This window comes from uncultured Parasphingorhabdus sp., from assembly GCF_963677535.2.
Lineage (GTDB): Bacteria > Pseudomonadota > Alphaproteobacteria > Sphingomonadales > Sphingomonadaceae > Parasphingorhabdus.
Genome location: NZ_CAXXUT010000001.1, coordinates 1 through 112,819 on the forward strand (window position 1 = coordinate 1; position 112,819 = coordinate 112,819).

A 112,819-nucleotide genomic window follows, 5' to 3' on the forward strand; every position below is an offset into this window, starting at 1 on the left:
AGCTCGCCATTGGTTTTGGGCGTAAGACGCCTTGGGAGTCTGAATATGGGCGCCTCACGAACATCTGAGACATCAGAGCGCTTCTCCGCGGGACGAGGTTCAGTGGCAACGTAGGTGTTGCTGCTACCGGCAGCATTCCCTGAATAACCTTTCACATACCGTTTCTTACTGGCGTTATGGCGCATCTTTTGCATAAACCAGTTTTCTATTGTCCAATGCCCGTTCACCCGCCACATCGCGTAAATAACAGCCGCAGCCATTATTGAAAAGCCTAAAAATATCCGAAAGAACAACCCCGCAAAGGGAATCGCCAGAGTCAGCAGCATGGCAAAAAATCCGCTACCAATCAGGATCAATTCGCGCTTATTGATCCCAAATCCTGTGCCCTTGAACGAAGTCTTAGCTGGTAACGACATGATTACGCCTTTCCAGTACTGCTTATAGAGTTCCCTTTTAGTTGGTCATAAAACAACAGCGGTTGTTCGTCGGGGGTTGCCGATGGAGAATAATAGGTTTTTGCCCTCTCGGCCATCTCCGCAAGATCTGTTCCTTCAAATTTATTGAAAATATCCTGGGCATCCCGGTTGTTAAACACCCGGGGATCGTCGGGCCGCCTGGTGGTAAACGCCGAAGGATTGGACTGATAGGCAAGAGCTGCCATATACTGACCTTCGGTCACCCCTGCCTTTTTCAAAGTATCATCGAGTGAAGGATTTTCCTTCCGTTGCTCATCGTATACATTCCCGGCGAAGTTATAGGCTCGCTCTCTGAAATCTTCTCGCGAGAACCCTTTATATGAATGTTCCGTATATTCCGGTTCCTCTCCTGTTTTGAGAATGGCGCTTTTTGCTGTAGAAGCGTAAGGAGACGGAAAGAAGAGAGGGTTGTTTTGGTTAGACTGATCTGTAAGAGGCAACTGCGAGGCGCCAACAGTATCCCGCCGGGCGGGTTGGCTATCAATAGCCGCTTGCAAGGCAGCCTCCTGGCCGGCAATCTTTTGTCCTTGTCCCTGAAAGAAAAGGTGCGCCGCGCCATTTAGTACCGGACTGTTTTTAAGAGCGTTACTCGTAAAGGACCTGGACGCTCGCAGGGTTTCCCGGGCATTGTTTAGATGAGAGCCTGCCACTTTCTGTTGGCTTTTGCTCATTCCTAAATAAGGATTGTTGTTCTGTGGGTTTCCACCTGGTTGGGAAAATGAAGAGGCGCCCTCGGGTGCGCCAGCAGAAGCATTAGCTCCGCTCGCAGATAATGCGCCTTGTGCTGCACCTGCGCCCCCTCCAGGCAATACGCCTCCCCCGACAGTGCTCGCTGCGCCGGCAGCCCCAAGCGCACCACTCACCTCCAGCTGCCCCCACTGCTGCGCCCGCGATTCCCATTGCAATCCGCGCGAGATCCTTGGTTGCGTTAAATGCCTTTTTCGTCGCTTCCATGAACGGCTGGTATATGATCTTGCCGATCGTAAAATTGAGTGTGATCAGCAAACAAAGGAATCCCATAGATATACATTGGCTGACGATGGGATTCATGATGTTCGCAACGACATTCCCCGTAGCCGACCAAAGTAACATCAAAATTGCATTCGCAGATGGCACCAAAAGGATAACCGTGAAGCCTTTGGTCCAGGTCCAGTACAGCCAGCTAAAGGGTTTGAAATTCCCCAGGACGATGATCAATGGAGATATGACCAGTAATCCAATGGTTATGACCAGAACTGCATAATGAGAAAGGACTAAAGCAATAAAAATCATCAGCACCAGAGTGACGATCAAAAACACAATAAAAACGCCAAATATCCCGTATGTGCCCAATGGAACAAATAGCATCATAGAGGAAAATAACGTATTGAGAATGGGCGGCCTCAACTCTTCTGATATTCCCCAGCCTAATTTGATTGCATAAGAACCAATGATGAAAGAGCCGGCACAAAAGCCAAGAGAAACCAATGCCTTTACCAACCCCTCCAACATTTCAGCCCTGGCGACAGGCGCCGAAATCCCGGAGGTTATAGTTGAACCCACATTGACAAGAATGACCAATGGGAAAAATATGATCGCCACGTTGAATACCTTGCGCCAGACATCTTGAACGGTGGAAAGCAGGTTTTTATCTACTATGGTCTGAGAGCCATTTGTGGACTCAAACACAAGCCCCTCAAGGCCCTGGGAAGTGTAGCCCCCATAAATCGCCCCCATAAGGTCGGCCAGCTTTGATACTTTTGGCTCTATTTGATCAACGTAATCCTCCGAGCTTTCTTCAAGCACGCCCGTCCAGACCTCATAAAGCGAATCAGAGGTGATCGATACGACATGGGTCAATATACCTTGAATAAAACCGGTATCGTCTTCATCTTCTCCGGTTGTGTCGGTATCCTCGTCGCCAGAGTCGCCATCCGTGTCCCCCTCCTGGGGCATGGCGTCATTTCCAACAGGCCTGGCATAAACTTCTGTCGGGCTAAGGAAAAAGGTTATGAATCCTAGTAATAAAAACGTAGTTGCTAAAATGCGCAATGTGAATCTTGCCTTACCTTTTCTGAAAGCTGTCATCCAAAGCGACTCCTGCAGTATATATGTAGCCATGAACAAGAGGGCACACGCCTAAACACACAACCCTTTACCGTACAATCATCCAAAGGGAGTGCTAATTGTGATACTGGGCAGAATCTTGGGCACCAGGGCAGAGAGCATCCACTTCGATAGTGGAAAGGACAGGACCAAGAAAATCACGCCTGCCACCGAACCGATGATCCTTGTCAGGCCTTGACTGACCATCTGCCCGCCGCCTAATAGCGTACCTATCTGCGTGTCCAGAGCGCCAAAAGCAACAGCAACGACAAACGCGATCGTGCCAATAGTGATCACTACACGGATGATAGTGATGGAAATATCGGTAATCATTTCCTGCAACGCCGGGATCTGTAACAATTCCTCTGGATTGGTAGATGCCTGGATTCCTTCAGCGCCTGCCATCTCCACGATATTAGGAATATTCATGGCCTCGTCAACAAGAAGACGATCCACAAGCATTTCCAACAAATTATTCGCAAGGGGAACGGCCAGGAGCATCAACAACAATGAGCCCCCACCCATGAGCAACGCCATTAAAGAAGAGGACACCTGCATACGATTCCCCAGAGCAGACCCAAGTGTGCCTTTGGCTGCGCCAATGACAACGGTAAGAACAAAGATAACGCCTCCGATAAATGTCAGGAATTTGATAATTGACATGGCGATTTCTTTTACAAGGTCCGTAACAGGCTCTATGGCGTCGTCAAATCCACCCACTTGGCTTCCCTCTTCCTCTCCTTCGTCGCCGCCGCCATCCTGAGCAAATACCGTTGAAGTATTGATTACGAGGCAAAACAGAAGCAGTGTGACCAGAACAAGGGTCGCAAATATTCTTTTCTTATATTTCATCGTTTCCTCATTTATCTATTTCCGGTTAGATATCAAATCAAACTGCTTCCCAATACGATAACAACAATTCCAATTCCAAAAATAAGCATTACACCAATGCCCTGAAATGCACTTTCGCTGAGTCCCATAATGGAGCCGGACATCGCTGATAGCTGTCCTTTGAATACGCTGAATACAACTGCTACCAGGGTGAATGAGACCGCCAATGTGCCGGCCAACTTGATCAGCAACCCACCCAGAGGCTCTATGAGGTACTTTAAATTCCCAATGCTGCTGGTGGTTAATATCTCGGAATGCTCGCTGAATACAGTAGTAATAGTGAGGCTAATGGTTTGAACATTTACAGCCAGAAGAAGCGTAAGTAGCATATACAGCCCTTGAACGACAATATCCGAAATCGCATTGATCCTGGATGTGGCGATATCAACCTGTCCAACAAAGATCAGCACCAATATCCTGACCATGAAAAAGGCCGATATAAAATACAGCCCAATCCCGATTAACGGGGTTACTAGGTTGCGAATATCCTCAATATTGGATAATGTGCTTGATACCACCGAGTTCATCTCTGTGCTTTCCTTACAATATTTTTATTACTACCCAAAACAACCAGCCTAAACTGAAAAATGGTATAAGGGGTACGCTTGCGGCTTTGTTATAATTTTTGCTAACCTTTTTATAGGTAATTATTCCGATCTGCACGATCAGCAATATAACAAGCTGTAAAACTGCTAATTCTATGAATGGAAACCACAAAAACAAAATCGTGACGAATTTTGAATCGCCGGCACCCCATACATCAAAAATCAACATGATGAGAGAGAATATGAGAGCGGCCAACGTAATCGCCCAGTCGCTCAACAATTCGTCTTCACGCCCCAACAACAAGAAGTTAATTGGATAAGTTGCTAGACCAATCAAACCCAGCCAGTTGGGAAATTTCTTTTTTACTGCGTCATAACCCGCCGCTATGAGCAACCAGATGGTGATGAGGACTGCCACGCTGTAGCGCATGTCATTTGACCGAAAAATTTCTCCTTAATCTCCAGAAAGGATGGATTGAGCCTCGATTACCGGCACCGGCACGATGCATTCATCTATTTCTTTCGGAGCCATAGCGCCCGCCTGGGGAATGGTAACATCGCGCGCCCCGGACAGGATCAGAAATGACGTATTGTAGCCAAAGGTCGTGAGGTCGATGGCTTCCCAGCCGGTATCATGAACTTGGCCGTACCAATCCGTCCATGTTCGACGGACTTCCAGTTGATAGGCAATATACACATTGACTTTATATGCCGGCAGCCACTCACCAATTAAGGAGGGTCCCCACAGTGGTTTATCGCAGGATAAATCCTCGCACTCTCCATCAAGGCTGTATGAAGATGTGTCCCAGGTATGGGAGACCGTCCATCCTTCAGATACAGTTGGGTTGTCTGAGAAGGATCTTTCATCCCAGACCCACACCGGTGAAATGGATTCGATTGGCACTATCCGAACCTCTACCAGGTAGGATTCAACGTCTGGCGTACAAACATCAGAAACCTCAGTTGAGGCGGTGATTGTGTCAGCCGTAACCGTGAAGTAGGAAGACTCGCCCACAATCGCTCGAGGGTATGGTGTGCGTGTTACGCCAGCGCAGGGATAGGGCACCTGAACAGAAACTCCCCAATAGTGGGTAACGACCTCAATGTACTCCCACTCCTCGATAATCACGTCTTCGATAGGATAAGTGTTGATCTCGTCCCACGAATCAAACCAACGAAATCCGTCCTCTTTTCTATATTCACAGGCTTCAGGACCTTCGTATACGATTTCGTAGAGGGCTACTTGATCAGTGATTTCATTAAATGGCGGATAAGTCGACCAGCACTCCATTTCACCGTCCCAATCTCTGTCCTCCCACACCCCAAACAGGTTGATACATGCATTCTCGTTGGAAATCGGTTCATCTATGAACGTTTTTTTAGCTTCCCATTCGCCATTGTGGTATACGGCCGCCAAACCTTGCATCATTCCGCTTCCCCAATCGCAGCTGATCGCACAAACAAGATCTGCACTACGGCAATATCTTTTGCCATTTTTCGTGATTGGATTGCCACATTGCATATCTGAATCAATTATCACGCCGGTCTGTCCCTCAGCAGGCTGCCAATAACCTGCCAACATGATCTCGGAAAAACCACCCCACTCTTCCTCGTAATACTCAACTTCGGTGACCCATTCAGTAGAGCGAGTGGTGGTTTCACCGGCGGTGATAGTGGTTGAGGTGCATTCTCCCCACATAGCCGCCCCCTCACAGCCCGTACTACTCCCTTGCGCTTTTACAGAATCTGAAATTAAAAGAGCCAGGAGAATGTTCAGGAAGAAGACAGTGAAGCACTTTAGTAATTTCATAATCCTCCTTTTTCTATTTTTGAAATTTTTATTCAATCTTGGCTCGGGGTTGGCGTAGGGTCATATGTGCCAAGATCGCTAGCTAACTCTTCCACTATTTTCCAATTCCCATCAGTGTATTGAAGATAATAAGTAAAGGACATCGGCCCCCAATAGGTGTTCTCAAACTCCACCTCGTTCTCCTCGTTAACCGTGTAAAGTGGCGCCTCTTCCATTCGGAACTGAACCACAACAGTGAAGTTATCGAAACGACTATACCCAGGAGTATCAGTAAAATCCTCTGGGGGCTCAACCGCCCAGGCTTTCCAATTGTTGTAATACTGATCGTAGCCCTCAGCGATTGGGTAAGACACTCTACCAAATAATCCTTTTTCTACGTTGTTTTCATATTGACCCAAAAAACCAATGTTCGATGCGCCGTCCCCTACCCATGCCGGGGACTCTGTGTCAAAGTACTGCTCCACTTCTTCCGGCGTAATAATATGGTCGGCCTCATAATATACTGTGTTCCACATATCGATCACTGTCGTCAATACAAAGTTGACCTGCCAATCTTCAAGAATATAAGAGGTGTAACCATATTCATCCACCTGCTTGACACTATCCGACAAATCCCATGTCACCGGATCGGAGAGAGCAAGTTCCTCCGTTTCGGATTGTGTCTCCTGCACTGCGGTGGCAACAGTCTCGGGAGCGATCGTGCTAGCTTCGGTCACCCCCGGCGATTGTTCGGTCGTCTCGGGGATCGCCGTCTCTGCTGGTGTGCAGGCAACTAAAACACCTGAAAGTACCATGATGATCAATACAATGCAGCTAAATTTCTTTGTGGACTTCATTTTTTTCTCCAAATATTTCTAAATGTCGGGGTTGGTATTTCCATAATAACAATTTTTTAGGGTAAACCTCCCCGGCACACCTTCTGTTTATTGACCTTTATCGTCGATCCCATAGGCGGGATAACCGATTGCCGTTATTTCAGATTCGATCGTGCCGAATCCAATCGCGTCTGCGAAAAAACTTTGATACTTCATTTGGCTGACAACCACAACATGATCGTCATAAACACCAATTGAAACAATCGCCAATCCCTCATTATTAAGTGAAGCGTATTGTCCTGCGGCTGCAGCCGCAGCCGAGGGATCGATTTTTACCTCGTTCGTCGAGTAAAACTCTTCCAGGTCAATCTGTTGCGCAGCAGCAAAAGCAGCGGCCTGGGTGGCTGTTGTTACTCTTTGATAAGTAACAAAAGCGCCACCCAGGTCGTAGGCGATCGCCACCATAACAAGGGTCACAACTAATGCAACTGCATATATCACAATGATCTGGCCGCTTTCGATCCATGACGGACGGTAATTATTATTTTGAACAGTCCCGTTTATTTTCTTCATCGCTAGTTGTCCGTCCATTCTGATTTGTAATATTGAACAGGTAATACTGTTGTATGCTCAATACTGCTTGGAACGTTGACCACCCGGATCATTGGAAAGGCCTCTAAAGGCATTTCGTAAGAAATTGTGCATCCAACCTGTCCTCCACGGTTCCAATCTCCAAACACCCGTACGGACACATTGCTGTAATCTAGGCTAAAGGCATCAAATGACTGAGCAGCGACCAATACTCCCTGTGTATATCCTTGAGACATATCAAGAGATTGGGCGGCGGCCATGGCGCAATCATAACTGGCTTGATTGGTTGCGATGATCACCCGTGGGTACGGACCGATGAGTAAAACAAATGCAATAATCAACATCATCAGCGGTAGTATTGCCGCTAATTCGAGTATCGCATCTCCTTGCTCAAGCCTCATTTCTGCCTTAGGTTTTATTTTTCCCATCGCTCATTTCATTCCCATGTATCAGGCGGGCCTGGATAAAAGTTCTGCATCCTTGCAGAACCTCCACCAGCCCACTCGAAGGTAAGCCCTAATATTCCAAACATCACATCCCCCGTACTCGTCAGATCCAAGGTGACCTGGTGTTGTGTCGGATTGGCGGTAATGGTTGGGAAACCAATAAGTGAACCGGTTTTTGAACCAAGAAGAGAGTAAATTCCGGTGGAGAATATTTCCCCTCCAACTTCAGGATAGACTTCTCCGTTTCGGTTCATTCCGGCTTCTCGTACTGCTTCCGCTGTGATCATCGCGGAAGCTCCCTGAGCCCAGGCCGCCCACGCAAAAATACCCGTCAGTCCGAGGATCAAAATGAATAACGGCAGTGCTGCAGCAAATTCCAATATGGCATCCCCTTTTTCTGCGATGGCGCGATTTCTTGTTTTATTCATGCCTCACCTATTTCAGAGCCTAGAGAATCTTTACTTGAGAGTTACGTTCTCTGAATTAGTTAAACCAACTTGAAGCATTTTCAAATGCGCCTGCTGCCATTGCCGCCAATGCGATTAACGCAAGCACGGCGACCGTAATGATCGCAATGACCGCTGCTTTTTCGAGCATTTCGTCAGCGCGTTCATCAAGTAACCGGTGTAACAAATTTTGGACTAGTCCTGAAATGTTCATGATAATTCTCCTTTTATTCTCAATATCATTCGTGAAAACTCTCAAGCTTCATGACCAAATCGATATTTTCGATTCTACAATACGGATATTCCTAATCTCACCTCCTGTCCTGCATCAATATTGCTCTTACATTGGCAATATTCGGCCTAACCTCCAAAAAATTGCGATGCCATTAGTAGCATAGGCACGCCCACAACAATGAACAGCGGTAACAACGTGAACGCTGAGACGAGTGTAATGGTCGTCTCGGCTTTTGCCCCTGCGAATTTAATCCTTTTGGATAATTCTCTGTGCAACCTGTTATCAATCTCCCTCAGTCGTTCACCTATCGGTTCGCCGTTAATGCCCGCAACAATAGTCTTCAAGAAAAGGTCCATATCAAAATTTGGTTCAAAGTGCAGTTTCATCCGTTCAGCAGCATCCTCTGGGGAAACCCCTCTGGACAACTCCATCGTGAACCGATTTAAAAGTTCTGCGAATAGATTGCCGCCTATCCCGCTAAGATACAAGCTAAGGTTGATGGCTATTTCCTGAGGAATTGAGTCTCTTTTCTTTTCAATCAATTCGAGCTCGCTCTTTGAAAACGTAACCTCCTTTGGCGCCGTTGCCACGACCCTATCGATAGCAGGACGAATTTGCCCCCACCGATCAAACTGCATCTGTAATCGCGCCAGATGGTAGGTCATATCAAGTATCAATCCATTGACGCGCTCTTTGGTTTTCTTCTTGACTTCCTGGGCGGGAAAAGTGGATCCCCAAACCCCAAGAAAAAAGGCAATAATGATCACAATATAGTACGGCATGTTCAGCATCAAGGATAAAAATGAACCAATCAAAATACCCATTGAAGCGAGAAGTACGGTATATGAGATTTGCCTTGAGTAATAATGCTGCGGGCTGAAATACGGGAGACCAGCGCGCAAGAGTTTAGTTGAAAGGTCTGCATCGTCGCTGTTTTTTCGTTTTGTTAAATTGCTAAAAGTGCGCGCCATCCTCTCCAGCAAAGTTAGTTCCTCAACACTCTCTCCGTGAGCTGCTCTCTCAACAGATTGAACATGAAGCGTAAACGCATCTGTTTTTTGTTTGCTTGTAATTTTGCCAAATAGGCTAAAAGCCTGCATGATGATGAGCCAAATGCCTAAAGCCCCCAAGAAAATGAATAGAATTTGTGCTGCGGTCATAACGCCTCCCTTTTTCTTCTACTTCTCGAAAGTGCGCTGTGGAACTGCCTGGACTCGTTGCTCCGGATATTTGATAACGTAAGGTCGAGCCATAGATGCTTTTGAAGTTGCTCGAGAACCAATAACATATGCGCCAGCAGTCATTCCCAGTACCGCCAGCAAAACAATCTGACCAATTGCTGACGCATACACCTGTCGGAATATGGGACTGGAAATAATCAAGAATGCGGTAACAAAAAGCACGATACCGCAAATTATCATGAGATTACGCTTGGGCCCCAAGACATTTGCTGCATTCTCAGAGGCGATGTCTGCCTCCTTTTGAATCGTAATCTGTAATTCATCCAATGCTTTTGTTATCATGCTCATTTCTGTCCCAGAGTAGCTGAGAAGCAGCTCGATAATTTTTGCCAAGCCAGGTGAATTACGATAAGTAAGTATTTTGTTGATAATCTCCATGTCAATATTTGCAGGATGTTGGAAAGCGGCTGAGAGATCCCAAAAATCCTGCTGTACAAGCTTTGGCCCCTCGTGAGTAACCTCCTCCAACGCCCCAACCAGGTTGGTTCCGTGAACGCGTAAATACTCTCGAATGATGATCGTGACCAGTGGCATGGCTTCTTCATATTTCAGCATGAACTTATCTCGTCTCTCGATCAAGTACAAGTAGTAAATCACACCCCCACAGAAGAATAAAACGAAGGGAACGATAAGTCCACCTGCAACGAGATAAGTTGCCACAGCCAGACCTGCGCCAATTGCAAGGCTGATCGTAACAAATTCTTTTACGGAAATGGGCGCATGCGCCTGGCGCAACAAGGTTTCAATTTTTTCTTTTAGGGATATTTCTTTTAATACCTTGCCACCTGTCGCAATGATCTTTGCGTCGTCATGTCGAAAAAAACCAAACGCTGCAGAAATGGCAAGGAATAATCCGACTGCGCCAATCAATATCAATACAAAATTTAGCATTTGTTGGCTTCCTTTCTTTGTGCCCTTAGTTCTTCAAGTCGGATTTTTGTCTTTTTCTCAAGCTCGACAATTTCATTGAATGTATGGCCTATCCGACGAAAGTTCTTTTCGAGAGGACAATCCTGAGACCGCAATTCCATAATGTAGTTGCGATCCTCTCCCCCCAAAAATACGGGGTAGTATTTTGGTTGCCACCCGGATGGAGTTTCCTCAATTTCACCAGACAGAGCAGAGACCTCAGCGATATGCCTGCGCCCATTTGCGGACATGAGATAGCTGACAACAAGATGGAATGAGCTCGCAACCAAAGAGCTAAGCTGCTCACGGGGCTTAATAATATTGGCTGGTGGTAGCATGACCATGTACTCAATACGCTGCATCACCTCTTCTGTAGAAATAGCGTGAATTGACGTTAGGTTTCCGTCATGCCCTGTTTGCATAGCAGCTAGTAAGTCCCACATTTCTGCTCCACGCGCCTCCCCCAAAACAAGATGGTCTGGCCTCTGTCGTAGTGCAGTTTTGATTAGCATATGCATGGGGATGTCTAAGCCCCCTTCAGCTTGGGCTTGTTGGGTGGTGAAATACACACAGTTCTGTGGATTGCCACCAGGTCTCAGCTTAAGCTCTCTGGTGTCTTCGATTACCAGCACTCGACGATCTTTTGGAATGAGTGACCCAAGCATCGAGAGAAAAGCGGTTTTTCCTACACCGGTTCGCCCCAGCACGAGGATATTCAATCCTGTCAACACTGCCAATTGAAAGAAACCTGCAGCCGCCGGGGTGAAGATTGCGTTTGGATCCCAAATGTCGTTCATGTCAACGATTTTTTCTCTGCTGGCAGCAGTCTGAAGTTCTTGTTGAGGCATGGTTGTGAAATCTTCAAGAGAAAAAGATGTCTCACGATGCTTCCGGATAACCACACAAGGACTGAAATCTGCCGAGACCGGGGAAGCAACAATTGAGATCCTATGTTTCAAAGGTGTGACGTATCCATCCACAATGGGTGTTTGGGGGCCTGCGCTCTTCCCCTGATTGCGAATTGCTGTATTGTAACGAAGGGTTTCCGAGTTTGGGTCACCCGTGAGCTGATCGGTTAGCAGTTTATCTGCGGGGTGCCAGCCCGCAGCATCTCTAAAATAAATCTCGTTGGGCCCGTTGATTGCAATATCCTCTACACCTTCCAGCTCTAGCAAGTCATCAATTGGTCCCAAGGAGTAAATAGACGAGTAAATTCTCTCAGCAATTCTTTCGGGTGTGCCAGAAGGCCATTCGCCTAGTGACGGATTTGCCAAAAAGGATTGTTGCTCGGTGACGATGATTGCTCTCGCCGTGGTTAGCACTTTTTGTTTTAGAACGGGATCGTTCTCGACACTCTTTTGTTCATCAACAGAAAGTGTTTCACGAATTTTATCTCTGGTTTTTTCAGTAAGATCAGCAAGTATTTGTTGTGCTGACTTTCCTCTCTGGCGCGCCTCCCCCTCTTTGTGCATTGGGAGAATTACGTTGCTGTTAGCGCTACCAATGGGTGTCATTGAAGTCTGCCTTTCTTCCCACCGAATAAACTCTTTTTATTTTTATTGCCAAGAATTCCTTCTCGTCCGCCCGTTACTGCAATTTTCAAGTTTTCAAACTTCGCAGCACCAGCTTTTCGAGTACCGGCCGAAAATGATTCGCACAAGTTCAGGTATCCTCGAATCAGGTCGGAAAGTTCATTGGGTGGGTCTTTTGATGTGACAAACCAATCGGTAATAAGCTGGGCGTGATTGACAATTGGGTATATATATTTTTGATGTACAGCGGGCAAAGTCCCTAAAAGTGTGACATGCGAGAATTCCGGATAATCACTTTCTGTGAACCCCAGATCAATGCCTCTTTCAGGCTCCACCCATTCGTTTATTATCAGACGCATTTGAGAACGGCTTTTGATCTTCTCCTCTTCAAGGGTTTCTATCCCATCCACCGTGGGCTTGATGGAAGGATATACCGGCGTTGTAATCACCATCATTGTGCTCGCGACTTCGATTGCTGCTCTGTGAACTGGTGTGAGTACTGTGGGGCCGATGTCAAATAATAGAAACTCATACCCCATATTTTGAGCATACTGACATAACGCTTTTATGAAAGTTTCACCTTGCTTGCCGTTATCACCAAGAAAACAGGGCAAGGTTGCTTGCTCCATAGTCTTCAATCCCAAAATGATATCCAGATTGCTTTCACTACCCTTGACAATTCCCGGCTGTCTAAAGATATAGTTTTCAATACCCTTCAATGAATTCCCGTTCATCATAAATGTTTGAGCGAGGTTGGTTATATTTTGATTGTTGAAGACCGCTTCTTCTGCCCTTTTGCCCATCCGGGGGCCAACATAGCCTCTGGATACATCTGCGTCAACCAACAACACATGTCGGCCAGCCACATCAGCAAGGATCCTTGCCATTTCTATCGCTACAGTGCTTTTCCCTACCCCGCCTTTTGAACTCCAAAAAGTTAAAATTTGCAATGCTTGCCGGACATTTCCTGGCGTTGACATAAGGTGAGGCATTGCTTCTTCGGGGATGACTAACCTTTCAGGAATAGACTCTCTCTTTGAAAAGCGTTGAATGGCTTCAGCTAGATACTGGGGATAACCGCGGTGGATCTCATCAATAATTGCTTTTCTGACCGGGGGGCGAAAAGGAACCACATCGTACTGCAAGGCGACATCGTAAATATCCCCCTCCGTAGTTACGATGCCCACAACAACTCGCGGGGTCGTTCCTTGTTTTGTGGCCATTTCATGCAATCCACTTGTTGTAAATCCGTCCACACCCTGATGAACAATAACTAGTTTGATATCCGAATCAATAACCGATTGGCGTGAGCGACTGTCTGCAAAATCGGTGTATTTAAATATCATCGCATACTGATTAGGATAAAGACTGTCAAACAAAGCAGAGATATTTTGTGCGTCCGCGGCTGTTGCGAATATCGCAACCGGAACAGCGTTCGGTTGAGTGTTCTGATCAAACATCAATTCTTATCTCCTTTGTCTTACCCGCCAGCATCTGGTGTCGGCGACGGGTCCAAGGTTGGTTGCGTCCCATCCTCAATGGCTTCGGGTTCTGGTGTTGCCGTAGGCATCATCGTAGGACTTGGATAATAAGTTGCCATCAGCGTTGGATATAAAACTGCTGCGCCAGGGGCATCAATTTCTGACTCCATAATTTCTGAACCTGCGAGCCAGAGTTGTCTATTCCACTTGAAATAATCGACAATATCTTCCCAGGACATACCCGCTGTCGCCAACTTATCTTCTGCCCCTGGTGATAGAATAGCAACCCTCACCTCTCCGTTATGGATAGCAAAACTTATGGCTTCCTGGGCTTCGGCCTGCACTGCCACAACAATGCCAATGATTTCGCCGGTTTCTGTTGACTCGTCACCCGTGACGGTTCCGCTCAGCTGAACTTCATAGATTATTTTAAGAACCTCAGCTCGGGTGATTGTCTTTGTAACCGGAAGGGAGAGCAAGGCTTCACTCGTTGATGTTGGGAGTGGAGACAGTATTGGATTATCTATGGAGGCATCGGACCCGTTTTCGGATGTCGTATTGGATCGTGAAGACGAATAAGAACTATTCGAAACAGATGTTGGCTCGGATGAAAAAGTGCCTGTCATGAAAGATGCTGAACCAATATCCATTGTGATATCAACGCGATCACCTGGCTTGACATCCGGAGGACAGGTTAAGGAAGTTACCGGAATAACCATGGCAACAAGGTTGGGGGCGTCAAGACCCAACGATGTCTGACTCTCCGCTTCTGGATTGTCTGAAAAGAGCAGAGCAGACAGGGGAATGAAGTTTCCTTCAGGAACATAATCAATAACCTGAACAATGTATCCTCTGCTCTCCAAAATCGACGGTGTTAAGTAGTGTGTCAGCTGAGCCGATTTCATATTAACGCTGACGACCTGAACGACATCTGCGGAAAGCATCTGCCCCTCAGTGAGATCAGATACCGCAATGACAACTTCCTGTGAAGGCGGGTTTATGATACGGCTGACCACAAACATGCCAACGATGGCAAATATAAATATTGCCACCCCGACCAGAATCGCAATAGTTTTCTTCATTTATCCAAAATCCTTTCCCTAAATATCAAAATGCTTCGAAACCTTATTTGCATATGATTAGCTTTCTTTCGGTAAATTGTTGAGTTTGTTCAATATTTTTCTTAGCCCTCCCCCATTTCCTTGTTGATGATTTTTCCAAATCGGACGATTCTCTCGCCGATGCCTGTGATGGCCTCAGCGAAGTCCGACTGAAAAGCCCTGGTTGGATTATTTTTTTCTGACAGGGTGTCTCCAACTTGCTTAAGCATAAGCATCGTATTCGCAAGAAGCTGCAATGCTTTATACTCCTGAGGGGCAATATCTCTAAGCGAGGTGGCAACAGTCAGTGCCGTTACTGGAGAAAGCCTTTGCTTGCCCGCCATAAGTCCCGCGGTAACGAGAAGCAAGTCATCTTCATCTTCAGGTCCCCTCTCCTTCCAAAAACCGATCAACTTCTCAGAAAGTTCTTTATCGCCTATTACAGACCTTAAGTCTTGATTCATAAATCAGCCTTCTACAACAATTGGATCGAATACGCAGGCGATCAAGCGCTGGACCTCGGCCTCTGTTATATCTGCATGCGCATAAGATAAATAAATAGCCAGGCTTGCACTTGTTTTAACGATTGAGTTCATCTTTCTTGTTATTGTTTTTGGCGTGCCGTTGTACGAGTCCAGCCCATCTTCAAAATTACCTTTTGTTCGTACCCATGCGGCTAACGCGTAAATTTGAATGTCAGGATTTCCCTTTGTATATTCCATTACATTAATATACTGATCCTCTACAGGCAGTAACTTTGCAAGACGCTCATCGATATTTGGATCTCTCTTTTCCGAAGAAGAAGTGGCCTCCTGAGATTTTCTTTGTTTAGCTCCTGTGTCGGATTCTGGCATCGGATCTCCACCATCATCAGCGTCTGAATCAATGACATTTTCCTCGTTGTGTTTGACTCCAGAACCGTTGGCGAGTTTGATCGCTTCGCTGTATGAAACCCCCGAATTAATTGCGCTGATAATAATCGAACGAACCGTTTCAGGAACATTCATAATTTCAATAGCGTACCGAGCTCCGATTTTTCCTTCATCTACGAGTTTTAAAATACTCTTGTCTTTTATCTCGAGATAATTTAAGTAATAACTAATATATGATTGGTTGCAGTTCATTTCATCAGCAATCTGACGCTGCGTTAGTCCCCGATCGACCAAATCCTTTGCTAAATAAGCTTTTTCGGGATCGGACAAATCTTTTCTGTGAGCATTTTCAATCACGGTGTAAAGAGTTAGCTCATCACTGTTTTCCTCTTGACGGGCAACAATCCCGGGAATAGTGACAAAACCTAGTAGCGCACATGCCGCTAGTCGGCGATGTCCTGCTACCATTTGGAAAGTGCCACTTTTATCATATGGCTTGACTTTCACCGGTATCAGCACCCCATGCTTCTCGATTGATTTCACAAAACGAGCATCCTCGTCAGAGGTTTGGGGATCAAGCGCCTTCTTCCTGGTCTGCACATCGGAAGATTGGATAATGGATTTTATGGGTATCTGCAAAATGCGTAAACGCTTCTGTGAAGATGACTGCGTTTTTTCTGAAGTAGTCGCGGGTTCGCCGCCCTCGAGTTGAGTACTCACCTCAGCTTGCCCTCTTCTGATTTTTTCTGTATCAAGCGGCACTGTTCACCTCCTCTAATGTTATGCCCACCCTGCTGGTCAGATCCTCGTACGCTGCTTTGTGATCAATTGTTTCGGGAGAAATTATTGCCTCCCACAATTTTTGAAATTGGCGATATACAAGCGATGATTTGGGAGCTACGTTACACACCCCCATTTCCCCTTTGGCGTTACTTCGTATGGTTGTTGTCAGAAGATAATTACTTTCAGGGATGAAGGGTAAGAGCAATTTCTTCTCCTCGCTCTTCATGGTAGATAGAATCTCTCGCTGCACCGAGTCATGGCTTGTTACCCGGTTTGGAATGATCCCAAGAAATTTTGGATTTTCTCGCCCATCAATATTCACTCTGGCTTTTCTTGCTGCCTTGATCAGTGATCCAATCAAAGGCAGACAAAACTGGTCCCAGTCAGAAAAATACATTGGCACCGCAACCATTTCTACGCCGATCATGCTGGCAAGCGTTACTTGAGCTGATCCGCCAGGCGAATCGACAAACATAATATCTATGGGATACAAGGAGCCATCCCTATCATAAACAAACGATCCCTTGAGTTCGCGAATTAATTCAGGAACATAATCAATATCATCAGTGCCATAAATTCGGTTCGCATCTCCCCTGAGTACCCACACACCAAGACCTGGAGAGTACTCAATTAAATCGTCTACGGATTCTCCGCTCCGAATTCGGTTAAGCGATACTGTAACATTCTCCGAGGATGCGCCTCCAAACACGCCGGAAGAGAAGCTGCTTGAAGCGTCCATATCTACAACAAGGGCCCTAAGTCCTTTTGATTGGGCGATTGATGCGAGATTTGCTGTGAGTGTGGTCTTTCCAACGCCGCCCTTTATATGAGCAATTGTTATTGCTACGGCCATGCCAAATTTCCTCCATAATTATCAATACAACATACCGCAATAAAAATTTTAGCATATTATGGCCTCAAACCTGTCTTTTGTGGATATTTTCTAATTGGGCATTAATAAACCTCCTCTCCTTTTTGATTACTTTGTAATCAAAAAGCCCATTGTGGAAGAAATTTATCAACCATCCGAGTATGAAATCAGACAATATTTGATTAGCATCCCCCATGAAAAAAACAAAAAAAAGAGCCAAGAATGCCTCTACTTCATTTGAAGTAGTTTTCGTCATTTAATGTTCATTTAAGGTGAAAACAAGCCCTCATATTGAATGAAATGAGTGATAGGTTACTGAGGAAGCGCGTTTTGCAGACTACTATATATAATTCGTATGTTATTAATTTCTTTTATCGATTCTTTTCTAATGTTTCTTTGCGATAGATCTTGATGATTTTTATTGAGGTTTATTTTTCTTTAGGCTGCTCTATTCTGTGTTTATTGGTTTGATAGTATTGATCGTTGTATATAGTAAATAATTTCTACTTTGCATTGATCTACTATTCATCAATTACTTGAATTTCCTTCATCTTTCTTGCTCTTTCTTACTTACAGTCCTATCTACCTATTGGTTAATCAAGGTTCGAGAGATGAGGCGGAATATTGCCGGCATCATTGCCCCTGTCTTTCACGCCTACCCTGTTTGCGGGGATAAGCCAGGCTAGGGATTGGCGTGGATACGCGAGGATCACCTGACTGAGCTGCTGCACCAGGTTAGAGCAAAAGCCGGCAGCTGCGAACATCCTCTCCCGTTCGCACCCCTCGCTCGCCCAGACGCGCACTCCTGACTGGCCCTACCCGGCGCGCGCAGACCGGGGAGGCGTTGAGTAAAAGTGTTGTAATCAACAATGTCTATACGAATAATATGTATGTAAGATAAGTGACAATATATCTGTAAGATAAGAAAGTAGATAAAGTGTTGACGGGTACTCGGTCGGATGCCTATAATGTAGTCACTATATTTTTTATGTTGCATTGCGCTTCTGGAGCGTCTTCTCTACATCACCAAAATCCATAATGGCCATCCCCTCGATGGCTAAAAGTGTTTAATTCCCCCAGTGACACCCCATCTCAATTGATTAAAGAAAAAACACCATCTTGACCATGGTGTTTTTCTCAATCGTGTCTACTTTTTTGGCTTTCGCCGAGAAAGGAGATAACTCGATTGTAGCAAAAAGGGATATAAGTGTCAATCAACCGTGTTAACAGACAGAGAAAGGAGCTTTTCATGTCTGGTAAAACCTTGCACATCATCAATGCAGTTAGTTGGTCCTTTGCACGTTGTTCAGCCAATCTACTCACATTGGCGAATGGTGGCCTGTTCTGCAGGTACGCTGATCCTTCAAGTTAACTGGTTCTCTCTGAGCGCACAGGGGGTGTGACTGCGCTCATTCCACCTTTATTGTGGCAGGAGCTCGCCCGCACGCGAGCGGCACATACCGCCCAGGTCACCAGATGTATGGTCATCAAGGCCTGTGGGAGATCTGCCTTTTCTCACAGGCCACAGGAAAGAACGTGATGATCCTATTGAGGTTGTTCGCCATTGACCAAGGAGGTTGATATGGCTTTTATCGTGATGGTCGCCGCAGGTATATTTTTGATAGCGTCCACCCTGGAGCCCGTCCCGGTAACGCATATCGGGATTGACGACGTGCTGTGGGTCTTTGGGGCCCTGATCCTGGTGATCCTGATCGCCAAGATCTTTGTTGGTCGCGGTCACAGACACAGGTACTACTAATCAAAAACTATAAGTAAGCGCAGCGCGACAAAACCGCTGCGCTATTTCGCAATTTAATTCCACCCGGTCATTTCCGGCCGGCGCTCTGCCTCCCGCGTCATGGAGGATTTTTTCTGTTATGTGGCTTGTATGTACGACGCTCTCCCGTGCAGAGAGTTCTATGATCTATTACTTCAGCTGGCACGGCTGCTGAACGAGATTGGAGCAAATGATGTTGAAAGAAGTTGTTGTTGTAAAGACCCAACGGCAGGCCTGGCGGCTGCATCTGCTTTTCAGGTCAGCCTGGAAAGAAGTGACCGGACGCTCCCCAAAGGAGAGAGCGCCGGTGTTCGTTGAAGATATCGGGGAAGTTGTAATGATCCCCGGGCCGGCTTGTTACTCTAATTACCGCAGGAAGCCCAGAGGTGCCTTCACGGCTTAGTCGGCTAAAATGCCTCTACTTATAAATGTCCACTGGTAACAAAGCAGAGTATGATGTAAGAGATTCATGGATTACAATGCATTCATTGTTAATCAGATTGGAGTATCAAATGGAACTGGCAAAAATTACTACTCGAGGACAAATCACTATCCCCATTGAAATCAGGAGAAAACTGGGCGTCAAGGATGGCGATAAAGTTGTCTTCCTGGAGGAAAACGGGCGCATCGTCATGGGAAATGCTGCTATGCTTGCTTTGAAAATGGCGCAGGAATCGTTTACTGGAGAAGCGGAAAGACTTGGCCTGAAAACAGAGCAGGACGCGGTGGATTTGGTAAAAGATGTTCGCCGAAACCAATAAAAAAACAATCCGTGTTATGCTCGACTCCAATGTTTTTCTATCTGCATTACTGTTCCCGAGTCTGCGGATGAATGCGTTGATCAAGAGAATCGAAAAAAAATATCAGCTTACTCTTTCGTCTTTCGTCATTGAAGAGCTAAAGAATGTCGTTTCTTTGAAATTCCCTGATATGATGCGTCCTCATGGTTCTTTTGGCTATCATCCCCCTCTGTATGGGATTTTACTGATTCATCCTAACCAAATCCAAGCTGTTGCACTATCCAAAAGGTCAGCACAACTCATTGGATTGCCTCATTTTATCGGCGGTTCATCGGATCTTTATCGGCGGTTTATCGGCAATAATGGTATAATTCACGTATGCCATACCATTACTCTTTTACCCCTTCTATTGTGCGCTCCCTACAAATTGTTGAACGTGTACGGGAAATGGTTCGCCTGACCGTTTTGCCACCATTGGTTGCTGAGCAACTTCGGATCCAAGCCCATATCCGTTCAACTCACTTCTCGACCCGAATTGAGGGCAACCGTCTGACCCTTAAAGAGGCCGAAGAAGTTATCCAACAAGGACGCCTGATCCCTGGCCGGGAACGAGATGTACAGGAAGTGGAACGATATTATCGGGCTTTACAGCAAGTTGAAAATTGGGTGGAGTGTGATCAAAAGATCACTGAAGCCCGTATCCAAAAACTTCATGCAATTTTATATACTGGTCGAAGAACAAAAGCCACTCCTTATCGGGATGGACAAAATGTGATTCGGGATACGAACGGCGGCATTGTATACATGCCTCCGGAAGCAAATGATGTGCCAGAATTAATGACAGAGATGACTAAGTGGATTCAATCTGCAAAAGAAGAAATTCCTGTGCCAGTGATCGCCGGTATTGCCCACTATCAATTGGTAACCATTCATCCTTTTTATGATGGCAATGGCCGGACTGCCCGTACACTCGCTACCTGGATTCTGTACAATGAGGGTTATGATCTGGGAAAGTTCTATGCTCTGGAGGAGTTTTATTCCGAAGACTTGGAAGGCTATTATGAGGCGTTGGTCACACATCCCCATCACAACTACTACTTTGGACGAAATGAAGCGGATATTACTCCCTGGTTGGATTATTTCCTTAAAGGTATGTCTGTTGTATTTGAGCGAGTGGCGCAGGTGGTCCGCCAGAAAACTGAACCGGGTATGGAGGACCCGGTCGCTCAGGACCTATTACGGCCTCTCGATCACCGTGCCAGAAGAATTTTAGGGTTGTTCGCCCAACAGGCAATTATACAATCTGGCGATGTAGCTAATTTACTGGGGATTTCCACCCGTCAGGCACGAGAATTGCTTAGCAATTGGGTCGCTCAAGGCTGGCTGGTGGTATTGGATACTTCCCGTCGGGGACGGAAATATGGACTGGATGAAAAATATCAAGACCTGTTATAAAAGGAGCGGACAATGCCCATAATCAATATCACAAATGCACAAAATAATTTGTTCAAGCTGGTTGAAGCGGTGATCGCTTCCGGCGAACCCCTCTTCATCACAGGAGAATCAGGCAATGTGGTTGTAATCCCCGAGAAGGACTATCGCGCCATTGAGGAAACACTACATCTTGCGGCAATACCGGGAATGGTAAAGAAGATTGTCGAGGGTATAAACACGCCTTTGGATGAATGCGTTTCGGACGAGAATTTACCGAGAATTTCCACCGATGGATGAGTGTGTTGCAAGCTGTGACGCAAAACCTGATATACAGCTTAATAATGCGGATGATGATTGTGTGGCTATATTGTATAATCTGGAGAAGTCTTATGAAACGCACTCAAATCATGCTTGAGGACGACAAAAAACAAATTCTCAAAAGAATCGCCAAACAAGATAATAAATCTTTATCCGCGCTTGTTCGCGAAATGCTCGATGAACAAATAAAAGAACATCAAAATTCGCAATTAAAATATGCTGCACAAGCGCTGCTGATGGATTACAAGACTGATGAAGATTTATTATCCTTTGCCAGCCTGGATGGTGAAGATTTCCAAGCATAGGGAAGAAAACTAGCTAATTAACCTGGATCCATCCATCGACACTGAAATTAGAAAATTTCGTCCAGCAGTTATTCTAAATGTCATTGAGATTGGTAATCTTCCCTTGAGAGTTATTGTTCCCGTTACAACCTGGAAAGAGCGCTATTCTAAGACGCCCTGGTTGGTAAAGATCGAACCAGGAAAGGCAAACGGCCTTGAGAAACCCTCTGCTGTAGATGCATTCCAAATTCGTTCATTGTCTGTTGACCGCTTTATTCGAGTGATTGGGAAAGTGGACACTGAGAAGCTTTCGGCTATTCTTGAGGCTGTTCAAATTGTCCTCGGTGTCCATTAAAGTCATTACCTGTAAACAGTTAACGCCAGCGTAAAGATTATCTTTCGCCGCACCCTCTACCCACCCCCGATGTAAATGGGCGTTTCAATTTTAACTCTGACCAGACGGCTTCGGTCGTCTGCTATTCGGAGCCACTCATCTTGACGGGATGGCGTACATAGTGTACACTATGTATAGTACTATTAATAATTATCATTATAGAAAGGAGTGCAATGTTAACTTCATATGGCAGTAAAGAAGCACGTCAGCAATGGCGAAAAATACTTGATAGAATTCTGTTCAAGCAGGGCGATGTGCTCATTAAGCGTAACGATCTTCCCATTGCTGTAATGATTCCCGCAACAGACTATCTTCTAATACAAGAAGAACTTGAACAGAAACGAGAAGCCGAGGAAGCCCAATCATTTCTTGAGGCATGGAGAGCCGGTAAAGAAGAAACCATCACTCTCGACGAGTTGTACAAAGAGCTTGGAATTGAAAAGAAATGAAATATACGGTGCAGCTCAACAAAAAGGTCAAGAAAAGTTTGAGCAAACTCCCCAAGACAGAGATCAAGCGAATTCTGGATAAGATCGCAGATCTGGAGGACAACCCAAAACCCACCGGTTGTAAAAAACTTCAGGGGTATGAACTCTACAGATTACGCGTCGGAGATTGGCGGATAATCTATACAATCGAAGATGACGTCCTATTGGGGCTGATCGTTAGCATCAAGTCCAGAGGGAAAGTATATAAAAACCTGGACACCCTGAAATAGCTTATTTCAATACTGCAACACAATAAGACAGGCAGATATTAGCTTGTCTTTATATAAGACAAACCTATTAATCCTATTTTCCCACCCCCGCTGCATCGGGGGTTTTCTAATTTAATCAGGCCAGGCGGGTGCAGTTGTCTGGCTAAAGGAGATAAAAAATGAATGCCAATAGAAATCCTAAACATTTGAGTTCATCAATGGCAAACTGGCAGGAAAACGGTGGTACTGTTTTAGGCCAGAAGTTCTCAGACAGAGAACTGGCAACGCTGATAAGTCGTACCATTGCCGGCCTTCCCGGCCAACTTCGTTTACCGGCCCAGCGTGCTCTGAAGGGCGACAGCTCTCTAATTGATGAGAGCTGGGTTAATGCAGTTCGCCCCCACTTCCTCTTTGAGGCTAGGAAAATGCTGGAGGAAAAGGAGGGGCGAAAAAGAAATTAGTCCTCATCTGATGAGGACATATTGAACAGTTCATCCTTTTGTTCTTCTGTCAGATTGCTGGCTGCCATGAAAAGGGCCGCAAGTATGGATGCATCGTCTTCTCCCAACAGGCCATTCTCGTACCGGAACATCTCTTCTTCGCTAACCGAGTCCAACGCCTCGGCTGGTATCACAGCCAGGAATTCGGTGGAGTTATAGCGAACAAAAGCCACCTTACCCAGCTCTTCATTCCTGACCAGTTTGACCGGTCGCAGCTCTTCATTAAAGCGATCGTTGATCAACTGGTTGAGCAAGGCGCTCTGGGATAACTCCGGGTGGCGTTCCGTAAGTGCGTTGAGTTTCCGTTCAGTGATTGAATTGACTTTAAAAGACTTACTGATGAGGTCGGCCAACTTGATCCTTTCATGGTCTTCTGGCGAGTATTATTTATGATTACATTGTATTACATTGTAATCTCAGTGTCAAGCCCCGCCCCCGCTGCATCGGGGGTTTTCTACTTTACCTCAGCCCTGGCGGGTGTAGCCGCCTGGCTAAAGGAGACGGAAATGTTGTACTTAAATAACGTGCAAATGAAAGAAGATAAGTGTCGGAAGAACAGCGTCCTGGCCTTCATGGGCCACTTGCCGCTTTTTCCGGAAAAAACGTTGCCCCCGGTTAAAGCCTGGGGACGTAAGAAATATTGAAATCACCCGGCTCTCGAAATCAAAGAGATCCGGGTTCTTTGTGGTTGCAGGAGGCAAATAGTGACTTTGGCTCCGGGAGCAGTGTGTGTTTCAGCCGCTCCCCTTTTGACCAAGGAAACGATTGATCTCCTGAAGTTTTTCGACGCCCATGTCAACCTGGACAAGGAAAACATCCCTCAGATCCAATCGCTTCTGAGATTGATGCAGCCCTATTGGTCAGCCCCTGGCCTTGAAGAATTGCTGGGGGTTATTGACCAACTGAAAAGTGCCGGCATCAGTGAAATAACTCAAAATATATTGATCGCCGCAGCTTACAAAAGGGCGGCTCAGGAGACAGTGAACCATGAACGAAACAGTTTGTATGAAACCTACAGCTTGCTGGCGCTGGACAGGGCCGGGATCAGTCGAAAAGTGCTGATGTGGCCATGAGTACTAAGACCCCAAAACAAATTCTGGCTGAGATGCTGACCGGAAAGAAGCAGCCAAACCATGCCCAGGAGCTGCATGAGATCCTCATATCGCAAATAAAGTCGTCTTGCAGCCGACGCAAAAGTGCGGTCATCCGTTATATCCTGGATGCCTCAGAAGGACGACTCGCTCAGAACAAAAAGTGCGGCGGCTCCCTCAAATTCGTTCTCTGGTTTATGAACGACCACCTCGGCGATGAGGTTTTTGAGTATTACGCCAGAATTCTTTTGCGGGCGGCCATAGACCATCCCGACTGGGACCTGGGATATATCCTCCCGCATTTGGAAAACCTGGTGGAGTTCCAGCCGTTCCTTGGTGAGATGCGGCGGCCAATTGATAAGGATGAAAAAGTAAAGGATCTGATCCTCCTGAACATTGCTGGCTGGAAAGCGGCTGTCAATTTCAGCCCAAAAAACCTGAATAAAATCGGTTTCGATGCGGGCGCCCAGGTCGTCATCTCATCATCCCATAAGGGGGTGATGATCATGTCGAAGCGGGGACTGGAAATCCAAGGGCTTGACGCCAGTAAAGGCTGGTCGCAGCGTTATCCCAACTTCTGGTATCGCCAGAAACGGGGTGACGGTGAGGATGCGTGGCGTCTGATCAACCAGCTGGATGAGATTCTTGTATCTGTGGATGGGCAATCACATAAAGCGGAAGTCCCCGCCACTGATGCAGACTTTCCAAAAGAACTGGTGATCCTCCGGGTACAAGGTCGGTTTGTGGCCTTGAACCTGACCCAGAAAAACCTGACCCGCCAGGCATTCCGCCTGGGCGCAGATGTCGTCCTGGCTTCCAGCAATAAAGGGACGATGGTCAATGCCGGGAGGGATTGGGTTATCCACGGGCTGAATCGGGAGATCTGGGAACAGGTCCATGCCAACCTGTGGGTGAAAAAGTTCCGGGGAAGTCGTAACGATTTCTGGGAAATCCTGTCCAGGCTGGATGAGCTGCTGATCTCCGTGGACCGGTTCATCCAAGACGCCCCCATTTTTGTATGATCAAAGTCATTGGCAACACAATTATCATGGTGACTGTGCGCTGGATTGCAAGGTTAGCGACAGGCGCACACTATCATAGAAAGGAGAAAGGTCATGGAGGTCTTTTTGAACGACCTTCAGAAACAAGCGGTCCTCCATGACAAGGGGCCGCTTTTCGTTCTCGCCGGTCCTGGTACGGGCAAGACCCGGATCCTGGTCGAGCGAGTCCGCCGGATGGTCAAGGATGGTTACCCGCCTGAAGAGATTTGTCTGGTGACCTTCACGACCAAAGCGGCCGATGAGATCAGGCATCGCCTGAGCCGGGATATTGGAAAGGACCTGGTGGAACACCTCAACGTCTCTACCCTCCACAGTCTTGCTCTCAGAATTATGATCGCCAATGAGAGAGCCCATCAACGGAAAGTCCCGGAGATAGCGGATCCGATGGAATGCTACGGGCTGCTGAAAAGGGCTATGGAGGAAATCGGAATCGCTGAAAATATATATTCAGCAGCCGACCTGCAAAACCGGCTCACCTGGTATAAGACGACCTGGAAAGCGGATCTCTCGATCCTGCCCTTTCCCATGCAGGAAGTTATTCGGCGCTATAACCAGATCCTAAAGTCCGAAACTAAGTGGGATTTATCCGATTTGATCGCCCATGCGATCAATGTCCTGGAAACGGAGCCCGAACTGGCTTTGGCCTTTTCATCCATCCACTACCTGATGGTAGATGAGTTTCAGGATACCTCCCTAATGGAGTATGAATTCCTGAAGCTCCTCCTGCAGGGAGGTGAAAACATCATGATGGTTGCCGCAGCCGCCCAATCCATTTACACCTGGCGGGGCGCTGACTTTCAAGCTCTGAGCCGGGAGGTTGAAAAAGATTTTCCCCAGATGGAAAGGATAGTCCTCCGGGAAAACTACCGATGCGGCCGGCGCATTATCGAAGCCGCCGCCTCAATGACCCCCGAAGAAGACGAGGTCTTGCTGAACGGCAACCGGGGTGAGGGTGAAGTCCTCTGGAATGAACTCCCTGATAATTACGCTGAAGCCAACTTTATCGCCAATACCATTATCAACCTCAATGGACAGGGCGTCCCGTTAACCCATATCGCCATTCTGTTCCGATCCTGGCGGCAGGCCAGCGTGATCGAACAGGCGCTGGTGGATCGCCAAATCCCTTACAAATTGTTTGGGGAGAATCGCCGGTTCTATGAGCGACCCGAGATCCAGGAACTTGGTGGCCTACGTCCAGGCAATCCAGGCGCTGCGTGACTACAATAATGGGGTCAGTGATACCCCCATAATGAAAGGTGCTATTGATAGGATCATCAATACCCCACCCAGGGGAATTGGTCCAAAAAGTAAGAAGTTGATCAGGGGGAATGCGGTTGAAATCTCAGTAGAAGCCCTGGTCAAAGCAATGGCGAGAAAAGACCTGCGTGAACAGGTCAGGGTCGCTGCTCTTGACCTCTTCAATCTGATGAACCGCTTTGCCAAAATGGAGATTGACCGTCCGTCCGAATTGATCGGGAAGCTGCTGGAGGAAACGGATTGGATCCGTCCTCTACAGCAGGAACTGGACGGTCGGCAGGCCATCAACCGGATGCAGACCCTTCAGGAAGAAGCTGCCACCTACCGTTACGTGGACGGTTTTCTAAATACCATGTCACAGAAAGTCAGCTTCAAGATGGATGATGACGGCCTGGCCCTCACTACCATTCATGGTGCAAAAGGGCTTGAATGGTCGGTTGTCTTCCTGGCCGGTTTCAATGAATACGAACTGCCTTCGGCTCAGTCGCTTCGTGAGGCCGCCGGCGGTGATCCCGTTGAAGAACGGCATGTGGCACATGTGGCCTTCTCCCGGGCCAAGGATTTACTGCTTCTGAGCTGGTATCAGGACCAAATCCGCCCGGATGGAAGACTGCGCCCCATGATCCGGTCTAGTTTCGTGGGAAAAATCCCACAGGAGGTACTACATGAGTTTGATGAAAAATATCTCAAAGTCGCCAGGGATAATGAGCCTCTTGATGACTATTACACCTCCGAAGAAGAGGCGTTTGAAGTCATGTTCGGATAAGAAGGCTTACGCTCTGGCAGAAAGCGATCAGCCGGGCCTGTACCTGGTTAATACCCTAACGGGAGATGAGGAGGTTCAGATCATCGCTGTCCGAGACAATGTATACTTTAGCGAAGATGGTCGAGCCTTCCCAAAGGAACAGGTTGCCGGCTTCGTGTACGCCAAAATGATGTGGGTGAATGATGAGCATTGACTTGCAAGCACTGAAAAAGCAACATGACCTGCCAAACGTGGCCCACGCTTACGGCGTGGAACTCCGGCAAAGCGGCCGCGGGTTTATCGGACGTTGCCCATTCCATGATGACCACAATCCCTCGTTTTCAGTCTTTTTGACTTCAACCGGCGATTGGCATTTCAAGTGCTTTTCCGGCAGCTGCGGCCTTTCCGGTGATGTCCTGGACTTTGTAGGGCTGATGCGGTTTGGACAAGGATGGAACCCTAATGACTCCGATATGTTTAAAGAGGTGCTCGAACTGCTGGGTGAAAAGGACATGGGGGCGTCAGAAAAGAAATGGGTCGTTGAATATTCTCCGGAAGACCTGAAGTACCACGATGTCACTTCCACGGTCCGGTTTATCTGGGATGTGGCGCTCAATGTCTATGCAGAGAGGCTGCTGAAGACCCCGAAGCCGTGGCGTATCTAACCCAGACTCGGAAATTGCCACTGGAGATCCTTAGGAAATACAGGTTCGGGTACTGCCCGCCAGAAGGAACCGCCCTCAAGTATGCCCTCTATGCCCTTGGAAAGAGCGATAAGGACCTAGGAATATTCCAGCGTCTTCCGCCCTTCCAAACGGACCGGCCAGAAGAACTACGAATTCTTCTACGGACGGATCATTTTTGCCGACGTGGACTGGCACAGCCGGCCCACCTATGTCTTTGGCCGATCGCTGCCGGGCACCAGCTCCACAATAAATACCTGGGACTCGCCCTTTTCCAAAAACCTGTTTTCGGCCTGGCAGCGCTGGCCTCCACCGGCCCTGTGCTCCTGATGGAGGGGCCGATCAACGCCATGATTGCTAGTTACTGGGGTTTCAATGCCGTCGCTTTGACCGGAACGAACCCCTCGCCTGCTCACCTGGAAGAGATCGAGAGCAGGATCGTCAAAAATCACCGGCGGCTTGTTCCCGTGATTGATAACGACGAGGCCGGTTCGGTCTCAATCGTCAAATGGCGGGAGTTCATCCCTCAAATGGAAGAACCATCCTGCTGCCGGCCGAGGTGAACGGAGGTGCGATCAAGGACATCAACGACCTGCACAAAGTAACTGAAAAGGGACGGCAACTGTTCGTCAACCTGTTGAAAAAGCGCCGGCTGGCCTGATCAACGCCCCGGCGCTTTAATTATTCTACTTATGGTCCGCGTAGCGATGTCCTATCAAGGACAGTCCAGATTTCGGCCCTATCGGTCCTCGCGCTTGGTCTGCATAACATTCCCAGCATAATATATCCGGATGATTCCCCTCCAAAAGAAAATATTATATTTTCTCTGTTGTGTTATTCTATCTAATTTTGCCCTAGAAATATTCCCTTGATGTAAAGATCCCAGCGATGTAAGATTTATGAGAACTCAAATTACCAATATCTCAGAATGCGAGGCTATCTTGCCTGATTATTTACAAGTCAGAAGCAATGGACAAATTACTCTGCCCGCTCCAATACGTCGTAAAGCTAAAATTGCTGAAGGAGATTTGCTGGAAGCTTTTGTTGAGCCCGATGGAACCATTCGATTAGTTCCAAAGCTGACACTGGATCGTGCACTGGCAGAAAAATACCAGCTTGACGATATCGCCTGGGTAAAAAAACAGATGGACAAAGAGGCATGAGACCTATTGTCGTTCGTGATCCAAGCCAGGGACTACGTCAATCCAACTTAGATAACATCTCACGCACTTTCAATAAAAATTCCCCCGGCCGCAAGACAGAAATATCATTCTTGTTTGGCAATAATCTCGAATATTAAAAGTGATCAGATAGTGACACCGAGTATTTATCGCTGCCGCCAGAATAGGGACATCTTTCCAATCAGCCTGCGTTGAAAAGTCCTCCACATCTTGGGAGGAAGGATCGGGAACAACTTGAATGCACCGTTTTACAATCCGCGTAAATATCGGCAAGGCCTCTGGCATTTTTTCGCCCAGGTTACGGGAGACCTCAGTAATGACCTGTTCACTGGCAACAACCTTGATGAGGGTGATCTCACCCATCTGTAATATCACATTGCTTGCACTGTGAACATTTGGAGATGTTGAACCCGCGAACAAAACATCTGAATCGATAAACACCCGCAACATCGGCCCCTTATTTTCCGTATTTCTCAGCAGTATATTTTTCACGCTGTTCCCGCAACCCCACCAGAAGCTCTTCCATGTTCAGCCCGGATTCTTTACGAATCGCTTCAATTTCCTGAGCCAACTCCGGCACCATGGGAATCATTGGGACCAGCACAAAAACACCCTCCAGATCAACAAGCTGATATATTTTTCCACTTCCAATGTCATATTTGTCACGAAGTTCCGAGGGCAGAGTAAACACGCCTCGGTCCCGGATTTGAACGGTCAGTTGATTCATAACAGTCTCCTTTCTGCATTGCAGAATTTCTGCATAGTCAGTATAACAGACATGACCAATATTGTCCACCCACATCCACCAAGGATAAATTATTCACAATAAAAAGCTATTGGCTGAGAAGCGCTGATTGGAGGAAGTCAAGTCCCATGACATACATTGATCCCAGGTAATATCAATCCTTACCATGACACCCATTTAGCATCGTTTATCAACCTACTAATAAGCGCTGACGGGCCTGATCATCGCCCCAGCGCTCTTCTTTTGTAGAAAGGACCTTTTGGAAAATATATGATTGCATGACACGCCTGGCATTGCATGGCCGGGCGTACCCCAACCCGCTAAACAGCTAATAAATTAATCGAATCTATTAATCATGAAAGACGCCAATCCGAAGTTGGCGTCTTTCAACTTAAGAAAGGAAAACATAATGTCTATGAACTGGCAGGAAAAAGGTGTTCGGTTTGGAAATATTGTTCTCTCGGAAGATGATTCCAGGGCACTTGTAATGGCCCTCGTTAAAGAAGTACGTCACATATCCTGGCTCATGGAAGAGATTTTGGATGTAGAGTCCGGCATCAAAGATGTTCTGTCTGAAAAAGCTCAAAGGCTTTGGTCGAGTTCGCCATGAGAACCCGGAAGGAAAAACATTGATGGAGAGGAACTCCTAATCGTTATCGTTGGTCTTGTATTGCTCTCTATAGATTTCTTCAAGGCTGGGACCGATTTCGGGTGTAATCTGTTATAAGAAAGCAGCATCGTCACCAACACGGTTTCCGGATTTGCGGTTCCAGCTAGCAATTCCTTTTTTACGCCATCGGGAAGACCGTCGTAGACTTCATTTGGCATGCCGAGGAAGTTGTCAGGAGGCTTCTGGAGAGAATCCTGGCGCCAAATGGAAACCTCATCCTCTCCCCTTGTGCACCACGCATGTGGAATGGATCGCCTGTAGTAGTGTTTGATGGCTTGCGATACCGCTTCGGTTGCACTGGGTAAATTGTACTGGGCGGCGAGGGCGCGGAAACGGATGTGCGGATATTCGGCAAGCCGGTGACGCGGCCTTACCGGCGGATGGCGGTGGCGCTGGCGACAGGCGCGGATACGGATGCGGCGCGGAAGCTGGCGAAGCAAGCGGCGGACGCGGTGGGGATTGAATATTCCTGAAACAATTATGGAGCGGACCGGCAATCGCCTTTTCCCGTGAAGGAGAAGGAGAAGGAGCGGGACGGGGCTTTTCAATCTCCAAACAATCCGCCATTGAAGTTGCAAAGATCAGGAGAAAATACCCCATGACCGCATCGCTCGTCCTCTACGGCTCTTCTTTGTCCCCCTTCCAGCGTAAGGTCGAGGCGGTGCTCGCGCTCAAGGGGCTTGATTATGACTGCGAGGAGGTCAGCATCATGGTCTTGCCGGACTGGTACAAGCCGATCAGCCCGCTTGGCCGCATTCCCTCGCTGCGCGACCGGGATATCGCCGAAGAAGGCCCTGCCGGGACGATTACCGACAGCTCGGCGATTTGCGGCTATCTGGAAAAGAAACAGCCCGACCCTGCCGTCTATCCCGCCGACGCATTCGACCATGGCCGGGCGCTCTGGCTGGAGGAATATGCCGACACCGGACTGGCGATGGCCGGTGGCCTGGGGCTTTTCCGGCCGATCATCTTCAATCTGTTCCAGCGCAAGGAACCGGATGTTGAAACGGCGCGCAAGACCTGGAACGAGAAGCTGCCGCCGTTGTGGGACTATCTCGAGCAATATCTGGACGGGCGCTCCTTTTTCATCGGCGAGAATGTGACCATCGCCGATATATCGGTCGCGTCGCAGATCGCCCAGACCGAGATGTTGGCCGGTCTGCCGGACAAATCCCGTTGGCCATCGCTGGTCGCCCATTTCGAGGCGATGAAGGCGCACGACTGTTTCCAGCGCAACAACGCCGTCTGTGACAAGATCATGGCGAAATTCGTGCCCGAGAAATATGATCTGAGCTAGGCGGGGCCCGGCAGAATTCTCATGCCCGAACCAGCAGATAGAGCGCATAGATCGCGGGCATGGACAGGACCGAAAACACGGTCTGCACCGCAATCAGATTGGCCGACAGGGTAGCGTCGCCGCCTAGCTGACGCGCCAATATATAGCCGCTGCTCGCGGTCGGCGTGGATGCGGCGATCACGACAATTGCCAGACTGTCCGGCGCGAGGTTGAGCAACAGCCCGGCAGCCAGAGCCGCAACCGGGAAGCCGAGCAGACGGACCGCGGACCAGATCAAAGTCGTTGGACCCGCCCGGTTGAAGGCTTTTAGATCAACCGCAGCGCCAACCACCAGCAGGCCGAGCGCCAGCGTGGCTTCACCCAGTATGTCGAGCGTCTTTTCGGCCATTCCGGTCGGCGCGATGTCCAGCAGATTCAGCGCGATGCCGACAATACAGCCGATGATCAGCGGATTACGGATCATGTCCATCATCACATGCGGTTTCGGGCTACCGCTATCCTCGGCAAAATATGTCAGGGCGAGCACCGAAACCACGTTGGCGACGGGTGTTAGAACCGCGACCGCAATGGCCATCAGCGCAAGTCCGGGCTCGCCGAACAACGCGCTGGCAATCGACAGGCCGACAAAGGTGTTCCAGCGGACATTGGACTGGATGATAGACCCTTTCCGGGGTCCGTCATCGGCCCGCTTGGCAACAAGCCCCAGTATGGCAAGCGCCATTTGCGAGCCGATCAGCGCCAGCACCATCGTCCAGGGCACGATTTCAAACGAGGCGCTGGTCAGCACATTGATGATCAGCGCCGGAAAGAATAGGAAATAGACCAGTCGCTCAATCGCGCGCCATCCCTCGGCGGGCAGGAAGTTCCGTTGCGCGAGCAACCAGCCCAGCCCGGTGATCAGGATCACCGGGATCAGGGCATATATGAAATTTATCATCGAGTGATTGCGGCGGCGAAATTACAGCGCTGTGGTTCTGAGCGGCAACAGGTCGGGAAAGTCCGGTTCGCGCTTCTCACCCATCGCGGCCACTGCTTCCTGAATATGCGAAGGCGGGAACATGCCAGCGTTCCAGACACCGATATAGTCCAGCGTGTCCGCTGTACTGTGATCGCGGCCATAGTTGATCAGCACTTTACAGCCGGTGATCGCCAGGGGCGATTTCGACGCGATTTCTTTCGCCGTTTCCATGACATAGGCCAGGCATTCTTCCTGCGTGTCGAACACATCGTTGACCAGACCGATTTCCTTGGCCTTGGCGGCATCGATCCGGCGACCGGTATAGGCCATTTCCTTGACCCAGCCTTCGGGGATATAGCGTTGCAGGCGCGGGAAGGTGCCGACATCGGCGGTCATTCCGATGTTGGTTTCCTGGATGCAAAATATCGCGTCCTTGCTGCACCAGCGGATATCACCCGCGCTGATCATGTCGATCGCGCCGCCGATGACGCCACCGTGCAGCGCAAACAGAACGGGAATGCGGGCTTCTTCCAGCGCGTTGAAACTATGCTGGATCCGTTTGACATTGGAGCGGAACATTTCGGCGAGCACATGCTTGTCCGCGCCGTCGATCTTGTTGTCGGGTTGCGGCGCAAAAACAGAGAGATCCATGCCGGCGGAGAAATGCTTGCCGGTCGAGCTGATCACGATGACCCGCGCGCGGGCGTTGATATCAATATCCTCGACGATTTCCGGCAGATCATTCCAGAACGCGCGATTCATGCTGTTGAGCTTTTCCGGACGGTTCATCCGGATATGGGCGATGCCGTCGCCAATCTCGACATCGAAACATTCATATTTTTTCTCGACCATGACCCTCTATTTCCTATCCCTTGTCAGATGCTGCCAGCGGCCTAGCATGATGTTCTGCAACTGCGCACGAACAATTTTTCTGCAGACTGGCCCTTGCCGGCGGTAGACTAAAGCCATGCTATTACCCCTGCAAAAGCTTCAAGCTTGCGGCTCGAAAACCCGCGCACTATGTATTGCCCATGAGCATCATTCCAAACACTCTCGAACTGATCGGCAATACGCCGCTCGTCCGCCTCTCCGGACCCAGTGAAGCTGCCGGTTGCGACATTTACGGCAAGTGCGAATTTGCCAATCCCGGCGCATCGGTGAAAGATCGCGCCGCGCTGTTCATCATTCAGGATGCGGAAGAACGCGGCCTGCTGAAGCCGGGTGGACGGATTGTCGAGGGAACCGCCGGCAATACCGGCATCGGCATAGCATTGGTGGCCAATGCCAAGGGCTATAAGTCGACCATCGTCATGCCGGAGACCCAGAGCCGGGAGAAGATGGATACGCTGCGCGCGCTCGGCGCCGAGCTGATCACCGTGCCGGCTGCGCCTTATTCAAACCCCGGTCATTTTGTCCATACCTCACGCCGCCTGGCAGAAGAAACCGAAGGCGCGATCTGGGCCAACCAGTTCGACAATGTCGCCAACCGACGCGCGCATATCGAAACCACTGCCGAGGAAATCTGGGACCAGATGGATGGCAAGATTGACGGCTTTACCTGTGCCGTCGGAACCGGCGGGACGCTGGCAGGCGTCGGCATGGGGCTGAAGGCGAAGGATGAAAAAATAACCATCGCATTATCGGACCCGCACGGTGCAGCGCTTTACGAATATTACGCCCATGGCGAGCTGAAGTCCGAAGGCAGTAGCGTCGCCGAGGGCATCGGGCAGGGCCGGATCACCGGCAATCTCGAAGACGCGCCGGTGGATTTGCAATATCGCATTTCCGACGAGGAGGCTCTGGTCTGGGTCGAACGGCTGCTGATGGAAGAGGGCCTTTGTCTTGGCATGTCGTCGGGTATCAACGTCGCCGGTGCGATTGCGCTGGGCAAGGAACTGGGGCCTGGCAGCCGGGTTGCAACGATCCTCTGCGATACCGGGTTCCGCTATCTCTCCTCGCTATATAATGCCGCCTGGCTGAAGGAAAAGGGACTGCCCGTGTTCCCGTGGCTCGATAATGATGGGTAGGAAGCCGCCAAATTCCGGTCGTCAGGACACGATGCAGCGCATTCAGGTCGGTGTCGTCGGACTGGCCGCGGTGCTGTTGCTGGTCAGCGTCGCCAATTTCATCATCCAGCGCGCCAGCGACGAGCAGACGGTTATCGAGGAAATGCAGGCAGAAGCAGCCGGTGCCGTCCCGCCGGTTACCACTGTCCCGGAAGGCAAGCCGGCCGAACCGCTGGCCGAATTGGGCATTACGCCGGCACCGGCATCGGGAGGGGGCAAGGCAGAAGCCCAAAATCCTGCGGCAAATCTGCCTGGACAGACCGTCCCGGACCTGAGGCCCGATCCCAATCTGGGTGCACCAATGGATCGGGAGCAGCGCTAGTTGGGGCATTTTTGGCAGAAGGTTCCGTCGGCCCTTCTCGCGCTCCTGTTTCTCGCGCAATGCAGCGCCGCGGAATCGCCGCCCGATTCCCAGCAACCCCGCTTCCGTATCCAGCTGATGACAAGCCTGCCTTTGATATGGGGCGATGGCGCTTCTGTGGAATCGATACTCTCCGGTGGATCGGAGCCGGCACCGGTCTACCGCTATTGGCAGCAACATTATGATATGACCGCGGTCGACAGTCTGGAAAATCTGGCGGCGGAAGACCCGGACATTCTCCTGCTCGTCCAGCCGCGGGCGATGGATCCGGCCGATCTGAACGATCTTGATGCCTGGGTCAGGGCAGGGGGAGCCGCCATCATTCTCACCGACCCCGATCTGGTCTGGCCATCCCGGCTGCCGCTTGGCGATCCGCAGCGGCCTTTGGCCAGCGGCCTGCTTTCGCCACTGCTCGGTCACTGGGGGCTGGAGCTTGTTGGCGGTCATGACCACGGCGCGGCGGTCGAACTTCTTCGCGTTGGTGATCATCATTTCGCCAGTCGGGGCGTGGGAAAGATCGAGCGTTCAGCAGATGGTCAGGAGGTATCCGGCGTCGACTGCGACTGGGGCGAGGCCGCTTTTCTCGTGCAATGTTCGGTAGGGCAGGGGCAGGCGACCATCGTTGCCGATGCCGATTTTCTCGATGCGGGGCTCTGGCCCGCGCCAGCGCTTGAATCGCCGCGGAAAAGCGGCGCGGTGCGCTTCATTGATGCACTGGTGCAGCAATATGGCGATGCCGATGTTCGCCGGAAATGACGATATGCAGGGCATTTTTGAAAAGCGGGCGCAACGGCCCGGAATGGTGGCCGGGTTGCCTGATTTTTAAATGTAGGAAAAACAATGACTTAATAAGTAGTTCCCATAAAATCCCGTAAAAAGCCCTTTTATCCCGCGCTCACCCCTGTTAGCTAATATTTGTTATCGGGGTATTCTTCCTGTCCGGATTCTGGTTTTCGGAAAGGCGCTGGAAAACGCACTTCTGGAGGGGGGAGAGCTTTGGCCCCGGTTCGGATGAGGGATTTCCACGGTGTCAGTTGCATATGCATATTCAGGCTCTGCAATATCGGCGATAGACGACAAGGGTCGTCTTTCGGTCCCGGCATTTCTGCGCAAAAATCTGGTGGAAAGCAGCGATGGCCGGACACTCTGTCTCGGCACCCACGAGAAATGGGATTGCCTCGTCGGCTTTGGCCTCAGCCGCAAGGCCGACATGCTCGCCGAAATCGACAAGCAGTGGGAAGCGGCGATCGCGCGCGGCGAAAGCTTCGACAAGGATGCCGCCGGTGCCCGCAAGTTCTCATCGCTGCAGGACTTGAGCTTTGACGCCAGCGGCCGCTTCATCTTGCCGCCGCAACTGCGCGATATCGGCAATCTGCAGAATAACGTCCTGTTCCACGGTATCGGTACGACCTTCTGTCTGTGGGATCCGCAGACGCTGCTCGACACCACCGACGATGTGCCGGTTGACCGCCGTCTGGTCGAATATCATCTGAAAGAAGCCTGCGAAAAGGGCGGAGGGAAGCAGAAATGACCCCTGTTGCCGATGCCCGCCATATACCCGTGCTGATCAATGAAGTCGTTGATGCGCTCGCCATTGCTCCCGGAGAGACGCATGTTGACGGAACATTTGGTGCCGGCGGCTACAGTTCGGCGATGCTGGACGCCGGCGCGCAGGTTCACGCTTTTGACCAGGACCCCGATGCGATTGCTGCCGGTCAGCAGATGGTTGACGAGGCCCAGGGCCGGTTGACCCTCCACCACGCCCGCTATTCCGAAATGGCCGAGATACTGGTCGATAACGAGATCGACGGTGTCACGCTCGATATCGGCGTTTCCTCTATGCAGCTGGATCAGGCCGAGCGGGGCTTTTCCTTTCAGAAAGATGGTCCGCTCGACATGCGCATGGCGCGGGACGGCGAAAGCGCGGCAGATTTTCTCAACGAAGCGGATGAAGAGATGATCGCCGGTGTCATCTATCGCTACGGCGAGGAGCGCCGGTCACGGCGGATCGCCAAGGCGATTGTCGAGGCGCGGCCGCTTAGCCGTACATCCGAGCTGGCGAAAGTGGTCCGCAAGGCGCTGGGCTATCGCGCCGGCGACAAGAAGGATCCGGCCACCCGCACGTTCCAGGCGATCCGCATCCACATCAATCGCGAACTGGGCGAGCTCGAAGACGGTCTGGCCGCAGCCGAAAAGCTGCTGCAGCCCGGCGGCCGGCTGGCGGTTGTCACATTTCACAGCCTCGAAGATCGCATCGTCAAGAATTTTCTGCGGGACCGCAGCGGACAGAAATCCGCCGGCTCCCGGCACTTACCCCAAGTTAACGAGACACGGCCGGCACCCACCTTTCATAAACCAGCCAAAGCGGTGCGTCCGGCCGGGGCGGAGCAGGCTCTTAATCCCCGGGCCCGCTCCGCCACCCTCAGATCGGCGGTGCGCACAGACGCACCGGTTGCCAATGGTGGCGGATCATGAAGCTGGCGATCAAACGCCTCGAAGGCATGGGATGGCTTGCCCTGGTCTTTCTGGTGGCGATCTTGCTGTACCCGCTCTCGCTCAGCGTGGCGACTTTGCGCAGCGATCTCGCGCGCACGGACCGCAAGATTGTCGAGATCAAAAAGGATATCCGCTATCTGGAAACGGAATTCAGCGCGCGCGCCAACCTGCGCCAGCTGGAGGACTGGAACAAGCTCGAATTCGGCTATGCCTCGCCGCAAGCCTCGCAATATCTGGACGGCGAAAGGGCGCTGGCCAACCTCGGCGGCAAGGATCTGCGCAAGCCGGTGCAGGTTGCCGTGATCAGTTCAATGGAAGGCGTCAGGCCGGCCGGGATTATCGGTTCGGTGTTCGGCACCGCCAGGGCGCAAGACCGTAATGCCGACGGCAGCGCGATCGGCAGTCGGCCGGGTATTGCGCAGGCCGTGACGGACAGCGGTCCGGCCAAGACTGTGGGAGCGGCGCAGGCCCGCACCACAAGGGTGGCGCATATCGAAGACAAGCTGCTCGACGACGGATTGGTCCGTGATCTCGGCCGCAAGGCGATTGCCGAGAAAATCGAAAGCCTGGCCGAATGACGATGCTTCTGGCCAGCAGCAAGAAGGTGCAGTTTTCGGGAAAAGCGAAGGAAATTACCGCGAATGCGCATTTCCGGCTGATGATCCTGCTGCTGGTGTTTCTGGCCGCCTTCACGATCATTGTCGGGCGGCTGATCAGTCTGACGATATTGGAAGATGCGACGCCCCATCGTCCGTCCAGCAGTGCCTTCGTGCCACCGCGTGGCGATATTGTCGACCGCAACGGCGTGCCGCTGGCCCGGACAATCCTGGGCTATGCGGTTCGGGTGGTGCCGGCACGGGTGCTGGGCGACAAGGATGTTCTGGCGCGACAGCTGTCGGCTATTTTCCCGGATACGAGCGCAGACTATTTCCTGGACAAGCTGAACGGTTCCCATCCAACCTATCTTCGCCGCCGGGCGCTTCCCGAAGAGGTCAAGCAGATCCATGCGCTCGGCGAAATCGGTATCGAATTTCCCCGCGAGGACGAGCGGCTCTATCCGCAGCGCGCCTTGGCGGCGCATGTGCTTGGCTATGTCGACGCCGACGGGAAAGGCGTTATGGGAATGGAGCGGGCGCTGAACGACCGTCTTCTTGACGAGAAGCTGCGCGGCACTCCGTCGACATTGTCGATCGACAGCCGGGCCCAGGCGGCGCTGGAAAGCGAGCTTCAGGATGCGATGATCATGACCGAGGCGCGCGGCGCTGCAGGGATTATTCTCGATGTCCAGACCGGTGAAGTCATGGCGCTGGCTTCGCTGCCATTGTTCGATCCGAACAAGATCCGCCGGGCGTCGATGAAGCACCAGAATAACGAAGTGACCCAGAGCGTTTTCGAACTCGGTTCAACCTTCAAGCCGCTGACGATCGCCGCCGCGCTCGACGCCGGCACGGTGACGGACCTGGCGGTGCGCTATAATGCGATGGAGCCGATCAAGGTTGGCGGCTTCACGATCAAGGACGACCACAGCCAGAACCGCTATCTCAACGTGCCGGAAACGCTGGTGCACAGTTCGAATATCGTTACCGCCCGGATTGCCGACAATCTGGGGAGGGAATCAATGGAGAATATGTTCCGCCGGCTCGGTTTTGACGAACGGCCCCATATCGAACTGTTTGAACGGGGACACCCGCTGTGGCCCCGCAACTGGGGTCGGGTGACCAATATGACGGTGGCCTACGGGCATGGCATTGCCGTGACTCCGCTGCATCTTGCCAGCGCTTATGCAGCCATGGTCAACGGCGGCATCTGGCGTCCGGCGACCTTGCTGAAGGTCGAGCCGGGCGAGGAAGCCAAGGGCCGCCGCGTGTTCAAGGCTGCGACCAGCGCCCGTATGCGGCAATTGCTGCGGATGATTGTTTCGGATGGAACCGGCCGCAAGGCCGATGCGCCAGGCTACCGGATCGGCGGAAAGACCGGTTCGGCGGAAAAGCCTTCCGAGGGGGGTTACAACAAGACGTCGCTGGTTTCGACCTTTGCTGCCGCTTTCCCGATGGACAATCCGCGCTATGTCGTTATCGCCATGCTCGACGAACCCAAGGGAACCGCCGAAACATCCTTCCAGCGGACAGCCGGCTGGACGGCTGCCCCGATTGTCAAAAAGGTCGTGTCCCGCGTCGGGCCGATGCTGGGCGTGGTTCCCGATGATCATCGCGATGTTGACGTATCCGAATTGACGCCGCTCCTCTGGAAGCCCAAAAGCACAGCCAAAGAACCGAATGATGCGACTGAATAATCTGGTACCCGGAGTGGAAGGCGAGGCCGGCGAGCAGGCGGTTACCGGCTTCGCCATCGATCATCGCAAGATCGCACCCGGCAATATATTCGGTGCCTTCCGTGGTGCCCGGTTCAACGGCGAAGAATTTATCGAGGCTGCGGTTGCCGCCGGAGCCATTGCCGTGGTCGCGCTGCCCGGCACCATTGTCGAGGGTGCACTCCCCATTCATGATGAAGAGCCCCGGCGCTTGTTCGCCCGGATGGCGGCGCGTTATTACACGCCGACACCGGCCCATGTGGCGGCGGTGACCGGGACCAATGGCAAGACCTCGACGGCGGAACTGACCCGGCAGCTGTGGCGAATGGACGGCTGCAACAGTGCCTCGATCGGTACGCTGGGCGTCACGACAGCGGATGACCAGGTCAAGACGGGCCTGACCACACCGGATATCGTGACCTTCCTTTCCAACATGTCCGGCCTGGCCAGAGAAGGCGTCAGTCATGCAATATTCGAAGCGTCGAGCCACGGACTGTCGCAATATCGCACCGAAGGTCTGCCGGTTGATGTCGCCGCATTCACCAATCTGAGCCGTGATCATCTCGACTATCATGGTGATATGGAAAGTTATTTTGAAGCCAAGATGCGGCTGTTCGACGAGGTCGTCGAAAGCGACGGTACCGCTGTCATCTGGGCTGATGACGAGCCATGGTCGGGCAAGGCGATCGAGCGGGCGAAGGATCGCGGGCTGCATCTGCTGACCGTCGGCGAACAGGGAGAGACGTTGAGACTGGTGTCGCAGACGCCCACTCATCTGGGCCAGGTTCTGATGGTCAAGGCCGAGGGCAATACCCACCGGATTTCGCTGCCGCTGATCGGTGCCTATCAGGCCGCCAATATCCTTTGCGCAGCGGCTATCGTGCTGGCCACCGGCGGCAAGCTTGACAATATATTTGACCATATGCAGCGCGTGCAGCCGGTGCGCGGCCGGATGGAGCGGGCGGTTATCACCCGGGCAGGGGCACCGCTCTATGTGGATTATGCCCATACGCCGGATGCCCTGCGTGCCGCGATCGCAGCGCTGCGGCCGCATGTGACCGGCAGGCTGATCACGGTTTTCGGGGCAGGTGGTGACCGCGACAAGGGTAAACGTCCGGAAATGGGCGCCATAGCCGTCGAAACATCTGAGCTTGTCATCGTTACCGACGACAATCCGCGCAGCGAGGATCCCGCCACCATCCGCGCCGAAATCATGGCCGGAGCCACCGGCGCCGAGGAAGTGGCGGATCGCCGCACCGCGATTGCGAGAGCAATCGCACTGGCCGGTCCGCAGGACATCATCCTGCTCGCTGGCAAAGGTCATGAGCAGGGGCAGATCATTGGCGATCGCGTCATTCCTTTCGACGATGTCGAAGTGGCGAGAGAATGCGCCGGAGCGCAGCCGTTGTGACGGAACTGTGGACATCCGCCGCGATCGCGGACGCAGTGGCCGGCAAGACCAATGGTGATTTTGCCGTAGCCGGAGTTGCCTTTGACTCGCGTGAAATCGGACCGGGGGATCTGTTTGTCGCGCTCAAGGGCGAGCATAGCGACGGTCATCTGCACGTCGAGCAGGCCTTCGCCTCCGGCGCTGCCGGTGCAATCGTCAGCCAGCCGGTCGACGGGCCCCATATCCTGGTTTCCGACACCGCTAAGGCGCTCGACGCGCTGGCCAGGGCATCGCGCAGCCGGACAGACGCGAAAATCATCGGGGTGACCGGATCGGTCGGCAAAACCGGCACCAAGGAGGCTCTATTTGCCGCGCTCGACCGCTGTTCCTTCGGCAAGGCCCATCGTTCGGTCAAAAGCTATAATAATCACGTCGGTGTCCCGCTCAGCCTGTCGCGGATGCCGGAAGATACCCAATATGGCATTTTCGAAATGGGTATGAATCATGCCCATGAACTCTCGGCGCTGACTCGTCTGGTGCGCCCGCATGCCGCGCTCATCACCGCGATTGCGCCGGCCCATATCGGCAATTTTGCCAATGGCGAGCTTGGTATCGTCGATGCCAAGGCCGAGATATTCGAAGGCCTCATGCCCGGCGGCACGGCGATCATCCCGCATGACAGCCCGCATTGTGCGCGGCTGCGGAAAAAGGCCGAGCGCCATGCAGAGCATGTGATATCCTTTGGTTTTGATGCCGGAGCCGATGTCCGCGCGATAGATGTGGTGGCGGCCCCCCGAGGCGGGTCGCTGGTCACGGCGAAACTGGGCGACCGGAGCCTCTGCTTCACGATAGCCGAGGCGGGGCGTCACTGGGTATCCAATTCGCTGGCGATATTGGCTGCCGTACGCGCGGTCGATGGCGATCTCGCCACGGCCGGGCTGGCGCTCGCCGAAATGAGCGGCATCGACGGGCGTGGCCGGCGGCATCTCGTCTCGCTGAAGTCCGGTGGCACAGCGACGGTTATCGACGAGAGCTACAATGCCAATCCGGCATCGATGAAAGCGACCTTGCAACATTTTACCAGCGAGCCCTGCACCGGCCAGAAGATCCTCCTGTTGGGCGCGATGGGCGAGCTGGGCGAGCAATCGGCGCACTATCACACGGCTCTGGCCGATGATATTCTGCTGACCGGCGCCAAAGCCATCATCTTGGTCGGCGAGGATATGGCACATACTGCCGCGAAACTCGAACAGGGCCTTGATCGGGGCGTGAAAATGTCACATGCGGCAAGTGCTTCGGACGCGCTGGCCGAGGTCGCAAAATCGCTCGGCGACGGGGATATCCTTCTGGTCAAGGGTTCAAATTATCTGGGACTTTCCTCCGCGGTTTCCGCGCTGGTAAGCGGGGAGTATTGATGTTTTATTTGCTGGCCCAATGGCTTGAGTTCGAAGGTATTTTCAACGTCTTCCGCTATCTGAGCTTTCGCTCGGGTGCGGCCATATCGACATCGCTGTTCATCGGGCTGCTGATCGGCCCCAAGTTCATCAACATGCTGCGCATGCGGCAGGGCAAGGGCCAGCCGATCCGCGAAGACGGGCCGATCACCCATCTCAAGAAGGCGGGAACGCCGACCATGGGCGGCCTGATGATCCTGATTTCTGTGGTGACCTCGCTGCTGCTCTGGATGGACCTAAGCAACATGTTTGTCTGGGCCTGTATTTTCGTGACGCTCGGTTTTGGCGCGATTGGCTTCATGGACGATTATGACAAGGTCCGCAAAGCCAGTCACAAGGGCGTTCCCGGCCGGGTCCGGCTGCTGCTGGAATTCGCGGTTGCCGGTTTTGCCACCTGGCTGATCGTCGAGCAGATCGGCACCAGCCTCTATGTGCCCTTTTTCAACGATGTGCAGATTGACCTCGGCTATTTCTATATCCCCTTCGCGATGTTCGTGATTGTCGGCGCCGGTAACGCGGTCAATCTGACCGACGGTCTCGACGGTCTTGCCACCATGCCGGTGGTCATCGCCAGCGCCACTTTCCTGGTGCTCGTCTATCTGTCCGGCAATGCGGTTTTCTCCGAATATCTTGGCATTCCCTTCGTCCGCGGAGCCGGCGAGCTGGCGATTTTCTGTGCCTGCGTGATTGGCGCCTGCCTTGCGTTTCTGTGGTTCAACGCGCCGCCGGCCGCTGTTTTCATGGGCGATACCGGCAGCCTCGCGCTCGGCGGGGCGCTCGGCGCGATTGCTGTTTCCATCCACCATGAAATCGTGCTGGCGCTGGTCGGCGGTCTGTTCGTGCTCGAAGCCGTGTCGGTGATCGTCCAGGTCTTCTTCTTCAAACGGACCGGTCGCCGGGTGTTCCGCATGGCGCCGATCCATCATCATTTCGAACAGCTTGGCTGGTCCGAATCCACCATCGTGATCCGCTTCTGGATCATCAGTCTGGTGCTCGCGCTGGCCGGATTGGCGACGTTGAAACTCAGATGATTGTCTCTCCCGTCTTTGCCGGAAAGCGCTATGCCATTCTCGGACTGGCCCGGTCCGGCATGGCGGTACTGGAAAGCCTGCACGCGAGTGGCGCGGAACTGCTCGCGTGGGACAATCGGGAGGAATTGCGCAACAGCGTTTCCGACAAGGCGCTGATCGCCGATCCGCTGGAAAGCGACCTGACCGGCTATGACGCTATCGTCGTGTCGCCGGGCGTCCCGCTCAACAACCACCCGATTGCGCAAAAGGCGAAAGCGGACGGCGTTCCGATTATCGGCGATATCGAACTGTTCGCGCAGGCCCGGTCTGCGCTGCCGGCGCACCGTGTGGTCGGGATCACCGGCACCAACGGCAAATCGACCACAACCGCTCTGGTTCACCATATATTGCAGCATGCCGGCCTGCCTTCCGTCATGGGCGGCAATATTGGCGTGCCGATTCTGTCGCAGGAACCGCTGCCCGAAGGCGGTGTCTATGTGCTGGAGCTTTCCAGTTACCAGATCGACCTTACCAATAGCCTCGACTGCGACGTTGCGCTGTTGCTCAATATCAGCCCGGATCATCTTGACCGTTATGACAGTTTTGATTCCTATGCGGCCTCCAAGGCCCGACTGTTCGACATGCTGGGGTCCGATCATGCCGCGATCTTTGCCAGTGGTGACGAGAAGACCCAATTGGCGCTGCACGGATTGCGCGATCTTGGGCGGGTGAAGAATATTTTCGACACCAGCAATGTCGAGGTTGCGGGACAGCCGGACTGGCCCTCGCTGCAGGGACCGCACAATTTCCAGAACGCGATCGCTGCGATCGCCACGGTCGAGGCGCTGGGCATTGGCGAAGAGCAATGGCGTCCGGCGCTGGCCGCCTTTGCCGGTCTGCCACACCGGATGGAGCGCATTGCCGAAGCCAATGGCGTGCTGTTCGTCAACGACAGCAAGGCGACCAATCCGGCGTCGACCGGTCCGGCCCTCGGGGCTTATCCGAAAATCCACTGGATCCTTGGCGGTCTGCCGAAAAGCGACAGGCTGACCGAATGCGAACCGTTCTACCGAAATGTAGTCCGGGCCTATACGATAGGCGAAGCCGGCCCCCTGTTTGAAAAATTGCTGACCGGACATGTGGCGGTTGAATCCTGTGAAATGATCCTCACCGCCGTGCAACGGGCCGCTGCCAATGCGCAGCCCGGGGAAGTGGTGCTGCTCTCGCCGGCCTGCGCTTCCTTTGACCAGTTCCGCGATTTTGAAGCGCGTGGCAATTGTTTCCGCAGCGCTGTCAATTCGGTGATCGAGAAAAATCTGATCGGAACCGCGACCGGGGAGGCAATTGGATGAGCATATCTGAGCAGCAGACAGGGCCGGCACAGCCGCTTCCGGAAATTTCCGGCGCGCTGAAGAAAAAGCGTTTCCAGCTGCAGTCGCGGTTCGGACGGAGCGATCGTTCGCCGCTTGCCATCTGGTTCTGGGAACTCGACCGGGTACTGCTCGGGCTGATTCTCACCCTGATCGCCATCGGCCTGATCGCGGTTGCCGCCGCCTCTCCGGTTACCGCGCTGAAGCAGAGCACCGCTTCGGTTACCGTCGAACCGCTCTATTATTTCTACCGGCAGTTAGGCTGGGTCGTGATCGGCATTCCGGTGATGCTGGTGATTTCGATGCTGCCGAAGGAGCAGGCCCGCCGGTTTGCCATTCTCGCGGCGCTGGCCGTTTTCATATTGTTGTTTCTGGTCCCGGTGTTCGGGAAATCGGTCAATGGTGCCCAGCGCTGGATCGGCTACAGCTTTGCCACTATCCAGCCTGGTGAATTTCTCAAACCGCTCTATGCGGTTTCGCTGGCCTGGCTTTTGTCACTCCGGATCAAGGACCCGGCCCTGCCGGTGATCTCGCTGTCGGTGGTCCTGACGGGGATCATCGCCATCCTGATGATGATGCAGCCCAATCTCGGCGAGACCATCCTGATCTGCGGCATCTGGTTCGCGGTGATGACAGTGTCCGGCCTGTCTGCCCGCCTGATCGCCGGCATTGGTGTCGCCGGTGTCGGCGGCCTGGTCGGCGCTTATTTCCTCTATCCTGTCGCAACCCAGCGAATCAACGCCTGGCTGTTCGGCGGCGGCGAATTTGACCAGGTGATGTTTGCCCACAAGGCGCTCACCGGCGGTGGTCTGCTCGGCACCGGACCCGGTCTGGGCAGCGCCAAATTCAAGCTGCCGGAAGCGCATACCGACTATATCTTCTCGGTCATCGGCGAAGAATTCGGCCTGCTCGCCTGCATGGCGATCGCGCTTGTCTATCTGGCGATCATCGTGCGGGTGTTCCTGCGGCTGCTGGACGAAGAGGATAATTTCATCATTCTCGCTGTCACCGGCCTGACCGCCCAGTTCGGCGGACAGGCGCTGATCAACATGGCGGTCAATCTGCAACTCTTTCCGTCCAAGGGCATGACGCTGCCGTTCATCAGCTACGGCGGCTCGTCCATAATCGCCTTGTGTATCGGGGTTGGACTTTTGCTCGCATTTACCCGCCGAAACCCGTATCTTGACCGCTCACAATATGTCTCGGCATGGCCCGAGCAAGGACGGATAGCGGTATGAGTTTTTCGAAACATTATGTTCTGGCAGCTGGCGGCACCGGTGGGCATATGATCCCTGCCTATGCGCTGGCCAAGGAACTGGTTCTGCGCGGTCACCGGGTCGCGATGATTACCGATGAACGTGGCGCGAAAATACCCGGCATGATCGAAGAGGCGCAGGTGCATGTCCTGCCGGCCGGCCGGATTACCAAGGACCCGCGCAGCTGGGTTGGCGGAACGCGCGCTATCCTGAAAGGGCGCCGGATGGCGATGCAGCTATATGATACATTCCAGCCGTCGGCGGTTGTCGGCTTCGGCGGCTATCCGGCCTATCCCGCGCTGCTCGCTGCGAACAGCAAGGACATACCGACGATCGTGCACGAACAGAATGCGGTCCTCGGCCGGGTCAACCGGCTCGCATCCCGTTCGGTCAACGCCATAGCCACGGCCTATCCCGACGTGCTGCGGATCAAGCCGAAATATCAGGAAAAGGTCCATCTGGTCGGCAATCCGGTGCGCGAGGAAGTCGTGGCGCTGCGCGACGAACGTTATCCGGTTCTGGCCGAAGACGGAATTTTCCGCGTATTGGTGACCGGCGGCAGCCAGGGTGCCTCCATTCTTTCCGATGTCGTGCCGGATGCCATGGCGATGTTGCCGGTGCATTTGCGCCGCCGTCTGCAGATTACCCAGCAATGCCGGGAAGACGATATCGAGCGGGTGCGGGCGAAATATGCCGAACATGATATTCCGGCAGAGCTGGCCACCTATCTGCCCGATCTGCCGGACCGGCTGGGCTGGGCGCATCTGGTTATCGGCCGGGCAGGGGCTTCGACCATTGCCGAGCTGACCACGGCCGGCCGTCCGGCGATCCTGATCCCGCTTCCCAGCGCGATGGATGATCATCAGACTTACAATGTCAAGGAAATGGTGGCGGCGGGCGGCGCCCGGGTTATCCGGCAGCCCGCTATCACGACACGGAATTTCGACAGCGGCAGCGACGACAAGACCAACAAGCTGCGCCTGCAGCAATCCGCAGCGCTGGACAAGATGCGCGGGGCGATGGTCAAGCAGATCCAGAAAATCGCCTTGAGCACCGGCGCGCTGGAAAATGCCGCCCGCTGCGCAAGATCCTGCGGACGCCCTGAAGCGGTGAGCGATCTGGCTGACCTGGTCGAGAGCATCGGGACTTCGCCGCTGGGCAAGACAATGAAAGCCGGGAAAGCGGCGCCGCAAAGGCTGACGGCTCGCAAGGAAGCACTGGCAAAGGATAGCGTGCAGTGAAGGGTGTTGGCACCGATATCGGGACAATCCATTTCGTCGGTATCGGCGGCATCGGCATGTCCGGCATTGCCGAGGTCATGCACAATCTCGGCTATCAGGTGCAGGGCAGCGATATTGCCGAGAGCTATGTCGTCGAAGGCCTGCGCGCCAAGGGTATTGACGTGAAAATTGGCCATAGCGCCGAAAATGTCGAGGGCACGGCGGTGGTCGTGACCTCGACCGCGGTCAAGCGCGGCAACCCGGAAGTGGAAGCGGCGCTGGCCAGCCGGATACCGTTGGTGCGCCGGGCGGAAATGCTGGCCGAGCTGATGCGGCTGAAATCGACCATTGCGATTGCCGGTACCCATGGCAAGACGACCACCACTTCGATGGTCGCGGCCATGCTGGATACGGGTGGCATTGATCCGACCGTGATCAACGGCGGGATCATCAACCAATATGGCTCCAACGCCCGGCTCGGCGCCGGCGAGTGGATGGTGATCGAGGCGGACGAAAGCGACGGCAGTTTCCTGCGGCTCGACGGCACGATCGCGGTTGTCACCAATATCGATGCCGAACATCTCGACCATTATGGCAGCTTCGACAAGATCAAGGACAGTTTCCTCGAATTTGTCGAAAACGTGCCCTTTTACGGCGCAGCGATCCTGTGCATCGACCATCCCGAGGTCCAGGCCCTGCTGCCGCGCATCCGCGACCGGCGGATCATCACTTATGGTTTCTCCGCCCAGGCGGACGTCAAGGGGATCAATGTCACGCCGGTTCCGGGCGGCAACCGTTTCGATGTCGATGTCCGCGACCGCGATGGCGAGACCCGGCGGATCACCGGTATCGAACTGCCGATGCCGGGCCGTCACAATGTCCAGAACGCGATTGCTGCCGTGGCGGTCGGGCTGGAAATGGGCATCAGCGACGAAAAGATTGCCAAGGGCTTCGATCATTTCGGCGGCGTAAAGCGGCGCTTTACCAAGGTTGGCGAAGTCGATGGCGTGACGATCATAGACGATTACGGCCATCATCCGGTCGAGATACAGGCCGTGCTGTCGGCCGCGCGCGAAGGCGCGCAAGGCCGCGTCATCGCCGTCGTCCAGCCGCACCGTTTCACCCGCCTTCGCGACCATATGGAAGAATTCCAGGGCGCCTTCAACGATGCCGACATGGTGTTCGTGACCCCGGTCTATGTCGCCGGCGAAGATCCGATCGAGGGCATTGACAGCGAGGCACTGGTCACCGGCCTGAAAACACGCGGCCATCGTCTCGCCGAGACCGTTGCGGACCAGAAGGCTCTCGCCGAGCGACTGGCGCAGGAAGCGCAGCCTGAAGACATGATCATCTGCCTCGGGGCAGGGGACATCACCAAATGGGCCGCTGTGCTCGCAGATAATATTGCCGAGGCCCGCAAATGAGCGCGATTGCCACCATGCCCCAAACCCGCGGCAAGCTGACCGAAAACGCGCCACTGGCCCCGCTCGTCTGGTTCAAGAGCGGCGGCGCAGCCGAATGGTTGTTTGAACCGAAAGATATTGACGATCTGCAGCAATTTCTGCGCGATCTCGATCCGGCGATAGCGGTCTGGCCGCTTGGCCTGGGGTCCAATCTTATTATTCGCGATGGGGGAATCCGCGGTGTGGTGATCCGGCTGGGCAAGGCCTTTGCGGGCATTGAAGCGGACGACATGACCTTGCGTTGTGGCGCAGGAGCACCCGGCATTTCCGCAGCGAGCAAGGCGCGCGACCATGGTATTGCGGGCCTGGAATTTCTGCGCGGCATTCCCGGCACGATCGGCGGCGCGGTGCGCATGAACGCCGGCGCCTATGGCCGCGAAGTTTGCGACATATTGCAGAGCGCCGAGGTGATCCTGCGCAACGGTGATCGGGCGACGATCCCGCTGGCCGACATGGGCTACAGCTATCGCCACTCCGCGCTGCCCGAAGGCGCGATTGTGGTCAGTGCGACCATGGTCGGTGAACCCGGCGATCCGGCGATTATCGGCGCCGAAATGAAGCGTATTGGCGATGAACGCGAAGCCTCACAGCCGCTGCGCTCCAAGACCGGCGGCTCCACCTTCAAAAATCCCGAAGGCAAAAAGGCTTGGCAGCTGGTCGATGAAGCCGGTTGCCGTGGTCTGCAAATCGGGCAGGCGCAAGTGTCTGAAAAACACTGCAATTTCCTGCTGAATCTCGGCGGCGCGACATCCGCTGACATCGAAGCGCTCGGTGACGAAGTGCGTAAGCGGGTCAAGGCTCATTCGGGCATCGAACTGCATTGGGAAATTCAGCGGGTGGGGGACGAAGCATGACTGCTAGGAATGAAAAAAAACTCCACGTCGCTGTGCTGATGGGCGGCTGGTCTGCCGAACGCGAAGTATCGCTGAGCAGCGGCAATGGCGTCGCCGATGCGCTCGAGAAAAACGGCCATCAGGTGAGCCGTGTCGACATGGATCGCAATGTCGCACAGGTCCTTGCTGGTATCCGGCCTGATGTGGTGTTCAACGCGCTGCACGGCGTGCCGGGTGAAGACGGCAGCGTCCAGGGCATGCTCGATCTGATGCAGATCCCCTATACCCATAGCGGTCTCGCCACCTCGGTGATCGCGATCGACAAGGAACTGACCAAGCAGCAGCTGGTGCCCGCGGGCATACCGATGCCCAAGGGCCGGATTGTTTCCAGTGCCAGCCTGTATGAGGCTGATCCCTTGCCGCGACCCTATGTCCTGAAGCCGGTCAACGAGGGATCGTCTGTCGGTGTGGCGATCGTCACCGACGACAGCAATTACGGCAATCCGATCAGCCGCGATGCACAGGGGCCGTGGCAGGAATTTGACCAGCTTCTGGCCGAACCCTTCGTCAAGGGTCGCGAGCTGACAACCGCTGTGCTGGGCGACAAGGCGCTGTGTGTGACCGAATTGCGGACCGCGCAGGGATTTTACGATTATGCCGCCAAATATACGGAGGGCCTGACGCAACATGTCTGCCCTGCGGAAATTCCTGCAGAGATCGAGAAGCTATGCCTCGACTATGCTCTTCGGGCCCACAAGATTCTGGGATGCAAGGGGACGTCCCGCACAGATTTCCGCTGGGATGACGAGCAGGGCGCAGCCGGTCTGTTCGTGTTGGAAACGAACACGCAACCCGGCATGACGCCGCTCAGTCTGGTACCCGAGCAGGCGAAGCAGATGGGAATCAGCTATGAAGAACTGGTCGAGATAATCGTGAGAGAAGCGCTATGACAGCAACCCGGAAACGCAATAACCGTCCGGCCAGGGGCAAGCCGCGGAAACAGGCAGGACGCAAGGTCAAGCAGGTTTCCGTATTCGACAGGATATTGCGCGCCATGCCCGTCACCGAAGAACAGGTTCAGAAGGGCCTGACCTGGGGGCTGGTGGCAGTGTTCATTCTCGGCGCCTATAGCGTTGCGCATTATTCCGGCATCAATGACCGGATCAGGACCGAGCTTGCCGAAGCGGTCGGCAATGCCGGTTTCGAAGTGAAAAGGGTCGAGGTGACCGGTGTCAACCGCATCGACGAGCTGAAAGTCTATGAAATTACGCTGGCGCAGAAAGACCGTTCGATGCTGCTGGTCGATATTGACGAGGTGCGCGAGGACCTGCTGTCCAATGGCTGGATCAAGGACGCGCGGATTTCGCGGCGGCTGCCCGATACGCTGATCGTCGATATCGTCGAACGTGAGCCCGTTGCCGTCTGGCAAAATCAGGGTACGCTCTCGCTGATCGACAGGACGGGATATCCGCTCGAGGAAATTGCCCGCGAAGAAATGCCCGACCTGCCGGTGATCGTCGGCAAGAAGGCCAATCTGAAATTTTCCCAGCTGGATTCGCTTCTTGACGTCGCGCCGGCGCTGCGTCCGATGGTGACCGGGGCGAGCTGGATCGGTAACCGGCGCTGGGATCTGGAATTCGACAGCGGCGAAACGCTGGCCCTGCCCGAAGGGGAGGAGACGGCGTCGGCTGCACTGCTGAATTTTGCCCGGATGGATGGTATCAACCGGCTGCTCGGCCGCGGCGTCGTGCATTTCGACCTGCGCGATGCGGAACGGGCCTATCTGCGGATGCCGCCGAAGGACGAACCGGCTGATCCGGGCAGTTGATCGACGGGAAGGCGCGGGGCATGATGACAATGATCGAGGTGAAGGAATAGGCTGATGGCGGCACGGGTAGAAAAAATCTTCACATCTCTGGATATCGGCTCGTCGAAAATTTCGGCGATGATAGCCGGGCGGATGGACAATGGCGAACTGACCGTATTGGGCACCGGCCATCATGCCAGCAAGGGTGTGAAGCGGGGTTATATCGCCGATACCGAGACCACCGAAACCGACGTCAGGGCGGCGGTGGAACAGGCCGAGCGCATTGCCGGCACCAATATTGACGATGTCTGGGTCAGCTTCTCGGCCGGCGGGCTGCAGAGCATGCTGACCTCGGTCGAGACCGAACTGGGCGGTCACCGGATCGAGCAGGATGATATCGATCTGCTGCTTGATGCCGGTCGCAACAGCATCGATCCCAAGGGCAAGATGGTGCTGCACGCACAGCCTGCGCTCTATACGCTCGACGGGCTGAACGGCGTCAAGAAACCGAAAGGTCTGCACGCTGATCGCCTTGGCGTGGATATCCATGTCATCCTCGCCGAAGCCTCGCCGGTTCGCAATATCGAGATGAGCGTGCGTGGCGCGCATCTCAATGTCAGATCGATTGTTGCCTCGCCGATTGCGGTTGGCAACGCCTGTCTTTCGACCGAGGAACGCGAACTGGGGGTGGCGCTGGTCGAAATGGGGGCGGAAGTGACCAATGTCTCGCTGTTCGCCGGCGGCATGCTGGTCGGCCTGACGACATTGCCTTATGGTGCGGCCGATATAACCGATGATATTGCCTCGTCTTTCGGCCTGCGGCGCGCGCAGGCGGAGCGGATCAAATGTTTCTACGGCTCGGCCACCACCAGCCCGCGCGACAATCATGACGTGATCAATCAGGGACTCGACGACAATGGTGAGGCGGGTGACGAAGACGGCCGGATCACCCGGGCCCAGCTGATCGCGGTGATCCGCCAGCGGCTCGATCATCTGATCGGTGAAATCGGTCGCTCCCTCAAGGAACTGGGATTCACCGGCCCGGTCGGTCGTCAGGTCGTGCTGACCGGCGGTGGTGCCGAACTCAAGGGTATTGCCGACTATGCCCAGTCGGCGCTGGGCCGCACGGTGCGCATCGGTCGCCCGTCCGGGCTGAGCGCGCTGCCTGAAGCGCATAGCGGTCCCGCATTTGCCGGTCTGGCCGGGCTTGCGCTCTATGCGTCGCAGGAGCCGGTTGACTTGCGTTACATGGCGAGAAGCCACCAGAATGTTCACAAATATGGCGGATCAGCAGTAATCGGACGGCTGATGTCGGCTATTCGCGGAAATTTTTAGTAATTTGACAAAAAAAATTTACTTTTCGGGTGATTCCTGCGGGAAATTTGTGCAAAGCGTTAAACAAATATTACAGCACGATAAAATGTCTCGGGAGACAGTGAGATGAGTATCAATATTGGCCCACCAGAAGTCGAAGAACTGAAGCCGAAAATTGCGGTTATCGGTGTCGGCGGTGCCGGGGGCAATGCGATTGCCAACATGATTGCTGCACAGGTCGAAGGCGTTGATTTCATCGTCAGCAACACCGATGCACAATCGCTGAACAGTTCTACCGCCGAACGGCGGATCCAGCTTGGTCCTGATATTACCCAGGGCCTGGGTGCCGGATCGCGTCCCGAAGTCGGTCGCGCAGCCGCCGAAGAAACGATCGATCTGGTCGAGCAGGCGCTGGAAGGCACGCATATGTGTTTCATCGCTGCCGGCATGGGCGGCGGCACCGGTACCGGCGCCGCTCCGGTGATTGCCAAGGCGGCCCGTGACCGCGGCATCCTGACCGTCGGCGTGGTGACCAAGCCCTTCACTTTCGAGGGCACGCGCCGGATGAAGGCTGCCGAAGCGGGTATCGAAGAGTTGCAGAAGAATGTCGACACGCTGATCGTCATTCCGAACCAGAATCTGTTCCTTGTTGCCAATCCGAATACCACTTTCAAGGAAGCCTTTCTGCTCGCTGACGAAGTGCTGCAACAGGGCGTTCGCGGCATTACCGACCTGATGGTCATGCCGGGCCTGATCAACCTCGACTTTGCCGATGTGCGCAGCGTGATGCACGAAATGGGGCAGGCGATGATGGGCACCGGCGAAGCGGAAGGCGACGGACGTGCGCTGGAAGCCGCGGAGAAAGCCATTGCCAATCCCTTGCTCGACGGCGTGTCGATGCAGGGCGCCAAGGGCGTTATCGTTTCGATCACCGGCGGCGAGGACATGCGCCTGATGGAGGTCGACGAAGCTGCCAATCATATTCGCGAACTGGTCGACCCGGACGCCAATATCATCTGGGGTAGCGCGTTTAACCCGAATCTCGACGGGCGTATCCGCGTATCCGTCGTTGCCACCGGCATCGACAATGACGGCGTTCGCTCCTCTTCGTCGCCATCGACATCTTTTGCCATGGGCAGCCCGGCTGCGAAGACGGAAGATACGTCTGCGCCGTCCAGCTTTGCTTCGTCCATAGCCAGCGACGATGACGTCGAAGAAGCCGCGCAGGAAGCGGAAATCGCCTCGGCACCGGTTCCCGATCAGGAGCCGGAACCGGAAGTCGAAACAGCAGCGGAGCCGGAGGCTTCGCCCGCGCCGGTCGCAACCTACGGTGACGACGATGATCTCAGTGTCACGCCATCCTTTGCTTCGTTGACGCCGGGGATTGCCTCGAAAAGCGCAGCGCCGGAAGAGGATGAATTGATTCTGGGCGATGATGCCATCCAGCCGGCCGACGAAGACGCCGCACCGGCAGCACGCCAGGCACCACCTGCGCCGCGCGTGGCGACCAGTGGCGGGACGCTGTTCGAGCGGATGTCCAATCTGACCCGTGGCGGATCAAAAGGCGATGACGCCGATGATGGCGAGGATGACAAGTCCCGTGATCCGCTCGACATCCCGCGCTTTCTGAACCGGCAGAACAACCAGTAGATTCCGGTTCTCGCCAGACTGTCTGATCGACTGATGGGGCATCGCGAGGGAGTTTGTCTTTCGCGTGCCACCATTGGCCTTGCCGGAATGCAGGAACGATTGATTTCATGCGCAATCGTTCCTTTATATATCTTGTGAATCAGAAATTGAAAATTTTACTGGCCGTATCGGCCGCTCTGGCAAGCGCGGCCGTGCCGCAGCTGCCCGTTTTTGCTCAATCCAGCGCCCAGTCGAACAGCGACAACCTGCAGGATGCGCTGCGCCGGATTGCGATCAATTCCAATGATTCCTCGGCGCTGGCCGATGCCGGGCTGGCCGCTCTCGAACTCGGCGATATGCGCGCGGCGATCGGCTTCCTGGCCAAGGCAGACCAGATATACTCAACCAGCGGCCGCGTCAAAGTGGGCCTTGGCCGGGCGTTGCTGGCGGAGGAAAATCCGTTTGGTGCAATCCGCTATTTTGATCAGGCGGTCGCCAATGGCATCCCGCCGAGGGAAATCGCCGCCGATCGCGGTCTTGCCTATGACCTGATCGGCCGCAATCGCGAAGCCCAGCAAGATTACGAACTGGCCTTGCGCTACGACACCAGTGATGAACTGGTTGGCCGCTATGCGGTGTCGCTGGGGATTAGCGGTGATGTCGACCGGGCCGATGCGCAGCTCAATCCGCTGCTGCAGAAAAGCGACCGCGATGCCTGGCGCAACCGGGCCTTCATCTACGCCATGAACGGCAAGAAAAAAGAAGCAGAAGATATCGTCGAACAGACGATGGAACGGCGCATGGCAAAGGCCATCAAACCCTTTTTTGATCGCATGTCCAAACTGACGGCTGCGCAAAAGGCGGCCGCGGTCCATTTCGGCCATTTCCCGGCGAGCGAGAATATCGGAGTCGATGTCGCGGCGGTGCAGCTGGCGTCCAGTCAGCTTGCCGAAAATGCCGGCGCTGTCGATGCAGGCCTGATCCCGGTTGGCGAGGCACTCGGCACTGATGTCAAGCGCCCGCGCGTGCTGGCCATGCCCGACAAGTCGCCCCGCCGTCGCCCCGGTGCAGCGGAGCGCAGAGCTTCGGAGCGTGAAACGAAACGCGCCGCGAAGAAAAAAGAATCCCGGTCAGCGACCCTGATAGCGGCGGCGACACCGGCACCTGCCAGTGCAGCCCGTTCGCAGACTTTTGCGAGCAGCAATCCGGCCCCTGAGCCCTTGCCTGTAAAGCCGGATCCGGTCGAGACCGTGAAACCCGAACCGGTGCAGGCCGCTGAAATCAAGACGGAAACACAGTCTTTTACTCCCGGCTTTGCTACCACGCTTGGCGTCAGCCAGCCGCCGGTGCTGGTGTCACAAACCGTCGAACGCAAGGTTGAAATCGCTGGTCGACAACCGGCCGCTGCCACCGTTCAGCAGCCAGAAGACAGTCCTCCCGCCGGACAAAATCAGGCTGGCGGACCGATTAATCTGGTCAATTTCGATCTGGCACAACAGCGGTCCACACCGATTGAAACAGCATCGGCCGCCCCGGCATCGCGACCTCTTGCAGATATAATCAGCGGCATCGACATACCCGATCGCGAGACCAGAACCTCGGTTGTTCCCGTCGATCTCGATGAAATCGAGCCCGCCAAGCCGCAGCCTAAGATTGTCGCCAAGCCGGTAGAGAAAACACCGGCCAAACCGAAAGAACCGGAGCATCCGAAACGCTATTGGGTGCAGATTGCTACGGGGTCAAATCTCGATGCGCTGAAATTCGACTTCCGGCGGATGACGAAAAAACAGCCCGAACTGTTCAAGGACAGGAAGGCCTGGACGTCGCCTTGGGGTCGCACCCGCCGGCTGGTGGTCGGACCATTTGCCGATTTCAAGGCGGCCAAGGCCTTTGAAGCGGATTACCGCAAGGATGGCGGCGACGGCTTTGCCTGGGCGAGTGCCGATGGCGTCGAGGTTAACGAGCTGACCAAATGATCCAGCGGAAAAGCTATGCCAGCTACCCCGCGTACAGCCGGGGCCGTTTGCACGATGAAAAACGCGAAGTGACACGCGGTCCGCGCGATGATTTCCAGCGCGATCGCGACCGGATCATTCACAGTATTTCCTTCCGCCGCCTGCGCCACAAGACCCAGGTCTTTGTCGCGCCGGACGGCGACCATTATCGTGTCCGTCTAACCCATAGTCTGGAAGTCGCGCAGATCGGCCGGACCATGGCGCGGGCGCTGGGGTTGAACGAGGATCTTACCGAAGCGCTCTGCCTTGCCCATGATATCGGCCATCCGCCTTTCGGCCATGCCGGCGAAGATGCGCTGGAGGAAGCTTTAGCGGATTTTGGCGGTTTCGACCATAATGCGCAAACCATCCGGACATTGATCAGGCTGGAAACACCTTATCCCCGCTGGGACGGTCTCAATCTGACATGGGAAATGCTCGAGGGCCTCGCCAAACATAATGGCCCGGTCGCCGAACCGACCTGGGCGCTTGCCGAGGCCAATGCTGCGATGGATCTCGATCTCGACAGCTGGCCGTCGCTGGAGGCGCAGATTGCCGCGATTGCCGACGATATCGCTTATGACAATCATGATATTGATGACGGGATGCGAGCCGGCCTGCTGACGCTCGACCAGCTGCTGGAACTGCCCTTTATTGCGGAGCGCTGGCAGGCCCTTTGCAACCGTTTTCCCGACGTTTCTCAGGAACGGTTATTGCCGGAACTGATCCGTGACCAGATCGGCTTGATGGCCAATGATGTGCTGGAAACAACGCAGGCTCGGATCGACCGGCTCGGTATCAAGACGCCCGAGGATGTCCGGCAGGCGGGGCAGATGATCGGCGGTTTTTCCGACGCGATGGCGGACAAGGAACGCCGGCTGAAACGCTTCATGTATGAAAATCTCTATCATCACCCGAAGCAGATGGCGGCGGCGGAAGAAGGAAAGATGATGGTCGGCGATCTGGTCCAAGCCTATCGTGAACAACCGGAACTGATGCCGCAAAGCTGGGCCGCGGCGCTGCCGGAGGTAGAACCGGACCGAATCCGCCATATCGCCGATTTTCTCGCCGGCATGACCGATCGCTATGCCCGCAACCGGCACGCCGAGATTTTCGGCGAGCGGCCCGGTACGGGTTGATTTGTCCGCCTGGCGAAGGCCGGGGCCAAGCCAATCGGTTGAGCCGCCCAAAAATGGGTTTGGATAGCTGCCTTGGCTGCTATGACACCATATCAACGGACAATATGCGGAGACCCTGTCCATGGCTGAAAAAATCCTCATTGTCGGTGCTACCGGCCTGATCGGCGGACTGCTGACTCGCAAGCTGGTCGGGCAGGGGAGGGACAAGAGTCTCCATCTGCTGCTCCGGCGGCCCTATCGCGAGGATGTGGGTAAGGCGAAAATCCATGTCCAGCTGCAGGAAAACTGGCCAGCGACGATAGCAAAGATCAAAGCCGATATTGTGATATCCTGCCTCGGTTCAACAATGAAAAAGGCCGGGTCGAAGGAAGAATTTGCCGCAGTCGATCGCGATCTGGTCGGCGCTGTGGCAGCAGCGGCCAAGGCGGCCGGGGCACGTCAGTTCATTGCTATATCCTCTACCATGGCGGACAGCAGCGCTTCCAGTTTCTATCTGAAAACCAAAGGAGAAGCCGAAGACCTGATGCGCGCGCAGAAATTCGAACGGCTCGACATCATCCGCCCCGGCCTGCTGCGCGGAGAACGTAAGAATGACAACCGCCTGGGCGAACGCCTTGCCATCGCCGCCAGTCCGGTGATGGATATGCTGCTCCACGGCAAACTCCGCCGCTACCGCTCGATTTTGGCGAGCGATGTCGCCGACGCGATCATCGTGCTGATGGCGGAAAATGGGCCGGGCCTGTTCGTGCACGAAAATGACGCGATCTGGAAAATGGTTTAGCCCGGGCTGAAAATACTGCAGCGCACAACAGAATCATTGACTCCCTGCGGCTGGTCATCCACTCTTCAATCTGCTTTTTGATCGAAACCTCCGGGCGACGGTCATGAGATATTGCGGGAGAGCGTTTTGCTGTCTCACTGGACAGAAAAGCCGCCGAAGGAGCAACCGCCCCGGAAACTCTCAGGCCCCTGGACCGCGATAATCTCTCGGGCACTCTGGAAAGAGGGCGGATGGTCCCAACGACCGGCGCTCCACCGAAGGGGTAAATCCTTTTCGCGATCGCGATGGCGGACCTGTCCGTCGAAGCCTTGGCGAAGGAGGATGAAACTCTCAGGTTCCGTGACAGAGGGGGCAGTTTTGCAGGGCTTTGCTGCGGGCTGTCTTTTGTTTGAGCGGAAATATCATGAGTGAAAATACCCAGAATCTGAAGCAATTGCCACTTGACGACTGGCATCGTGGCCATGGTGCGCGGATGGTGCCCTTCGCCGGCTATGAAATGCCGGTGCAATATGAAGGCGTCATGGCCGAACATATCTGGACCCGGACCGAAGCGGGGCTGTTCGACGTGTCGCACATGGGCCAGCTACAGCTGACGGGCGAGGGCGCTGCCGACGCGCTGGAGCGGATCACGCCGGGCAATCTCTCGGCGCTGGCTCCGGGCAAGATCCGTTACACATTGCTGCTCGCGCCGGATGGCGGGATATTGGACGATCTGATGGTCACCAACACCGGCCACAATCTCTATCTGGTGGTCAATGGCGCGACCAAACATGATGATATTGCCTATTTGCGCGAACAATTGCCGGACAGTCTGACACTCAGCCATCTCGAAGACGCTGCCTTATTGGCGTTGCAGGGGCCCAAGGCCGAAGGTGCGCTGGCGAAACTGGGTATCGATCCGTTCGAGCCAGACTGGCCGCTGCCAACCGATCTCTATTTCATGGAAGCCGGGCCATTTCTCTGGAACGGCATTCCGCTCGGGATCAGCCGATCGGGCTATACCGGCGAAGACGGCTTTGAAATCAGCGTGCCGGCAGAACATGCGGTGACGCTGGCCACGGCCCTTACCGAGCTGGAGGAGGTCCGCCCGATCGGGCTGGGTGCGCGCGACAGTCTTCGTCTCGAAGCTGGACTGCCGCTTTACGGTCATGACATGAATGCCGATATATTGCCGGTCGAGGCCAGTCTGAACTTCGCTTTGTCAAAGGCGCGGCGGGAAGAGGGGGATTTTGCCGGTGCCGAACGCGTGCTCGCGCAATATCCGGACAAGGCGGCGATGAAACGCATCGGTCTGTTCGTTGATGGTCGCCAGCCGGTCCGCGAAGGCGCCACGGTCGTAAACGACGCGGGAGAGACCATCGGTAAGGTTACCAGTGGCGGATTCTCCCCGACGCTGCAGCGTCCGATTGCCATGGCCTATGTGCCGATGGAGCTGTCCGCGACCGGTACCGCCATTACCGTCGAACAGCGGGGCAAGAAAATCGCCTGCACCGTCGCCGACATGCCCTTTGTACCGCATAATTATCACCGCAAAACCAAGCCATAATATTATCAGAAAAGGACAAGACGATGAGCCGATATTTTACCGATGAACATGAATGGGTCGACGTCGAAGGCGACACGGCGACCGTCGGTATCACCGACTATGCACAGGAACAGCTGGGCGACATCGTGTTTGTCGAAGTACCGGAAGTCGGCAGCGAACTGGCACAGGGCGATGATGCCGCCGTGGTTGAATCGGTAAAAGCCGCATCCGACGTCTATGCGGCGGTTTCCGGCGAAGTGGTCGAAGTCAACGAAGCGCTGGAAGACGAGCCCGGCCTGGTCAATTCGTCAGCCGAAGAAGACGGCTGGTTTTTCCGGCTGACACTGTCGGACAAGGACGAGCTCAGCGACCTGATGGACGAAAAGGCCTATAAGGCGTTCGTCGACAATCTGTAATGGTTTCCCCCTCCTCTTCAGAGGAGGGGATCGAGGGGTGGTGGCGATGATCCAGCATCGCTCCCGATGCCGATTGGCGGCACGAAACCACTCCAACCCCTCCTTTGAAAAGGAGGAGTCAAAGTGAAGGAAGACCCTATGCGTTATCTCCCGCTGACTCCCGACGACCGGCAGTCGATGCTGTCTAAGATCGGCGCGCAATCGATCGATGATCTGTTCGTTGACGTACCGGAAGAAGCCCGGCTGGATGGTCCGATCGAGGGCCTGCCGATGCACGCCGGCGAGATGGCGGTGGAAGCGCATATGAAGGCGCTGGCCCGCAAGAACCATGCGGCTGGTGACATGCCCTTCTTCCTCGGGGCGGGAGCCTATCGCCACCATGTCCCGGCCAGCGTCGACCATATCATCCAGCGCGGGGAGTTTCTGACCGCCTACACGCCCTATCAGCCGGAGATCGCGCAGGGCACGCTGCAGACCCTGTTCGAATTCCAGACCCAGGTCGCGCGCCTGTTCGGCGTCGACGTCGCCAATGCCTCGATGTACGACGGCTCGACCGCTTGCTGGGAAGCGATTGTGATGGCCCGCCGGATTACCAAGCGTGGCAAGGCAATCCTGTCGTCTGGCCTGCATCCGCATTATGTTTCAGTGGCCAAAACCATGGCCCGTTTTACCAAGGACGATCTGTCCTACCAGGCGCCGACGCTTGACGCAGCCACGGATGGTCAATCCATGCTTGACCAGATCGATGACCAGACCAGCTGCGTTGTCGTACAATATCCCGATATATTGGGCCGCATCGGCGATCTCTCCGCCATCGCGGAAAAAGCGCACAAGCACAAAGCGCTGCTGATCGCCGTGGTCACCGAACCGGTGGCTCTCGGAGCGATCAAGTCACCCGGCGAAATGGATGCCGATATCGTGGTCGGCGAAGGCCAGTCTCTCGGCGTCGGCCTGCAATTCGGCGGTCCTTATGTCGGCCTGTTCGGCTGCAAGCAGAAATATGTCCGGCAGATGCCCGGCCGGCTGTGCGGCGAGACCGTCGATGCCGAAGGCAAGCGCGGCTTCGTGCTGACGCTCTCCACCCGCGAGCAGCATATCCGTCGCGAGAAAGCGACGTCCAATATCTGCACCAACAGCGGCCTGTGCGCCTTGGCTTTCTCGGCGCACATGACCTTGCTCGGCGAGAAAGGGCTGCGCGAACTGGCCATGCTCAACCATAAAAAGGCGGTGCAGGCAGCGGACCGGCTGTCGCAGATCGATGGCGTGAAGCTGTTGAATGACAGTTTTTTCAACGAATTCACGCTGGTTCTTGATGCCGATTCTCGGCCGTTGGTGCGTAAGCTTGCCGACCAGAGAATATTGGCCGGCGTGTCTCTCGGACGCCTTTATCCGGAGGTCACGCCACTCGCGCACGGATTGCTTGTCGCGGTGACCGAAACATCGACCGAGGAAGAGCTCGAGCAATTCGCGACCGCTCTGGAAGGAGCGCTGTCATGAGCATGCTATCCGAAGGCCGTCCGACCAGACAGGAAGACAATCTGCAGATGACCGACACTGGCTCCATCACCACCCACACCGGCAACCGCGCGCTGATGGTCGATGAACCGCTGATTTTCGAAATCGGTTCGCCGGATCGCAGCGGCGTTGACTTGCCCGAGGCGCCGCCGGTCGAAAGCCGCCTCGGCGGCCTCGAACGCGAGGCCCCGATGGCCATTCCCGGCCTGTCGGAAGGCGAAACAATCCGCCACTATACAAGACTCAGCCGCCAGAATTACGCGATCGACGTCGGTCTGTTCCCGCTCGGCAGCTGCACCATGAAGCATAATCCGCGGCTCAACGAAAAAATGGCGCGGCTCAAGGGCTTTGCCGATATCCATCCGCTGCAGCCGGTGGACAGCGTGCAGGGGGCATTGGGCGTGATCAACGAATTGGCCGTCTGGCTGATCAAGCTGACCGGCATGCACGGCGTGGCGATGACGCCGAAAGCGGGCGCGCATGGCGAGCTTTGCGGCATACTCTGCATCCGGGCGGCGCTGGAAGCGCGCGGTGATGCCCGCGAAGTGATCCTGGTGCCGGAAAGCGCCCATGGCACCAATCCGGCGACCGCCGCTTTTGCCGGCTACAAGGTCGAGGATATTCCGGCCAACGCTGCGGGTCGGGTTGATCTGGAGGCGCTCAAGGCGCGTCTGGGACCTGATGTTGCAGGGGTGATGATCACCAACCCCAATACCTGCGGCCTGTTCGAACCGGACATGAAGGCGATTTCCGACGCGGTCCATGCCGCTGGCGGTTACGTTTATTGCGACGGCGCGAATTTCAACGCGATCGTCGGCAAGGTCCGTCCGGGCGATCTCGGCATCGACGCGATGCACATCAATCTGCACAAGACCTTCTCCACCCCGCATGGCGGTGGCGGTCCCGGTTCCGGTCCGGTGGTATTGTCCGAAGCGCTGGCGCCATATGGCCCGCTGCCCTTTACCGAGCGCCATGCGGACGGCCATATCACCCTGGTCGAGGAAGAGACGGTCGAGGACCGGCATCCGCACACGTTCGGCCGCATGAGTGCCTTCCACGGCCAGATGGGCATGTTCACCCGCGCGCTGGCCTATATCCTCAGCCATGGCGCCGATGGTCTCAAACAGGTGGCGGAAGATGCGGTGCTCAATGCCAATTATATCCTGCGCAGCCTCGAGGACGTGCTCGACGCACCCTTTGCGCATAGCGGCCCCTGCATGCACGAGGCATTGTTCTCGGACAAAGGCTTCACCAACGAGCTGACGACGCTCGATCTGGCCAAGGGCATGATCGACGAGGGCTATCATCCGATGACCATGTATTTCCCGCTGGTCGTGCACGGCGCCATGCTGGTCGAGCCGACCGAAACCGAGAGCAAGGCGGCGATCGACCAGTTTATAGGCGCTTTCCGCTCGGTGGCCGAGCGGGCCAAGGCGGGCGACGAGAGGCTGAAAAGCGCGCCGCATTTTGCTCCGCGCCGTCGGCTGGACGAAACGCGAGCTGCGCGCAAACCGATATTGGTGTGGACGGAAGACGTGGAATTTGCTCAGGCTGCGGAGTGAGGGGGCGCAAGTCTGACATATTCGCATAACATCATCCTCCCTGCGGCGCAGCCGTGGGGAGGGGGACCATCCGCAGGATGGTGGAGGGGCCCCTCCGTCAGCCGTACCGGCTGCCACCTCCCCATCGCTTCGCGACAGGGAGGAAAATAGCATGATCCACCGTCTGACCAATCTCTTCGCCCTGTGGACAGTTTTGGGGACAGCCTGGGCATGGTTTGTGCCGGAGCATTTCCTCTGGGTCGTGGATGGCCGCTTTCGCCCGCTTGGCCAGCCGTTGGTCAGCGTGCTGCTGGGGTTGGTCATGCTCGGCATGGGTCTGACCCTGTCCTTCGATGATTTCAGGCGGATCGCCAAAATCCCGCGCTGTGTGACCACCGGCGTGGTCCTGCAATTTACCGTGATGCCGCTGGCCGGGATTTTCACCGCCGCAATATTCGGCCTCGAGACCGGTCTTGCCGTGGGCCTGATTCTGGTCGCCTGCTGTCCGGGCGGCACGGCGTCCAATGTCGTCGCCTATCTTGCCAATGCCAATCTCGCTCTGTCGGTGAGCATGACCATGGCGTCGACCCTGATCGCGGTGATCGCGACACCCGTGCTGACCGGATGGCTGGCCGGCAAATATGTCGAAATCGACCAGTGGAGCCTGTTCATCAACATGGTTTCGATCGTATTGCTGCCGGTGATCGCGGGCGTGCTGTTCAACCGCTATCTACCCAAGGCGACGGAGAAGATCGCCGTGGTCTCGCCGCTAGCCTCGGTCATCGTCGTCGTGCTGATCGTCGGCGGGATAATCGCCAACAACAAGACGCTGATAGAGGGGCATTTCGGGGTGCTGATGCTGGCGATCCTGCTGCTCCACGTCTTTGGCTTTGGGCTGGGCTATCTGATAACCAGGGCGATGGGGCTCGGCGTGGCGGAGCGCCGGACGATCAGCATCGAGGTCGGCATGCAGAACAGCGGTCTTGGCTCCAGCCTTGCCTCGACGCCCAGCTTCGCCGCGCAATTTTCCAGCCCGATGCAGGCGGCCCTGGCGCCGGTCCCGGCCGCGATATCCGCGGTCTATCACGTGGTCATCGGCAGTTTCCTCGCCGCGATCTGGCGGCGCCAATCAATAGAAGCGGAGGACAGATCATGACTGATTCAAAACCCTGGATAGTCGCGGAGTCGACTCCGGACGAACAGAAGCACGCGCCGGCAACGCTGCGCAACCGCGATGCGATCGTTGCGGTCCTGCGCGATATTCTGCCCGAGCGGGGCCTTATACTGGAGATTGCCAGCGGCACTGGCGAACATGCGGTCTATTTCGGTCGGGCGTTTCCCCAGCTGACATTCCAGCCGAGCGATCCTGATCCGGCCTGTTGCCAATCCATCACCGCCTGGACGGAGCGGGAAGGGAGCAGCAATATCTTGCCGCCGCTGCAACTCGACGCCCAGGCTCCGCAGTGGGACGTGCAGAATGTGGCAGCCATCCTGTGCATCAATATGGTTCATATCAGTCCGTGGGAATCGAGCATCGGTCTGTTTGACAAAGCTGGCAAGCTGCTCGCGCCGGGTGCGCCGTTCTATCTCTACGGCCCCTATTTGCGCGATGATATCGAAACCGCACCGGGCAATCTGGCCTTCGAACGCAGCCTCAAGAGCCGCAATTTGCGCTGGGGCCTGCGCGATGTCGCCGATATGGACGCGCTGGCGGCGCGCAATGGCTTCACCCGCGAAAGCCTGGTCGAGATGCCGGCTAATAATATATCTTTGGTGTACAGGAAGCAGGGTTAAGCCCCTCCTTTTCACAGGAGGGGTTGGGGGTGGTTTCTCTCCTTCAGAAAACAAGTTCTCCTTTCTCAATCACAACAGGCTCCGTCGCAATTCGCTTGCGCGAACGATGCTGTCACATCGCCACCACCCCAACCCGTTCCCTGAAAAGGAGGGGCTTGTCGCCGTTCCCCTTGCCATGGCTTAATCGCACGATTAACAGGGATGCAAAGTAACAAGGAGCGGGTAAATGACTGAGACACGACGCTGCATGGGGTCTTCCATCGCCCATTGGGCCGCGCAGACACCAGATAATATCGCGATTGACGATCCGGACGGCCAGATCAGCTATGCCGAACTCGACAAGCGGGTCACCGAATATGCGCAGGCATTTATCGGTGCGGGCCTTTCCAAGGGGGACCGCATCTGCTGGCTGGGCAAGAATAGCGGTCTCTATTTCACCCTGTTCGCCGCCGCCTGTCGCGCCGGCATGGTGATTGCGCCGATCGGCTGGCGTCTTGCGGCACCGGAAGTTGCCTATGTACTGAAGGATACGGGTGCGCCGCTGCTGATCTGCGAACCGGAATTTGCCGCAACCGCCAAAACGGCCGCGCAAGAAGCACCCGGCATCAAGGCCATCCTATGCACCAAATCCGGCACCGACCTGCCGAATCTTGCCGATTTTGTCGCCAGCACAGCGCCCGGTGATTTGCCCCGGTGCGATCCGGCGGAAGGTGTGCTCCAGCTTTACACTTCCGGTACGACCGGCAATCCCAAGGGTGCGGTCCTGACCAGCGACAATCTGTTCAAGCTGCGGCCGCTGGTCGAGGATCATCCCGACCATGCATGGATCGATCTGAAGCCGGGCGACAGCACGCTCGCGGTTATGCCCTGCGCGCATATCGCCGGTTCGGGTATCGGACCGATCGCCTTTTACAATGGCGCGACAATGATGGTCATACCCGAATTCCATCCGGACCATGTGCTCGACTGTATTGACAAGGGGCTGAACCAGTTTTTCCTTGTGCCGACCGCCTTGCAGATGCTGGTCAACTGGCCGCGCGCGAAAGATACGGATTTCTCTTCCGTCCGCAGCATCACCTATGGCGCCGCGCCGATCCCGCTGGAACTGCTGCGCCAATGTATCCAGACCATGCCGCAGGCTTTGTTCTGCCAGCAATATGGCATGACCGAAACCACCGGCACGATTTGCATTTTGCCGCCGGCGGATCACGATCCCAATGGCAATGAAAGGATGCGCGGTATCGGCATCCCCCTGCCGAGCGTCGAAATGAAGATTGTCGACGAAAATCGCCAGGAAGTTCCGCCGGGCACGATCGGCGAAATCGCCACCCGATCGGGTCTCAACATGCTGCATTATTTCAACAATCCCGAGAAAACGGCGGAGACGATCGACGAAGAGGGCTGGCTCTACACCGGCGATGCGGCGATGATGGACGAGGATGGGTATTTCTACATCAAGGACCGGGTCAAGGACATGATCATCTCCGGCGGCGAGAATGTCTATCCGGCAGAAGTCGAGAATGCGATCTTCGGCCATCCGCAGGTCAATGAAGTCGCGGTGATCGGCATTCCCGATGCCAAATGGGGCGAAGCGGTAAAAGCCGTGGTTTCGCCAAAACCCGATGCCGGCGAGGTCGACACTGACAGCATCATCGCCTGGGCGCGGGAACGGATTGCCGGGTTCAAGGTGCCGAAAACGGTCGACGTGATCCCGGAACTGCCGAGAAATGCTTCGGGCAAAATCCTGCGCCGTGAATTGCGCGCGCCTTACTGGGAAGGCAAGGATCGCGGGGTGAACTAGGGGGTGCCTGAAAACCGGGCCACCCTCTGTTATTAACCGGCGTGCGGTCGCGGTTGATCGACGCCATGGCTTAAATCTACTGGAGACACTCGAGCGCCGTCTGCAATGACCGGCGTGAAGTACATTATGACAGACAAAGAAAAAATCATTGAAAAGATCAATCGGGGAGCTCCCGGTTTTATCCGTCTGCTGGGCGGAAAAATGGTGGATTTCGACACAAAGAAGCGCGCCTGTACGTTCGAATTCGATATCGGAAAAGACTATTGCCATTCGGTCGACATCGTCCAGGGCGGCTTCGTCACTGCCATGCTGGATGCTGCCATGAGTCACGCTATGTTTTTGCACGAGCCCGAGGTTGTTGGCCTTTCTTCGCTGGAAATAAAAACCACATATCTGGAACCGACCCGGGCGGGCAAGCTGCGGGTGGAAGGCTGGTCGATCAAGGAGGGCTATAAAATTGTCTTCATGGAAGGCCATGTCTATAATGCGGATAATATCCTGACGGCGACCGCCAGCACGGTGAGCAAATTGTCGCGGGCACCTGCCGGATAGCCCGTCGACCGCCTGGACAGCGGCTGCCCGGCGATCCGGTTGCTGGTGGACAGGCTGCAACCTTTCACAGGTTCTGGAGTCCGCTGCTTGCTCCCATTTTGCGCCTAGCCACCGGCGTGAAATGCCGATAGCGTGAATTTTCAGGATACAGGTTAGTGAGACGGGGACGCGAGTGACGCCATGCCGAATGAATTGATGACATCGCTTTCTTACATCAGTACCGCGCGTGCGGGGCTCACCGAGGTGGACTTTCGGGATATCCTGAGCGAGGCCAATGATCGGAATGACAGGCTCGGGCTTACTGGCTTGTTGGCGTTCAACGGCTTGAATTTCATGCAGGTGCTGGAAGGTCCCCGACGCAATGTCCACCAGTGTATCGGGACGATTGAAGCAGACCGCCGCCACGACGGGATGGTCATATATGATCGCCGCGAGATCCGGCGACGTGAATTTCCGGATTGGCAAATGGTCGGTGTCATGGTCGACCGGACAGGGCAGAACAGCAAAGCGGATCTCGATACAATACTTGCGGGCGAAGCGGTGCTCCCGCAAACCCGAAAGCATTTCGAGAGCTTCCACTCCTTCGGTAAGCCGGCGGCGAATTAGGTCCTAGCTCTTTGCCTGTGCCGCTTTCCAGGCGCCCATCGAGCCAAGATAGATATCGAGCTTCTGAAATCCCCGACTGGCCAGCCAGCCCGCGGCCACGGTTGCGCGCATGCCGCTGGCGCACATCAACGTATAAGCGCGAGCCTTGTCCAGTTCCTGCCATCTTTCATTGAGTTCACCGGCATAGATATGCTGCGAGCCGTCAATTGACGCTTCACTCCGTTCATCCGCATCGCGCACGTCGAGCAGGGTCCAGTCGGCGCGTCTCTCGTCCAGCCGCTTCCTGACTTCCTCCGTCTCGATCATCGGGATTTGCTCCATGCTCTGGCCTGCCGCCGCCGCAGGAACGACGCCGCTATAGCCGCCAAGGATATTGTCGAGCGCGATCCGCACGAGATGTTCTGTCGCGCTGGCCAGCTGGCCTTCGTCGGAACCGATCAGCAATATGCTGTCCTTCTCGCCGACGAACCAGCCGGCGAAAGCCGGTATCATGCCGACCGGCAGGTTCATCGACCCGGGGAAATGACCCGAGGCATAAGCCATCGGCTCGCGCACATCGATCCAGTGGGTCGCGGAGCGGTCGTCGAGTTCGGACAGGCTCAGGTTTCTGGGCTTCAGCACTCGTGGTGCCGGCTCTCCGCCTTCCAGATTGAGCCGTTCCATCAGCCGGAAATAGGGTGGCTGATAGTGGTTTTCGCTGATCTTGGCCTCGATAAACACGTCGCGGTCTGCGATTTGTAGCCGGGGATTGTTCTTGCGTTCATGGCCGACCGTGGAAAATTCCCGTTCCGCCATGCCCGATCCGCAGACCGATCCGGCGCCATGGGCCGGATAGATGATCGCCTGATCACCGAGCGCCAGAATTTTGTCCAGGGAATCGAACAGCAGCCCGGCAACTTCCCGTTTGCGGTCCGGATAGAAATCGGTGCGGCCGACATCCCCCACGAACAGCGCGTCTCCGGTGAACACCCCGACCGCGCCGTCGGGATATTCGCTGTCATAAAGGGCAAAGGCGAGATGATCGTCGGTATGGCCCGGTGTTTCGATAACCTCGATCACCAGTTGCCCGATCTCGAAACGATCGCCTTCACGGGCGGTCTTCGCATAAACAACGTTACCCGCCGCATTGGGGCCGTGGAAGACCCTGGCCCCGGTCATACTCGCCAGTATCGGCGCGCCGGAGACCAGATCCTCGTTGCGATGGGTCTCGAAGATATGGGTGATTTCGAGGCCTTCGGCCCGCGCGGTCTCGAGATAGATATCGCAGTCCCGTCGCGGATCGATCACGGCGGCCTTGCCGCCGGAACCGACCAGATAGGAAAGATGGGAGAGACCTGGTGTCTTGATTTTCCTGAGCAGCATATTTCCTCCTCATGTTGATCAAATTACGCACGAACCCGGCTCGGGTTCCGCTCGATTACGGCCGATAGCCATGGCTTCGCTACCGGATTGCCGCTCCCGCGCTTCGATCAGAACCAGAACCGCAGCCCGACCACATAGCTGGTGACCTCCGGATCCTCACCGGCCAGTCGGGCAAAGTCTCGACTGCCACCCAGTTTCCATTCCTGCTCGACCCCGACATAGGGCGCGAATTCCGGCACAATCTCGTAACGGAGCCGGAGACCAAGCTCGATATTGTCGATACCGGAACCGATTCCCAGTCGGGGAATCTCCTGAGCCGAGAGATTTATTTCTGCGCGCGGTTGCAGGATCAGGCGCTGGCTGATCCGCTGGTCATATTCCGCCTCGATCCGCGCGGTAAGGTCGCCCTTGTCGGAGAGGAAGGCGGCGGCATCGACCTCGAACATATAGGGCATCAGGCCCTGAACACCAATCACCGCGTGGCTGCGTCCGGAACCGGTCAGGTCCTGCCGGACGCCGGCCTGTAGATCGAAAAAGGGCGCGATGGCGCGGCTGTACAAAGCCTGCACTTCGGCGCTTTCCAGCGGTTCCCCGAAACTGCCTTCGCCTTCGCTCTTGAACCAGAATTTGTCGAGGTCACCGCCATAATAGCCCTGCAGATCCCAGAGAAAGCCGTCCTCGCCTGCGCGCGCGCGATATTCCAGCCGGTCGCCCTGGAACCAGAAGATCTGCATATCGCCATGTTCGCGGTAGAGCGCTTCGCGTGCCGGACGCATGGCCTCCGCGCCCCAGATCGCGTCCGCCGCATTGGGCGGACCGGTCGGGCTGTTAGGCGGGGAGGCCGGCTTGCCATGCCCCATCGCGCCATGGTCCATCTGGCTGTGATCCATTTCGGGTCCGGTTTCCGGGGCAGCGGGCATCTGGTGGCCCCCATGATCCATCTGGCTGTGATCCTGCGCCAGCGCCGGCGTGGCCGCTATGAGGGCCGCCAGGCTTGCTGCAAACAACCGCATCACGAGGCTCCTTCCGGAAAGGCGACGCTGACCGTCTGCATCATCCCGGCGTGCATATGGTAGAGCAGATGGCAGTGGAAGGCCCAGTCGCCCGGTTCGTCGGTGGTTACGTCGAACGTCGCGCTGCTGCCCGGCTGGACAATCACCGTATGCTTTTTCGGCTGGTAATGACCCTGGCCGTTGACCAGTTCGAAAAACATCCCGTGCAGGTGGATCGGGTGGGCCATCATCGTGTCGTTGACCAGCTTCACCCGAACCCGCTCGTCAAAGCCGAAGCGGATCGGATCATCGCCGACTGCGCTGAACTTCCTGCCGTCGAAGCTCCACATATAGCGTTCCATATTGCCGGTGAGATGCAATTCCATCTCGCGGTCCGGCGCGCGCTTGTGATGATCCATCGCGAGCGACTTGAGCAGGCGATAGTTGAGCACGCGGTGCGGCACGGTATCAAGGCCGAGGCCGGGATAGCCGGTGCGGTCCTGCGGGTTCATTGCCACCATGTCGATGCCGGGGCCGGTCTTGACCGTATCGGGCAGCAGCGCCGTGTCCCGCATATCCATGCCGCCGCTCATATCCATCGCTGCCATGTCATGGCCGCTATGCGCGTCGACAGGCGCGGCTACGGGCATTGCGTGTCCCATGGCCGCATGATCCATCTTGCTGTGGTCCATCGGCGCGGCTGGCCCAGCACCATCGCTGCCGTGATCCATGCTCCCATGGCCCATACCCCCATGCCCCATGTCGACCATCGACAGCAGAGGCGGTTCGCGCAGGGCAGGGAAGGCGGCCTTGCGTCCGGGCTGGGAGGTCAGCACCGCCTGCGCCATGCCGCTCCGGTCCATGCTCTCGGCGGCAATCGCAAAAGCACCGGCTGCGCTCGGCGTGACAATCACATCATAAGTCTCGGCCACTCCAATCTGCAGCTCGTCGACTTCGACCGGTTGCACATTCTGGCCGTCCGCCTGCACGATGGTCATCGGCATCCCCGGCAGACGCATGTTGAAGAAGGTCATCGCGCTGCCATTGATGATCCGCAGCCGCACCCGTTCGCCGGGACTATAGGCAAGCTCCAGCCCGTCCTCCGGTCCGTGGCCGTTGATCAGATAACTGTAAGTTGGCGCCGAGACATCGGCGATATCGGTCGGCATCATCCGCATCCGCCCCCACATCCTTCTTTGTGCGCCGGAAAAATCATAATCATCGGTCGCGGTGGTTTTCTGGCGGCTGAAATAGCCTTCCGATACCTTGAGCTTCTTCATGATGGCATGCGGGTGCATCGGCGTGAATTCGCTCAGCAGGATGATATGCTCGCGGTCATATTGCACCGGATCGGGGCCGGCGGGATCGATGATGATCGGGCCATAATGACCGACCTGTTCCTGCAGCCCGCTATGGCTGTGCCACCAGTAGGTGCCCGACTGGCGCGGGGTCAGCGGCACATCAAAGCGCGCACCGGGCCTGATCCCCGGAAAGCTGATCCCCGGCACGCCGTCAAACTGGAATGGCAGCAGCAGGCCATGCCAGTGCACCGAACTGTCGACATCGAGCATATTGTGCACCGACAGGATCGTCTGCTCGCCCTCCTTCAGCCGGATCAGCGGCCCCGGCACCGTGCCGTTGACTGCAATCGCATGGCCGGACCGGCTGCCGGTGGCAAAGCGGCCATCGGCAATATGCAGATCGATCTTCGCACCGGAAAGCTCATGAATACCCTTGCGCACCGGGCCGCCCATCTGGCCCATGGCCCAGGCGGGCATGGGCAGGGCTACGGCACTACTCAAGGCGGCCAGAGAGCCGATCATCCGGCGGCGGGAAAGGAGAAGATTGCTTTTTGTCATGCTCGAAACTATATACCCCCCATAGGTATATTACAAGCGTCGATGCCGCGGCTTGATGCCGGGCAGGGTCGGCCCGCGCGACGAGCAGGGTGACAGGTTGCCCGGAACGCCCCTTCGGCTCGTGCGTCATTGTAACAACCGCTTATGCAGGAAGGAAAGGAACGCGCCGACGATGTCAAAATATACAAGATTTATCGTGATGATCGCCACCTCGACGCTGGTGATGTTCGGCCTGATGTATCTCAACACCTACGCGCTCGACCATGTCCAGTTCAGTGAAACGCGGACCTGGATGGCGCTCTATATGGGCGGGGCCATGGCCATCGTCATGCTGCTGTTCATGCTCGGCATGTATGACGACAGACGGAAGAACGCGCTGATCCTCGGCGGGGCTGCCCTGCTGTTCGCCGGCTCGCTCTATCTGGTCCGGTCGCAGGACACGGTCTCCGATCTGGCCTGGCAGAAAGCCATGATCCCCCATCACAGCATCGCCATATTGACCAGCGAGCGCGCCCATATCGAGGACCGGCGCGTGCGGGATCTCGCCGATGATATTATCAGGGCCCAGCGGCGCGAGATCAGGGAGATGCAGTGGCTGATCGAGGATATCCGGACCAACGGCAAGGCCATGACCGAAACCGAGGCCGCCGCGCGACCGGTGCCGGATTTTGAGGGTGAACTATGAGCAAGGCCGGAACCGCAAAACTCTTCCGCATGGTGATGGACCAGCATCTCTGTCCCTATGGGCTGAAATCGAAAGATCTGCTGGAGCGCGAAGGCTTCGCGGTCGAGGACTATCCTCTGACCACCCGTGCGGAGACCGATGCGTTCAAGGCCGAACATGATGTTGAGACAACACCGCAGACCTTCATCAATGGCAAGCGGGTTGGCGGCTATGACGAATTGCGGGTATATCTCGGCAAGGACAAGCCGAAGGACGAGCGCAGCGACACCAGCTACCAGCCGGTCATCGCCCTGTTCACGATGACCGTCCTGATGGCGCTCGGCGCCGCCTTTGTCGCCACCGGTGCCTGGTTCTCAATATTGACCGCGGAATGGTTCGTCGCGTTTTCGATGTGCGGTCTCGCCTATCTGAAGCTACGCGATATCGAGAGTTTCTCGACCATGTTCCTGAACTATGACCTGCTCGCCAAGCGCTGGGTCCGCTATTCCTATCTCTACCCGTTCGGCGAGGGGCTGGCCGGTGTGCTGATGATTGCCGGCGTCGCGCTATGGCTGGCGATCCCGGTTGCCTTGTTCATCGGTACGATCGGCGCGGTGTCGGTCTTCTACGCCGTCTATATCCAGAAGCGCGAGCTGAAATGCGCCTGCGTCGGCGGCGACAGCAATGTGCCGCTCGGCTTCATCTCGCTGACCGAAAATATTTTCATGATCGGCATGGCGCTATGGATGAGTTACAAGCTGTTCGCTGCGTGATAAGGACGGAAGCATGACCAAGGACAATATCACCGCCAAACTGAACCGGCTGAAGCGCATCGAGGGGCAGGTTCGCGGTATCGCGAAAATGGTCGAGGAAGACCGCTATTGCATGGACATATTGCACCAGATGCAGGCGGTAAAATCGGCGCTCGCCAAGGTCGAGAGCCAGATCCTCAAGGACCACGCCGCCTGCTGCGTCAGCGAGGCGATCGCCACCGGCGACCCCGAAGAACAGCGGGAGAAATTCGACGAGCTGGTCGACCTGTTCGAGAAGATGAAGCGCTAGCAGCGAGATACGACGCGCCACGCAGGTTTGCCGGATCAATGCGCTAGAGCGGGCTTGGTCCGGTAGATTACGCTATCCCCGATGCCTTTCAGCGCGATGGTCTCGGGCGGATCAAAGTCATGCGCGCCGGTACATTGCTGATAAGTGGCGGCGGACACGGCAATGCCGTTTGGTTCCGCGGCGCCCTCGATCCGGCTGGCGATATTCATTGTGTCGCCCCAATAATCATAGGCCAGCCGGCTGGTGCCGACGCCACCGCCGACCACAGGGCCGCTATGGATACCGACCGGCAGCCGGATATCGACCCCGCTTGCTCTGGCTCTGCTTTGCCGCGAAAATTGCAGCTTCGGTGCAAAGGTCGCGGAACACAAATGGGTGTGTTTGTGTAAAGTTTTCATTGTGAGCGCGGTTGAGGCCAGTTCGTAGTGATACGGTCCATCGACAAGCTCAGAACGAACGGGACTTCTTTGATGAGCTCGCACGAAGACACAAGGCCACAAAGGGTGTTAGGAAGGCATGATAAGCCTTTGTGGTTTTGTGGCTTTGTGTGAGAAAAATGGCTCGCGATGCCGGTCGCGAGAAACCGTCCTAGGCCCGAACTTTGACGAACTTTGGGGCTGGTGCCCCTGCGCAGGCAGGGGCCCATCTCGAGAACGATGGGCCGGACACATTGGCCCGGTTTTACCGGCGCAGGCAGGCCTGAACACTGACCATCGCAGCCAGACGCAATATCGGGAGATGGGCTCCTGCCTGCGCAGGAGTACAAATCCTATTCCGCCGGGAACCAGCGCCCCTCGAATATCACGCCCTTGATCCCGACCTCGCGCAGCTTCGCCGCACCGCCGGCATAGGGATCGCGGTCGAGCACGGTGAAATCGGCCTTCTTGCCGGTAGCGATACTGCCGACCATCGCATCCAGACCGATCACCTGCGCCGCCTCGACGGTGATCGCGCGCAGGGCCTTGTCGAGCGAGAGCCGCTCCTTCGGCGCCTTGACATTGCCGTCGAGGGTGATCCGGTTGCTCGCCACCCAGGCGAGATAGAGCGGGTCGATCGGCGCCATGTTGAAGTCGCTGTGCAGGCCGAGCGGCACATCCTTGCGCTCGAGCGAGCCGAGCCGGCTCATCTGCGCGGCGCGGTCGGGGCCCATGCCGGTCTTCGCATAGGCATTGCCGAGGATGCGGATATAATTGGGCTGGGCGGAAACATAGAGGCCCATCTCCCCGATCCGCCGGTTCTGCGCCTCGGTCGAGTAGCCGAGATGCTCCATGACGATGTTCTGGCCGTTGCGGAGGGCGAGCTTTGCGCTGATGTCGAGCACCACGTCGAGGCCGCGATCGCCGTTGACATGGGTGTGCAGGTTCCAGCCGGCGTTCCAGAAACGCTCGGTCTGCTGGAGCAATTCCTCCGGTTCGGTCAGCCATTTGCCCTCGTGGCCGTCGCTGTAACCGGGCGGGTTCATCTGCATATATTGGGCGAAGAAAGCACCATCGGCGAACAGCTTCACCCGGTTGGAGAAGAAGAATTTGGGGCTGTCATATCTGGCTTTCATATCCTTGAGCCAGACATTGGGATCGCCGGTGACCAAAGGCGCAACAGGGATCGCGAGGATCCGTGATGGCGTGGTCGGCTGGTCATAGAGGCTTTTGAATAGAGCCGACTCCATCGCCGGTCCGCCAAAGCCGCCGAAAGCGAGGTCGGCGCTGGTAGTGACGCCATTTTCCAGCATCATCTGGCGCATGTCGGCCAGACCCTGCTGCACCTTGGCGGGCGAGAAGAGATAGGGGCGGAGCATCTCGATACCGTTGAACAGGGCGGTTTCGTGGATGATGCCGCTGGCGAAGTCGGCATGGCCGGGGGCGATGGCAGGCTTGCTGAACGCGGCGGTGAACACCACTTCGTCGCCGATGCCGAGCAGGGTGAGCGCCTTGCTGTTGGCGATGATCTCGTGGAAGCTGCGCTGCCAGATCACCACCGGCCGGTCGGGCGCGATGCGGTCGAGTTCGGCGCGGTCCATGTCGCCGTGGAACAGCTTGTGATGGCCCCAGGTGATGAACAGGGCGTCGTCGCTCTTGGCCAATTCCGCGCGCAGCCGCTCTTCATATTGCGCCTTGCCGCGGGCCGCCGGATAGGTCTTGCCGGGGAGCTTCCACTCCTCGGGGCTGATGAACGGCATCGGCAGCATCATGATCGTCTGCATTGGATGGACGTGCGGCTCGATGAAGCCGGGCATCAGGACCTGCCGGGCAAACTGCCGGTCGACGGTGACCTCGCGGTCCCTCGTCCATGTTTCCAGATCTTCCAGTGACTGGCCGAGACCGAGGATGATGCCGTCGGCGGTCGCGACATAGCGGGCCTCCGGATAGCCAGGCTCCATGGTGATGATTTTCGCGGCTTCGAAGATGGTGACTTCGGGATAGGGGAGGGCAACGGGTGCCTCTTCGGCCTGCGCGCCACTGGCCAACAGCAGCGCCAGCGCCGCCCCGATGGACGATATGAATTTCAGCATGTCTCTCTCCCTCTTGCGGGAGTGATTATGCGCTCGGTTCCGCCTTGGCAACCGTCAGCTTGCTTGCCTTGACATGTTCGCGCCAGGCGATGAACAGGCCCGAGGCGATGATGATCGGAGCCCCCAGCCAGATCGACAGGCCGGGATATTGGTCGAAGATGACGATGCCGAAGAAGCTCGCCCAGATGAGGGCGCTATAGTCCATCGGCACGATCGTCGACACCGGCGCATAGCGCAGCGACTGGGTGATGGACAGCTGTCCGAGCGCACCGAAAATGCCGATGCCGAGCAAATAGCCCCAGGTTTTCGCATCATGGCCGCCGCCATAGATGAAGGCGCAGACGGTCAGCGCAGGCAGGGTGTAGACCGAGAACCAGAAGATCGTGACGACGCTGGTCTCGGTACGGCCGAGCATGCGGATGACCATGGTGACCGCTGCCGTGACCAGCGCGCCGCCAAGGGCCACGGCGGCGCCGAAGGCAGGGATCATCGATCCTCCTGGCTGGATCACGATCAGAACGCCGACAAAACCGATGAGGATCGCCGACCAGCGCCTGATGCCGACCTTCTCCCGCAGGAACAGCGCAGCGAAAAGGGTTGCGAAAATGGGCACGGTGAAGCTGATCGTCGTGGCATCGGCCAGCGGCAGGAGGGTCATCGCCCAGAAGTTGAGGCCCATGGCGAAAATGCCGAGAGCCGAACGCAGGATATGGAGTTTGTGCTTGTTCGAGACGATCGAGGGCCAGCCCTCCCGGCTGCGCATGATCAGGAAGCAGATCAGCGGCATGGCGATCAGCTGGCGGTAGAACAGGCTTTCGGTGACATGCACGCCCTGTTCGCCGGCCAGTTTGACGAAGGCGAACATGACCGCAAGCGAGAGCATCGCGGCCAGACGCGTGACGATACCTGCCATCGGCCGGTTCTGTCCGGCGGCATTGTCATTGCTCATGCAATATTGCCACAAAAGATAGGGAAAGAGCGGTTGTGCATTGGTCCGGTAAATAGCATATAGCCCGCAAAAGCAATCAGGAGTCTTTCAATGCGCACTGTTACCCATGTCTTGGCTTCCGGAGGAACCGCAGCAGCGGCCCGCCAGAGCGATATTTTCGATCCCAATAATGGCGGTATTCAGGGCAAGGTCGATCTCGGTGATTCGGCGGTGCTCGACAAGGCGGTAGAGGCGGCTCTCGCAGCGCAACCGGCCTGGGCGGCCACCAACCCGCAGCGGCGCGCGCGGGTGATGTTCAAGTTCAAGGAACTGGTCGAGGCCAATATGGACGAGCTCGCCCATATGCTCTCGATCGAACATGGCAAGGTGATCGCGGATTCCAAGGGCGATATCCAGCGCGGTCTCGAAGTGATCGAATTCTGCTGCGGCATTCCCCATGTCCTGAAAGGCGAATATACTCAGGGTGCAGGCCCCGGCATTGACGTCTACTCGATGCGCCAGCCAATCGGCATTGGCGCCGGCATCACTCCGTTCAATTTCCCGGCGATGATTCCGATGTGGATGTTCGGCCCGGCGATCGCGACCGGTAACGCCTTCATCCTGAAGCCTTCGGAGCGTGATCCTTCGGTGCCGGTGCGGTTGACCGAATTGATGCTTGAGGCCGGTCTGCCGGAAGGCATTTTGCAATGTCTCCATGGCGACAAGGAAATGGTTGATGCCATTCTCGATCATCCTGCCATTGGCGGCATCAGCTTCGTCGGTTCCTCCGACATTGCCCATTATGTCTATCAGCGCGGTGTCGCGGCCGGCAAGCGGGTCCAGGCCATGGGTGGCGCGAAAAACCACGGTATCGTCCTGCCGGATGCGGATCTCGATCAGGTGGTCAACGATCTGTCGGGCGCGGCTTTCGGATCAGCCGGCGAACGCTGCATGGCGCTGCCGGTGGTTGTGCCGGTGGGCGAAGACACGGCCGATCGTCTGCGCGAGAAAATGATTCCGGCGATGGAAGCGCTTCGGGTCGGCATTTCGACCGATGATGAAGCCCATTATGGTCCGGTCGTCAATCCGGCGCACAAGCAGCGGGTCGAGAACTGGATCCAGACCGGGGTCGACGAAGGTGCGGAACTGGTCGTCGACGGCCGCGGCTTCTCGCTGCAGGGCCATGAAGACGGCTGCTTCATCGGGCCATCCCTGTTCGATCATGTCAAACCGGAGATGGAAAGCTACAAGGAAGAGATCTTCGGCCCCGTCCTGCAGATCGTCCGCGCCAAGAATTTCGAGGAAGCGCTCGCGCTGCCGAGCCAGCATCAATATGGCAATGGCGTCGCGATCTTCACCCGCAACGGCCACGCGGCCCGCGAATTTGCCAGCCGCGTCAATGTTGGCATGGTCGGCATCAACGTGCCGATTCCGGTACCGGTCGCCTATCACAGCTTTGGCGGCTGGAAACGTAGCGCCTTCGGCGATACCAACCAGCACGGCATGGAAGGCGTGAAATTCTGGACCAAGGTCAAGACCATCACCCAGCGCTGGCCCGATGGCACCGCCGACGGCGGCAACAAGGATGCCTTTGTCATCCCGACCATGGGGTAAACGCTCGGTAAGGCTTGCAAGCCGCAGAGTTCCAAATCAGGACAAGTCGTCCGAAATGCTGGAAATTCCAGCAATTCGGGCGGAAATGCTCTGCATGACTGTCCACTTGATCCCGGTGCCAAATTGCTAGCGCTGGCGCCCAGACTGTTCCTGCCGTCGCTATTGCTGGCGATCGTTCTGTTCGGTTTCTGGCGTCCTAATCATGGCGCGGAGCAGGCCACGGCGCTGGCCGCTCCGGTTGCCATCTCGGACAAACGTATAGCCTTCAGCTTCGATGATGCCCCGCGGGGAGCCGGAGCGTTTCTGGAGCCGGACGAGCGCCCGAAGCTTTTGATCGAGGCTCTGAAAACGGCGGGCATCGACCAAGCCGCCTTCTTCATCAACACCGGCCGGATTACCCCCCATGACGATGACGCCGCCGATATCGCGGCTTATGCGGCGGCCGGCCATGTTCTCGCGAACCACACGGCCAATCACAGCAAACTGTCGTCGGTTTCGGTCGAGACATTTCTCGCTGATATTGATGCGGCGGAAGTCTGGCTGAAAGGCAAGCCCAATTACCGCCCCTGGTTCCGCTTCCCGTTTCTCGACGAGGGCAGAACGAACCGGGCCAAGCGCGATGCCGTGCGCACCGGCCTGAAAAAGCGCGGGTTGATGAACGGCTATGTGACGGTCGACGCGTCGGACTGGTATCTTGAGGATATGGCGATTGCGGCGGCCAAAGCCGGCAAGCTGATGGACTGGAACGCAATGCGCGACCTGTTTGTCGAATCCTATGTGCAATCGGCTGAATTCTCGGATGATCTCGCGCGGCGGACACTGGATCGGGCTCCCGTGCAGATGATATTGCTGCACGAAACCGATCTTGCCGCTATGTTCGTTGATGATCTTGCTGCTGCGCTGAAAAAAGGCGGCTGGACGATTGTCACCGCCGACGAGGCCTATCGCGATCCGATCGCCTATATGGAGCCGGATGTCGATTTTGCCGACGGCACCCGCACCCAGATGCTCGCCGCCGAGCGCAATATCGGCAACCGCTGGTATCAGCGCAATGAACAAAAAGTAGCAAAAAAGCTATTTGCCGAGCGGGTCTTGCGCGACTAGACCCCCGTGCATGAAAACAACCCGTTTCCTGCATGATTTTGTCGGGTCTGCCGTCATGTGGACAAGAGCATCATTTGTGTTACGACGTATCGACCTTGCAAATGTCGCCTCCGGCAACATATTGCTGCTATAGCGGGATACAGAATCAACAGCCGCCGCCATGGCAAGAAACAAGAAACAGATATGACCCAATTTTCCCTGACCGAAGACCAGCTTGCCATTCAGGAAATGGCGCAGAAATTCACCGCCGACGCGATAACGCCGCACGCGGCTGAGTGGGACGAAAAGCATGTCTTCCCGCGCGACACGATCAAGCAGGCGGCCGAACTGGGCTTTGGCGGGATCTACGTCTCCGAGGAATCCGGCGGGATCGGGCTCGGGCGGCTGGAATCGGCGATCATCATGGAAGCCATGGCCTATGGCTGCCCCTCGACCAGCGCTTTCATCTCGATCCACAATATGGCAGCCTGGATGATCGATACATTCGGTGCTCAGGCGGTGAAGGACAAATATCTGCCTGATCTGGTGCCGATGGAAAAAATCGCCAGCTACTGCCTGACCGAAGCAGGGGCGGGATCCGACGCGGCCTCGCTGAAGACCAAGGCGGTGCGCGATGGCGATGATTATATCGTCAACGGCTCGAAACAGTTTATCTCCGGCGGCGGCGAGAACGAGATCTATGTCACGATGACGCGCACCTCCGATGACGGCGCAAAAGGCGTGACTTGCCTCGTCATCGAAAAGGACATGGAGGGCGTCAGCTTTGGCGCGCAGGAGAAGAAGCTTGGCTGGCACTCGCAACCCACCGCCCAGGTCAATTTTGACAATGTCCGGGTTCCCGTCGAAAACCGCGTCGGTGATGAGGGCGAGGGCTTTCGCATCGCGATGGCAGGCCTGGATGGCGGACGGCTGAACATCGGCGCCTGTTCGCTCGGTGGCGCCCAGCGCTGTCTTGATGAAGCTGTCGCCTATACCAAGGAGCGCAAGCAATTCGGCAAGGCGATCAGCGATTTCCAGAACACCCAGTTCACCCTCGCCGATATGGCAACCGATCTGGAAGCGTCGCGGGCGCTGCTTTATCTCGCTGCGGTGAAGGTGACCGAAGGCGCGCCGGACAAGACGAAATTCGCGGCCATGGCCAAACGGCTGGCGACGGACAATGGCAGCAAGATTGTTAATGATGCGCTGCAGCTCTTTGGCGGCTATGGCTATTTGCAGGACTATCCGATCGAACGCTTCTGGCGCGATCTGCGGGTCCACAGTATTTTGGAAGGTACCAACCAGGTTATGCGGATGATCGTTTCGCGTGAACTGCTGCGGCAATAGGAATAATATGACAGAAGATCTGATTATCAAGAAAACCGGGCGGGTTGGCCATATCAGCCTGAACCGGCCGAAAGTGATCCACTCGCTCAATCTCGACATGTGTCTCGGGATGATCGACGCGCTGCAGGCATGGCGCGACGATGACGAAGTCGAAGCGGTGATCATCGACCATAGCGAGGGCCGGGGCTTCTGTGCCGGCGGTGACATTGCCATGCTGCGCGCGTCCGGTATGAAGGACGGCAGGGAAGGGCGGGAATTTTTCTACAAGGAATATCAGCTCAACCATCTGATGTTCGAATATCCCAAGCCGATTGTCGCCTTCATGAACGGCATCACCATGGGTGGCGGTGTCGGCATCTCGCAACCGGCGAAATATCGCGTAGCGACCGAATATACGCGCTTTGCCATGCCGGAAACAGGTATCGGACTGTTCCCCGATGTCGGTGGCGGCTGGTATCTGTCGCGGCTCGTCGGACGGCTGGGCCAATTCCTCGCGCTCACCGGCGCGCGGCTCGACGGTGCCGAGTGCAAGGAAATCGGTCTCGCGACCCATTATCTGGAATCGGACGTGCTGGAAGAGGCCAAGCAGCGGATCTCCGAAAAGCCGGACCGGATCGAGGGCATATTGGGGCAGCTGTCGGGCAATATTCCCGAAGCTCGCATCGCCAAAAATCTCGACAAGATCGACAAGTTCTTCGCCTCCGACCGGTTTGAGGACATTTTGGCGGCGCTCGAAGCCGATGACAGCGAATGGGCCGCCAAGGAGCGCGATACGCTCGGCACCAAAAGCCCGCAGACCTGCAAGGTGGCCCTGCGCCAACTCAAGGAAGGCGCGGCGATGGACAGCTTTACCGACGAAATGCGCAATGAATATCGCATCGGCTATCATGTGCTGGTGATGCACGATTTTCTCGAAGGCGTCCGGGCATTGATTGTCGACAAGGACAATGATCCGAAATGGAATCCGGCGACGCCAGAGGAAGTGACCGACGAGTGGATTGATGCGATTTTCGCGCCCCTGCCTGCCAATGAAGAATGGAAGCCCCTATGACTTACGAAACAATTCTTACCGAGAAAAAGGGTGCCGTCACCCTGATCACGCTCAATCGTCCCAAGTCGCTGAATGCGCTGAACAGCCAGGTTCTGGACGAACTGATCGACGCTTTTGCCACGTTTCAGGCCGATGAGACGCAAAATTGCGCCGTCCTGACCGGTTCGGGCGACAAGGCTTTTGCCGCCGGTGCCGACATCAAGGAAATGTACGACAAGTCTGCGGCCGATTTCTATCTCGAGGATTTCTTCGCCAAATGGACTAGCCATATCGTCAAGGCCACCCGCAAGCCGTGGATTGCCGCGGTGAATGGCTTCGCTCTCGGCGGTGGCTGTGAACTGGCGATGATGGCGGATATCCTGATTGCCAGCGACAAGGCGAAATTCGGCCAGCCGGAAATCAAGCTCGGCGTAGCCCCCGGAATGGGTGGCTCCCAGCGTCTGACCCGCGCGGTCGGCAAAGCCAAATCGATGGACATGTGCCTGACCGGCCGGATGATGGACGCCGAGGAAGCCGAGCGCTCCGGTCTGGTGGCGCGCGTTGTGCCGCATGACGAATTGCTCGACGAGGCGCTCAAATCCGCTGCGATCATTGCATCGATGCCGCCAATGGCGATTCAGGTGAACAAGGAAATGGTCAATGCGGCATTCGAAAATAATCTCGAACAGGGCCTGGTCCACGAGCGCCGCCTCTTCCAGATCCTGACCGCCACCGAAGACAAGAAAGAGGGCATGGCTGCCTTTATCGAAAAGCGCGAAGGCCAGTGGAAGGGGCGGTAGTCTTTGGCTTTGGATTATTTGCGTTGGGCCTCTTTTTCGGCTGGTTAGCGTTGCGGTTATGGCGCTATCGCGATGAAGGCTCAATTAGCATCCTTGAAGCGGCGTTACTGAAAACGACTGGCGAGGAGCCGCAGCCCCGGACGAAACTGGACCATTGGCTTCACTATTTTCAAATGGTGATGGCTTTTATTTTCGCGACGCTTTTGGTGAGCGTCAGTATTTACGGACTTTTGGAAGAAGCAGGTGTTTTATGAAAATCGGATTTATCGGCCTTGGCAATATGGGTGGCGGCATGGCTGCCAATCTCGCAAAAGCGGGGCATGAGGTCCATGCCTTTGATCTGTCCGGCGAAGCACTGGCACGCGCAGGCGAGGCTGGCTGCCATCCCGTCAGCGATGCCGCGCAGGCGGTCCAGAATATGGAAGCCGTGGTTACCATGCTCCCTGCGGGTACGCATGTCCGCAAGGTTTATGAATATGAGATCGTCATCAATGCCAATCCCGGCACTTTGGTGATCGATTGCTCGACCATCGACGTCGACAGCGCGCGGGATGTCGCGACCATGGCGGAAGCCAAGGGTCTCGTACCCGTTGATGCTCCTGTCTCCGGCGGCATCGCCGCGGCTAATGGCGGTACATTGACCTTCATGGTCGGCGGCAGCGACGAGGGCTTCAAGCGCGCCGAGCCGATCCTGTCCGATATGGGCAAGGCGGTCATCCACGCCGGCGGTAATGGTGCGGGGCAGGCAGCGAAAATCTGCAACAATATGCTGCTCGGCGCATCGATGATCGCAACCTGCGAAACATTCAAGATGGCGGAAAAACTGGGTCTCGATCTGCAGAATTTCTATGATATTTCTTCCAAGGCTTCAGGTCAAAACTGGTCGATGACCAGCTATTGCCCGGTACCTGGCGTTGGACCGCAGAGCCCGGCCGACAATGGCTATGAAGGTGGCTTCGCGGCTGCGCTGATGCTCAAGGATTTGCGTCTGGCGATGGAAGCGGCACAAAGCGCCGGCGCGGATGTGCCAATGGGCGCAGAAGCCGCGAATCTCTACGAGAAATATGCCGAGGAACAGGGGCAGGGCGGTTCGGATTTCTCCGGCATCATCAACATGCTGGACAAGGGCTAGGCCCCCATGCCGCCGCTATGGATGGTGATTGGCGGTCTGGCTGGCGTCATTGCCGCGCTATCGGAAATAGGCAACCGGCGCCGCAACAACCGTCGTGACATTGAAGATGTAGGATTCATGCCGTGGCCGACAATCACCGCGCTGGCATTGCTGACCTTCGGTATTTCCCTTGCCTTCGGCCTGGGGATATTGTCGACCTGACCCGTCTCTGCCTAGAGGCAGGCTTCCAGGAACGGCTGGTCAAAGCCATATTGCCGGGCCTTGTCGAGCGTATAGGGGCGAAGGCCCGATGACTGGTATTCGCCGATGATCTTGCCGTCGGCATCCTCGTCAATATACTGATATTTGAACAGTTCCTGGGTGACGATAACATCGCCCTCCATGCCGATGACTTCGGTGATATTGGTCGTCCGGCGCGAACCGTCGCGGAGACGCTTCACCTGCACGATCAGATCGACTGATTCGGCAATCTGGCGGGAAATCGCCTCTTTCGGAATCTTGATGTCGCCCATCAGGATCATATTCTCCATACGGCCGAGACATTCACGCGGGCTGTTGGCGTGAAGAGTACACATGGAGCCGTCATGGCCGGTGTTCATGGCGGCGAGCAGATCGAAACATTCCGCACCACGAATCTCACCAAGAATGATCCGGTCGGGACGCATACGCAGGGCGTTCTTCACCAGATCGCCAATCGTGATAGCGCCTTCGCCCTCGAGGTTTGGCGGACGGGTTTCGAGCGGGAGCCAGTGTGGTTGCTGGAGACGAAGCTCGGCGGCATCCTCGATCGTCAGCACGCGTTCGCCGGGATCGATCATCTTGGACATCGCATTGAGCATGGTCGTCTTGCCCGAACCGGTACCGCCCGAGATAACGACGTTGAAGCGGCAGGCGCCGGCGATTTTGAGCGCGGTACACATGTCGTCGGACATGGAGCCGAAGCCCTTCATCATGTCGAGGGTGATCGGTTTTTCGGAGAATTTACGAATCGAGATCGCGGTGCCCTTGAGGCTGAGCGGCGGTACGATCACGTTCACACGCGAACCGTCTTTCAGACGGGCGTCGGCAAGCGGTGTGGTCTGGTCGACGCGGCGGCCGACCTGGTTGACGATCCGCTGCGCGATCTGGAACAGATGTTCCTCGTCACGAAACTGGATCGGTGCAATTTCGAGCTTGCCCTTGATTTCGATATAGGTCTGTTCCGGACCATTGACCATGATATCGGAAATATCCGGATTGCTCAGCAGCTCTTCCAGCGGGCCAAAGCCGAGCAGCTCGTCAACCAGAACCTTTTCCAGCGCAAATTGTTCGCGCCGGTTCAGCGTCAGCTTCAGCTCTGTCAGCACTTCCATGATGATCGGGCGGAATTCTTCGGTCAGCTCTTCCTTGTTCAGGGTCGCTGCAGCTTCCGGATCGACGCGCTCGAGGAGGCGCGGTAGCACCTGTTCCTTGATCTTGTGGACCGATGCTCCGAAGCCTTCGTCCTTGTCGCCTTCTTCCGCCAGCGGTTGCGAGCGTTCGGAAAGCCGGGCCATCGCCTCGCTTTGCGAGGAAGCCGGTGCGGATGGCACTTCTTCGCTGGGAAGCGGTACGGATTCGAGCGGTGGAAACTGGCTGCCACCCAGATTGTGGTCGCGATTTTCAGAATCAGCGGCTTTCTTGCCGCCACCGGTCATTGGCTTCGCAACGCCAAAGGACGGTTTGCCGCCACCCAGTCCATTTTTCTTGCCAAATGCGCTCATGCTATCCTGTCCGATATGTCTAATGTCACACGATCAATGCCCTCTTTCCTCGAAATTGGTTAATAAACTGGTAAATCCGATCGATTGCAGCAGGATCTTTGCTGATGCAATTTTTGAACTTGTCCCGCTCTGGGCGGCGGTTAAGCCATAACTATGCACAAGGAACTTATTTTTGGCCGCTGATCATTCCCGCGCGCGGACGGCAGCGGCCGGAGGCATCACGCTGGCGCTGATGGCCTTTGCCGGTTTTCCAGTCGGTGATGCCTTGATCAAGTCGATGGCCGGCGATTGGCCCGCACCGGCTGTAGCGGCGCTCCGTTTTGCTTTCGGTGCGCTGGCACTGGCGATCATCCTGTTCTTGCGGGAAGGCCGTTGCGGTTTCCAGGTCAGTCGGCCCTGGCTGCATGTTGCCCGCGGATTTGCGCTGTCTGTGGTGACGATCAGCTTTTTCTCCGCCATTTATATCATGCCGCTCGCTGATGCGGTGGCGATAACTTTCGTCAATCCGATCCTCACCGCCTTGTTTTCCGGCTGGTTCCTGAAAGAAAAAATGCCGCCCCGGACGTGGGTAGCGACCATCATTGCCTTCGCCGGGGTGCTGATCATGCTGCGTCCCAATGTTGCTGCCTTTGGCTGGGTGGCTATATTGCCGCTGATAGCCGCCTTCGCGATGTCGACGATGCTGATTCTCAACCGCATGGTATCGACCCAGGGATCGATCTTCGCAGCGCAATTCTATATCGCTTTCTGGGCCGCGATTTTTCTGACCCTTGCGGCGCTGGTCGGCCACTGGCTGGTGCCGGTCATGGCGATAGCCGACGCACCGGACTGGGATGTTGTCCTGCGCTGCCTGCTGGTGGCTTTGACCGGAACGGGTTGCCATTTTCTGCTGTTCATGGCGACAATGCGAACAACCGCTGCGGCGATTGCCCCGATTGTCTATATCCAGCTGCTGGTTGCGACGGCAATCAGCGTGTTCATCTTCGGCGACCCGATTGACCGAACGGCGATGATGGGTGGTCTGCTGATCATATTCAGCGGCTTGCTGCTCTGGCGGGGTGCACGAAAGGCGACGACGGTCGCCGAAGCCTGAGCGCGCGCCGGCAATAGGGCGGTCGAGACCGATGGCGCAGCGACATCCGGCCTCCCGTTTGATCTGAGATAGTCGGTATTTTTCCGCTATGCCATTTGATAGCGGGGGATACGCAATCTGATCAGCTGATCGCTTCGGCCAGAACCGTCAGGCCCTTTTCGTCAACCTGGGCAAAGCCGCCCTGCACGGAAATCGTCTCGGGCGTCGCGCCTTCGCTGGTATAGACGAGCAGATCGGCATCCCGGATCGTCGACATCACAGGAGCATGATCGGCGAGCACGCCCATATCACCCTCGGTACCGGGTACCACCACCATATAGACATCTTCCGACCGGACGAGCTTCTCTGGGGTTACGAGTTCGAAATGCAGGTTTGCCATAACTTTTCAATTCCTAGACCCTCTCCCTTGCGGGAGAGGGGTTTAATGCATCAGGCCGCTTCAGCAGCCATTTTCTTGCCTTTTTCGATCGCTTCTTCGATGCCGCCGACCATGTAGAAGGCGTTTTCCGGAAGGTGATCATATTCGCCGTCGACAACGGCCTTGAACGATTTGATCGTGTCTTCGAGATCAACGAACTTGCCCGGGATGCCGGTGAAGACTTCCGCAACGTGGAACGGCTGCGACAGGAACTTCTGGATCTTGCGGGCGCGTTGAACGACCAGCTTATCTTCTTCGGAAAGCTCGTCCATGCCGAGAATGGCGATGATGTCCTGCAGGGACTTATATTTCTGCAGCGTTTCCTGGACAGCGCGGGCCGTATCATAATGTTCCTGACCAACGACGCGGGGTTCAAGAACACGCGAGGTGGAATCGAGCGGGTCAACAGCAGGGTAAATGCCCAGCTCCGAAATCGCACGGTTCAAAACGGTGGTTGCGTCGAGGTGGGCAAAGGAAGTTGCCGGTGCCGGGTCGGTCAAATCGTCGGCAGGAACATAAATGGCCTGAACCGATGTAATCGAACCCTTGTTGGTCGAGGTAATGCGTTCCTGCAGCGCGCCCATGTCGGTCGACAGGGTAGGCTGATAGCCCACAGCCGAAGGAATGCGGCCGAGCAGGGCGGACACTTCCGAACCGGCCTGAGTGAAGCGGAAGATATTGTCGATGAAGAACAGAACGTCTTGGCCTTCGACGTCACGGAAATATTCCGCCTGGGTCAGACCGGAGAGAGCCACACGAGCACGCGCCCCTGGAGGCTCGTTCATCTGGCCGAACACCAGCGCCACTTTGGAACCTTCGGACTGCGGATTGCCGTCGGCATCCTTGGCGATAACATTGGCGTCGAGGAATTCGTGGTAGAGATCGTTACCTTCGCGGGTACGTTCACCAACACCGGCAAAAACGGACGTACCGCCGTGGCCTTTCGCGATGTTGTTGATCAGTTCCTGGATAAGCACGGTCTTGCCCACGCCGGCGCCGCCGAACAGGCCGATCTTGCCGCCTTTTGCATAAGGTGCGAGCAGGTCGACAACCTTGATACCGGTGACGAGAATTTCATTCTCGGTCGACTGGTCGACAAAAGCAGGGGCTTCCGCGTGAATAGGAGCGGTGGTCTTGTGACCGATCGGGCCGCGTTCGTCGATCGGCTCGCCCACCACGTTCATGATCCGGCCGAGCGTTTCGGGACCAACAGGCATCTGGATCTGCGCACCGGTGTCCGTGACTTCCTGACCGCGAGTCAGGCCTTCGGTAGCGTCCATAGCAATGGTACGGACCGTGTTCTCGCCGAGATGCTGTGCAACCTCGAGCACCAGACGGTTGCCGTTGTTGTCGGTTTCCAGAGCCGAGAGAATTGCCGGGATCTCGCCGTCAAAGGTTACGTCGACGACAGCGCCGATAACCTGTGAAATGCGGCCTGTATTTTTGGATTTTGCCATTTTTCCGTTTCCTTGCGTACGTGCTTTAAAGCGCTTCAGCGCCAGCGATGATTTCAATCAATTCGGTGGTAATCGCGGCCTGACGGCTGCGGTTGTAAACAATGGTGAGGTTGTCGATCAGATCGCCTGCATTGCGGGTCGCATTGTCCATGGCGGTCATCGACGCACCCTGTTCCGATGCCATATTTTCCAGCAGTGCGCCAAAAATCTGGGTAGTCAGATTGCGCGGCAGCAATTCGGCGAGAATTTCTTCCTCGTCCGGTTCATATTCGACCGCTCCGCCCGCTTCGGTAACCGCGCCATCGGCGACGGCAATCGGAATGATCTGCTGAACCGTCGGTTCCTGTACCAGTGCGGACCTGAACTTGCCGTAGAAAAGATGGGCAACGTCAAACTGGCCTGCTTCGACCATCGTGGTCAGGTCTTCTGCAATTGCCTTGGCTTCTTCAAAACCGGGCGCTTTGACATTGGACGTGTCAAAATGCTTCAGGATCTGGTCGGGATAGAAACGCTTGATGATCGGAATGCCCTTGCGGCCGACCATGTAGAACAGCACCTTATGGCCTTCGGCAATCAGACGCTCCGCTGTTACGCGCGCTTCCTTGACGATATTGGCGTTGAAAGCGCCGCACAGGCCACGGTCCGATGTCGCCACGACCAGCAAATGGGTGTCCCGTTTGCCGGTGCCCGCCAGCAGTTTCGACGAATTTTCGTCAATCGAAACCTTCGAGGCGAGGCTCGTCATCACCTTTTCCATCTGCTCGGCATAGGGACGCGCGGCTTCCGCTGCCATTTGCGCGCGACGCAATTTGGCGGCAGCCACCATCTTCTTGGCCTTGGTGATCTTCTGCGTCGATTTGACCGACGCGATCCGATCTTTCAGTTCTTTCAAACTAGCCATATTGGCTCCTTAATTCGTCCTGCCGGACAGATCCGGCAACCCTTCACTCCTGTTTCAGCAACAGGTGCGATCAGGCAAATGTTTTGCCGAAATCGACCAGCGCTGCCTCGAGAGCTGCCTTGGTATCATCCGCCAGATCACCGCTTTCACGGATCGTTTTCAGGATGTCGGCATGTTCGCTGCGCAGATGAGCCAGCATGGCTTCTTCGTAGCGGACCACATCGTCAACCGCGACTGGATCAAGATGCCCGTTGGTACCGGCATAGATCGAAGCGGTCTGCTCTTCGAACGGCAGCGGCGAGAATTGCGCCTGTTTCAGAAGTTGCGTCAGACGCTCGCCACGTGCGAGCAATTTCTGCGTCGAAGCGTCGAGGTCCGAACCGAACTGCGCGAATGCCGCCATTTCACGATATTGCGCCAGATCGAGCTTGATCGAACCCGAAACCTTCTTCATCGCTTTCGTCTGTGCAGCAGAACCCACACGGGAAACCGACAGACCCACGTTAATGGCGGGGCGGATACCCTGGTTGAACAGGTCGGTTTCGAGGAAGATCTGTCCGTCGGTGATCGAAATCACGTTGGTCGGAATATAGGCCGAAACGTCACCAGCCTGGGTTTCAATGATCGGCAATGCGGTCAGGGAACCCGAACCATTGGCCTCGTTCATTTTCGCGGCACGCTCAAGCAAGCGGCTGTGCAGATAGAAAACGTCACCAGGATAGGCTTCACGTCCTGGAGGACGACGCAGCAACAGGGACATCTGGCGATAGGCCACAGCCTGTTTCGAGAGATCGTCGTAAACGATACAGGCGTGCATGCCGTTATCGCGGAAATATTCGCCCATCGTCACACCGGTATAAGGTGCGAGATACTGCAGCGGCGCAGGCTCGGAAGCGGTTGCGGCAACCACGATCGAATATTCCATCGCGCCATTTTCTTCGAGGCTCTTGACGATCTGTGCAACGGTCGAGCGCTTCTGGCCGACAGCCACGTAGATGCAGTAAAGCTTCTTGCCTTCGTCATCGCCGGCATTGACCGTCTTCTGGTTGATGAACGTGTCAATGGCGACAGCGGTCTTGCCGGTCTGACGGTCACCGATGATCAATTCGCGCTGGCCGCGGCCAACAGGAACCAGAGCGTCGAGCGCTTTCAGGCCGGTCTGTACGGGTTCGTGAACCGATTTCCGCGGGATGATGCCCGGTGCCTTGACTTCCACACGGCTCCGTTTCTTGGTTTTGATCGGGCCCTTGCCGTCAATCGGATTGCCGAGACCGTCCACGACGCGACCAAGCAATTCCTTGCCGATCGGAACGTCCACAATGGTACCGGTCCGCTTGACCACGTCGCCTTCCTTGATTTCAGCGTCAGAGCCGAAGATCACGACGCCGACATTGTCCGCTTCGAGGTTCAGCGCCATGCCCTGAATACCGTTGGAGAATTCAACCATCTCACCGGCCTGGACCTGATCGAGACCGTGGATACGGGCGATGCCGTCACCGACGGCAAGCACGGTTCCGACTTCGGAAACCTGGGCTTCATTGCCAAAATTGGCGATCTGGTCCTTGATGACCTTTGAAATTTCTGCGGCGCGAATATCCATGTTTATCTTCCTTTAGCCCTTCATGGCCTGCGATAGGGTGTTCAAACGGGTTTTAATCGAGCTGTCGATCATCTGGCTGCCGATCTTCACGACCAGCCCGCCCAAAATGGACGGATCGACTGCGGTGGAAACGCTAACATCGCTTCCCACACGTTTCTTGAGCTGCGCCTTGAGCGCTTCAATCTGCTTGTCATCCAGCGGATGGGCCGAGGTCACTTCGGCGGTAATTTCACCACGATAGCTGGAAGCCAGCGTCGAGAAGGCGTGAATGACGGCGGGGATCTGGTCGAGCCGGCGGTTGGCAGCCAGCACACCGAGAATATTGGTGGTCAGCTTTTCAAGACCCAGCTTCGCTGCGATGGCGGCAATGGCCTTGCCAGCGTCGTCGCGCGTCAGAACCGGACTGTTGGTCAGTTCCTTCAGGTCTTCCGATTCGGCGAGGGCGGCGCTCAACGTGGTGAGACTGTCCTGCACCGCGTCGATGCTGTTATTTTCTTGTGCGAGGGCGAACAGCGCAGTGGCGTAACGCCCCGCTAAACTCGCTCTGATGCCGCTGGATTGATCCACGCGTTTGCTACTCCCTGACCGTTAAATGGTCTGAAAACCGTTCATGAAATGGTCCGCTTTATGGCCGAAAATCCTGCGATTCCGCCCACGGATGCGCGGCGTCTAGCAACCATTTTGCTGCGAGGCAAGACGGCTTTGGGAATCATTTTTGCGGAAAGCCGAACCGGCCGTTTTTCGCCGCTTTCATTGTCCCTCACAATAATTTTTTGGCTTTGAACGCAAGATACGGGAAGCCGCGCCGCGTAAGGGGATTAAAAGTGCTCACAGCAGTTAAAGTGTTGGAGACATTTTGTGATCTTTCAAATCAACCTGACAGGCCCGTTTCTCGCGAAGGCGTTGGATGGTGCATGCCGGACAATGCGTTTCACAGCGAACGGGAAGCGAACATCGGCGGAGAGCGATACCGGCCTTTCGCATGCTGCGCTGCAAGACACTGGAGGCGCAAGAAAGAAAGGCAACGGTCCGGATTGGTCTGGCAGTGCAATCCAGGCGGTTCTTCAGCTGTTCCTACCGGAAGCCAATGTCGGTATAGATGGCATAGACGCGGCCCCGGCATGGTCCTCGGCGCGGACAGAGAGGTTTTAGCTGTGAGCGGGAATATCGTAGATGAAGCGCGAGCATGGACGGCGGTGCAGAAGCGCGACCGCAGTTTCGACGGACAATTTGTCACCGGAGTGTTGAGCACGGGCATCTATTGCCGCCCTTCCTGCGCCGCCCGCCATCCCAAACGGGAAAATGTACGGTTTTTTGCCAGAGCCGAGCAGGCAGAAGCGGCAGGGCTCAGGGCCTGTCTGAGATGCCGTCCCAATGATGTCGCCAGAGATGAAGCGGCGGTAAAGCGGGTGATCGACGCTATTCGCTCTGCAGAAACCGCGCCCAGGCTCGACGAACTGGCGGCGCTGGCGGGCTATTCGTCGAGCCATCTCCAGCGGATTTTCAAGCGCGCAACCGGATTGTCGCCAGCGGCCTATGGACGGGCCTTGCGGTCCGAACGGGTCAAGAAAGCACTGGATGGCGGCGGAACGGTGACCGGTGCCATATATGATGCCGGCTATGGCTCGGCTTCGCGATTTTACGAGGAAGACAAAATGGGCATGAAGCCGGGCGTCTGGAAAAATGGCGGGGCAGGGGTGACCGTGCACTGGTCGATCATCGACACGTCGCTGGGCGCGATGATGGTCGCTGCGACCGACAAGGGCATTTGCTGCCTGTCTTTCAACGAAGATGAGACTGCGTTGCGGAAACGCTTTCCGAAAGCGGATCTGCAGCGCGGCGGGGCGGCTTTCAGCGAATTGTTCGCGCAGGTGGTGAGGCAGGTGGAGAGACCCGGTCGCCCGCATAATATTCCGCTCGATGTCCAGGGCACCGCCTTTCAGGAAGCGGTCTGGCAGGAATTGCGCAAAATTCCCGAAGGCGAAACCCGCAGCTATGCCGATATCGCCGCCGCCATCGGCAAGCCGAAAGCGGTGCGGGCCGTGGGCAGTGCCAACGGCGCCAATAATGTCGCTGTTCTGATCCCTTGTCACCGGGTGGTGCGCAGCGACGGAACCATGGGCGGCTATGCCTATGGAGCGGAAATCAAGCAGAAGCTGCTGGAGAAAGAGCGCGGCTGACCTGCTTCCGTCAGCCGGTCGCGACAAGATATTCACATCGTGTTTCGAGACCCGTCTTGAATTTCCGATTGGGAAAGTCCTGCCGTTGGTCTGTCTGCGTAAAGCTTCGAGAACGACGGAGGGAGCGAGGAGATCAAGCCCGGATCCGATCCGGGCCAGGGGTAAAACAACCCATCTGGATTAATCGGTTTTGGTCAACCGGCCTTAACTATCCTTCAGTCTGCCGTAACCATGCGGAGAGGACCTGCTATCAACTGACAAGCGGGTTGGGCCAATCAGCCAGAGAATGACTATGAAATGGCAAGCTTAATGGACTTTTGCGGACTGCAAATCATCGGATCGATTGTCTCGTTATCATCGTTCCGGGAATTGGAAGTAGGACGGGCTGCGCTGTGCGAAGCCTGTTTCTATCAAGAGTAGAACGGTGACCAGATGATTATGCAAGATATTGAGCCAGCTTCGATTGGCAAGCGAACCGTTATCTTCTCGGGGATCACGGCGACATACGGCCTCTTGTCCGTTGCCGCTATCCTGTTGACTCGCGGGGAGTCGGATTTTTCTGCTTTGTGGATTTCCAACGGTTTTCTGGTCGCTGCCCTGTTGCGCTATAAAGGTGCCATTTCCGTTCCGCATATTCTGGCATGCGTAGCCATAGGATTTCTCGTCGCGTTCGGGACCGTCGACAGCTGGTCCAAAGCCCTGTCGATGGCGTTCGTGAATGGCGTCGAGGTCGCGATCGCGATTTCCCTGATCCGCCGCAAGTGCGGTGCGAACCCCAATTTCGTCAATTTCACCTGTCTGACATGGTTTGCTATTCTGGGCGGACTGGTGGCGCCGTTGATTGCCGGTGGCCTTGTCCTGGGCCTGCTTTCGCTATCCGGCGAAAGCCCGTCGCTGCTGGGCTGGCTGGACTGGATGACAGCGCATAGCCTCGGCATGCTGATCTTTGCTCCGATTTTCTCGATCATTCTGGGGAATGACAATGGCATCCATCGCTGGAACAGGACGATGGATCTCGAATATCTCGTCATTTTCGGCGGTGGCAGCCTGCTGACCATCCTGGTCTTCAGCCAATCTTCCTATCCGTTCCTGTTCATGACCACATTATTTGTACTGGTCGCGGCCGTCCGCAAGGGCATTGTCGGGGCCTCGCTGTCTGTTGCGGTCATTGCCATCATCGCGATTGCAGGCACATTCAACGGGTCCGGACCGGTCCAGCTCACCGATGGCAGCTTGCAGGGCAATATAATTGTTATGCAGATATTCCTGCTATTCACCCTGGCGAGCTCGCTGCCGGTCGCCAGCATATTGGAAGCACATACCATGTTGCAGCGCGAGCTGCGGCTCAGCCGTGACCAGACCCAGTCCATTTTCGACAATATGCAGGATATCGTCTTCCGAACCGATAGCCAGGGCCACTGGCTGCTGCTGAATCCGGCCTGGGAGACGATCACCGGCTATCCGGTCGAGCAGGCGCTGGGATGGCATGTCGCCAGATTATTGACCGATGAGTCGCGGAAAGAGGCGGATGTCGACTATCTCCGACTGGCCAGCGGGGAGCGGGATACATTGAAACTGAACCAGACGTTCGTTCGCGCCGATGGCAAGGAGCGCCAGGTCGAAGTGTTTCTCGAAGCTGTTCGTGACGAGAACGGGCATTTTGACGGTGCAACCGGTAATATCCGGGACGTAACGGAGGCACGCTCGGCGTCACACGCGCTGAAAAAGAGCGAGGAACGGTTCCGCAGACTTGCTGAATCCGCTCCGGTCGGTTTTTTCCAGGCCGATGCACAGGGCAAAATCTATTATGTGAGCAAGGCCTGGCGAGAACGGGTCGGTCTCACCGAGGATGATGTCAAGGATGGCGGATGGATCCGGGCGCTGAAAGACCACACGCCGCGTGAAATGGCGGCAGCATTTACCGGCTTTCATAAACCTGGTGACAAACGGGAACGGGAAGCCTGTCATACCACCAGAGACGGTGAAGAAATCTGGGTCCGGACCGTAAACCAGGCCGAGTTTGACTTTGATAACAATATCATCGGCTATATCGGCGTGGTCGTGGATATCACCGAACAGCGCAAGGCGATTGAAGACCTGCGCCAGCGGCAGCAGGAATTGCGCGAATCGCGCGATGTTGCAGAGGCGGCAACCGAAGCAAAAGCATCGTTTCTGGCGAACATGAGCCATGAAATCCGCACACCGATGAACGGCGTTCTTGGCTTTGCCGAAATGCTCAGCCAGTCGGAACTGGATGAGCAGCAGGCCGGATATGTTGCATTGATCGAGGAGTCCGGCAAGATCATGATGGCCTTGCTCAACGACATTCTGGACATTTCCAAGATTGACGCGGGCCTGTTGATCCTGTCGCCGGAACCGTTCGAACTGGCGCATTTGCTCAACAGCACCTGCAATATGATGCTGACGGCAGCCGGCAACCACCGGCTCGCGCTCAAGCTGGACTATGCCGATGACCTGCCCCGATATATCGAACATGACAAATTGCGGCTCCGCCAGATTCTGACCAATTTGATCGGCAATGCGATCAAATTCACCGAAGCCGGATCTATTACCGTCAAGGCAGAAATGTCCGGTGATGACAGTCAGAAGTTCAGGATAAGCGTTACCGATACCGGCATTGGCATTGCCGAAGAGCGTCAGCGCTCGATTTTCGAGGAATTCGTGCAGGCAGAAGATGATACCGACCGTTCCTATGGCGGGACCGGCCTCGGTCTGGCCATTTCCCGGAAGCTGGTAGAGATGATGGGCGGCAATATCAGCGTCCAGAGCACGCTCGGTTCGGGATCGACCTTCTGTATCGAAATTCCCCTGAACGAATGCGTCGATCCCCGTGCCGAGGCCAGCAGACGCGACAGCGACGATGCCCGGCTCACGGTATCGCCGGCCGTCAATCGGACCATTTTGCTGGTCGAGGATCATGAAATAAACCGTCTGCTGGCGACAGCGATGCTCGAACGCATGGGCTGTACGGTGATATCCGCCGAAAACGGTTATCAGGCACTGGATATTCTGACGACCGACCGAGAGCGGGCTCTGGATTTCGGCCTTGTCCTGATGGATATGCAGATGCCGATCATGGACGGGATAGAATGCACGCGGAGAATCCGCCAGTCCGGTATTACCGCCGAACAGCTGCCGATCGTGGCCTTGACCGCCAATGCATTTTCCGAAGACCGGGAGGCTTGTGCGGCGGCCGGGATGCAGGACCATGTGTCCAAACCGATCCAGTTCAACGATCTCTACACGGCCGTCTGTAACTGGTATTTCGACAAGCGGCCGCAAAAACCGGCTCCCGTGACCGATGTGGTGGATGAAGACCCCACCATCGCTATGCTGCGACCCAAATATGAAGAATTCAGAGCCAAGACTCTCGCCAGCCTGATGGCCGGCAGGGACACGATCGCCAACTGGCCGGCAGACCAGAGCAGCGAGATGGCCGGCATGTTGCACAAGCTTGCCGGATCCGCTGGATCGTTCGGCGAAGACAAAATGGCATCCGTGGCGAAGCAGCTGGAAGACGCTATCAAACAGGACGAGCCGAGCGGGGCTCTCGTTTCCCTATCGGAAGAGTTACTGACTTACTGGCGCGAATATGACGAACTGCGAGTCAGGCGGGCCTGACCGGGGCATTCCGGTACGATTGGTCAACGGTAGGCGCTGCAGAGCGGTATTCGGGACCGTCCCGGCGCCCACGAAACGCCTACCGATATTCGGGGTTGGGATGATTGTAGCGGCTGCCGTCATCCCAGGCTTCGCGCGAATTGCCATAGCCCGGAATGCCACCGGCCTGTTTGAGCATATGAGCGCTGTGCATCAGATTCCAGGCCAGAAAGGTAGCGTTGCGCTGGGTGAAATCGCTGTCAAAGCCGACGCGGGAACCATCGTCTTTCTTATCGCCATAGGACGGCCCGGGGCCGATCGGACCGATCCAGCCGGCATCAGCCTGTGGCGGTATCGTATAGCCCATATGGCCGAGGGAATAGAGTGTGCTCATGGCGCAATGTTTGACGCCATCCTCATTGCCGGTGACCACCACACCGCCGGCTTTCCCGTAAAAAATATATTGGCCCTTGTCGTTGGTCTCGCCGGAATGAGCGTAGAGCCGTTCGATTACCTTGCGGCATTCCGATGAGACATCGCCCAGCCAGATCGGGGTGCCGATGACCAGTATTTCGGCTTCCATCACTTTTTCCGAAATCGCCGGCCAGTCATCCGTGGCAAAGCCATGTTCGGTCATGTCGGGATAGACACCCGGAGCTATCGCATGATCGACGCTGCGCAGATATTCAGTCGTTACGCCGGCATCCTGCATGATGGCGATGACGATATCCATCAGGCATCCGGTGTGGCTGAACGCGGGCGAGGGCGTCAAAGTACAGTTGATAAAGACGGCTTTGAGACCGGAATAATCGGGTTTGCGGATGCCGTCTGCGTCGATCGCCATGGATCGCTCCTCTCGGTTCAATCGGTTTTGCGGCACTCGTAAACCAGCCGCTCGTTCGCCTGTGATGGCAATACCGTACGAATTGCTTTTACCATATCCTCGATGTCGGCCAAAGCCTTGATGTCGGTCGTGCAAGCCCGGTTGCCATATTCGGCACGGATTGCGCGCGCCCTGGTCATCGCTTCCAGACCCATCAGATAGCGTTCCTCGGTAAATTCGCTCTGATCCGGCAGGAAGCTGCTGATGGTCACCGTTTGCTCTTCATTGGGAACAAAGATACGCGACCATTTGGCACCGTCACGGCCATATTGCGTGCGGCCGTTTACGCAGCCGCCTTCTGCCCATTCGAGCGGTAGTTCGTTCTGCTGCGATACCGTGATGCGGCTGCGTTGCGGATTGATCGTGCACTGATATGTGCCCGAGGTGGCAAGGCTGGGCTGCTGCGGCTCGTCTTGGTCCGCCTGTTCCTGCATCGCAGCGGCAACCCGGTCATCGATTTCGCTGAAGTCCGGCCGTGCCAGGAATATGATGATCGCGCCGAGCAGAAGCACCGCCGCACCGCCCGCAGCGGCAATCCCCGGGTTGCGCTTGCCTTGCAGCAGCAGGACTCCGGCACCGCCGGCTGCCAGAAGCGAAAGAGCCAGCATCAGCGCCGCTATGGCCATCCGGTTCTCGCGTTCGGTAATGATGTCCTGGGTGATGCTGCTGCGCAATTCGCTTTCCTGCCGTTCGCGCTTTTCTGCAGCGGCCGCCTTGGCGGCTGCCACCTGCGCCCGGGCCGCCGCGTCGCGCTGGCGTTCCTGCTCGCTGATTTCGGCTGCGGAACGACACGGCGTTGCGGTCGAGCCCGCCTTGATGTCCGTCCGGCGCAGGAAGCTCAGGATTTCGCGCGCCGAAACGGCAAAGCCGAATTCCGCATCATTGCCGTCGCTGATCGAGCCGAAGCTGTTGACGCCGAGCACCCGGCCACAATTATCGATCAGCGGTCCGCCGCTATTGCCCGACGCAATCGGTGCGGTGTGAAGGATCGTGTCGAACTGCTTGGTTGTCCGCCCGCCGGACACGGTGCCGGTGGTCTTGACCGGAGACATTGGGTTGATCAGATCATCGAGATCAAGCCCCTGTGCGCGGTCGACCGAACCGGGATAGCCAACCGCCACCACATCCGCACCGTCGCTGACCGGGCCACCAAAGATCGTCATCGGCGGCAGGCGGCCACCGTCCAGGACCTGGATGAGGGCGAGATCATTGCCGGGTGAATAAGCGATGATCTTGCCGCCATAGCTGGTCCCGCCCTGCGACGGGATGATACCGATCACCACCGAAGGTTCCTGCCGCGCGATTTCGACGACATGGGCGTTGGTGACGATCTTGTCCGGTGCCACCGCAAAACCGCTTCCATGGCCGACGAAGGCGACCTTGCTGCCGTCTTTTGCGGCCAGCACCACCCGAACCACAGAGCGGCTCGCGGCGCTGATATCGGCCGGATCGGCCTGGGCAGGCCCGGTGAGCAAAATAGCCGAAAGAAGGAAGGTCAGGGCAAATATGCGGTTCATCGGGCGGCTTTCATTATCTGTGCTCCGCACCTGATGCGGAGCCCTGTGCGGCACCAGCGCTAGCCAAAGCAGTGCTCCGCATCAAGTGCGGAGCACATTGCGTTCAAACAAAACTATAGGGATCGATATCCACGCCGACCCGCACCGCCCGCGGCCATTCCAGCTGTTCCAGCCATTCGCGCATGATATTCTGCAGGTCGACCGATCGCAAAGCATGAACCAGCAGCCGGTGCCGGTGCCGGCCGCGCAGCATCGCCAGCGGAGCGGGAGCGGGGCCAAAGACAGAAAATCCGTCGAGCTTCGGCGCGGTCTGGCCAATCAGTCGCGCGGTTTCCATCGCCTCGCTGTTATCCTCGGACGAGACGATGATCGCCGCCCAGCGGGCAAAGGGCGGGGCCAGCGCCTGCCGCCGCGCTTCAATCTCGGCGGCATAAAAGCCCTCCCGGTCATTCTTGATCAGCGCCTGGATCACCGGCGCGTTCGGCATGCGCGTCTGGACATAGACACGGCCGGGCTTTTCCGCCCGTCCGGCCCGACCCGCGACTTGGGCGATCTGCTGGAAACTGCGCTCGGCGGCGCGCAGGTCGCCGCCCTCCAGCCCGATATCCGCGTCGACCACGCCGACCAGGGTCAGATTGGGAAAATGATAGCCCTTGGTCACCAGCTGGGTCCCGACGACGATATCGATCGCGCCCGCTTCCATCTGCCGGACGAAATCGGCGGCCTTCTGCGGCGACCAGATCGTGTCCGAGGTGACAATCGCCGTCCGTGCCTGCGGAAACAACATTTTGACCTCGTCGCAAATCCGTTCGACGCCGGGCCCGCAGGCGACCAGACTGTCCTCGTCGCCGCATTCCGGGCATTTCTCCGGGATCGGCATCACATGACCGCAATGGTGGCAGGCGAGGCGGCGGGTCAGGCGATGCTCGACCATCCACGCGGTGCAATTCGGACAGGCGATCCGGTGGCCGCAGGTGCGGCACAGGGTGAGCGGGGCGAAGCCGCGCCGGTTGAGAAAGAGCAGCGATTGCTCGCCTCGACCAAGATTTTCGTCCAGCGCGTGGACCAGCGTTGGGGCCAGCCAGTTGCCGCGCGGCGGCACGTCTTCGGTCAGGTCCAGCGCCTCGATATCCGGCATCGTCGCGCCGCCGAACCGCGCCGGCAGTTCGAGCAGTTCATAATTGCCCTGCTCGACCTGATGGCGGGTCTCGATCGCCGGTGTGGCGGAGGCCAATATGACCGGGATCTGCTCGTAAAGCCCGCGCATCACCGCGACGTCGCGCGCGTGATAGCGGACGCCGTCCTCCTGTTTGAAGCTGGTCTCGTGGGCTTCGTCGACAATGATCAGGCCGAGATTGGCGTAGGGCAAGAACAGGGCGGAGCGCGCGCCGACGATCACCTTGGCATTGCCCTCGGCCAGCGCCCGCCAGTTCCGCTTGCGTTCCGACTGTTTCATGCCGCTGTGCCAGGCCAGCGGTTCAGCCCCGAAGCGCGCCTCGAAGCGGTTGAGAAATGGCTCGGTCAGCGCGATTTCGGGTAGCAGGACCAGCACTTGTTTGTCCTGACGCAAGGCTTCGGCGACCGCCTCGAAATAGACTTCGGTCTTGCCCGAACCGGTTACGCCGTCGAGCAGAAAGGGCTTGAACGCGGACGCGCGCACGGCCTCGATCAATATTTTGCTGACGTCCCGCTGGTCCTCGCTGAGATCAACCGTGTCGAAATCGGGCAAGGGCTTGGCACTGGTGGCAAACGGGGAGACATCTTCCCGGTCAAACACGCCCAGCTTTTCCAGCCCCCGGATCACCGCGATCGATACGCCGGCCTTGTTGGCCAGCTCGCTGATCGTCCCCTGTACGCCTTCCAGCTTTTCCAGTGCCTGCTGCCGTTGCGGCGTGATCCGGTCGGGCACAGTGCCATTCAGGCGATATTCGCTGATCGGGCGATTGTCGGCAAAGGCAGCGCCGCTCGACAGGACCATGCGCAGCACCGAGGCCGGCGAGGCAAAATAATAAGAGGCGGTCCACTCGATCAGCCGCCGCAACGGCGTGCGCAGCGGTGGCACATCGCGGACCTGGAGCAAAGGACGCAATTTCTTCGGATCGATTTCCTCCACCGGAAAGCTGTCTGCTTCCCAAATCACGCCGGGCAGTTTGCGCGGGCCCAGCGGCGCCATCACGATCGAACCCGGCTCTACCCGCATGCCGTCGGGCACGCGATAATCGAGCGGGCCGAGAGCAGCATTAAGCAGGAGTACACGAACGCGATTCATATTCATGCTATAGGCAGCTTATCATCATCCGTCATTCCTGCTTTGACGAATGTTGGGACGAATATAGGAGAGTATCATGCACTATCATCGCAGATCGGTTCTGGGCTTTGACGCTGCCGCCGGATTGCTGGCGCTTCCCGGCTGTTCCAGCCTGCCGGGGCTGAGTCTGACCGAAGCCGTCAAGCGGTTGCTGACTCTGTCGTCGCAAAATGCCTTTGCCGAACTGATGCTGCCGAACGGTTTTTTCGACAATCAGGTGGCGCGGATTGCGGTGCCCGATTCCCTGGGTGGTTCGCGGGCAACGAGCATCGCCACGGCCCTGCTGCGGTCCAAGCCGGTTCAGGATCGCTTGCTGATGCAGGTCAATCGCGCGGCCGAAAAGGGGGCCGAACTGGCCGCTCCGATCGTCGCGGAAACCATCCGCAATATGAGTATCGCCGACGCGGCCGCGATCATCAACGGCGGACCACGCGCGGCCACCAGCCTGCTGCAAGGGGAATTGGGCAACACGCTCGTCGAGCGGATGCTGCCCGGCATTGCGGGCGGGCTGAGACTGTTCGACAATGAGATTATCAATCTGGTGCTCTCGCAAGCCACCAATGTCGATTTTTCCAGCATCAGCCGGGATGTGACCGACAAGGTCGGCGACGCCATCTATCGCTCAATCGGCGAGCAGGAGGCGGCCATACGCGCCAATCCGCGGGCCACGAACGATCCGCTGCTGATGGCGGTATTGGGAGTGGGGAAAGCCTTTTAGCTTGATTTTATCCCGTATTATTCCCCCAAATTATCCACAGCTTTCTGCCGGAGAGAAGAGGGCAACAGTTCCCCGCCTCGGGGAAAGCGGATAGGCAAAGGCCAGCAATGCTTTTTTCCTGTATTCTGGAGCCCGACCGATGAAATTCTTCGTAGATACCGCCGATACCGCGGAAATCGCCGACCTCGCAGCGACCGGCATGGTCGACGGCGTCACCACCAATCCTTCGCTGATCAAGAAATCGGGTCGCGATATCATGGAAGTGACCAAGGAAATCTGCGGCCTGACCGATGGCCCGGTGTCCGCCGAAGTGGTCGCGCTCGACCATGACGCGATGATGAAAGAAGCCGAAGTGCTGCGCAAGATCGCCGACAATGTCTGCATCAAGGTGCCGTTGACGGTGGACGGACTGAAAACCTGCAAGGCGCTGACCAGCGAAGGTACGATGGTCAATGTGACTCTCTGCTTCTCGGCCAATCAGGCGCTGCTCGCGGCCAAGGCCGGTGCCAGCTTCATCTCGCCCTTCGTCGGACGCCATGACGACAATGGCCTCGACGGCATGACGCTGATCGAGGACATTCGGCTGATTTACGACAATTACGCGTTCGACACCGAAATTCTCGTCGCCTCGATCCGCCATCCGATCCATGTGCTCGAATCCGCCCGCATCGGCGCCGATGTCGGCACCATGCCGCCCAATGTCATCCGTGGCCTGTTCAAACATGTGCTGACCGACAAGGGGCTCGAAGGCTTTCTGAAGGACTGGGAGGCGACCGGCCAGAATATTGGCTGAATCTGATGGGGGCCGGGCGTGTTTGGATTTTTCGGACGTAAGTCGCTGAAAGCGCCGGTATGCGGAAATTGCGGTGAACCTCGCCCGCTCGTCCACACCGGAGAGGCCGGTGCGGACGATCTCTTGAAAAATTCAAAACTGTCGCGCGGTGACTATAGCGTGATTTGTCAGAAATGTGCGTCCTCTATCGGCGCGCGCTATGATTATCGCCCGGACTATTCGAGAGTCAGCGGGTCGCCCGGACGCGACAGTCTCTCAACCGGCGAACGGGACGATCGAGCCGAAACGTCGCCCGAAGCAATCCCGGCGGAAGACCTTGAACCCGGCACCGGCTATCATGCGGATGCGCAAGATAATTTATATCTGGACGACGCGTCGCAGAGCGACGATCCCTATGCTTCCTATGAACCGGGCAATGGATATCACACGGACGACGAGATCAGGGAAGATGAGCAACGGGCCGGAAAACTGTCGGCCTTTCTGTCTGGTCCTTCCAGGGACCTTCCTCGTCCGTTTCGAAAGCCGCTTGTCGATTTAGCCGTATTTATCGGCATTTGTCTGGCCGCCTGGTTCTGGGTGGATCAACCATCCGAGCAGGACCCCACAGCGCAATATGATGCGCCTGCAACTTCACCCCTTCGGTCTCCGGAGGGCGGCGATTCTGCACTTCGCAGCGAGGCGATCATTCCCCCGGTGCCTGCCGGAAATCCGGGAGGCTGGATCTCGTCCGGCGATTATCCGGTTGCCGCTTTGCGAGAGGAGCGAAGCGGTGCTGTCGAATTTCAACTCCGGATCAGCGAGACCGGCGACGTTACCGCCTGCGACATATTGGCATCAAGCGGCCATGCGGATCTCGATACGGCATCCTGCAGCGCATTAATGAGCCGCGCCCGGTTCAGCCCTGCAAAAAATGCCAGCGGTCAAGCGGTCCGCTCGTCCTACACCAACACGGTGCGCTGGCAGCTACCGTAAAGACAGCGATCAGAACCCTCTGGGTGCCGGATCGACGACGGTGAAGCTGCCGTTGCGGATTTCCTGTACTTCCAGTGCACGCTCGGAAACGCCGTTGCTCTTGAACCGGAAGACGCCGTCCAGTCCGATAAACCCGCCCTTGTCGGTAAGCTGGCTGATCGGGAAGGGCTCGCCGACTTTCCAGTTGCGCGCAACCTTCACGGTCAGCAGCACCGAGTCATAGCCGAGGCTCGACAGGCGGAACGGCGCCTTGCCATAGCGGGCGCGATATTTGTCGGCATATTGCTTGTACAATCCGTCCGAAACGCTGGCGAACCAGGCACCGCGCATGGATGGTGCGCCAGCCAGATTGCTGCTGGTGTTCCAGAGGTCGGTGCCGAGGATTTTCGCTGTGCCGCTGGCATTCTTGCGAATATAGGGCGCGGCCTTGATCGCCATGTCGCCATTGTCGGCAAGCAAAACCGCTTCGAAATCACCATTTTCGGCAAGTCTCTTGGTCGCCGCTTCGATCGACTTGGAATCGCGGTTGAACGTCTGGATCGACACCACTGTGCCGCCGGCATCTTTCACGCTGCGCAACAGGGTGGAGGAGGCGCGCTGTCCGTAAACACCATTGGGTACCAGCGCGGCAAAGCGGTTCATGCCTTTCGATTTGGCATAGGTCACGACCCGGTTGATCGATTGCGACGGGATATGCCCCAATATGAAGACATTATCGCCGGCGGCGCCGCTGTCGTTGGAGAAGCTCAGGATCGGTACGCCGGCTGGCCGTGCGATATTGGCCGTCGCTACGACATTGTCGCTGAGCAGCGGACCGATGATCAGCTTGTTGCCATCGCGAATGGCACTTTGCGCTGCCAGGGCAGCGCCCTTGGCCGTGTCATAGCTGGTCATGCGGATATTGTCGGCCTGGGTATCGAGCAGCGCCATGGTGGTAGCATTGGCGAGTGACTGGCCGACGCCGGCATTTTTCCCGGTCAGCGGCACAAGCAGCGCAATGCGATGATGTTTCTGGTCGTCGGGCAGTCCTGCGGTAACCGGAGGAGGCGCCGGCGCGTCGGTCCGTACCGGTTCGGCGCCGCGTGGCACAACCGTCGAACAGCCGGCCAGCATCGCAATGGCGGAGAGACCCGCCCACTTCAAAATACCGCGCCGTCTGCTTTGATCTTGTCCTAGATGCATCTTGTCTGCCATGACCGTCATATGTCTGCTCCTGCCCAATCCGGTCTCTATATCGTCGCCACGCCTATCGGCAACCTCGGAGATTTGTCGCGCCGCGCCGAAGCAACGCTTGCGGCCGCTGATATCATCTTGGTCGAAGACACAAGAGTGACGGGCAAACTTTTGAATCACATAGGTAAAAAGTCAAGAATGATGGTCTATAATGACCATAAGTCTGCGGCCGATCGCGCGAGTATTTTGGATGCGGTGCGATGTAAAATTGTCGCACTTGTCAGCGATGCGGGTACCCCGCTGATATCGGATCCCGGCTACAAGCTGGTTCGCGATGCGCAGGCGGCGGGCCTCTTTGTCACGACGATCCCCGGTCCGAGCGCCGCGATCGCCGCCCTGACCCTGTCGGGGCTGCCCAGCGATCGTTTTCTTTTTGAAGGATTTCTGCCGAGCAAAACCAAGGCGCGACGCGAAGCTTTGGCGGCGCTGCATTCTCTCAATGCCAGCCTGATCTTTTATGAAAACGGCTCGCGGCTGGGAGCGATGCTGGCCGACTCGCTGGCGGTGCTGGGGGACCGCAAGGCTGCGGTGGTCCGCGAAATCACCAAGCGTTTCGAGGAAGCCGTGACCGGCTCGCTGCGCGAACTGGCTGACCGCTACGGTTCGGAAAAGCCGAAAGGCGAAATTGTCGTGATCATCGGCCCACCGGGCGCGCCGGAAGCCGCCAGCGAAGCGGAAATCGAGGCGGCGCTGCGCGAGGCGCTGGTAAGGCTGCCGGCCTCAAAGGCAGCAGGCGAGGTGGCGAAGGCCTTCAACACCGACCGCAAGGCGCTCTACGATCTGGCAAACCGCTGGAAGTCGGAAAAATGAAGCCCCGATACCCGCAAACCGATCGCTCTGGGCCTGGCGAAGAGCCTTTCTCGGGCATGCGTCGCTTTGACGGGAAAAATATATCGACAAGCGCAACACGAACGTTGGTTTCGCCGTGAAACGCGAGGCTGCCGAGAAGCGCGGTCGCCAGGCGGAAAAGACCGCTGCCCGCTTCCTGCGCCTGAAAGGCTGGCGGATATTGGACCAGCGGGTGCGTACGCCGCGCGGCGAGGTCGATCTGGTGGCCAAACGCAGAGGCCTCGTCGCCTTTGTCGAAGTGAAGGCGCGCACCAGACTGGAAGATCTGGAGCAGGCGATCGACCTGAAACGGCTGCAGCGCGTCGCCGATGCGGTGGAAATCCTCTATCCGCGCTATTGCACGAAGGGGGAAGACGCCCGGATCGACGTGATCCTCATCGCGCCAAGGCGGCTGCCTGTCCATCTGACGAACGTCTGGCACGGGTTCTGACGTGTGACCGGTGAAGGGCGGATCGCACTTTCTCTTTGCCCCGCTAAACAAAAAGGCCCTTCGACAAGTTCGGGGCTAGCGGTTAGAAACCCAACTCCCCCGCTCGTCTCGAGCGAAGTCGAGAGACGCTTGCCGCAATGCCAATGTGTCTCGACTAGGCTCGACACGAACGGTAAGCGGGTTTGAAAATGTCTAAGGAATAGAAATGACCCTGAAAATTGCCGTCCAGATGGACCCCATGGAGACCGTGAATATCGCGGGAGACAGCAGCTTCGCACTGATGCTCTCCGCCCAGAAGCGCGGGTACGAGCTGTTCCATTACGACGTGAAGGGCCTGACCCTGCAGGCTAATGGCCGTCTGACCACGCCGGCCCATCCGGTGACCGTGCAGCCGGTGAAGGGCGACCATTTCACCTTTGGTGACCCGGTCAAACTCGACCTCGGCAGCGATGTCGATGTCGTGCTGATGCGACAGGACCCGCCGTTCCACGTCGGCTATATCACCGCGACGCACCTGCTCGAGCGGATCGAGGGCGAGACACTGGTGGTCAACAACCCCGTCTCCGTCCGCAACGCGCCGGAAAAAGTCTATGTGCTCGACTATGCGCAGTTCATGCCGCCAACCCTGATCACCCGTGATCTTGACGAAGTGCGCGCCTTCCAGAAGGAACATGGCGGCGTCGTGGTCAAGCCGCTGCACGGCAATGGCGGCAAGGCGATCTTCTTGGTGCCGGAAGACGGCAGCAATCTCAGCGCTCTATTCGAGGTGTTCAACCAGACCTGGCCGGAACCGCATATGGTCCAGCCCTTCCTCCCCGAAGTGCATCAGGGCGACAAGCGCATCGTGCTGGTCGACGGCGAAGTCGCCGGTGCGATCAACCGCAAGCCGGGCGAAGGCGAATTCCGCAGCAATCTCGCGCAGGGCGGCTATGCCGAAGCGGCCGAGCTGACCGACCGCGAGAAGGAAATCTGCGCGGCGATGGGGCCTGATCTGAAACGGCTTGGCCTGATCTTTGTCGGCATCGATGTGATCGGCGGCAAATGGCTGACCGAAATCAACGTGACCTCGCCGACCGGGATTGTCGCGATCGATAATTTCAACGGCACCGACACGTCCGGCATGATCTGGGATGCAATCGAGCGGCGGCTTGGAAACTAAAAATTCCATATTAAAAAGGCTATGGTCCAGCGGCGGTATTGTGCTGCTTTTGCTATTGACGCAGATTGCCGTCTTGCTGGTGAGTTGGGGTTCAGTCCATAAAATCAGTGTCTTTTGTACCGGACCTCTGGACGGGCAATATTCCGACATATTTGGGTCTATCCATATTGGATTTCTGGTTTTGCTGGCAGTTGGTATCGGTTCATTCTTTTTCAAAAAACTGAGGTGGATTTATATTCCGCTCGCATTGCTAGGGTTTGCATTGCTTCCGGTGCAGTATCATTTTGTCGAACAAGGTTTGCTCTCCTGTGATCTCCCTTGAAGCCCAAAGCCGTGAGCTGTGAATGAGCAGCTGGGTAACAGACCTGATCGAGCAGGGCGGCTATTGGGCCATTGCGCTGCTGATGGCGCTGGAAAATATCTTCCCGCCGATCCCGTCCGAGCTGATCATGGGGCTGGGCGGAGTCGGCGTGGGGCAGGGGACATTCCACCCGGCATGGCTGGTGCTGGTCGGCACCATCGGTTCGCTGGCCGGCAATTATGTCTGGTTCATGATCGGGCGCCACTGGAACGAGGATGATCTGCGCGCCTTTGTCCGCAAACATGGTCGCTGGCTGACGCTCGACGTTGAGACGGTCAACCGGATCGACCGGATTTTCGACAATCACGGCCAGTGGGTGGTCTTCGTCGCCCGCTTCATCCCCAATATAAGGACGATGATTTCCGTGCCCGCCGGTCTGTTCGGCATGTCGCACAAACGCTTCATCCTCGCCACCAGCGCCGGCGCTGCAGTCTGGAACAGCGCGCTGGTTTTTGCCGGCTATATGCTGCAGCAGAATATCGATGATATCGGGCGCTATCTGGGCCCGGTATCGCTCGGCGTTATCGGGTTGCTGGTCGTGGTCTACATCTGGCGGATTATCTTCTGGCGGCCGAAGGGAGGATGAGGCAGGCTGTCCACATGCGGATGATGCGGAAGGGTGATGATAGCGATGTCCGAAACCGGTAGAAAATTTGGTCGAGCCGATCATGTTTTGACGGCGACCTTGCTGACCATCCTGTTCGGGACGGCGTTGCTGTTATTCTATAGCGACCTGTGGGGGCTCAGCGACGCGGGTTTGGTTGCCTTGCTTGTTATCCCTGCTGCGCTTGGCGGCTTGACCGTCCAATTCGCCGACCCCAATGGCAGTAAGTCCATGCTCGGCTGCATCGGCTTCGTAACTCTCGGCCTGGGAATCATTTTCCTGCTCACGTATCTCGCCAATATTGAGGGTCTGATCTGCATCGCGATGCTATTTCCACTGTGGATACCGGCGGCTGCTGTCGGAGCACTCGTCAACCGGTGGAATGCCGGAGAAGCAAGGAAACAAGGAAGGACCCGTCTGATGTCTGCAGGCTGGGTCATCGTTCCCTTAGCACTGCTGGCCGCCGAACAGAGGATACCGCCAGAATGGAATAGTTGGGAAGTGTCTCGTGAAATCGAAATCGAAGCACCGGCAAAAACCGTGTGGCCTCTGCTGATCAACATTCCCGCAATTTCGTCCGATGAAGGGACATTCAACCTGACCCAGGATATTTTAATGGTCCCCCGTCCGAGCGAAGCAAAAATTCAGCGCGAAAGCGACGGGCTGATCCGGAAAGCGCAATGGGGCGAAAATATTCGATTTAAAGAGGTGGTTACCGGTTTCGAAAAAGGGACCATGCTGAGTTGGAATTTCCGCTTTCCCGACGACAGTGTACAACAATATACTGACCGGCATATTTCACCGGATGGTGACAAGCTGAAGATCATCTCGGGTCGCTACGAGATCAAGCAAATGGGCAATAACCGGTCAAAGCTGGCTTTGACCACCCGCTATAAAATGCGCAGCCATATGGATTTATATCTGGGTTTGTGGGGTGATCTGCTGCTCGGCGATGTTCAGGCCAATATTTTGCACATCATCAAAATGCGGGCCGAGAATTCTTCGGGAGAGCATCGCGTCGCCGGTGATCGAATATCGTCCCTCTACACTTCGACAGATCTCTTATTGGCACTTGGCACCCCGTAGCCGCGCAAAAGGCTGCCAGCTCACTTTTCTCAACAGGAATGGGAGCACGTGTCTCTTGTCCGGCGCAAAAATCAGGCCGGACAGCAGTTGCTGGTCCGGCCTGACGCGATCAACGGGAGAGTGTCGATCAGAACTTGAAAGCGGCTTCCACGAACAATTGCCGCCCACGATTCTGGGTGACAACGCGGTCGTCGCCGCCAGCCGGCAGGAACGGCCGGTCGCCGACCGTATTGGCCCAGATCTCGTTGGTCAGATTGACGCCGATCAGGGACAGTTTCCATTGGCCGTCCGGATGGCCGATCGAGACGGCGCCGTCGAGCGTGACATAGCTGTCCTGGACATAATCGTTGAAATTATTGTTGCCGGCAAAATAGGACGAGCTGTAGGCGGCGTTGCCATTCACTCCGAATTCGAGCGTATCGCTCATCGGCAAGGTCCAGTCGAAGGCGATATTGCCGGACCATTTCGGTGCGCGCGCCGCTCTCCGCCCGTCGAGATCGACGTCATCGGCATTGCCCGGGATGCCGTCGGGATCCTGCGATATGAACGTGTCGGTGAACTTGGCATCGGTATAGCCGAGTGCGCCGGAGAAGCTCAGGCCGTCGACCGGAGTGCGCCAGGACCAGTCGACGTCAAAGCCCTTGGTTGTCAATTCACCCGCATTGATCGTCAGAAAGCGCACCGCTGCGCCGTCGAAATTCTGCACCTGCAGATCATCGAAGACGAAGTAGAAAGCCGCCGTATTGATGCGGAATGCGCCATTGCCGAAGATTGCCTTGACCCCGACTTCGCCGCCCTTGGCGGTTTCGGAATCATAGATCAGCGAGCTGAGCGCCGCGGCCCGCGCCGCTTCGGGATCGGGATAGAGGGCCGGATATTGTTCGGCAAATCCGGGCACTACCAGCTGGATCGACGCGGTCGGCAGGCTGCTGTTGTCGACACCGCCCGACTTGAAGCCGGTCTTGTAAGACGCATAGAAGTTGAGATCCGGCGTTGCCTGGTATTTCAGTGTCACTTCCGGCGAGATGTTGCTGTCGGAAAATTTGATTGGACCGGTCTGGAAACCCTCGGGAACCACCAGCCCGATACCGCCGACAATACCATTGAGGAAGGTCAGTGCATTGTGGACGAACGGAAAGGATGTCCGGTGGGTTTTTTGCTCGTCAGTCCAGCGCACACCGCCGGACAGTTCGAGCTCGTCGGTAATGTCCAGGCTCATGCTGCCGAAGAAGGACAGGGCCTCGCTCTTGGTCGTACGGTCGGCCACCCAGTCATAGGTGATACCGCGGGAATCCGGGAAGAGAAACGAGCCCAGAAAGGCGTTTTGCGATGTCTGCAACGGCTGGCTACGGCTTTCCCAGAAGCCGCCGACCATGAAATTGAACATGCCGTCGAAGTCGCTGGTCAGGCGGATTTCCTGCGTATGCTGCGTGAGCGCGTCGGTAAAGGGCGCAGGCAGGCCGCCGGGATCGCCATTGGGCAATATGCCGACATAGCTGAAATGGTCGATATGCTCGTTGTCGAGGTCGAGAAAACCGCTGACGGTCGACAGGGTCAGCGTGTCACTGAGCTCCAGATCCATCGCCAGCCGGACGAAGACGGTATTGGTCTCGTTATAGGACTGGCCCTGATAGCGGTCCGCGCCGATGGTACCCGGCGCTATCACTTGCAGCGCAGGATGACCGTCGGGATGGGGATAGAGCCCGTCCTGTATGTCGCAGGTCGAGTTGGACGGGATCGAAACGCCGGGTACCGAAAGGAAAACATCGTCGGGGAGCCCGTTGGCGCCGCAATCTATATCGGAATGGCCGAGCAGGCTGTCGCCGAAATTGTGATTATAGTTGAGTTTCAGATTGGCGGAGAAATTGTCGGTCGGATCCCATTGCAGGGTCACCCGGCCGACGAAA

Annotated in this window: 117 protein-coding genes and 1 riboswitch (1 of these 118 cut by a window edge); of the genes, 74 read left to right on the forward strand and 43 right to left on the reverse strand. The window is 56.1% G+C overall.

The features are described from left to right. The 21 genes from ACHZCJ_RS00005 to ACHZCJ_RS00105 form a co-directional block, all read right to left on the reverse strand. Positions 1-416: hypothetical protein (locus ACHZCJ_RS00005; RefSeq protein WP_321322756.1), on the reverse strand; the 416-nt coding region annotated here is incomplete at its 3' end. Positions 417-418: 2 nt separating this feature from the next. Further along, positions 419-1,339: a hypothetical protein gene (locus ACHZCJ_RS00010; RefSeq protein WP_394699983.1), complete on the reverse strand. Its 921-nt coding sequence runs from the start codon at positions 1,337-1,339 to the stop codon at positions 419-421. Further along, positions 1,230-2,543, reverse strand: coding sequence for a hypothetical protein (locus ACHZCJ_RS00015; protein WP_321322758.1), 1,314 nt, complete (start codon positions 2,541-2,543; stop codon positions 1,230-1,232). Before ACHZCJ_RS00015 ends, ACHZCJ_RS00010 begins: the two co-directional genes overlap by 110 nt. Before the next feature lie 78 nt (positions 2,544-2,621). After that, positions 2,622-3,413 (reverse strand): hypothetical protein, encoded by a 792-nt coding sequence (locus ACHZCJ_RS00020; protein ID WP_321322759.1) that lies wholly within the window; start codon positions 3,411-3,413, stop codon positions 2,622-2,624. 32 nt (positions 3,414-3,445) lie between these two features. Beyond that, positions 3,446-3,979 (reverse strand): hypothetical protein, encoded by a 534-nt coding sequence (locus ACHZCJ_RS00025; protein WP_321322760.1) that lies wholly within the window; start codon positions 3,977-3,979, stop codon positions 3,446-3,448. 13 nt (positions 3,980-3,992) lie between these two features. After that, on the reverse strand, positions 3,993-4,427 hold the full coding sequence (locus ACHZCJ_RS00030; protein WP_321322761.1) for a prepilin peptidase: 435 nt from the start codon (positions 4,425-4,427) through the stop codon (positions 3,993-3,995). 24 nt (positions 4,428-4,451) lie between these two features. Further along, positions 4,452-5,807 carry a hypothetical protein gene (locus ACHZCJ_RS00035; protein ID WP_321322762.1) on the reverse strand — a complete coding sequence of 452 codons (1,356 nt, stop codon included), beginning with the start codon at positions 5,805-5,807 and terminating at the stop codon, positions 4,452-4,454. Positions 5,808-5,839: 32 nt separating this feature from the next. After that, positions 5,840-6,643 (reverse strand): hypothetical protein, encoded by an 804-nt coding sequence (locus ACHZCJ_RS00040; RefSeq protein ID WP_321322763.1) that lies wholly within the window; start codon positions 6,641-6,643, stop codon positions 5,840-5,842. Positions 6,644-6,730: 87 nt separating this feature from the next. Next, the gene (locus ACHZCJ_RS00045) at positions 6,731-7,195 is read right to left on the reverse strand and encodes a pilus assembly protein TadG-related protein (protein ID WP_321322765.1); all 465 of its coding nucleotides are present in this window, start codon (positions 7,193-7,195) and stop codon (positions 6,731-6,733) included. A 2-nt stretch (positions 7,196-7,197) separates the two neighbouring features. Further along, positions 7,198-7,641: a hypothetical protein gene (locus ACHZCJ_RS00050; protein ID WP_321322767.1), complete on the reverse strand. Its 444-nt coding sequence runs from the start codon at positions 7,639-7,641 to the stop codon at positions 7,198-7,200. An 8-nt stretch (positions 7,642-7,649) separates the two neighbouring features. Continuing rightward, positions 7,650-8,087 carry a TadE family protein gene (locus ACHZCJ_RS00055; RefSeq protein ID WP_321322769.1) on the reverse strand — a complete coding sequence of 146 codons (438 nt, stop codon included), beginning with the start codon at positions 8,085-8,087 and terminating at the stop codon, positions 7,650-7,652. A gap of 55 nt (positions 8,088-8,142) precedes the next feature. After that, a complete protein-coding gene (locus ACHZCJ_RS00060) occupies positions 8,143-8,319 on the reverse strand; it encodes a hypothetical protein (protein WP_321322771.1) in 177 nt (58 codons plus the stop codon). A gap of 146 nt (positions 8,320-8,465) precedes the next feature. Further along, positions 8,466-9,500 (reverse strand): type II secretion system F family protein, encoded by a 1,035-nt coding sequence (locus ACHZCJ_RS00065; protein ID WP_321322773.1) that lies wholly within the window; start codon positions 9,498-9,500, stop codon positions 8,466-8,468. Between the two features lie 18 nt (positions 9,501-9,518). Continuing rightward, positions 9,519-10,472 (reverse strand): hypothetical protein, encoded by a 954-nt coding sequence (locus ACHZCJ_RS00070; RefSeq protein WP_321322775.1) that lies wholly within the window; start codon positions 10,470-10,472, stop codon positions 9,519-9,521. After that, the gene (locus tag ACHZCJ_RS00075) at positions 10,466-12,004 is read right to left on the reverse strand and encodes an ATPase, T2SS/T4P/T4SS family (RefSeq protein WP_321322777.1); all 1,539 of its coding nucleotides are present in this window, start codon (positions 12,002-12,004) and stop codon (positions 10,466-10,468) included. The genes ACHZCJ_RS00070 and ACHZCJ_RS00075 overlap by 7 nt, the downstream gene beginning before the upstream one ends. Beyond that, positions 12,001-13,482: an AAA family ATPase gene (locus ACHZCJ_RS00080; protein WP_321322779.1), complete on the reverse strand. Its 1,482-nt coding sequence runs from the start codon at positions 13,480-13,482 to the stop codon at positions 12,001-12,003. The genes ACHZCJ_RS00075 and ACHZCJ_RS00080 overlap by 4 nt, the downstream gene beginning before the upstream one ends. A gap of 20 nt (positions 13,483-13,502) precedes the next feature. After that, complete coding sequence (locus ACHZCJ_RS00085; protein ID WP_321322781.1) at positions 13,503-14,585, reverse strand: hypothetical protein; 1,083 nt, start codon at positions 14,583-14,585, stop codon at positions 13,503-13,505. Between the two features lie 101 nt (positions 14,586-14,686). Continuing rightward, positions 14,687-15,067 (reverse strand): hypothetical protein, encoded by a 381-nt coding sequence (locus tag ACHZCJ_RS00090; RefSeq protein WP_321322783.1) that lies wholly within the window; start codon positions 15,065-15,067, stop codon positions 14,687-14,689. A gap of 3 nt (positions 15,068-15,070) precedes the next feature. Beyond that, a complete protein-coding gene (locus ACHZCJ_RS00095; protein WP_321322785.1) occupies positions 15,071-16,237 on the reverse strand; it encodes a ParB/RepB/Spo0J family partition protein in 1,167 nt (388 codons plus the stop codon). Next, positions 16,227-17,111, reverse strand: a complete 885-nt coding sequence (locus ACHZCJ_RS00100; protein ID WP_321322787.1) for a ParA family protein — start codon at positions 17,109-17,111, stop codon at positions 16,227-16,229. Before ACHZCJ_RS00100 ends, ACHZCJ_RS00095 begins: the two co-directional genes overlap by 11 nt. Positions 17,112-17,175: 64 nt before the next feature. Then, positions 17,176-17,385 carry a hypothetical protein gene (locus ACHZCJ_RS00105; protein ID WP_321322789.1) on the reverse strand — a complete coding sequence of 70 codons (210 nt, stop codon included), beginning with the start codon at positions 17,383-17,385 and terminating at the stop codon, positions 17,176-17,178. Positions 17,386-18,711: 1,326 nt separating this feature from the next. Between ACHZCJ_RS00105 and ACHZCJ_RS00110 the strand changes: the two genes are divergently transcribed. From ACHZCJ_RS00110 to ACHZCJ_RS00155, 10 genes are all read left to right on the forward strand, one after another. Then, on the forward strand, positions 18,712-18,888 hold the full coding sequence (locus ACHZCJ_RS00110; protein ID WP_321322791.1) for a hypothetical protein: 177 nt from the start codon (positions 18,712-18,714) through the stop codon (positions 18,886-18,888). Positions 18,889-19,418: 530 nt separating this feature from the next. Continuing rightward, complete coding sequence (locus tag ACHZCJ_RS00115) at positions 19,419-19,667, forward strand: AbrB/MazE/SpoVT family DNA-binding domain-containing protein (RefSeq protein WP_321322792.1); 249 nt, start codon at positions 19,419-19,421, stop codon at positions 19,665-19,667. After that, the gene (locus tag ACHZCJ_RS00120) at positions 19,648-20,106 is read left to right on the forward strand and encodes a hypothetical protein (protein WP_321322794.1); all 459 of its coding nucleotides are present in this window, start codon (positions 19,648-19,650) and stop codon (positions 20,104-20,106) included. Before ACHZCJ_RS00115 ends, ACHZCJ_RS00120 begins: the two co-directional genes overlap by 20 nt. Further along, positions 20,094-21,101, forward strand: a complete 1,008-nt coding sequence (locus ACHZCJ_RS00125) for a Fic family protein (RefSeq protein WP_321322796.1) — start codon at positions 20,094-20,096, stop codon at positions 21,099-21,101. Before ACHZCJ_RS00120 ends, ACHZCJ_RS00125 begins: the two co-directional genes overlap by 13 nt. Positions 21,102-21,113: 12 nt before the next feature. Further along, on the forward strand, positions 21,114-21,377 hold the full coding sequence (locus tag ACHZCJ_RS00130) for a type II toxin-antitoxin system Phd/YefM family antitoxin (protein WP_321322798.1): 264 nt from the start codon (positions 21,114-21,116) through the stop codon (positions 21,375-21,377). Positions 21,378-21,469: 92 nt separating this feature from the next. Next, the gene (locus ACHZCJ_RS00135) at positions 21,470-21,703 is read left to right on the forward strand and encodes a hypothetical protein (RefSeq protein ID WP_321322800.1); all 234 of its coding nucleotides are present in this window, start codon (positions 21,470-21,472) and stop codon (positions 21,701-21,703) included. A gap of 22 nt (positions 21,704-21,725) precedes the next feature. Beyond that, positions 21,726-22,037: a type II toxin-antitoxin system PemK/MazF family toxin gene (locus ACHZCJ_RS00140; RefSeq protein WP_394700050.1), complete on the forward strand. Its 312-nt coding sequence runs from the start codon at positions 21,726-21,728 to the stop codon at positions 22,035-22,037. A 212-nt stretch (positions 22,038-22,249) separates the two neighbouring features. Then, entirely contained in the window at positions 22,250-22,525 is a 276-nt protein-coding gene (locus ACHZCJ_RS00145) for a hypothetical protein (protein ID WP_321322802.1), read from the forward strand. Further along, entirely contained in the window at positions 22,522-22,794 is a 273-nt protein-coding gene (locus tag ACHZCJ_RS00150; RefSeq protein WP_321322804.1) for a type II toxin-antitoxin system RelE/ParE family toxin, read from the forward strand. Before ACHZCJ_RS00145 ends, ACHZCJ_RS00150 begins: the two co-directional genes overlap by 4 nt. 158 nt (positions 22,795-22,952) lie before the next feature. Next, a complete protein-coding gene (locus tag ACHZCJ_RS00155; RefSeq protein WP_321322806.1) occupies positions 22,953-23,234 on the forward strand; it encodes a hypothetical protein in 282 nt (93 codons plus the stop codon). Here the strand turns inward: ACHZCJ_RS00155 and ACHZCJ_RS00160 are convergent. Next, positions 23,231-23,626 carry a hypothetical protein gene (locus tag ACHZCJ_RS00160; RefSeq protein WP_321322808.1) on the reverse strand — a complete coding sequence of 132 codons (396 nt, stop codon included), beginning with the start codon at positions 23,624-23,626 and terminating at the stop codon, positions 23,231-23,233. The two genes, ACHZCJ_RS00155 and ACHZCJ_RS00160, sit on opposite strands and share 4 nt — an antisense overlap. A gap of 351 nt (positions 23,627-23,977) precedes the next feature. Here ACHZCJ_RS00160 and ACHZCJ_RS00165 point away from each other — a divergent pair, with 351 nt between their 5' ends. From ACHZCJ_RS00165 to ACHZCJ_RS00195, 7 genes are all read left to right on the forward strand, one after another. Next, positions 23,978-24,346, forward strand: coding sequence for a hypothetical protein (locus ACHZCJ_RS00165; protein WP_321322811.1), 369 nt, complete (start codon positions 23,978-23,980; stop codon positions 24,344-24,346). Beyond that, complete coding sequence (locus ACHZCJ_RS00170; RefSeq protein ID WP_321322813.1) at positions 24,343-25,386, forward strand: hypothetical protein; 1,044 nt, start codon at positions 24,343-24,345, stop codon at positions 25,384-25,386. The genes ACHZCJ_RS00165 and ACHZCJ_RS00170 overlap by 4 nt, the downstream gene beginning before the upstream one ends. Positions 25,387-25,479: 93 nt before the next feature. Continuing rightward, the gene (locus tag ACHZCJ_RS00175; protein ID WP_321322814.1) at positions 25,480-26,643 is read left to right on the forward strand and encodes an ATP-dependent helicase; all 1,164 of its coding nucleotides are present in this window, start codon (positions 25,480-25,482) and stop codon (positions 26,641-26,643) included. Further along, positions 26,609-27,448, forward strand: a complete 840-nt coding sequence (locus ACHZCJ_RS00180; RefSeq protein WP_394699984.1) for a 3'-5' exonuclease — start codon at positions 26,609-26,611, stop codon at positions 27,446-27,448. Before ACHZCJ_RS00175 ends, ACHZCJ_RS00180 begins: the two co-directional genes overlap by 35 nt. A gap of 179 nt (positions 27,449-27,627) precedes the next feature. Then, positions 27,628-28,092: a CHC2 zinc finger domain-containing protein gene (locus ACHZCJ_RS00185; protein WP_394699985.1), complete on the forward strand. Its 465-nt coding sequence runs from the start codon at positions 27,628-27,630 to the stop codon at positions 28,090-28,092. Positions 28,093-28,106: 14 nt separating this feature from the next. Continuing rightward, positions 28,107-28,673, forward strand: coding sequence for a hypothetical protein (locus tag ACHZCJ_RS00190; RefSeq protein WP_394699986.1), 567 nt, complete (start codon positions 28,107-28,109; stop codon positions 28,671-28,673). Positions 28,674-29,009: 336 nt separating this feature from the next. Further along, on the forward strand, positions 29,010-29,273 hold the full coding sequence (locus ACHZCJ_RS00195; protein ID WP_394699987.1) for an AbrB/MazE/SpoVT family DNA-binding domain-containing protein: 264 nt from the start codon (positions 29,010-29,012) through the stop codon (positions 29,271-29,273). 69 nt (positions 29,274-29,342) lie between these two features. Here the strand turns inward: ACHZCJ_RS00195 and ACHZCJ_RS00200 are convergent, their stop codons facing one another. Then, entirely contained in the window at positions 29,343-29,783 is a 441-nt protein-coding gene (locus ACHZCJ_RS00200) for a PIN domain-containing protein (protein WP_321322824.1), read from the reverse strand. Further along, positions 29,749-30,018 carry a hypothetical protein gene (locus ACHZCJ_RS00205; protein ID WP_321322826.1) on the reverse strand — a complete coding sequence of 90 codons (270 nt, stop codon included), beginning with the start codon at positions 30,016-30,018 and terminating at the stop codon, positions 29,749-29,751. The genes ACHZCJ_RS00200 and ACHZCJ_RS00205 overlap by 35 nt, the downstream gene beginning before the upstream one ends. Positions 30,019-30,445: 427 nt before the next feature. On the opposite strand from ACHZCJ_RS00205, the gene ACHZCJ_RS00210 reads away from it, so the two are divergent. From ACHZCJ_RS00210 to ACHZCJ_RS00220, 3 genes are all read left to right on the forward strand, one after another. After that, the gene (locus ACHZCJ_RS00210) at positions 30,446-30,646 is read left to right on the forward strand and encodes a hypothetical protein (RefSeq protein WP_394699988.1); all 201 of its coding nucleotides are present in this window, start codon (positions 30,446-30,448) and stop codon (positions 30,644-30,646) included. A gap of 440 nt (positions 30,647-31,086) precedes the next feature. Next, complete coding sequence (locus ACHZCJ_RS00215) at positions 31,087-31,179, forward strand: hypothetical protein (protein WP_394700051.1); 93 nt, start codon at positions 31,087-31,089, stop codon at positions 31,177-31,179. A 125-nt stretch (positions 31,180-31,304) separates the two neighbouring features. Beyond that, entirely contained in the window at positions 31,305-32,003 is a 699-nt protein-coding gene (locus ACHZCJ_RS00220) for a glutathione S-transferase family protein (RefSeq protein ID WP_321322830.1), read from the forward strand. Positions 32,004-32,022: 19 nt separating this feature from the next. On the opposite strand, the gene ACHZCJ_RS00225 is transcribed toward ACHZCJ_RS00220, so the two are convergent. Then, positions 32,023-32,940: an AEC family transporter gene (locus ACHZCJ_RS00225; protein WP_321322832.1), complete on the reverse strand. Its 918-nt coding sequence runs from the start codon at positions 32,938-32,940 to the stop codon at positions 32,023-32,025. Between the two features lie 21 nt (positions 32,941-32,961). Beyond that, positions 32,962-33,813: a crotonase/enoyl-CoA hydratase family protein gene (locus tag ACHZCJ_RS00230; RefSeq protein WP_159643892.1), complete on the reverse strand. Its 852-nt coding sequence runs from the start codon at positions 33,811-33,813 to the stop codon at positions 32,962-32,964. 179 nt (positions 33,814-33,992) lie between these two features. On the opposite strand from ACHZCJ_RS00230, the gene ACHZCJ_RS00235 reads away from it, so the two are divergent. The 31 genes from ACHZCJ_RS00235 to ACHZCJ_RS00385 all read left to right on the forward strand — a co-directional run bounded on the left by ACHZCJ_RS00235 (position 33,993) and on the right by ACHZCJ_RS00385 (position 68,605). Continuing rightward, positions 33,993-34,988, forward strand: coding sequence for a cysteine synthase A (locus ACHZCJ_RS00235; RefSeq protein ID WP_321322835.1), 996 nt, complete (start codon positions 33,993-33,995; stop codon positions 34,986-34,988). Then, positions 34,978-35,349 carry a hypothetical protein gene (locus ACHZCJ_RS00240; RefSeq protein ID WP_321322837.1) on the forward strand — a complete coding sequence of 124 codons (372 nt, stop codon included), beginning with the start codon at positions 34,978-34,980 and terminating at the stop codon, positions 35,347-35,349. The genes ACHZCJ_RS00235 and ACHZCJ_RS00240 overlap by 11 nt, the downstream gene beginning before the upstream one ends. 156 nt (positions 35,350-35,505) lie before the next feature. Further along, positions 35,506-36,144 (forward strand): DUF4350 domain-containing protein, encoded by a 639-nt coding sequence (locus tag ACHZCJ_RS00245; protein WP_394699989.1) that lies wholly within the window; start codon positions 35,506-35,508, stop codon positions 36,142-36,144. 271 nt (positions 36,145-36,415) lie between these two features. Then, entirely contained in the window at positions 36,416-36,919 is a 504-nt protein-coding gene (locus ACHZCJ_RS00250; RefSeq protein ID WP_321322843.1) for a division/cell wall cluster transcriptional repressor MraZ, read from the forward strand. Next, positions 36,916-37,863 (forward strand): 16S rRNA (cytosine(1402)-N(4))-methyltransferase RsmH, encoded by a 948-nt coding sequence (rsmH, locus tag ACHZCJ_RS00255; RefSeq protein ID WP_321322845.1) that lies wholly within the window; start codon positions 36,916-36,918, stop codon positions 37,861-37,863. The genes ACHZCJ_RS00250 and rsmH overlap by 4 nt, the downstream gene beginning before the upstream one ends. After that, on the forward strand, positions 37,860-38,462 hold the full coding sequence (locus tag ACHZCJ_RS00260) for a hypothetical protein (protein ID WP_321322847.1): 603 nt from the start codon (positions 37,860-37,862) through the stop codon (positions 38,460-38,462). The genes rsmH and ACHZCJ_RS00260 overlap by 4 nt, the downstream gene beginning before the upstream one ends. Further along, entirely contained in the window at positions 38,459-40,177 is a 1,719-nt protein-coding gene (locus ACHZCJ_RS00265) for a penicillin-binding protein 2 (protein ID WP_159643878.1), read from the forward strand. The genes ACHZCJ_RS00260 and ACHZCJ_RS00265 overlap by 4 nt, the downstream gene beginning before the upstream one ends. Further along, entirely contained in the window at positions 40,164-41,606 is a 1,443-nt protein-coding gene (locus ACHZCJ_RS00270; RefSeq protein WP_321322850.1) for a UDP-N-acetylmuramoyl-L-alanyl-D-glutamate--2,6-diaminopimelate ligase, read from the forward strand. Before ACHZCJ_RS00265 ends, ACHZCJ_RS00270 begins: the two co-directional genes overlap by 14 nt. Continuing rightward, positions 41,603-43,000 (forward strand): UDP-N-acetylmuramoyl-tripeptide--D-alanyl-D-alanine ligase, encoded by a 1,398-nt coding sequence (gene murF, locus ACHZCJ_RS00275; RefSeq protein ID WP_321322852.1) that lies wholly within the window; start codon positions 41,603-41,605, stop codon positions 42,998-43,000. The genes ACHZCJ_RS00270 and murF overlap by 4 nt, the downstream gene beginning before the upstream one ends. Further along, positions 43,000-44,070 (forward strand): phospho-N-acetylmuramoyl-pentapeptide-transferase, encoded by a 1,071-nt coding sequence (gene mraY / locus ACHZCJ_RS00280; protein WP_159643876.1) that lies wholly within the window; start codon positions 43,000-43,002, stop codon positions 44,068-44,070. Before murF ends, mraY begins: the two co-directional genes overlap by 1 nt. Then, the gene (murD, locus tag ACHZCJ_RS00285) at positions 44,067-45,401 is read left to right on the forward strand and encodes a UDP-N-acetylmuramoyl-L-alanine--D-glutamate ligase (RefSeq protein WP_321322855.1); all 1,335 of its coding nucleotides are present in this window, start codon (positions 44,067-44,069) and stop codon (positions 45,399-45,401) included. The genes mraY and murD overlap by 4 nt, the downstream gene beginning before the upstream one ends. Next, positions 45,398-46,657: a putative peptidoglycan glycosyltransferase FtsW gene (locus tag ACHZCJ_RS00290; RefSeq protein ID WP_321322857.1), complete on the forward strand. Its 1,260-nt coding sequence runs from the start codon at positions 45,398-45,400 to the stop codon at positions 46,655-46,657. The genes murD and ACHZCJ_RS00290 overlap by 4 nt, the downstream gene beginning before the upstream one ends. After that, a complete protein-coding gene (gene murG, locus ACHZCJ_RS00295) occupies positions 46,654-47,916 on the forward strand; it encodes an undecaprenyldiphospho-muramoylpentapeptide beta-N-acetylglucosaminyltransferase (protein WP_321322859.1) in 1,263 nt (420 codons plus the stop codon). Before ACHZCJ_RS00290 ends, murG begins: the two co-directional genes overlap by 4 nt. Next, complete coding sequence (gene murC / locus ACHZCJ_RS00300) at positions 47,913-49,319, forward strand: UDP-N-acetylmuramate--L-alanine ligase (protein WP_321322861.1); 1,407 nt, start codon at positions 47,913-47,915, stop codon at positions 49,317-49,319. Before murG ends, murC begins: the two co-directional genes overlap by 4 nt. Next, positions 49,316-50,212 carry a UDP-N-acetylmuramate dehydrogenase gene (murB, locus tag ACHZCJ_RS00305; RefSeq protein ID WP_321322863.1) on the forward strand — a complete coding sequence of 299 codons (897 nt, stop codon included), beginning with the start codon at positions 49,316-49,318 and terminating at the stop codon, positions 50,210-50,212. Before murC ends, murB begins: the two co-directional genes overlap by 4 nt. After that, on the forward strand, positions 50,209-51,141 hold the full coding sequence (locus ACHZCJ_RS00310) for a D-alanine--D-alanine ligase (RefSeq protein WP_321322866.1): 933 nt from the start codon (positions 50,209-50,211) through the stop codon (positions 51,139-51,141). The genes murB and ACHZCJ_RS00310 overlap by 4 nt, the downstream gene beginning before the upstream one ends. Next, positions 51,138-52,019: an FtsQ-type POTRA domain-containing protein gene (locus ACHZCJ_RS00315; RefSeq protein ID WP_321322868.1), complete on the forward strand. Its 882-nt coding sequence runs from the start codon at positions 51,138-51,140 to the stop codon at positions 52,017-52,019. Before ACHZCJ_RS00310 ends, ACHZCJ_RS00315 begins: the two co-directional genes overlap by 4 nt. A gap of 54 nt (positions 52,020-52,073) precedes the next feature. After that, positions 52,074-53,333: a cell division protein FtsA gene (ftsA, locus tag ACHZCJ_RS00320; RefSeq protein WP_321322870.1), complete on the forward strand. Its 1,260-nt coding sequence runs from the start codon at positions 52,074-52,076 to the stop codon at positions 53,331-53,333. A 105-nt stretch (positions 53,334-53,438) separates the two neighbouring features. Further along, entirely contained in the window at positions 53,439-54,962 is a 1,524-nt protein-coding gene (ftsZ, locus tag ACHZCJ_RS00325) for a cell division protein FtsZ (protein WP_159643860.1), read from the forward strand. 146 nt (positions 54,963-55,108) lie between these two features. Continuing rightward, positions 55,109-56,917, forward strand: coding sequence for an SPOR domain-containing protein (locus tag ACHZCJ_RS00330; protein ID WP_321322873.1), 1,809 nt, complete (start codon positions 55,109-55,111; stop codon positions 56,915-56,917). Next, positions 56,914-58,074, forward strand: a complete 1,161-nt coding sequence (locus tag ACHZCJ_RS00335) for a deoxyguanosinetriphosphate triphosphohydrolase (RefSeq protein ID WP_321322874.1) — start codon at positions 56,914-56,916, stop codon at positions 58,072-58,074. The genes ACHZCJ_RS00330 and ACHZCJ_RS00335 overlap by 4 nt, the downstream gene beginning before the upstream one ends. Positions 58,075-58,195: 121 nt before the next feature. Then, the gene (locus ACHZCJ_RS00340; RefSeq protein ID WP_321322876.1) at positions 58,196-58,855 is read left to right on the forward strand and encodes an NAD(P)H-binding protein; all 660 of its coding nucleotides are present in this window, start codon (positions 58,196-58,198) and stop codon (positions 58,853-58,855) included. Positions 58,856-58,959: 104 nt separating this feature from the next. After that, positions 58,960-59,061, forward strand: a riboswitch (glycine riboswitch). Positions 59,062-59,258: 197 nt separating this feature from the next. Then, complete coding sequence (gene gcvT, locus ACHZCJ_RS00345) at positions 59,259-60,401, forward strand: glycine cleavage system aminomethyltransferase GcvT (RefSeq protein WP_321322879.1); 1,143 nt, start codon at positions 59,259-59,261, stop codon at positions 60,399-60,401. Between the two features lie 23 nt (positions 60,402-60,424). Beyond that, a complete protein-coding gene (gene gcvH, locus ACHZCJ_RS00350; protein WP_159643850.1) occupies positions 60,425-60,796 on the forward strand; it encodes a glycine cleavage system protein GcvH in 372 nt (123 codons plus the stop codon). A 138-nt stretch (positions 60,797-60,934) separates the two neighbouring features. Then, positions 60,935-62,293, forward strand: coding sequence for an aminomethyl-transferring glycine dehydrogenase subunit GcvPA (gene gcvPA / locus ACHZCJ_RS00355; protein WP_159643848.1), 1,359 nt, complete (start codon positions 60,935-60,937; stop codon positions 62,291-62,293). After that, positions 62,290-63,873 carry an aminomethyl-transferring glycine dehydrogenase subunit GcvPB gene (gcvPB, locus tag ACHZCJ_RS00360; RefSeq protein ID WP_321322881.1) on the forward strand — a complete coding sequence of 528 codons (1,584 nt, stop codon included), beginning with the start codon at positions 62,290-62,292 and terminating at the stop codon, positions 63,871-63,873. Before gcvPA ends, gcvPB begins: the two co-directional genes overlap by 4 nt. 151 nt (positions 63,874-64,024) lie before the next feature. Next, a complete protein-coding gene (locus tag ACHZCJ_RS00365) occupies positions 64,025-65,008 on the forward strand; it encodes a bile acid:sodium symporter family protein (RefSeq protein WP_321322883.1) in 984 nt (327 codons plus the stop codon). Further along, the gene (locus tag ACHZCJ_RS00370; RefSeq protein ID WP_321322885.1) at positions 65,005-65,646 is read left to right on the forward strand and encodes a DUF938 domain-containing protein; all 642 of its coding nucleotides are present in this window, start codon (positions 65,005-65,007) and stop codon (positions 65,644-65,646) included. The genes ACHZCJ_RS00365 and ACHZCJ_RS00370 overlap by 4 nt, the downstream gene beginning before the upstream one ends. Positions 65,647-65,872: 226 nt before the next feature. Then, the gene (locus ACHZCJ_RS00375; protein ID WP_321322887.1) at positions 65,873-67,447 is read left to right on the forward strand and encodes a long-chain-fatty-acid--CoA ligase; all 1,575 of its coding nucleotides are present in this window, start codon (positions 65,873-65,875) and stop codon (positions 67,445-67,447) included. A 126-nt stretch (positions 67,448-67,573) separates the two neighbouring features. Beyond that, positions 67,574-67,999, forward strand: a complete 426-nt coding sequence (locus ACHZCJ_RS00380; RefSeq protein WP_321322889.1) for a PaaI family thioesterase — start codon at positions 67,574-67,576, stop codon at positions 67,997-67,999. A gap of 180 nt (positions 68,000-68,179) precedes the next feature. Then, positions 68,180-68,605, forward strand: coding sequence for a BLUF domain-containing protein (locus ACHZCJ_RS00385; RefSeq protein ID WP_321322891.1), 426 nt, complete (start codon positions 68,180-68,182; stop codon positions 68,603-68,605). Positions 68,606-68,608: 3 nt separating this feature from the next. On the opposite strand, the gene ACHZCJ_RS00390 is transcribed toward ACHZCJ_RS00385, so the two are convergent. The 3 genes from ACHZCJ_RS00390 to ACHZCJ_RS00400 all read right to left on the reverse strand — a co-directional run bounded on the left by ACHZCJ_RS00390 (position 68,609) and on the right by ACHZCJ_RS00400 (position 72,818). Further along, positions 68,609-69,967: an MBL fold metallo-hydrolase gene (locus ACHZCJ_RS00390; protein WP_321322892.1), complete on the reverse strand. Its 1,359-nt coding sequence runs from the start codon at positions 69,965-69,967 to the stop codon at positions 68,609-68,611. Between the two features lie 107 nt (positions 69,968-70,074). Continuing rightward, positions 70,075-70,980, reverse strand: a complete 906-nt coding sequence (locus ACHZCJ_RS00395; protein ID WP_321322894.1) for a copper resistance protein B — start codon at positions 70,978-70,980, stop codon at positions 70,075-70,077. Then, the gene (locus tag ACHZCJ_RS00400; protein WP_321322896.1) at positions 70,980-72,818 is read right to left on the reverse strand and encodes a copper resistance system multicopper oxidase; all 1,839 of its coding nucleotides are present in this window, start codon (positions 72,816-72,818) and stop codon (positions 70,980-70,982) included. Before ACHZCJ_RS00400 ends, ACHZCJ_RS00395 begins: the two co-directional genes overlap by 1 nt. Positions 72,819-72,990: 172 nt before the next feature. Here ACHZCJ_RS00400 and ACHZCJ_RS00405 point away from each other — a divergent pair, with 172 nt between their 5' ends. From ACHZCJ_RS00405 to ACHZCJ_RS00415, 3 genes are read left to right on the forward strand one after another with little or no spacing between them, the layout of a single operon-like run. After that, a complete protein-coding gene (locus tag ACHZCJ_RS00405; RefSeq protein ID WP_321322898.1) occupies positions 72,991-73,503 on the forward strand; it encodes a DUF305 domain-containing protein in 513 nt (170 codons plus the stop codon). Then, the gene (locus ACHZCJ_RS00410) at positions 73,500-74,255 is read left to right on the forward strand and encodes a MauE/DoxX family redox-associated membrane protein (protein ID WP_321322900.1); all 756 of its coding nucleotides are present in this window, start codon (positions 73,500-73,502) and stop codon (positions 74,253-74,255) included. Before ACHZCJ_RS00405 ends, ACHZCJ_RS00410 begins: the two co-directional genes overlap by 4 nt. A 13-nt stretch (positions 74,256-74,268) precedes the next feature. After that, entirely contained in the window at positions 74,269-74,544 is a 276-nt protein-coding gene (locus ACHZCJ_RS00415) for a metal-sensitive transcriptional regulator (protein ID WP_159643824.1), read from the forward strand. 35 nt (positions 74,545-74,579) lie between these two features. Here ACHZCJ_RS00415 and ACHZCJ_RS00420 read toward each other — a convergent pair whose 3' ends face one another. From ACHZCJ_RS00420 to ACHZCJ_RS00430, 3 genes are all read right to left on the reverse strand, one after another. Next, positions 74,580-74,942 carry an adenylate/guanylate cyclase domain-containing protein gene (locus ACHZCJ_RS00420; protein WP_321322903.1) on the reverse strand — a complete coding sequence of 121 codons (363 nt, stop codon included), beginning with the start codon at positions 74,940-74,942 and terminating at the stop codon, positions 74,580-74,582. A 371-nt stretch (positions 74,943-75,313) separates the two neighbouring features. Further along, a complete protein-coding gene (locus tag ACHZCJ_RS00425) occupies positions 75,314-77,053 on the reverse strand; it encodes an amidohydrolase family protein (protein ID WP_321322905.1) in 1,740 nt (579 codons plus the stop codon). Between the two features lie 25 nt (positions 77,054-77,078). Further along, positions 77,079-78,002: a DMT family transporter gene (locus tag ACHZCJ_RS00430; protein ID WP_321322907.1), complete on the reverse strand. Its 924-nt coding sequence runs from the start codon at positions 78,000-78,002 to the stop codon at positions 77,079-77,081. 90 nt (positions 78,003-78,092) lie between these two features. On the opposite strand from ACHZCJ_RS00430, the gene ACHZCJ_RS00435 reads away from it, so the two are divergent. From ACHZCJ_RS00435 to ACHZCJ_RS00470, 8 genes are all read left to right on the forward strand, one after another. Beyond that, positions 78,093-79,595 (forward strand): CoA-acylating methylmalonate-semialdehyde dehydrogenase, encoded by a 1,503-nt coding sequence (locus tag ACHZCJ_RS00435; RefSeq protein ID WP_321322909.1) that lies wholly within the window; start codon positions 78,093-78,095, stop codon positions 79,593-79,595. Between the two features lie 123 nt (positions 79,596-79,718). After that, positions 79,719-80,699, forward strand: a complete 981-nt coding sequence (locus tag ACHZCJ_RS00440; protein ID WP_321322911.1) for a polysaccharide deacetylase family protein — start codon at positions 79,719-79,721, stop codon at positions 80,697-80,699. A 183-nt stretch (positions 80,700-80,882) separates the two neighbouring features. Beyond that, a complete protein-coding gene (locus ACHZCJ_RS00445; protein ID WP_321322913.1) occupies positions 80,883-82,025 on the forward strand; it encodes an acyl-CoA dehydrogenase family protein in 1,143 nt (380 codons plus the stop codon). Between the two features lie 7 nt (positions 82,026-82,032). Continuing rightward, complete coding sequence (locus ACHZCJ_RS00450) at positions 82,033-83,076, forward strand: enoyl-CoA hydratase/isomerase family protein (RefSeq protein WP_321322915.1); 1,044 nt, start codon at positions 82,033-82,035, stop codon at positions 83,074-83,076. Then, entirely contained in the window at positions 83,073-83,855 is a 783-nt protein-coding gene (locus tag ACHZCJ_RS00455; protein ID WP_321322917.1) for an enoyl-CoA hydratase-related protein, read from the forward strand. Before ACHZCJ_RS00450 ends, ACHZCJ_RS00455 begins: the two co-directional genes overlap by 4 nt. After that, positions 83,840-84,109, forward strand: a complete 270-nt coding sequence (locus ACHZCJ_RS00460) for a hypothetical protein (protein ID WP_100094255.1) — start codon at positions 83,840-83,842, stop codon at positions 84,107-84,109. Before ACHZCJ_RS00455 ends, ACHZCJ_RS00460 begins: the two co-directional genes overlap by 16 nt. Next, entirely contained in the window at positions 84,106-84,987 is an 882-nt protein-coding gene (gene mmsB / locus ACHZCJ_RS00465; protein ID WP_321322921.1) for a 3-hydroxyisobutyrate dehydrogenase, read from the forward strand. The genes ACHZCJ_RS00460 and mmsB overlap by 4 nt, the downstream gene beginning before the upstream one ends. A 6-nt stretch (positions 84,988-84,993) precedes the next feature. Then, complete coding sequence (locus tag ACHZCJ_RS00470) at positions 84,994-85,188, forward strand: hypothetical protein (RefSeq protein ID WP_321322923.1); 195 nt, start codon at positions 84,994-84,996, stop codon at positions 85,186-85,188. Between the two features lie 11 nt (positions 85,189-85,199). On the opposite strand, the gene ACHZCJ_RS00475 is transcribed toward ACHZCJ_RS00470, so the two are convergent. Continuing rightward, positions 85,200-86,729: a CpaF family protein gene (locus tag ACHZCJ_RS00475; protein WP_159643800.1), complete on the reverse strand. Its 1,530-nt coding sequence runs from the start codon at positions 86,727-86,729 to the stop codon at positions 85,200-85,202. A 172-nt stretch (positions 86,730-86,901) separates the two neighbouring features. Between ACHZCJ_RS00475 and ACHZCJ_RS00480 the strand changes: the two genes are divergently transcribed. After that, positions 86,902-87,822: a DMT family transporter gene (locus ACHZCJ_RS00480; protein ID WP_321322925.1), complete on the forward strand. Its 921-nt coding sequence runs from the start codon at positions 86,902-86,904 to the stop codon at positions 87,820-87,822. A gap of 121 nt (positions 87,823-87,943) precedes the next feature. Here the strand turns inward: ACHZCJ_RS00480 and ACHZCJ_RS00485 are convergent, their stop codons facing one another. The 5 genes from ACHZCJ_RS00485 to ACHZCJ_RS00505 all read right to left on the reverse strand — a co-directional run bounded on the left by ACHZCJ_RS00485 (position 87,944) and on the right by ACHZCJ_RS00505 (position 92,765). Further along, on the reverse strand, positions 87,944-88,201 hold the full coding sequence (locus tag ACHZCJ_RS00485) for an ATP synthase F1 subunit epsilon (protein ID WP_159643796.1): 258 nt from the start codon (positions 88,199-88,201) through the stop codon (positions 87,944-87,946). A 50-nt stretch (positions 88,202-88,251) separates the two neighbouring features. After that, on the reverse strand, positions 88,252-89,697 hold the full coding sequence (gene atpD / locus ACHZCJ_RS00490; RefSeq protein ID WP_321322928.1) for a F0F1 ATP synthase subunit beta: 1,446 nt from the start codon (positions 89,695-89,697) through the stop codon (positions 88,252-88,254). A 25-nt stretch (positions 89,698-89,722) separates the two neighbouring features. Beyond that, positions 89,723-90,598 carry a F0F1 ATP synthase subunit gamma gene (locus ACHZCJ_RS00495; protein WP_321322930.1) on the reverse strand — a complete coding sequence of 292 codons (876 nt, stop codon included), beginning with the start codon at positions 90,596-90,598 and terminating at the stop codon, positions 89,723-89,725. 70 nt (positions 90,599-90,668) lie between these two features. Then, positions 90,669-92,198 carry a F0F1 ATP synthase subunit alpha gene (gene atpA, locus ACHZCJ_RS00500; protein WP_159643790.1) on the reverse strand — a complete coding sequence of 510 codons (1,530 nt, stop codon included), beginning with the start codon at positions 92,196-92,198 and terminating at the stop codon, positions 90,669-90,671. A 12-nt stretch (positions 92,199-92,210) separates the two neighbouring features. Continuing rightward, on the reverse strand, positions 92,211-92,765 hold the full coding sequence (locus ACHZCJ_RS00505) for a F0F1 ATP synthase subunit delta (protein ID WP_321322932.1): 555 nt from the start codon (positions 92,763-92,765) through the stop codon (positions 92,211-92,213). A gap of 587 nt (positions 92,766-93,352) precedes the next feature. Here ACHZCJ_RS00505 and ada point away from each other — a divergent pair. Both ada and ACHZCJ_RS00515 read left to right on the forward strand, forming a co-directional pair. Then, on the forward strand, positions 93,353-94,378 hold the full coding sequence (gene ada / locus ACHZCJ_RS00510; protein ID WP_321322935.1) for a bifunctional DNA-binding transcriptional regulator/O6-methylguanine-DNA methyltransferase Ada: 1,026 nt from the start codon (positions 93,353-93,355) through the stop codon (positions 94,376-94,378). 438 nt (positions 94,379-94,816) lie between these two features. Next, the gene (locus ACHZCJ_RS00515; RefSeq protein ID WP_321322937.1) at positions 94,817-98,020 is read left to right on the forward strand and encodes a PAS domain S-box protein; all 3,204 of its coding nucleotides are present in this window, start codon (positions 94,817-94,819) and stop codon (positions 98,018-98,020) included. A 79-nt stretch (positions 98,021-98,099) separates the two neighbouring features. Here the strand turns inward: ACHZCJ_RS00515 and ACHZCJ_RS00520 are convergent, their stop codons facing one another. The 3 genes from ACHZCJ_RS00520 to ACHZCJ_RS00530 all read right to left on the reverse strand — a co-directional run bounded on the left by ACHZCJ_RS00520 (position 98,100) and on the right by ACHZCJ_RS00530 (position 102,668). Continuing rightward, complete coding sequence (locus ACHZCJ_RS00520) at positions 98,100-98,843, reverse strand: NAD(P)H-dependent oxidoreductase (protein WP_321322939.1); 744 nt, start codon at positions 98,841-98,843, stop codon at positions 98,100-98,102. A gap of 17 nt (positions 98,844-98,860) precedes the next feature. Beyond that, the gene (locus ACHZCJ_RS00525) at positions 98,861-100,399 is read right to left on the reverse strand and encodes a trypsin-like peptidase domain-containing protein (protein ID WP_321322941.1); all 1,539 of its coding nucleotides are present in this window, start codon (positions 100,397-100,399) and stop codon (positions 98,861-98,863) included. A 103-nt stretch (positions 100,400-100,502) separates the two neighbouring features. Continuing rightward, positions 100,503-102,668, reverse strand: coding sequence for a primosomal protein N' (locus ACHZCJ_RS00530; protein ID WP_321322944.1), 2,166 nt, complete (start codon positions 102,666-102,668; stop codon positions 100,503-100,505). A gap of 76 nt (positions 102,669-102,744) precedes the next feature. Here ACHZCJ_RS00530 and ACHZCJ_RS00535 point away from each other — a divergent pair, with 76 nt between their 5' ends. From ACHZCJ_RS00535 to ACHZCJ_RS00545, 3 genes are all read left to right on the forward strand, one after another. Continuing rightward, complete coding sequence (locus ACHZCJ_RS00535; RefSeq protein WP_321322947.1) at positions 102,745-103,425, forward strand: DUF4197 domain-containing protein; 681 nt, start codon at positions 102,745-102,747, stop codon at positions 103,423-103,425. Between the two features lie 139 nt (positions 103,426-103,564). Then, positions 103,565-104,218 carry a fructose-6-phosphate aldolase gene (gene fsa / locus ACHZCJ_RS00540; protein ID WP_159643774.1) on the forward strand — a complete coding sequence of 218 codons (654 nt, stop codon included), beginning with the start codon at positions 103,565-103,567 and terminating at the stop codon, positions 104,216-104,218. A gap of 123 nt (positions 104,219-104,341) precedes the next feature. After that, the gene (locus tag ACHZCJ_RS00545) at positions 104,342-105,190 is read left to right on the forward strand and encodes an energy transducer TonB (RefSeq protein WP_321322951.1); all 849 of its coding nucleotides are present in this window, start codon (positions 104,342-104,344) and stop codon (positions 105,188-105,190) included. A gap of 9 nt (positions 105,191-105,199) precedes the next feature. On the opposite strand, the gene ACHZCJ_RS00550 is transcribed toward ACHZCJ_RS00545, so the two are convergent. Then, positions 105,200-106,393: a penicillin-binding protein activator gene (locus ACHZCJ_RS00550; RefSeq protein ID WP_321322953.1), complete on the reverse strand. Its 1,194-nt coding sequence runs from the start codon at positions 106,391-106,393 to the stop codon at positions 105,200-105,202. On the opposite strand from ACHZCJ_RS00550, the gene rsmI reads away from it, so the two are divergent. The 6 genes from rsmI to ACHZCJ_RS00580 all read left to right on the forward strand — a co-directional run bounded on the left by rsmI (position 106,394) and on the right by ACHZCJ_RS00580 (position 110,912). Further along, a complete protein-coding gene (rsmI, locus tag ACHZCJ_RS00555; protein ID WP_321322955.1) occupies positions 106,394-107,233 on the forward strand; it encodes a 16S rRNA (cytidine(1402)-2'-O)-methyltransferase in 840 nt (279 codons plus the stop codon). It abuts the gene before it with no gap. Positions 107,234-107,348: 115 nt separating this feature from the next. Further along, positions 107,349-107,702 carry a YraN family protein gene (locus ACHZCJ_RS00560; RefSeq protein WP_321322957.1) on the forward strand — a complete coding sequence of 118 codons (354 nt, stop codon included), beginning with the start codon at positions 107,349-107,351 and terminating at the stop codon, positions 107,700-107,702. A 205-nt stretch (positions 107,703-107,907) separates the two neighbouring features. Then, the gene (gshB, locus tag ACHZCJ_RS00565; protein ID WP_321322959.1) at positions 107,908-108,861 is read left to right on the forward strand and encodes a glutathione synthase; all 954 of its coding nucleotides are present in this window, start codon (positions 107,908-107,910) and stop codon (positions 108,859-108,861) included. Beyond that, positions 108,851-109,183 carry a hypothetical protein gene (locus tag ACHZCJ_RS00570; RefSeq protein ID WP_321322961.1) on the forward strand — a complete coding sequence of 111 codons (333 nt, stop codon included), beginning with the start codon at positions 108,851-108,853 and terminating at the stop codon, positions 109,181-109,183. The genes gshB and ACHZCJ_RS00570 overlap by 11 nt, the downstream gene beginning before the upstream one ends. Positions 109,184-109,205: 22 nt before the next feature. After that, the gene (locus tag ACHZCJ_RS00575; RefSeq protein ID WP_321322963.1) at positions 109,206-109,808 is read left to right on the forward strand and encodes a DedA family protein; all 603 of its coding nucleotides are present in this window, start codon (positions 109,206-109,208) and stop codon (positions 109,806-109,808) included. Positions 109,809-109,844: 36 nt separating this feature from the next. Then, positions 109,845-110,912, forward strand: coding sequence for a hypothetical protein (locus ACHZCJ_RS00580; RefSeq protein WP_394699992.1), 1,068 nt, complete (start codon positions 109,845-109,847; stop codon positions 110,910-110,912). A 127-nt stretch (positions 110,913-111,039) separates the two neighbouring features. On the opposite strand, the gene ACHZCJ_RS00585 is transcribed toward ACHZCJ_RS00580, so the two are convergent. Then, a protein-coding gene (locus ACHZCJ_RS00585; RefSeq protein ID WP_321322967.1) for a TonB-dependent receptor domain-containing protein crosses the window boundary here: on the reverse strand, positions 111,040-112,819 show its 3' portion. Its footprint extends 737 nt past the window's final position; only the last 1,780 of its 2,517 coding nucleotides appear in the window; the start codon falls outside the window, past its right edge — the gene reads right to left on this strand; the stop codon is at positions 111,040-111,042.

Coding starts and splice junctions, on each gene's coding strand:
- atpD (WP_321322928.1), bottom strand. CDS start 89,697: ATGGCAAAATCCAAAAATACAGGCCGCATTTCACAGGTTATCGGCGCT.
- ACHZCJ_RS00365 (WP_321322883.1), top strand. CDS start 64,025: ATGATCCACCGTCTGACCAATCTCTTCGCCCTGTGGACAGTTTTGGGG.
- ACHZCJ_RS00085 (WP_321322781.1), bottom strand. CDS start 14,585: ATGAAGAAAACTATTGCGATTCTGGTCGGGGTGGCAATATTTATATTT.
- ACHZCJ_RS00530 (WP_321322944.1), bottom strand. CDS start 102,668: ATGAATCGCGTTCGTGTACTCCTGCTTAATGCTGCTCTCGGCCCGCTC.
- ACHZCJ_RS00150 (WP_321322804.1), top strand. CDS start 22,522: ATGAAATATACGGTGCAGCTCAACAAAAAGGTCAAGAAAAGTTTGAGC.
- ACHZCJ_RS00215 (WP_394700051.1), top strand. CDS start 31,087: ATGGCGGTGGCGCTGGCGACAGGCGCGGATACGGATGCGGCGCGGAAG.
- ACHZCJ_RS00475 (WP_159643800.1), bottom strand. CDS start 86,729: ATGAGCGCATTTGGCAAGAAAAATGGACTGGGTGGCGGCAAACCGTCC.
- gcvPB (WP_321322881.1), top strand. CDS start 62,290: ATGAGCATGCTATCCGAAGGCCGTCCGACCAGACAGGAAGACAATCTG.
- ACHZCJ_RS00455 (WP_321322917.1), top strand. CDS start 83,073: ATGACTTACGAAACAATTCTTACCGAGAAAAAGGGTGCCGTCACCCTG.
- gcvT (WP_321322879.1), top strand. CDS start 59,259: ATGAGTGAAAATACCCAGAATCTGAAGCAATTGCCACTTGACGACTGG.
- rsmI (WP_321322955.1), top strand. CDS start 106,394: ATGTCTGCTCCTGCCCAATCCGGTCTCTATATCGTCGCCACGCCTATC.
- ACHZCJ_RS00220 (WP_321322830.1), top strand. CDS start 31,305: ATGACCGCATCGCTCGTCCTCTACGGCTCTTCTTTGTCCCCCTTCCAG.
- ACHZCJ_RS00575 (WP_321322963.1), top strand. CDS start 109,206: ATGAGCAGCTGGGTAACAGACCTGATCGAGCAGGGCGGCTATTGGGCC.
- mmsB (WP_321322921.1), top strand. CDS start 84,106: ATGAAAATCGGATTTATCGGCCTTGGCAATATGGGTGGCGGCATGGCT.
- murD (WP_321322855.1), top strand. CDS start 44,067: ATGATTGTCTCTCCCGTCTTTGCCGGAAAGCGCTATGCCATTCTCGGA.
- ACHZCJ_RS00130 (WP_321322798.1), top strand. CDS start 21,114: ATGCCCATAATCAATATCACAAATGCACAAAATAATTTGTTCAAGCTG.
- ACHZCJ_RS00025 (WP_321322760.1), bottom strand. CDS start 3,979: ATGAACTCGGTGGTATCAAGCACATTATCCAATATTGAGGATATTCGC.
- ACHZCJ_RS00395 (WP_321322894.1), bottom strand. CDS start 70,980: ATGCGGTTGTTTGCAGCAAGCCTGGCGGCCCTCATAGCGGCCACGCCG.
- murG (WP_321322859.1), top strand. CDS start 46,654: ATGAGTTTTTCGAAACATTATGTTCTGGCAGCTGGCGGCACCGGTGGG.
- gcvPA (WP_159643848.1), top strand. CDS start 60,935: ATGCGTTATCTCCCGCTGACTCCCGACGACCGGCAGTCGATGCTGTCT.
- atpA (WP_159643790.1), bottom strand. CDS start 92,198: ATGGATATTCGCGCCGCAGAAATTTCAAAGGTCATCAAGGACCAGATC.
- ftsA (WP_321322870.1), top strand. CDS start 52,074: ATGGCGGCACGGGTAGAAAAAATCTTCACATCTCTGGATATCGGCTCG.
- ACHZCJ_RS00410 (WP_321322900.1), top strand. CDS start 73,500: ATGAGCAAGGCCGGAACCGCAAAACTCTTCCGCATGGTGATGGACCAG.
- ACHZCJ_RS00175 (WP_321322814.1), top strand. CDS start 25,480: ATGGAGGTCTTTTTGAACGACCTTCAGAAACAAGCGGTCCTCCATGAC.
- ACHZCJ_RS00015 (WP_321322758.1), bottom strand. CDS start 2,543: ATGACAGCTTTCAGAAAAGGTAAGGCAAGATTCACATTGCGCATTTTA.
- gcvH (WP_159643850.1), top strand. CDS start 60,425: ATGAGCCGATATTTTACCGATGAACATGAATGGGTCGACGTCGAAGGC.
- ACHZCJ_RS00265 (WP_159643878.1), top strand. CDS start 38,459: ATGACGATGCTTCTGGCCAGCAGCAAGAAGGTGCAGTTTTCGGGAAAA.
- ACHZCJ_RS00065 (WP_321322773.1), bottom strand. CDS start 9,500: ATGACCGCAGCACAAATTCTATTCATTTTCTTGGGGGCTTTAGGCATT.
- ACHZCJ_RS00050 (WP_321322767.1), bottom strand. CDS start 7,641: ATGGGAAAAATAAAACCTAAGGCAGAAATGAGGCTTGAGCAAGGAGAT.
- ACHZCJ_RS00135 (WP_321322800.1), top strand. CDS start 21,470: ATGAAACGCACTCAAATCATGCTTGAGGACGACAAAAAACAAATTCTC.
- ACHZCJ_RS00030 (WP_321322761.1), bottom strand. CDS start 4,427: ATGCGCTACAGCGTGGCAGTCCTCATCACCATCTGGTTGCTCATAGCG.
- ACHZCJ_RS00235 (WP_321322835.1), top strand. CDS start 33,993: ATGAGCATCATTCCAAACACTCTCGAACTGATCGGCAATACGCCGCTC.
- ACHZCJ_RS00390 (WP_321322892.1), bottom strand. CDS start 69,967: ATGCTGCTCAGGAAAATCAAGACACCAGGTCTCTCCCATCTTTCCTAT.
- ACHZCJ_RS00445 (WP_321322913.1), top strand. CDS start 80,883: ATGACCCAATTTTCCCTGACCGAAGACCAGCTTGCCATTCAGGAAATG.
- ACHZCJ_RS00515 (WP_321322937.1), top strand. CDS start 94,817: ATGCAAGATATTGAGCCAGCTTCGATTGGCAAGCGAACCGTTATCTTC.
- ftsZ (WP_159643860.1), top strand. CDS start 53,439: ATGAGTATCAATATTGGCCCACCAGAAGTCGAAGAACTGAAGCCGAAA.
- ACHZCJ_RS00315 (WP_321322868.1), top strand. CDS start 51,138: ATGACAGCAACCCGGAAACGCAATAACCGTCCGGCCAGGGGCAAGCCG.
- ACHZCJ_RS00340 (WP_321322876.1), top strand. CDS start 58,196: ATGGCTGAAAAAATCCTCATTGTCGGTGCTACCGGCCTGATCGGCGGA.
- ACHZCJ_RS00335 (WP_321322874.1), top strand. CDS start 56,914: ATGATCCAGCGGAAAAGCTATGCCAGCTACCCCGCGTACAGCCGGGGC.
- ACHZCJ_RS00485 (WP_159643796.1), bottom strand. CDS start 88,201: ATGGCAAACCTGCATTTCGAACTCGTAACCCCAGAGAAGCTCGTCCGG.
- ACHZCJ_RS00205 (WP_321322826.1), bottom strand. CDS start 30,018: ATGAATCAACTGACCGTTCAAATCCGGGACCGAGGCGTGTTTACTCTG.
- ACHZCJ_RS00045 (WP_321322765.1), bottom strand. CDS start 7,195: ATGAAGAAAATAAACGGGACTGTTCAAAATAATAATTACCGTCCGTCA.
- ACHZCJ_RS00380 (WP_321322889.1), top strand. CDS start 67,574: ATGACAGACAAAGAAAAAATCATTGAAAAGATCAATCGGGGAGCTCCC.
- ACHZCJ_RS00155 (WP_321322806.1), top strand. CDS start 22,953: ATGAATGCCAATAGAAATCCTAAACATTTGAGTTCATCAATGGCAAAC.
- ACHZCJ_RS00535 (WP_321322947.1), top strand. CDS start 102,745: ATGCACTATCATCGCAGATCGGTTCTGGGCTTTGACGCTGCCGCCGGA.
- ACHZCJ_RS00040 (WP_321322763.1), bottom strand. CDS start 6,643: ATGAAGTCCACAAAGAAATTTAGCTGCATTGTATTGATCATCATGGTA.
- ACHZCJ_RS00210 (WP_394699988.1), top strand. CDS start 30,446: ATGTCTATGAACTGGCAGGAAAAAGGTGTTCGGTTTGGAAATATTGTT.
- ACHZCJ_RS00470 (WP_321322923.1), top strand. CDS start 84,994: ATGCCGCCGCTATGGATGGTGATTGGCGGTCTGGCTGGCGTCATTGCC.
- ACHZCJ_RS00290 (WP_321322857.1), top strand. CDS start 45,398: ATGAGCATATCTGAGCAGCAGACAGGGCCGGCACAGCCGCTTCCGGAA.
- ACHZCJ_RS00115 (WP_321322792.1), top strand. CDS start 19,419: ATGGAACTGGCAAAAATTACTACTCGAGGACAAATCACTATCCCCATT.
- ACHZCJ_RS00170 (WP_321322813.1), top strand. CDS start 24,343: ATGAGTACTAAGACCCCAAAACAAATTCTGGCTGAGATGCTGACCGGA.
- ACHZCJ_RS00435 (WP_321322909.1), top strand. CDS start 78,093: ATGCGCACTGTTACCCATGTCTTGGCTTCCGGAGGAACCGCAGCAGCG.
- ACHZCJ_RS00060 (WP_321322771.1), bottom strand. CDS start 8,319: ATGAACATTTCAGGACTAGTCCAAAATTTGTTACACCGGTTACTTGAT.
- ACHZCJ_RS00520 (WP_321322939.1), bottom strand. CDS start 98,843: ATGGCGATCGACGCAGACGGCATCCGCAAACCCGATTATTCCGGTCTC.
- ACHZCJ_RS00425 (WP_321322905.1), bottom strand. CDS start 77,053: ATGCTGAAATTCATATCGTCCATCGGGGCGGCGCTGGCGCTGCTGTTG.
- rsmH (WP_321322845.1), top strand. CDS start 36,916: ATGACCCCTGTTGCCGATGCCCGCCATATACCCGTGCTGATCAATGAA.
- ACHZCJ_RS00420 (WP_321322903.1), bottom strand. CDS start 74,942: ATGAAAACTTTACACAAACACACCCATTTGTGTTCCGCGACCTTTGCA.
- ACHZCJ_RS00070 (WP_321322775.1), bottom strand. CDS start 10,472: ATGCTAAATTTTGTATTGATATTGATTGGCGCAGTCGGATTATTCCTT.
- ACHZCJ_RS00145 (WP_321322802.1), top strand. CDS start 22,250: ATGTTAACTTCATATGGCAGTAAAGAAGCACGTCAGCAATGGCGAAAA.
- ACHZCJ_RS00105 (WP_321322789.1), bottom strand. CDS start 17,385: ATGACGAAAACTACTTCAAATGAAGTAGAGGCATTCTTGGCTCTTTTT.
- ACHZCJ_RS00495 (WP_321322930.1), bottom strand. CDS start 90,598: ATGGCTAGTTTGAAAGAACTGAAAGATCGGATCGCGTCGGTCAAATCG.
- ACHZCJ_RS00450 (WP_321322915.1), top strand. CDS start 82,033: ATGACAGAAGATCTGATTATCAAGAAAACCGGGCGGGTTGGCCATATC.
- ACHZCJ_RS00080 (WP_321322779.1), bottom strand. CDS start 13,482: ATGTTTGATCAGAACACTCAACCGAACGCTGTTCCGGTTGCGATATTC.
- ACHZCJ_RS00550 (WP_321322953.1), bottom strand. CDS start 106,393: ATGACGGTCATGGCAGACAAGATGCATCTAGGACAAGATCAAAGCAGA.
- ACHZCJ_RS00225 (WP_321322832.1), bottom strand. CDS start 32,940: ATGATAAATTTCATATATGCCCTGATCCCGGTGATCCTGATCACCGGG.
- murB (WP_321322863.1), top strand. CDS start 49,316: ATGAGCGCGATTGCCACCATGCCCCAAACCCGCGGCAAGCTGACCGAA.
- ACHZCJ_RS00370 (WP_321322885.1), top strand. CDS start 65,005: ATGACTGATTCAAAACCCTGGATAGTCGCGGAGTCGACTCCGGACGAA.
- ACHZCJ_RS00430 (WP_321322907.1), bottom strand. CDS start 78,002: ATGAGCAATGACAATGCCGCCGGACAGAACCGGCCGATGGCAGGTATC.
- ACHZCJ_RS00385 (WP_321322891.1), top strand. CDS start 68,180: ATGCCGAATGAATTGATGACATCGCTTTCTTACATCAGTACCGCGCGT.
- ACHZCJ_RS00310 (WP_321322866.1), top strand. CDS start 50,209: ATGACTGCTAGGAATGAAAAAAAACTCCACGTCGCTGTGCTGATGGGC.
- ACHZCJ_RS00035 (WP_321322762.1), bottom strand. CDS start 5,807: ATGAAATTACTAAAGTGCTTCACTGTCTTCTTCCTGAACATTCTCCTG.
- ACHZCJ_RS00525 (WP_321322941.1), bottom strand. CDS start 100,399: ATGAACCGCATATTTGCCCTGACCTTCCTTCTTTCGGCTATTTTGCTC.
- ACHZCJ_RS00195 (WP_394699987.1), top strand. CDS start 29,010: ATGAGAACTCAAATTACCAATATCTCAGAATGCGAGGCTATCTTGCCT.
- ACHZCJ_RS00270 (WP_321322850.1), top strand. CDS start 40,164: ATGCGACTGAATAATCTGGTACCCGGAGTGGAAGGCGAGGCCGGCGAG.
- ACHZCJ_RS00400 (WP_321322896.1), bottom strand. CDS start 72,818: ATGACAAAAAGCAATCTTCTCCTTTCCCGCCGCCGGATGATCGGCTCT.
- ACHZCJ_RS00185 (WP_394699985.1), top strand. CDS start 27,628: ATGATGAGCATTGACTTGCAAGCACTGAAAAAGCAACATGACCTGCCA.
- ACHZCJ_RS00110 (WP_321322791.1), top strand. CDS start 18,712: ATGGCTTTTATCGTGATGGTCGCCGCAGGTATATTTTTGATAGCGTCC.
- fsa (WP_159643774.1), top strand. CDS start 103,565: ATGAAATTCTTCGTAGATACCGCCGATACCGCGGAAATCGCCGACCTC.
- ACHZCJ_RS00055 (WP_321322769.1), bottom strand. CDS start 8,087: ATGAATAAAACAAGAAATCGCGCCATCGCAGAAAAAGGGGATGCCATA.
- ACHZCJ_RS00230 (WP_159643892.1), bottom strand. CDS start 33,813: ATGGTCGAGAAAAAATATGAATGTTTCGATGTCGAGATTGGCGACGGC.
- ACHZCJ_RS00075 (WP_321322777.1), bottom strand. CDS start 12,004: ATGACACCCATTGGTAGCGCTAACAGCAACGTAATTCTCCCAATGCAC.
- ACHZCJ_RS00125 (WP_321322796.1), top strand. CDS start 20,094: ATGGTTCGCCTGACCGTTTTGCCACCATTGGTTGCTGAGCAACTTCGG.
- mraY (WP_159643876.1), top strand. CDS start 43,000: ATGTTTTATTTGCTGGCCCAATGGCTTGAGTTCGAAGGTATTTTCAAC.
- ACHZCJ_RS00260 (WP_321322847.1), top strand. CDS start 37,860: ATGAAGCTGGCGATCAAACGCCTCGAAGGCATGGGATGGCTTGCCCTG.
- ACHZCJ_RS00405 (WP_321322898.1), top strand. CDS start 72,991: ATGTCAAAATATACAAGATTTATCGTGATGATCGCCACCTCGACGCTG.
- ACHZCJ_RS00240 (WP_321322837.1), top strand. CDS start 34,978: ATGATGGGTAGGAAGCCGCCAAATTCCGGTCGTCAGGACACGATGCAG.
- ACHZCJ_RS00580 (WP_394699992.1), top strand. CDS start 109,845: ATGATAGCGATGTCCGAAACCGGTAGAAAATTTGGTCGAGCCGATCAT.
- ACHZCJ_RS00090 (WP_321322783.1), bottom strand. CDS start 15,067: ATGAATCAAGACTTAAGGTCTGTAATAGGCGATAAAGAACTTTCTGAG.
- ACHZCJ_RS00375 (WP_321322887.1), top strand. CDS start 65,873: ATGACTGAGACACGACGCTGCATGGGGTCTTCCATCGCCCATTGGGCC.
- ACHZCJ_RS00120 (WP_321322794.1), top strand. CDS start 19,648: ATGTTCGCCGAAACCAATAAAAAAACAATCCGTGTTATGCTCGACTCC.
- ACHZCJ_RS00415 (WP_159643824.1), top strand. CDS start 74,269: ATGACCAAGGACAATATCACCGCCAAACTGAACCGGCTGAAGCGCATC.
- gshB (WP_321322959.1), top strand. CDS start 107,908: ATGACCCTGAAAATTGCCGTCCAGATGGACCCCATGGAGACCGTGAAT.
- ACHZCJ_RS00020 (WP_321322759.1), bottom strand. CDS start 3,413: ATGAAATATAAGAAAAGAATATTTGCGACCCTTGTTCTGGTCACACTG.
- ACHZCJ_RS00100 (WP_321322787.1), bottom strand. CDS start 17,111: ATGGCCGTAGCAATAACAATTGCTCATATAAAGGGCGGCGTTGGAAAG.